General features: G+C 73.5%; 93 protein-coding genes and 2 pseudogenes. 39 read left to right on the top strand and 56 right to left on the bottom strand.

All coding sequences use genetic code 11. The features are described 5' to 3' along the window. Positions 1-262: 262 nt before the first annotated feature. From ACZ6Y7_RS30670 to ACZ6Y7_RS30645, 6 genes and pseudogenes are all read right to left on the bottom strand, one after another. Complete coding sequence (locus tag ACZ6Y7_RS30670) at positions 263-1,222, bottom strand: Gfo/Idh/MocA family protein (RefSeq protein ID WP_465761202.1); 960 nt, start codon at positions 1,220-1,222, stop codon at positions 263-265. A 2-nt stretch (positions 1,223-1,224) separates the two neighbouring features. Continuing rightward, positions 1,225-2,520 carry an amylo-alpha-1,6-glucosidase gene (locus ACZ6Y7_RS30665; RefSeq protein ID WP_465761201.1) on the bottom strand — a complete coding sequence of 432 codons (1,296 nt, stop codon included), beginning with the start codon at positions 2,518-2,520 and terminating at the stop codon, positions 1,225-1,227. Continuing rightward, entirely contained in the window at positions 2,507-3,799 is a 1,293-nt protein-coding gene (locus ACZ6Y7_RS30660) for an MFS transporter (RefSeq protein ID WP_465761200.1), read from the bottom strand. The genes ACZ6Y7_RS30665 and ACZ6Y7_RS30660 overlap by 14 nt, the downstream gene beginning before the upstream one ends. Then, positions 3,796-5,016 carry a zinc-dependent alcohol dehydrogenase gene (locus tag ACZ6Y7_RS30655; protein WP_465761199.1) on the bottom strand — a complete coding sequence of 407 codons (1,221 nt, stop codon included), beginning with the start codon at positions 5,014-5,016 and terminating at the stop codon, positions 3,796-3,798. Before ACZ6Y7_RS30655 ends, ACZ6Y7_RS30660 begins: the two co-directional genes overlap by 4 nt. A gap of 234 nt (positions 5,017-5,250) precedes the next feature. Further along, entirely contained in the window at positions 5,251-5,706 is a 456-nt protein-coding gene (locus ACZ6Y7_RS30650) for a GntR family transcriptional regulator (protein WP_465761228.1), read from the bottom strand. Positions 5,707-5,772: 66 nt separating this feature from the next. Further along, a pseudogene (locus tag ACZ6Y7_RS30645) lies at positions 5,773-5,967 on the bottom strand (GntR family transcriptional regulator); the annotation flags it as partial. 256 nt (positions 5,968-6,223) lie between these two features. Between ACZ6Y7_RS30645 and deoC the strand changes: the two are divergent. The 5 genes and pseudogenes from deoC (at position 6,224) to ACZ6Y7_RS30620 (ending at position 9,826) form a co-directional block, all read left to right on the top strand. After that, on the top strand, positions 6,224-6,916 hold the full coding sequence (deoC, locus tag ACZ6Y7_RS30640) for a deoxyribose-phosphate aldolase (protein ID WP_465761198.1): 693 nt from the start codon (positions 6,224-6,226) through the stop codon (positions 6,914-6,916). 190 nt (positions 6,917-7,106) lie between these two features. Next, complete coding sequence (locus ACZ6Y7_RS30635; RefSeq protein WP_465761197.1) at positions 7,107-8,027, top strand: NADP-dependent oxidoreductase; 921 nt, start codon at positions 7,107-7,109, stop codon at positions 8,025-8,027. 118 nt (positions 8,028-8,145) lie between these two features. Continuing rightward, a complete protein-coding gene (locus ACZ6Y7_RS30630) occupies positions 8,146-8,544 on the top strand; it encodes a PAS domain-containing protein (protein WP_465761196.1) in 399 nt (132 codons plus the stop codon). Positions 8,545-8,691: 147 nt separating this feature from the next. Then, a pseudogene (locus ACZ6Y7_RS30625) lies at positions 8,692-8,970 on the top strand (ATP-binding protein); the annotation flags it as partial. A gap of 160 nt (positions 8,971-9,130) precedes the next feature. Next, on the top strand, positions 9,131-9,826 hold the full coding sequence (locus ACZ6Y7_RS30620; RefSeq protein WP_465761195.1) for a FadR/GntR family transcriptional regulator: 696 nt from the start codon (positions 9,131-9,133) through the stop codon (positions 9,824-9,826). Between the two features lie 182 nt (positions 9,827-10,008). On the opposite strand, the gene ACZ6Y7_RS30615 is transcribed toward ACZ6Y7_RS30620, so the two are convergent. The 11 genes from ACZ6Y7_RS30615 to xylB all read right to left on the bottom strand — a co-directional run bounded on the left by ACZ6Y7_RS30615 (position 10,009) and on the right by xylB (position 21,276). Beyond that, positions 10,009-11,061, bottom strand: coding sequence for an aldo/keto reductase (locus tag ACZ6Y7_RS30615; RefSeq protein WP_465761194.1), 1,053 nt, complete (start codon positions 11,059-11,061; stop codon positions 10,009-10,011). After that, the gene (locus ACZ6Y7_RS30610) at positions 11,058-11,822 is read right to left on the bottom strand and encodes an SDR family NAD(P)-dependent oxidoreductase (protein ID WP_465761193.1); all 765 of its coding nucleotides are present in this window, start codon (positions 11,820-11,822) and stop codon (positions 11,058-11,060) included. The genes ACZ6Y7_RS30615 and ACZ6Y7_RS30610 overlap by 4 nt, the downstream gene beginning before the upstream one ends. Positions 11,823-11,833: 11 nt before the next feature. Then, positions 11,834-12,685, bottom strand: a complete 852-nt coding sequence (locus ACZ6Y7_RS30605) for a fumarylacetoacetate hydrolase family protein (protein WP_465761192.1) — start codon at positions 12,683-12,685, stop codon at positions 11,834-11,836. Positions 12,686-12,723: 38 nt separating this feature from the next. After that, the gene (locus ACZ6Y7_RS30600; RefSeq protein ID WP_465761191.1) at positions 12,724-13,761 is read right to left on the bottom strand and encodes a PfkB family carbohydrate kinase; all 1,038 of its coding nucleotides are present in this window, start codon (positions 13,759-13,761) and stop codon (positions 12,724-12,726) included. After that, positions 13,758-14,363, bottom strand: coding sequence for a bifunctional 4-hydroxy-2-oxoglutarate aldolase/2-dehydro-3-deoxy-phosphogluconate aldolase (locus ACZ6Y7_RS30595; RefSeq protein WP_465761227.1), 606 nt, complete (start codon positions 14,361-14,363; stop codon positions 13,758-13,760). Before ACZ6Y7_RS30595 ends, ACZ6Y7_RS30600 begins: the two co-directional genes overlap by 4 nt. 125 nt (positions 14,364-14,488) lie before the next feature. Then, complete coding sequence (locus ACZ6Y7_RS30590; RefSeq protein WP_465761190.1) at positions 14,489-15,280, bottom strand: SDR family oxidoreductase; 792 nt, start codon at positions 15,278-15,280, stop codon at positions 14,489-14,491. After that, positions 15,277-16,320, bottom strand: coding sequence for a zinc-dependent alcohol dehydrogenase (locus ACZ6Y7_RS30585; protein ID WP_465761189.1), 1,044 nt, complete (start codon positions 16,318-16,320; stop codon positions 15,277-15,279). The genes ACZ6Y7_RS30590 and ACZ6Y7_RS30585 overlap by 4 nt, the downstream gene beginning before the upstream one ends. A gap of 163 nt (positions 16,321-16,483) precedes the next feature. After that, positions 16,484-17,365 (bottom strand): amidohydrolase family protein, encoded by an 882-nt coding sequence (locus ACZ6Y7_RS30580; protein WP_465761188.1) that lies wholly within the window; start codon positions 17,363-17,365, stop codon positions 16,484-16,486. A gap of 41 nt (positions 17,366-17,406) precedes the next feature. Continuing rightward, entirely contained in the window at positions 17,407-17,754 is a 348-nt protein-coding gene (locus ACZ6Y7_RS30575) for an L-rhamnose mutarotase (protein WP_465761187.1), read from the bottom strand. Between the two features lie 831 nt (positions 17,755-18,585). Continuing rightward, positions 18,586-19,779: an ROK family transcriptional regulator gene (locus tag ACZ6Y7_RS30570; protein ID WP_465761186.1), complete on the bottom strand. Its 1,194-nt coding sequence runs from the start codon at positions 19,777-19,779 to the stop codon at positions 18,586-18,588. Between the two features lie 66 nt (positions 19,780-19,845). Further along, positions 19,846-21,276, bottom strand: a complete 1,431-nt coding sequence (gene xylB / locus ACZ6Y7_RS30565) for a xylulokinase (RefSeq protein WP_465761185.1) — start codon at positions 21,274-21,276, stop codon at positions 19,846-19,848. Positions 21,277-21,370: 94 nt separating this feature from the next. Here xylB and xylA point away from each other — a divergent pair, with 94 nt between their 5' ends. Both xylA and ACZ6Y7_RS30555 read left to right on the top strand, forming a co-directional pair. Then, entirely contained in the window at positions 21,371-22,543 is a 1,173-nt protein-coding gene (gene xylA / locus ACZ6Y7_RS30560; RefSeq protein WP_465761184.1) for a xylose isomerase, read from the top strand. A gap of 220 nt (positions 22,544-22,763) precedes the next feature. Next, on the top strand, positions 22,764-23,129 hold the full coding sequence (locus tag ACZ6Y7_RS30555; RefSeq protein ID WP_465761183.1) for a hypothetical protein: 366 nt from the start codon (positions 22,764-22,766) through the stop codon (positions 23,127-23,129). A gap of 133 nt (positions 23,130-23,262) precedes the next feature. On the opposite strand, the gene ACZ6Y7_RS30550 is transcribed toward ACZ6Y7_RS30555, so the two are convergent. The 6 genes from ACZ6Y7_RS30550 to ACZ6Y7_RS30525 all read right to left on the bottom strand — a co-directional run bounded on the left by ACZ6Y7_RS30550 (position 23,263) and on the right by ACZ6Y7_RS30525 (position 35,689). Further along, complete coding sequence (locus ACZ6Y7_RS30550; protein WP_465761182.1) at positions 23,263-25,389, bottom strand: alpha-galactosidase; 2,127 nt, start codon at positions 25,387-25,389, stop codon at positions 23,263-23,265. A 69-nt stretch (positions 25,390-25,458) separates the two neighbouring features. Beyond that, positions 25,459-27,441: a glycoside hydrolase family 31 protein gene (locus ACZ6Y7_RS30545; protein ID WP_465761181.1), complete on the bottom strand. Its 1,983-nt coding sequence runs from the start codon at positions 27,439-27,441 to the stop codon at positions 25,459-25,461. A 330-nt stretch (positions 27,442-27,771) separates the two neighbouring features. Next, positions 27,772-30,054, bottom strand: coding sequence for an alpha-xylosidase (yicI, locus tag ACZ6Y7_RS30540; RefSeq protein WP_465761180.1), 2,283 nt, complete (start codon positions 30,052-30,054; stop codon positions 27,772-27,774). After that, the gene (locus ACZ6Y7_RS30535) at positions 30,051-31,487 is read right to left on the bottom strand and encodes a GH1 family beta-glucosidase (protein WP_465761179.1); all 1,437 of its coding nucleotides are present in this window, start codon (positions 31,485-31,487) and stop codon (positions 30,051-30,053) included. The genes yicI and ACZ6Y7_RS30535 overlap by 4 nt, the downstream gene beginning before the upstream one ends. A gap of 5 nt (positions 31,488-31,492) precedes the next feature. Continuing rightward, positions 31,493-32,476 carry an acetylxylan esterase gene (locus ACZ6Y7_RS30530; protein WP_465761226.1) on the bottom strand — a complete coding sequence of 328 codons (984 nt, stop codon included), beginning with the start codon at positions 32,474-32,476 and terminating at the stop codon, positions 31,493-31,495. A 357-nt stretch (positions 32,477-32,833) separates the two neighbouring features. Further along, positions 32,834-35,689 carry a glycoside hydrolase family 3 C-terminal domain-containing protein gene (locus ACZ6Y7_RS30525; RefSeq protein WP_465761178.1) on the bottom strand — a complete coding sequence of 952 codons (2,856 nt, stop codon included), beginning with the start codon at positions 35,687-35,689 and terminating at the stop codon, positions 32,834-32,836. Between the two features lie 219 nt (positions 35,690-35,908). Here ACZ6Y7_RS30525 and ACZ6Y7_RS30520 point away from each other — a divergent pair, with 219 nt between their 5' ends. The 11 genes from ACZ6Y7_RS30520 to ACZ6Y7_RS30470 all read left to right on the top strand — a co-directional run bounded on the left by ACZ6Y7_RS30520 (position 35,909) and on the right by ACZ6Y7_RS30470 (position 52,696). Next, the gene (locus tag ACZ6Y7_RS30520) at positions 35,909-37,591 is read left to right on the top strand and encodes an ABC transporter substrate-binding protein (RefSeq protein WP_465761177.1); all 1,683 of its coding nucleotides are present in this window, start codon (positions 35,909-35,911) and stop codon (positions 37,589-37,591) included. Next, positions 37,546-38,535, top strand: coding sequence for an ABC transporter permease (locus ACZ6Y7_RS30515; RefSeq protein ID WP_465761176.1), 990 nt, complete (start codon positions 37,546-37,548; stop codon positions 38,533-38,535). Before ACZ6Y7_RS30520 ends, ACZ6Y7_RS30515 begins: the two co-directional genes overlap by 46 nt. After that, positions 38,532-39,506, top strand: coding sequence for a carbohydrate ABC transporter permease (locus ACZ6Y7_RS30510; protein ID WP_465761175.1), 975 nt, complete (start codon positions 38,532-38,534; stop codon positions 39,504-39,506). The genes ACZ6Y7_RS30515 and ACZ6Y7_RS30510 overlap by 4 nt, the downstream gene beginning before the upstream one ends. A gap of 115 nt (positions 39,507-39,621) precedes the next feature. Beyond that, positions 39,622-40,650 carry a LacI family DNA-binding transcriptional regulator gene (locus ACZ6Y7_RS30505; RefSeq protein ID WP_465761174.1) on the top strand — a complete coding sequence of 343 codons (1,029 nt, stop codon included), beginning with the start codon at positions 39,622-39,624 and terminating at the stop codon, positions 40,648-40,650. Between the two features lie 24 nt (positions 40,651-40,674). Then, positions 40,675-42,660 (top strand): beta-galactosidase, encoded by a 1,986-nt coding sequence (locus tag ACZ6Y7_RS30500; protein WP_465761173.1) that lies wholly within the window; start codon positions 40,675-40,677, stop codon positions 42,658-42,660. Between the two features lie 94 nt (positions 42,661-42,754). After that, positions 42,755-44,896, top strand: a complete 2,142-nt coding sequence (locus tag ACZ6Y7_RS30495) for a glycoside hydrolase family 36 protein (protein WP_465761172.1) — start codon at positions 42,755-42,757, stop codon at positions 44,894-44,896. Between the two features lie 185 nt (positions 44,897-45,081). Beyond that, positions 45,082-46,854 carry a cellulose binding domain-containing protein gene (locus ACZ6Y7_RS30490; RefSeq protein ID WP_465761171.1) on the top strand — a complete coding sequence of 591 codons (1,773 nt, stop codon included), beginning with the start codon at positions 45,082-45,084 and terminating at the stop codon, positions 46,852-46,854. Between the two features lie 98 nt (positions 46,855-46,952). Then, positions 46,953-48,464, top strand: coding sequence for a glycoside hydrolase family 43 protein (locus ACZ6Y7_RS30485; protein WP_465761170.1), 1,512 nt, complete (start codon positions 46,953-46,955; stop codon positions 48,462-48,464). Positions 48,465-48,510: 46 nt separating this feature from the next. Continuing rightward, complete coding sequence (locus ACZ6Y7_RS30480; RefSeq protein WP_465761169.1) at positions 48,511-50,235, top strand: cellulase family glycosylhydrolase; 1,725 nt, start codon at positions 48,511-48,513, stop codon at positions 50,233-50,235. Positions 50,236-50,284: 49 nt separating this feature from the next. Continuing rightward, positions 50,285-52,036, top strand: a complete 1,752-nt coding sequence (locus ACZ6Y7_RS30475; protein ID WP_465761168.1) for a cellulase family glycosylhydrolase — start codon at positions 50,285-50,287, stop codon at positions 52,034-52,036. A gap of 495 nt (positions 52,037-52,531) precedes the next feature. After that, positions 52,532-52,696: a hypothetical protein gene (locus ACZ6Y7_RS30470; RefSeq protein WP_465761167.1), complete on the top strand. Its 165-nt coding sequence runs from the start codon at positions 52,532-52,534 to the stop codon at positions 52,694-52,696. A gap of 308 nt (positions 52,697-53,004) precedes the next feature. Here the strand turns inward: ACZ6Y7_RS30470 and ACZ6Y7_RS30465 are convergent, their stop codons facing one another. The 5 genes from ACZ6Y7_RS30465 to ACZ6Y7_RS30445 all read right to left on the bottom strand — a co-directional run bounded on the left by ACZ6Y7_RS30465 (position 53,005) and on the right by ACZ6Y7_RS30445 (position 59,495). Next, positions 53,005-54,075, bottom strand: a complete 1,071-nt coding sequence (locus ACZ6Y7_RS30465) for an aldose epimerase family protein (protein WP_465761166.1) — start codon at positions 54,073-54,075, stop codon at positions 53,005-53,007. 102 nt (positions 54,076-54,177) lie between these two features. Beyond that, entirely contained in the window at positions 54,178-55,686 is a 1,509-nt protein-coding gene (gene araA, locus ACZ6Y7_RS30460; RefSeq protein ID WP_465761165.1) for an L-arabinose isomerase, read from the bottom strand. Positions 55,687-55,697: 11 nt separating this feature from the next. Continuing rightward, entirely contained in the window at positions 55,698-56,420 is a 723-nt protein-coding gene (locus ACZ6Y7_RS30455) for an L-ribulose-5-phosphate 4-epimerase (RefSeq protein WP_465761164.1), read from the bottom strand. Beyond that, a complete protein-coding gene (locus ACZ6Y7_RS30450; protein ID WP_465761163.1) occupies positions 56,417-58,114 on the bottom strand; it encodes a ribulokinase in 1,698 nt (565 codons plus the stop codon). The genes ACZ6Y7_RS30455 and ACZ6Y7_RS30450 overlap by 4 nt, the downstream gene beginning before the upstream one ends. 349 nt (positions 58,115-58,463) lie before the next feature. Continuing rightward, on the bottom strand, positions 58,464-59,495 hold the full coding sequence (locus ACZ6Y7_RS30445) for a LacI family DNA-binding transcriptional regulator (protein ID WP_465761162.1): 1,032 nt from the start codon (positions 59,493-59,495) through the stop codon (positions 58,464-58,466). A gap of 434 nt (positions 59,496-59,929) precedes the next feature. Between ACZ6Y7_RS30445 and chvE the strand changes: the two genes are divergently transcribed. The 3 genes from chvE to mmsB all read left to right on the top strand — a co-directional run bounded on the left by chvE (position 59,930) and on the right by mmsB (position 63,927). After that, complete coding sequence (chvE, locus tag ACZ6Y7_RS30440; RefSeq protein ID WP_465761161.1) at positions 59,930-61,024, top strand: multiple monosaccharide ABC transporter substrate-binding protein; 1,095 nt, start codon at positions 59,930-59,932, stop codon at positions 61,022-61,024. Between the two features lie 116 nt (positions 61,025-61,140). Further along, positions 61,141-62,688 (top strand): multiple monosaccharide ABC transporter ATP-binding protein, encoded by a 1,548-nt coding sequence (mmsA, locus tag ACZ6Y7_RS30435; RefSeq protein ID WP_465761160.1) that lies wholly within the window; start codon positions 61,141-61,143, stop codon positions 62,686-62,688. A gap of 3 nt (positions 62,689-62,691) precedes the next feature. Continuing rightward, positions 62,692-63,927: a multiple monosaccharide ABC transporter permease gene (gene mmsB / locus ACZ6Y7_RS30430; RefSeq protein WP_465761159.1), complete on the top strand. Its 1,236-nt coding sequence runs from the start codon at positions 62,692-62,694 to the stop codon at positions 63,925-63,927. Positions 63,928-64,061: 134 nt separating this feature from the next. Here mmsB and ACZ6Y7_RS30425 read toward each other — a convergent pair whose 3' ends face one another. Both ACZ6Y7_RS30425 and ACZ6Y7_RS30420 read right to left on the bottom strand, forming a co-directional pair. Then, positions 64,062-64,523, bottom strand: coding sequence for a hypothetical protein (locus ACZ6Y7_RS30425; RefSeq protein WP_465761158.1), 462 nt, complete (start codon positions 64,521-64,523; stop codon positions 64,062-64,064). A gap of 127 nt (positions 64,524-64,650) precedes the next feature. Next, positions 64,651-65,691 carry a LacI family DNA-binding transcriptional regulator gene (locus ACZ6Y7_RS30420; protein ID WP_465761157.1) on the bottom strand — a complete coding sequence of 347 codons (1,041 nt, stop codon included), beginning with the start codon at positions 65,689-65,691 and terminating at the stop codon, positions 64,651-64,653. Positions 65,692-66,029: 338 nt separating this feature from the next. Between ACZ6Y7_RS30420 and ACZ6Y7_RS30415 the strand changes: the two genes are divergently transcribed. The 3 genes from ACZ6Y7_RS30415 (at position 66,030) to ACZ6Y7_RS30405 (ending at position 68,520) form a co-directional block, all read left to right on the top strand. Beyond that, a complete protein-coding gene (locus tag ACZ6Y7_RS30415) occupies positions 66,030-67,055 on the top strand; it encodes an expansin EXLX1 family cellulose-binding protein (protein WP_465761156.1) in 1,026 nt (341 codons plus the stop codon). Positions 67,056-67,186: 131 nt separating this feature from the next. After that, entirely contained in the window at positions 67,187-67,720 is a 534-nt protein-coding gene (locus ACZ6Y7_RS30410) for a SigE family RNA polymerase sigma factor (RefSeq protein WP_465761155.1), read from the top strand. Next, positions 67,717-68,520, top strand: a complete 804-nt coding sequence (locus tag ACZ6Y7_RS30405) for a hypothetical protein (protein WP_465761154.1) — start codon at positions 67,717-67,719, stop codon at positions 68,518-68,520. Before ACZ6Y7_RS30410 ends, ACZ6Y7_RS30405 begins: the two co-directional genes overlap by 4 nt. A 160-nt stretch (positions 68,521-68,680) precedes the next feature. Here ACZ6Y7_RS30405 and ACZ6Y7_RS30400 read toward each other — a convergent pair whose 3' ends face one another. The 6 genes from ACZ6Y7_RS30400 to ACZ6Y7_RS30375 form a co-directional block, all read right to left on the bottom strand. Further along, a complete protein-coding gene (locus tag ACZ6Y7_RS30400) occupies positions 68,681-69,754 on the bottom strand; it encodes a GNAT family N-acetyltransferase (RefSeq protein WP_465761153.1) in 1,074 nt (357 codons plus the stop codon). Positions 69,755-69,797: 43 nt separating this feature from the next. Beyond that, positions 69,798-71,174 carry an MFS transporter gene (locus ACZ6Y7_RS30395; protein WP_465761152.1) on the bottom strand — a complete coding sequence of 459 codons (1,377 nt, stop codon included), beginning with the start codon at positions 71,172-71,174 and terminating at the stop codon, positions 69,798-69,800. A 10-nt stretch (positions 71,175-71,184) separates the two neighbouring features. Next, a complete protein-coding gene (locus ACZ6Y7_RS30390; protein ID WP_465761151.1) occupies positions 71,185-72,366 on the bottom strand; it encodes a GNAT family N-acetyltransferase in 1,182 nt (393 codons plus the stop codon). Further along, positions 72,363-73,298: a nucleotidyltransferase domain-containing protein gene (locus ACZ6Y7_RS30385; protein ID WP_465761150.1), complete on the bottom strand. Its 936-nt coding sequence runs from the start codon at positions 73,296-73,298 to the stop codon at positions 72,363-72,365. The genes ACZ6Y7_RS30390 and ACZ6Y7_RS30385 overlap by 4 nt, the downstream gene beginning before the upstream one ends. Before the next feature lie 203 nt (positions 73,299-73,501). Beyond that, positions 73,502-74,431 carry a nucleoside-diphosphate kinase gene (locus ACZ6Y7_RS30380; RefSeq protein ID WP_465761149.1) on the bottom strand — a complete coding sequence of 310 codons (930 nt, stop codon included), beginning with the start codon at positions 74,429-74,431 and terminating at the stop codon, positions 73,502-73,504. Positions 74,432-74,636: 205 nt separating this feature from the next. Further along, a complete protein-coding gene (locus ACZ6Y7_RS30375) occupies positions 74,637-75,311 on the bottom strand; it encodes a YqcI/YcgG family protein (protein WP_465761148.1) in 675 nt (224 codons plus the stop codon). A gap of 217 nt (positions 75,312-75,528) precedes the next feature. Here ACZ6Y7_RS30375 and ACZ6Y7_RS30370 point away from each other — a divergent pair, with 217 nt between their 5' ends. The 3 genes from ACZ6Y7_RS30370 (at position 75,529) to ACZ6Y7_RS30360 (ending at position 78,215) form a co-directional block, all read left to right on the top strand. Beyond that, positions 75,529-75,687: a hypothetical protein gene (locus tag ACZ6Y7_RS30370; RefSeq protein ID WP_465761147.1), complete on the top strand. Its 159-nt coding sequence runs from the start codon at positions 75,529-75,531 to the stop codon at positions 75,685-75,687. Between the two features lie 213 nt (positions 75,688-75,900). Next, the gene (locus ACZ6Y7_RS30365; protein ID WP_465761146.1) at positions 75,901-77,121 is read left to right on the top strand and encodes an ATP-grasp domain-containing protein; all 1,221 of its coding nucleotides are present in this window, start codon (positions 75,901-75,903) and stop codon (positions 77,119-77,121) included. Between the two features lie 68 nt (positions 77,122-77,189). Then, entirely contained in the window at positions 77,190-78,215 is a 1,026-nt protein-coding gene (locus ACZ6Y7_RS30360) for an SAM-dependent methyltransferase (protein WP_465761145.1), read from the top strand. Here the strand turns inward: ACZ6Y7_RS30360 and ACZ6Y7_RS30355 are convergent. Then, a complete protein-coding gene (locus ACZ6Y7_RS30355; RefSeq protein WP_465761144.1) occupies positions 78,182-78,685 on the bottom strand; it encodes a GNAT family N-acetyltransferase in 504 nt (167 codons plus the stop codon). The two genes, ACZ6Y7_RS30360 and ACZ6Y7_RS30355, sit on opposite strands and share 34 nt — an antisense overlap. Before the next feature lie 88 nt (positions 78,686-78,773). Here ACZ6Y7_RS30355 and ACZ6Y7_RS30350 point away from each other — a divergent pair, with 88 nt between their 5' ends. The 4 genes from ACZ6Y7_RS30350 to ACZ6Y7_RS30335 all read left to right on the top strand — a co-directional run bounded on the left by ACZ6Y7_RS30350 (position 78,774) and on the right by ACZ6Y7_RS30335 (position 82,535). Then, complete coding sequence (locus tag ACZ6Y7_RS30350; RefSeq protein ID WP_465761143.1) at positions 78,774-79,532, top strand: metallophosphoesterase family protein; 759 nt, start codon at positions 78,774-78,776, stop codon at positions 79,530-79,532. Between the two features lie 294 nt (positions 79,533-79,826). Beyond that, positions 79,827-80,177 (top strand): hypothetical protein, encoded by a 351-nt coding sequence (locus ACZ6Y7_RS30345; protein WP_465761142.1) that lies wholly within the window; start codon positions 79,827-79,829, stop codon positions 80,175-80,177. Between the two features lie 205 nt (positions 80,178-80,382). After that, positions 80,383-80,973, top strand: coding sequence for a carbonic anhydrase (locus ACZ6Y7_RS30340; RefSeq protein ID WP_465761141.1), 591 nt, complete (start codon positions 80,383-80,385; stop codon positions 80,971-80,973). A gap of 98 nt (positions 80,974-81,071) precedes the next feature. Then, positions 81,072-82,535, top strand: a complete 1,464-nt coding sequence (locus tag ACZ6Y7_RS30335) for a SulP family inorganic anion transporter (protein ID WP_465761140.1) — start codon at positions 81,072-81,074, stop codon at positions 82,533-82,535. A 76-nt stretch (positions 82,536-82,611) separates the two neighbouring features. Here the strand turns inward: ACZ6Y7_RS30335 and ACZ6Y7_RS30330 are convergent, their stop codons facing one another. From ACZ6Y7_RS30330 to ACZ6Y7_RS30320, 3 genes are all read right to left on the bottom strand, one after another. Then, positions 82,612-84,702: a PTS fructose transporter subunit IIABC gene (locus ACZ6Y7_RS30330; RefSeq protein WP_465761139.1), complete on the bottom strand. Its 2,091-nt coding sequence runs from the start codon at positions 84,700-84,702 to the stop codon at positions 82,612-82,614. A 115-nt stretch (positions 84,703-84,817) separates the two neighbouring features. Further along, positions 84,818-85,777 carry a 1-phosphofructokinase gene (gene pfkB / locus ACZ6Y7_RS30325; RefSeq protein ID WP_465761138.1) on the bottom strand — a complete coding sequence of 320 codons (960 nt, stop codon included), beginning with the start codon at positions 85,775-85,777 and terminating at the stop codon, positions 84,818-84,820. Beyond that, positions 85,774-86,535: a DeoR/GlpR family DNA-binding transcription regulator gene (locus tag ACZ6Y7_RS30320; RefSeq protein WP_465761225.1), complete on the bottom strand. Its 762-nt coding sequence runs from the start codon at positions 86,533-86,535 to the stop codon at positions 85,774-85,776. The genes pfkB and ACZ6Y7_RS30320 overlap by 4 nt, the downstream gene beginning before the upstream one ends. Before the next feature lie 340 nt (positions 86,536-86,875). Between ACZ6Y7_RS30320 and ACZ6Y7_RS30315 the strand changes: the two genes are divergently transcribed. The 3 genes from ACZ6Y7_RS30315 (at position 86,876) to ACZ6Y7_RS30305 (ending at position 90,198) form a co-directional block, all read left to right on the top strand. Beyond that, positions 86,876-87,148 (top strand): HPr family phosphocarrier protein, encoded by a 273-nt coding sequence (locus ACZ6Y7_RS30315; RefSeq protein ID WP_465761137.1) that lies wholly within the window; start codon positions 86,876-86,878, stop codon positions 87,146-87,148. Beyond that, positions 87,145-88,806, top strand: a complete 1,662-nt coding sequence (ptsP, locus tag ACZ6Y7_RS30310) for a phosphoenolpyruvate--protein phosphotransferase (RefSeq protein WP_465761136.1) — start codon at positions 87,145-87,147, stop codon at positions 88,804-88,806. The genes ACZ6Y7_RS30315 and ptsP overlap by 4 nt, the downstream gene beginning before the upstream one ends. A 954-nt stretch (positions 88,807-89,760) precedes the next feature. Then, a complete protein-coding gene (locus ACZ6Y7_RS30305) occupies positions 89,761-90,198 on the top strand; it encodes a hypothetical protein (protein ID WP_465761135.1) in 438 nt (145 codons plus the stop codon). A 672-nt stretch (positions 90,199-90,870) separates the two neighbouring features. Here ACZ6Y7_RS30305 and ACZ6Y7_RS30300 read toward each other — a convergent pair. From ACZ6Y7_RS30300 to ACZ6Y7_RS30270, 7 genes are all read right to left on the bottom strand, one after another. Continuing rightward, positions 90,871-91,266, bottom strand: coding sequence for an Imm50 family immunity protein (locus ACZ6Y7_RS30300; RefSeq protein WP_465761134.1), 396 nt, complete (start codon positions 91,264-91,266; stop codon positions 90,871-90,873). Continuing rightward, a complete protein-coding gene (locus ACZ6Y7_RS30295; RefSeq protein WP_465761133.1) occupies positions 91,253-91,771 on the bottom strand; it encodes an Imm50 family immunity protein in 519 nt (172 codons plus the stop codon). The genes ACZ6Y7_RS30300 and ACZ6Y7_RS30295 overlap by 14 nt, the downstream gene beginning before the upstream one ends. Positions 91,772-92,191: 420 nt before the next feature. Further along, positions 92,192-93,601: an aspartate ammonia-lyase gene (gene aspA / locus ACZ6Y7_RS30290; protein ID WP_465761132.1), complete on the bottom strand. Its 1,410-nt coding sequence runs from the start codon at positions 93,599-93,601 to the stop codon at positions 92,192-92,194. 37 nt (positions 93,602-93,638) lie between these two features. Beyond that, a complete protein-coding gene (locus ACZ6Y7_RS30285) occupies positions 93,639-94,655 on the bottom strand; it encodes an asparaginase (RefSeq protein WP_465761131.1) in 1,017 nt (338 codons plus the stop codon). 130 nt (positions 94,656-94,785) lie between these two features. Then, the gene (locus ACZ6Y7_RS30280) at positions 94,786-96,225 is read right to left on the bottom strand and encodes an amino acid permease (RefSeq protein ID WP_465761130.1); all 1,440 of its coding nucleotides are present in this window, start codon (positions 96,223-96,225) and stop codon (positions 94,786-94,788) included. Then, positions 96,222-96,899 carry a FadR/GntR family transcriptional regulator gene (locus ACZ6Y7_RS30275; RefSeq protein ID WP_402226123.1) on the bottom strand — a complete coding sequence of 226 codons (678 nt, stop codon included), beginning with the start codon at positions 96,897-96,899 and terminating at the stop codon, positions 96,222-96,224. The genes ACZ6Y7_RS30280 and ACZ6Y7_RS30275 overlap by 4 nt, the downstream gene beginning before the upstream one ends. An 86-nt stretch (positions 96,900-96,985) precedes the next feature. Continuing rightward, positions 96,986-97,786 (bottom strand): gamma-glutamyl-gamma-aminobutyrate hydrolase family protein, encoded by an 801-nt coding sequence (locus tag ACZ6Y7_RS30270; protein ID WP_465761129.1) that lies wholly within the window; start codon positions 97,784-97,786, stop codon positions 96,986-96,988. Positions 97,787-98,043: 257 nt separating this feature from the next. On the opposite strand from ACZ6Y7_RS30270, the gene ACZ6Y7_RS30265 reads away from it, so the two are divergent. After that, a complete protein-coding gene (locus tag ACZ6Y7_RS30265) occupies positions 98,044-98,952 on the top strand; it encodes a LysR substrate-binding domain-containing protein (RefSeq protein WP_465761128.1) in 909 nt (302 codons plus the stop codon). Positions 98,953-99,018: 66 nt separating this feature from the next. On the opposite strand, the gene ACZ6Y7_RS30260 is transcribed toward ACZ6Y7_RS30265, so the two are convergent. From ACZ6Y7_RS30260 to ACZ6Y7_RS30240, 5 genes are all read right to left on the bottom strand, one after another. Continuing rightward, entirely contained in the window at positions 99,019-100,281 is a 1,263-nt protein-coding gene (locus tag ACZ6Y7_RS30260; protein WP_465761127.1) for a hypothetical protein, read from the bottom strand. Positions 100,282-100,734: 453 nt separating this feature from the next. Further along, positions 100,735-101,727: a hypothetical protein gene (locus ACZ6Y7_RS30255; protein ID WP_465761126.1), complete on the bottom strand. Its 993-nt coding sequence runs from the start codon at positions 101,725-101,727 to the stop codon at positions 100,735-100,737. Further along, a complete protein-coding gene (locus ACZ6Y7_RS30250) occupies positions 101,727-103,853 on the bottom strand; it encodes a DUF6571 family protein (protein ID WP_465761125.1) in 2,127 nt (708 codons plus the stop codon). Before ACZ6Y7_RS30250 ends, ACZ6Y7_RS30255 begins: the two co-directional genes overlap by 1 nt. A 3-nt stretch (positions 103,854-103,856) precedes the next feature. Then, positions 103,857-104,177, bottom strand: a complete 321-nt coding sequence (locus ACZ6Y7_RS30245; protein ID WP_465761124.1) for a hypothetical protein — start codon at positions 104,175-104,177, stop codon at positions 103,857-103,859. 422 nt (positions 104,178-104,599) lie between these two features. Further along, positions 104,600-104,899, bottom strand: a complete 300-nt coding sequence (locus ACZ6Y7_RS30240) for a DUF4193 domain-containing protein (protein WP_465761123.1) — start codon at positions 104,897-104,899, stop codon at positions 104,600-104,602. 375 nt (positions 104,900-105,274) lie between these two features. On the opposite strand from ACZ6Y7_RS30240, the gene ACZ6Y7_RS30235 reads away from it, so the two are divergent. Further along, positions 105,275-107,608 carry an Orn/Lys/Arg family decarboxylase gene (locus tag ACZ6Y7_RS30235; RefSeq protein WP_465761122.1) on the top strand — a complete coding sequence of 778 codons (2,334 nt, stop codon included), beginning with the start codon at positions 105,275-105,277 and terminating at the stop codon, positions 107,606-107,608. Positions 107,609-107,662: 54 nt separating this feature from the next. Here the strand turns inward: ACZ6Y7_RS30235 and ACZ6Y7_RS30230 are convergent, their stop codons facing one another. Beyond that, a complete protein-coding gene (locus ACZ6Y7_RS30230; protein WP_465761121.1) occupies positions 107,663-108,079 on the bottom strand; it encodes a bleomycin resistance protein in 417 nt (138 codons plus the stop codon). Between the two features lie 137 nt (positions 108,080-108,216). On the opposite strand from ACZ6Y7_RS30230, the gene ACZ6Y7_RS30225 reads away from it, so the two are divergent. Genes ACZ6Y7_RS30225 through ACZ6Y7_RS30215 form a run of 3 tightly spaced genes read left to right on the top strand, consistent with a single transcriptional unit; the run spans position 108,217 to position 111,925 of the window. After that, the gene (locus ACZ6Y7_RS30225) at positions 108,217-108,822 is read left to right on the top strand and encodes a (2Fe-2S)-binding protein (RefSeq protein WP_465761120.1); all 606 of its coding nucleotides are present in this window, start codon (positions 108,217-108,219) and stop codon (positions 108,820-108,822) included. Further along, positions 108,819-109,823 (top strand): FAD binding domain-containing protein, encoded by a 1,005-nt coding sequence (locus tag ACZ6Y7_RS30220; protein ID WP_465761119.1) that lies wholly within the window; start codon positions 108,819-108,821, stop codon positions 109,821-109,823. Before ACZ6Y7_RS30225 ends, ACZ6Y7_RS30220 begins: the two co-directional genes overlap by 4 nt. After that, positions 109,820-111,925, top strand: a complete 2,106-nt coding sequence (locus tag ACZ6Y7_RS30215; RefSeq protein ID WP_465761118.1) for a xanthine dehydrogenase family protein molybdopterin-binding subunit — start codon at positions 109,820-109,822, stop codon at positions 111,923-111,925. Before ACZ6Y7_RS30220 ends, ACZ6Y7_RS30215 begins: the two co-directional genes overlap by 4 nt. Before the next feature lie 66 nt (positions 111,926-111,991). Here the strand turns inward: ACZ6Y7_RS30215 and ACZ6Y7_RS30210 are convergent, their stop codons facing one another. The 3 genes from ACZ6Y7_RS30210 to ACZ6Y7_RS30200 form a co-directional block, all read right to left on the bottom strand. Further along, a complete protein-coding gene (locus ACZ6Y7_RS30210) occupies positions 111,992-113,344 on the bottom strand; it encodes a DUF2254 domain-containing protein (RefSeq protein ID WP_465761117.1) in 1,353 nt (450 codons plus the stop codon). Positions 113,345-113,577: 233 nt separating this feature from the next. Continuing rightward, complete coding sequence (locus tag ACZ6Y7_RS30205; RefSeq protein ID WP_465761116.1) at positions 113,578-114,519, bottom strand: oxygenase MpaB family protein; 942 nt, start codon at positions 114,517-114,519, stop codon at positions 113,578-113,580. 351 nt (positions 114,520-114,870) lie between these two features. Beyond that, the coding region (locus tag ACZ6Y7_RS30200; protein WP_465761115.1) for an amidohydrolase family protein at positions 114,871-115,343 on the bottom strand (473 nt) is incomplete at its 5' end.

The raw sequence follows: 115,343 nt of genomic DNA, 5'->3' as shown, positions 1-115,343 counted from the left end.
CGCCACGGAGCGTATGAGCGAACCATGAGCGCGTCAACGTTACCGAAACTCCCTCAAAACCCTTGTGACCTGCGGCTTTACGAGGCCGCGCCAGGTTCCGCACAAAGATTCTGTGAGCGTTAACAGACTGTTCTCCCCGAACCCGCACCCGCCTCCCTCCCCGACCCGCTCCCCCGGCCCCCGGCCCCCGACCCCCGGCCCCGGCCCCGGCCCCGGCCCCGGCCCGCTGCGCAGCCAGCCGTCAGCGGCCAGCAATCAGCCGTCAGCCGTCTCCCCGTGCCAGCTGGCCGCGGACGGCGTCCAGGGTCGATGCGATCAGGAACGACTGTGCGAGCGGGACGAGGTGGGCGGCGCTGTCGCCCCACACGGCGCTGTCCATCGCCTCGACCATCAGGCGGTACGGGTCCTGGGCCGGGTAGTGGCGGCGCTCTCCGCCGGTGGTGGTGAGCGTGCTGGGGGCGGAGCCGGCGCAGAAGGCCGGCGGGGTGAGGGTGATCGAGCCGTCCGTGCCGGTGGTGGTGAACGTCTCGGACATGCCGCCGACGAGCGAGCAGCCGATCTCGGCCGTGCCCCGGCCGGGGAAGTCGAGCACGAAGCGGGTGGCGGAGTCGGCGGAGCCCGGCTCCCAGTGCTCCTGTTCGGCCCGCAGGACCTTCGGCGTGCGCCAGCCGAAGGCGGCGAGCGCGGCGGAGACAGCGTAGTAGCCGACGTCGTAGAGGGCTCCGCCGCCGAGGTCCGCGTGCAGGCGGTAGTTCCCGGCCGCGGGGGCGAGACCGTCGAACCGGGCGGTGACGGTGTGGACGGTGCCGATCGCACCGCCGGTGATCATGGCTTCGAGGTCACGGGTGCGCGGGTGCCAGCGGTTCCAGGCGGCCTCGACCAGCAGCCGCCCGGCGGCCCGGGCCGTGGCCGTCATCGCGGCGACCTCGACGGCGCTCAGTCCGAGCGGCTTCTCGCACAGCACGTGCTTGCCCGCCCGCAGGGCGCGCTCCACCCACACGCGGTGGGCGCTGTTGTGGAGCGCGACGTAGACGATGTCGACGGCCGGATCGTCCAGCAGTGCGCCGTAGTCGGTGTACGCCCGGGCCGGGTCGAGGGCCCGGGCCCGCCGCGCGTCGGTGGCGGCGACGGCGTGCAGGCGCGGCCCGTCGGCCGCGTGCACGGCGGGGGCGAGACTGGAGGCGGCGATGGAACCGGCGCCCAGGAATCCCCAGTTGGCCATGGTCAGCCCTCTTCCGTCAGCGCGGTCGTGGTGGCGGCGGCGAGGTCCAGGACGAGGGAACTCCAGCCGAAGGAGCGCGCGCCGTGCCCGGCCGCGTCCTCCGGGCCGTAGCACTCCCGCGTGGTGTCCGAGGCCGCGACGAGCGCGCAGCTGCGCGCCGCCAGTGTGTCGGCCTCGGCCCGGTAGCCGCGTCGGCGCAGGCCCCAGTACAGGTACCAGTTGAGGTTGATCCAGCTGGAGCCGCGGAAGATCGCCCCGGTGCGGAAGGCGGGGTCGTAGCCGGGCTCGGTCGCGGCGACACTGGGCACCGGGTGAGGCCGCCAGAACTCCCGCTCGTTCAGCAGGTGTTCCTCGATGACCCGGCGGGCGGCGGTCCCCGGCACCGAGTCCAGGACGACGGGCAGCAGCGCGCTGGCGGTGAGGACCTCGTTGCGCTTGCCGGCGACCAGGTCGAGGTCGTGGAAGGCGCCGGTGGTCTCGTCCCAGCAGTGCCGCATCAGGGCGGCGCCGACCGCGCGGGCCCGCCCCTCCAGCCGGTCCGCGGTGCGATCGCCCGGACCGGCCGTCCGGACGAGGCGTGCCAGGCAGGACAGCCCGTCGGCGTAGACCGTGTTGACGAGCACGTCGTTCCAGACGAACAGCCGCCGGTCGCGCAGCGGGGACTCGGGCGTGCGGGCGGGAGAGGAGTAGGCCGTGATCAGCGACCGCATCGCGTCGTGCCAGGCGCCGTGCACCGCGTCCTCGGCGGCCGACTCGATGCCGAGGGCGCCGTCGTACTTGGGACTGCTGTCGAGCCCGGACTCGTCGGGCTGGTAGATCTCCAGCAGTCCGGTGCCGGGGCTGGTGCGGTGCTCCGCGAGCCAGCCGAAGAAGGCGAGCGTCGGCGGCAGGACGCGGCGCAGCCAGAGGTCGTCGCCCGTCGCCCGGTACACCCGCTCGACGGCCCGGGCCACCACGGGAGGCGCGATGGTGACGGACCGCCAGCCCTCCCAGAGGTCGATCCGGAAGTCGGCCGTGGCGCGCGGCCTGAGGTCGTCCTGCCAGAGCACCATGTGCGGCAGGAAGCCGCTCGGGGTGACCGCGCTGAGCAGGGAGCGCAGCTCCGCCCGGGCTCGGCGGGTGTCGACGTGGGTGAGGGCGATGGCGTGGAAGCTGCTGTCCCAGGCCCACTGGAAGGGATAGCTGTCCGGGGAGGGGCAGGTGAAGTCGTAGCTGCGCTGGGCCGCCCGGGAGAAACCGGTGCGGTGGTTGCGGGCCAGGGTGTCGCGGGCCCGGGCGGAGCTCTCAGTGACGGACATGCGGGGTGACTCCCGAGGAGGACGCGTCGGCGGGGACCGGGCGGCGTCGCCCAGTGGCGAGCAGCAGCGCGGCGAGGGGCAGCAGGAGGCCGGCGAGGCCGAAGGCCGAGCGGACGCCGAGCCGGTCGGACAGGGTGCCGAGCAGGAGCGGTGCGAGCATGATGCAGGTGCTGACCGCGAGTTGGACGCGGGCGGTGGCCTGGTCGGTGCGGCCGGGCGCCGCGCTCACCGCCAGCGAGAGGGTCAACGGGAAGAGGTTGGCGACGCCCAGTCCGGCCAGGGCCAGGCCGAACAGGGCGAGCCAGGTGGTCGGCGCGAGCCACAGGGCGAGGAACCCGGCGGCGGCGACGGTCAGCGAACCGGCCACCAGCGCGGCGGGGCGGGCGGCGCGGCCGCCGGCCGTCAACCGGCTCCCCGCCAGCCGGCCGGCCAGCTCGCCGCCGTAGAACAGGGCCAGGGCGGCGGAGGCCTGGCCGTCCGTCAGGTCGGCGGTGCCGGTGAGCAGCGGCACCGCGTAGTAGGCGAGGCAGAACTCGAAGCCCACGACCAGGCCGCACAGGGCCGCGCGCAGCGGGAACGAGCCCCCACGGGCCGTTTCCGTGGCATCCTCGGCCGCGTCGGCCGCGTCGGCGGCCCCGGCGGCCCCGGCGGCCCCGGCGGCCGGGATGGTGCGCGGGCGCAGCGGCTCCCCGCGCAGCGCCGGGTAGAGGGCGGCGAGCGCGAGGGCCGGCAGCACCAGGGACCAGTTCCAGGCGGCCCCGGCACCCGCCAGGCCGCTGATGACCAGGGGTGCGGCGAGGGCGCTGACACTGGCGGCGGCGTTGGCCTCCACCAGGGCCCGGGCCCGCAGGGACTCGTGCCCGCCGTGGTGCTCGGCCAGCACCGCCAGGGCCGTGGTCTGCAGCAGTGCTCCCCCGGTCCCGCCCAGCACCGCCGCCGCGAGGGTGACGGCGGCCGACAGTGCGGTCGCCAGCAGCAGCGCTCCCAGGGCGAGGGCCGCGAGTGCGGCCCAGAAGAGCACCCGGTGGTCCAGCCGCGCCCGCAGCCGGCGGAACAGCAGGTTGGTGAGCATCGCGCCGGCCGCGAACGCCGTGGAGTGCAGGCTCATCAGCGCGTAGGACAGCCGCAGGTCCTGGCGCAGGAACGGCAGCAGCGGTCCGAGCGCGTAGAGGACGTAGGCGTACACGGCCAGGCCCGCGTAGGCCGTGGTGGTCAGCCGGTCCCGGGCGAAGACCGGGGTGCCCCGGGGCCGGGCGACCGGCACGGAGGCGCCGGTCACCCGGCTATCCCGGCCTGCTCGGCGAAGCCCCCGGCGGCGGAGGTGGCGGGGAGGTTCGCGGCGGGGGTGGGGGCGGGGACGGTCGCGGCGGCGGTGCGGCGCACGTGGTCGAGGAGGACGGACGGGGCGAGCAGCGAGGTCTTCATCGACGCGCCCCGGCCGTACCCCGTGAACGCCTCGCGCACGGCCGCCTCGTCGTCGAGGCAGGCCCGGGTGGTGATCAGCGGGGCGGGATCGACCAGGCCCGTTTCGACCAGCCGCAGGGCGACCGCGGTGACGTGCGCGGAGCGGGCCATCGGGAACGAGCGGACGTCGAAGGGCGTGGAGAGCAGCTTCAGTCCCTTGGCCAGGATCATCCAGGTGTTCAGCCGCTGCGGGACGGCCGTCGCGCCGTAGATGACGTACGAGCCGCCCGGGCGCAGCAGGCCCATCGCGATCTCCCGGATGTCCTTGTCCGGGGCGGCGGTCTGCGCCGTCCGGTGGGCCCGCGGCGCGATGTGGGGCAGCGCGTCGAACACGTAGTCCGCGTACTGGTCGTGGTGCTCGCGCACGTACGCGTCGAGCTCGGCCGCCTGGGAGTCGGTGTTGAAGGCGCGGGAGGCGCCGTGGCGCAGCGCGACGTCCATCCGGTCGCCGTTGCGGTCGAGCACGGTGATCGAACCCGCGCCGAGGTGGCGGTGCAGCACCTGGACGGCCAGCTGGGCGCTGGGGCCGCAGCCGAGGACGACGCAGGTGTCGCCCGGCTTCGGGGGGTTGAGCAGTAAGGACCGCAGGACCGAGGTCAGCGGCTCGATCACGGAGGCCAGGTCCGAGGGCACGTGCGGCGGCAGGACCACCGCCGCGGCCTGGTCGGCGTCGTAGAAGTTCCGCCCGGTGTACCAGGCCGTCTCCACACCGAGCCGGCCCGGGAAGAGCGGCCGCAGGGCGCGGTACTCGGCCATCCCGCCGAAGTCGGTCTGCCCCCAGTAGGTGACCCGGTCGCCCGGCCGCACGTCGTCCCGGAGCCGCTTTCCGACCTCGACGACCCTTCCCACGTATTCGTGCCCGGGAATGATCGGCCATTCCTCGGCGAAGAGGTGGCCGCGGTAGTAGGAGACGTCGGTCGAGCAGATCGAAACCGCTTCGGTCTGCAGCAGGATTTCGTCGTCGTGGCATTCCGGATCGGGCACCACGGTGCGATTGATTTCTCCGGGCGAGGTCATGAGGTACGCGTACACGGTTTTCCCTCCACGCATTCACGTCATTCCACCGCTGGCAGCGGCGGGCGGATCGCCCGCCGGTCGTTGCAGTCCCCCGTCGGAAATTCCTTCCGCGTGCTCGGGCCGTCGCCCTCCACCCGGCCGTGGGTCGTGGGGCGACCGCACGGCCGGGGAGGCCCCCTCCGGATCCGCATCGGCGGCGGATCCGGATTCAGCTCGGGATTCAGCTCGGGATTCGGCTCGGGATCGGGATCAGGATTCGACCTCGAAGGCGACGTCCAGGGCGTACCTGTCCCCCACGTACCGGGTCTCGGTGAGTTCCAGGGGGCGTTCGTCCTGGTCCACGATGAGGCGCTCCTCGACGAGGAGGGCGGTGCCCGGAGCCACCGCGAGCAGCTCCGCCTCCCGCGCGCCGGCCGTCGCGGCCCGGATGGACGAGTGCCCACGGGTCGGCGTCCGGCCGAGCCCGGCGAGCGTCTCGTGCATCGAGGCCGTCCGGAAGTCGACCTCCAGCAGGGCGGTGAGGTCCTCCGGGAACACCGCCCGCTCCAGTGCGGTCGGGATCCCGTCGGCCAGCCGGACCCGGCCGATCTCGACGACCTGGGCCGAGGACCTCCGCAGCCGCAGCCGGTGGACCTCCTCCGGCAGGGCCGGTCGCAGGGCCGCGGCCATCAGCCGCGACGACGGCTTGCGACCCTGTCTGCGCATTTCCTCGCTGAATCGGACCAGGTTTTCCGCTCGACGGTGCGTCGGCGGTTCCGCGACGAATGTCCCGCGCCCGGACACCCGGTACACCAGACCTTCCGCGACCAGCCGTTGAACGGCCGCTCGTGCGGTCATGCGGCTCACCCCGAATTCCTCGCACAACTCCGCCTCCGAGGGGAGCGGGTCATGCGGTCGGTGTTCGGCGATCCGGTTCCGGAGCGCCAGTTCGATCCGGTGGTACCTGGGCGCGAAATCCGTTTCCAAAAGGGGGCCTCCGAAATTCGAGAGTACGCCGTCTAGCTGTCTAGTCAACTAGCGTAGACCAGCCCAGACCGGGACATTCCACGGCTAAAGAGGCCAAGGGCAAGAGGCGTGCAGCGTGATCCTCGTCACACTGCCCACGGGGGCCGGACGGGTTGGCTGTATAGACAGCTAGACAGCTCCGGGTTACCGTCGATCCGTCCGCGCGGTCGCGCCGAGCGCTGCGCCGCGAAACGCGCCTCACCCCTAGGACAGGCCCATGGACCCCACCGCCATCGACGTCCGGCGGCTCGCCAAGATGATCGACCACTCGCTCCTGCGGCCCGAGCTCACCACCGCCGACGTCCTGCGCGGCTGCGAACTCGCCGCGGCCTACGACGTCGCCTCCGTCTGCGTGCGCCCGGCGGACGTCGCCCTCGCGGTCAAGGCGCTCGCCGGGACCGCCGTCGCGGTCGGCACCGTCATCGGCTTCCCGCACGGGGGCACCACCACGGTCGCCAAGACGGCCGAGGCGGCCGACGCCCTGGCCGCGGGCGCGACCGAACTCGACGTGGTGCTCAACATCGGCCTGCTGCGCGGCAGCGAGGACGACGCGGTGCGGCAGGACGTCACGGCGGTCGTCGAGGCGGCCGCGGGCGCCGCCCTCACCAAGGTGATCTTCGAGAACGCCTACCTGGACGACGACGCCAAACTGCGCGCCTGCCGGCTCAGCGCCCGGGCGGGCGCGGACTTCGTGAAGACCTCGACCGGCTTCGCGCCCGGCGGCGCGACCCTGCACGACGTCCGGCTGATGCGGGCGAACGTCCCCTCGCACATGAAGGTCAAGGCCGCGGGCGGGGTGCGCACCCTGGACGGCATGCTGGAGTTCGTCGCGGCCGGCGCCGAACGCTTCGGCGCCACCGCGACCGCGACCATCCTGGACGACCTGGCCGCCCGCCGGTCCGCCGCCTGACCGGGCTCCGCGCGGCGCGCCGGATCGTCCTCGACGGACCGCCCCTGCGCCGCGTCCGGCCCGGGCCCCAACCGCTCCGACGGCGGCGCGGAGGTGCCGGGGGCCCGCTCCCGGCATAGCGTGGCCGAGGCGCCCGCCCGCCCCGTGGCGGTGCGCGAGACCGCACCACCGGCTCCTCGGAGGTCGATCCATGCGCGCGGTGACGTACGACGCGTACGCCCAGGACAACTCCCGGCTGCGGTACGGCGAGGTCCCCGACCCGAAGGTCGGCCCCGGCCAGGTGCTGATCGAGGTGAGGGCGGCCGCCGTCAACCCGGTCGACTGGAAGGTCATGGCGGGCGGCCTGGACGGCATGATGGACGCGGTCTTCCCCGTCGTCCCCGGCTGGGACGTGGCCGGTGTGGTCACCCGCACCGGCCCGGACACGCCCGAGTTCGCCCCGGGGGACGAGGTGATCGCCTACGCCCGCAAGGACGTGGTGCAGGCCGGCACCTTCGCCGAGTACGTCGCGGTCGCCGCTCCCTCGGTGGCCCGCAAGCCCGCCCGCCTCGACTGGGCGCAGGCGGCCGGGCTGCCGCTGGCCGGCCTCACCGCCCAGCGCAGCCTGGAGCGGCTCGCGGTCGGCCCCGCCGACGTGCTCCTGGTGCACGGCGCCGCCGGCGGCGTGGGCAGCCTCGCCGTGCAGCTCGGCCGCGACCGGGGCGCCCGGGTGATCGGCACCGCCTCGGAGCGCAACCACGCGTTCGTCCGCGAGCTGGGCGCCGAACCGGTGGACTACCGGGACGGCCTGACCGAACGGCTCCGCGCCCTGGCCCCCGACGGCGTGTCCGCGGTCGCGGACTTCGTCGGCGGCCAGCTGGACACCACCCTGGCCGTGCTCGCCACCGGCGGACGGCACGTCTCCGTGGCCGACCCGACCGTCGAGCAGCACGGCGGCCACTGGATCTGGGTCCGCCCGGACGGCGCCGCGCTCGCCGAACTGGCGGCGGCCGTCGACCGCGGCGCACTGACCGTGGAGGTCGCCCGGACCTTCCCGCTGGAGCGGACGGGCGAGGCCTTCGACGCCAGCCGCACCGGACACACCCGCGGAAAGCTGGTCGTCACACCGTGACGGCCGGTCCTCGGCCGCGGGAGTCCGCGGGAGCGCGCGGCCCGGAGGCCGGTCCTAGTCTGTAGCCAGAGGCCGGACCCACCCTCCGGCCGTCACCGCTTCCCGGACGGAGGCGCGCGTGGAGACGACAGGCGAGCACGACGCACCCACCGCCGTCCTCGTGGTCGATCCGGACGGCGTGGTGACGGCCTGGAGCGAGGGCGGACGGCAGTTGCTGGGCCGGACCGCGGCGGAGACCGTCGGCCGGCCGGTGACCGACCTGCTGGTCGACCCCGCGCCCGGGTTCCCCGGGAGTGGCGCCGCCGCCCCCACCGGGCTGGTCACGCTGCGCCACCGGGACGGCTCCACGCTGCACGCCGTGGTGACGGCGCAGCCGCTGGACGGCGCCGACGGGCGGGCGCTGAGCCGCGCGCTGACCTTCCAGCGCTGGGGCCGCCGTCCCGTGATCGCCGACCGGGCCTTCGAGCAGTGCCCGTTCGCCCTGGGGGTGTACGACCCCGAGCTGCGGTTCCTGTGAGTCAACGCCGCCGCGTGCCGGGTGATGGCGCACTCCGAGCAGCAGGTGCTGGGCGAGAAGTACCGCGAGCTGTTCCCCGAACTGGACGACGCCGCGTACGTCAACAAGCTCGCCGAGGTGGCGAGGACGGGGGTGCCCGCCCGGCTGGAGCTCTCCTTCGTCACCGAACTGGTCGTCAGCGAGCTGGTCACCGATGCCGTCAAGTACGGCGAGCCGCCGATCAGACTGCGGCTGATCCGCGACACCGCGCTGATCTGCGAGGTCTCCGACGCCAGCGAGACCACCCCGCACCTGCGCCGGGCGCGCGCCTTCGACGAGGGCGGCCGGGGCCTGATGCTGGTCGCCCAGCTCACCCAGGGCTGGGGCACCCGGCACACCGGCGACGGCAAGACCATCTGGTGCGCGCAGACCATCGAGTCGCGGTAGCGGGTCGCACCCGGGGGCGCGGCTCGCGCTGCCGCCGGGCCGGGCGGGGGCCCGCCGTACCCGCGGTGTCCTCCTCCGCCCGCCTTTCTCGGCATCACCGGCCATCCGATCTCTTCTGCCGGATACGCTGCGACGATCAGATGACCAGGAAGGCGACACCGTGCCAGTCACCGATGAGGCGATCGAGAAGATCAAGGCCATGATCGTGAGCGGCGAGCTCCGTCCCGGCGCGCGCCTCCCGAAGGAGGCCGATCTCGCGGAGCGGCTCGGACTGTCCCGCAACTCCCTGCGGGAGGCGGTCAAGGCCCTGTCGCTGATCCGCGTGCTCGACGTGCGCCAGGGCGACGGCACGTACGTGACCAGCCTGGAGCCCGACATCCTCCTGGACACCCTGGGGTTCGTCGTCGACTTCCACCAGGACGACACGGTGCTGGAGTTCCTGGAGGTCCGGCGCATCCTGGAGCCCGCCGCCGCCGCGATGGCCGCCCGGGTCATGCCGGACGAGGAGATCGCCGCCCTGGGCGAGGTGCTGGCGGGTCTGGACGCGAACGCGTCCCCGGAGGAACTCATCGCCAACGACCTGGAGTTCCATCGCAGGATCGCGGCCGGGTCGGGCAACACCGTGCTCTGCTCGCTGATCGACGGCCTGTCCGGACCGACCGTCCGGGCCCGGGTCTGGCGCGGACTGACCGAGGAGAACGCGGTGGCCGACACCCACCGGCAGCACCGCGCGATCCTGGACGCGATCGCCGCCCGCCGCCCGGAGCTCGCCCACTCCTGGGCCGCCGTGCACGTCGCCGGGGTCGAGCAGTGGCTCCGCGGCACCCTCGGCGAAGCGGGATCACCGCTCGGCTGACGGCTGGGTGGGCGGTGCCCGTTCCCTCCCGGTGGCACCGGTTCCGCAGGACGGGCCTCACCTGCGAGTCGTCCTCGTTCCGGCCGCACCGCCCCTGCGCTGCTCCCCGGAGTCGAACGCGCTCCTGTCCGCGCGCACCGGGAGGCGGCCCCTTCCCGCAGGGGCCGCCTTCCGGTGGGCCGTCAGACCCGGCCGTCGGCGTCGACGACGGTGACGTCCGGGGTGCGGGGGCCGTGCACGCCCTCCTCCTGCGGGGTGGGGACGCCCGGCGGCAGCAGCCCGCGTTCCGTGAGCTCCGCCCAGAGCGTGTCCGGGACGCGGTGGCGGAGCATGGCGGCGGCGTCCCGGACCTCGGCGGCGTTGCGGGTGCCGACGAGGACCGAGGCGACGGCGGGGTGCCCGAAGGGGAAGCGGAGTGCCGCGGCCCGCAGGGGCACGCCGTGGTCCTCGCACACGTGCTTCAACCGCAGTGCCCGGTCGAGGAGTTCGTCGGGTGCGGTGGCGTAGTCGAAGGTGGCGCCGGGCTTCGGGTCGGCGAGCAGGCCGGAGTTGAAGACCCCGCCGATGACGACGCCGACGCCGTGTCCGGCGGCGAGCGGCAGCAGTTCGGCGAGGCCGCGTTGGTCCAGCAGGCTGTAGCGGCCGGCCAGCAGCACGGCGTCGATGTCGGTCTCGCGGACGAACCGGGCGGGCAGTTCGGCCTGGTTCATGCCGACGCCGATCGCGCCGAGCAGGCCCTCGGCGCGCAGGCGTTCCAGTTCCGGGTAGGCCTCGGTGAGGGCCTGCTCCGCGTGGTCGTCGGGGTCGTGCAGGTAGGCGATGTCGATCCGGTCCAGGCCGAGCCGGTCCAGGCTCTCCTCGATCGAGCGGCGCACGCCCGCGGCGCTGAAGTCCCAGACCCGTCGGTGGGTGGCGGGCACCGCGAAGCCGTCGGCGAGGTCGTCGCCGTGCGGTTCGGGGGCTGGGCGCAGCAGTCGGCCGACCTTGGTGGAGATCGTGTACGCGTCGCGGGGGCGGCCGTGCAGGGCCTGTCCGAGCCGCCGCTCGGACAGGCCCAGTCCGTAGTGCGGGGCGGTGTCGAAGTAGCGGACGCCCGAGTCCCAGGCCGCGTCGACGGCCTCCCGCGCCTGTTCGTCCGTCACCGGTGTGAACAGGTTGCCGATGCCCGCCGCGCCGAAGGCGAGCTCGCTGACCGCCACCCCGCTCCGGCCCAGCGGCCGCGGGCGCGGGCTCACCGCGCGGCCTCCGCCCGCAGGCGCAGGTTGGCCATGCCGCCGTCGACCTGCAGGACCGTCCCGGTGGTGCTCGCGGCGGCCGGGGAGGCGAGGTAGGCGACGGCGGCGGCCACCTCCTCGGGGTCGACGAGGCGGCCGTGGGGCTGGCGGGCGGCCAGGGCGGCGCGTTCGGCGGCGGGGTCGTCGGCGGTGGCGAGCAGTCGGCCGACCCAGGGGGTGTCCACGGTGCCGGGGCTGACGCAGGTGAAGCGGATGCCCTCGCGGACGTGGTCGGCGGCCATGGACAGGGTCAGGGCCAGCACCGCGCCCTTGCTGGCCGCGTACAGCGCGCGCTGCGGCAGGCCGGTGGTGATCACGATGGAGCCGAGGTTGACCACCGACGGGTGGGCGGAGCGGCGCAGGTACGGCAGGGCCGCCCGGGTGGTGCGGACCACCCCGAGCAGGTTGACGTCCAGGACGCGCCGCCACTCCTCGTCCGGGTTGTCCTCCACCGTCCCCACGGCGCCGATCCCGGCGTTGTTGACCAGGATGTCGATGCCGCCGAGGACACGGGCGGCGGCCTGGACGGCGGTGCGCACGGAGGCGTCGTCGGTGACGTCGGTGGAGAGGCCCAGCAGGGGCTCCGGCACGGAAGCGGGGTGGAGGTCGAGGACGGCCACCCGCGCGCCGCGCCGCGCGAGCAGGGTGGCGGTGGCCAGGCCGATCCCGGACGCGCCGCCGGTGACCACGGCCGAGAGGCCGTCGAGGTCCTTCGTCGTCATACCGGTGCCCTTCACGCGTGGACGAAGGTCTGGCGCTGGGTGCCGAGGCCGTCGATGGACAGTTCGACGGTGTCGCCCGCGCGCAGGTAGGGGGTGCCGGGCAGGCCGAGGGCCACGCCGGCCGGGGTGCCGGTGTTGATGACGTCGCCGGGGCGCAGCACCATGAACCGGCTCAGGTACCAGACCAGGTGGGCGACGTCGAAGACCATGTCCTCGGTGCCGCCGCTCTGCCGCGTCCGCCCGTTGACGGCCAGGTGCAGGCCGAGTGCCCGCGGGTCGCCCACCTCGTCGGGGGTGACCAGCCAGGGGCCGAGGGGGTTGAAGGTCTCGCAGGACTTGCCGAGGTCCCACTGCGCGGAGTACTCCAGCTGGAACTCCCGCTCCGAGACGTCGTTGCTGATCGCGTAGCCCGCGATGTGCGCCGGAGCGTCGTCCGGGCCCGCCAGGTAGCGGGCCTCGCGGCCGATCACCACGGCGAGTTCCACCTCCCAGTCGGTCTTGACCGAGCCGCGCGGGATCAGCACCGGGTCGTAGGGGCCGACCACCGTGGACGGGTCCTTCAGGAACACCACCGGCCGCTCGGGCACGGCGGCGCCGGTCTCCTCGGCGTGGTCGCGGTAGTTGAGGCCGATGCACACCACCTTGCCCGGACGGGCGACGGGCGCCCCGACCCGCAGTCCCGCGGTGTCCAGCGCGGGCAGGGAGCCCTCGGCCAGGGCGGCCCGGGCCCGGTCGATCCCGTCGGAGGCGAGGAACTCCCCGTCGATGTCACCGGTGAGCCCCGACAGCGCGAACACCCGGCCGTCCTCGGCGAGGACCGCCGGGGCCTCCGACCCCGGGTCGCCGATCCGAAGCAGTTTCATGAAGGACTCCCCACTGGATAGCGGAACTGAGGGCGCCGTCAGCGTCGGACGGCGGCGGAGGCGCCGGCGAGCAGGGCCTCGACCTCGGCGAGCGAGGCCATGGCGACGTCTCCGGGCGTCGTCATGGTGAGGGCGCCGAGGGCCGTGCCGTACGCGAGGGCGCGTTCCAGACCGGCGTCGGCGAGCAGGCCGTGGACGAGGCCGGCGGCGAAGCCGTCGCCGGAGCCGATGCGGTCCAGGACGTGCAGTCCGGGCATCGACGGGCCGGTGACGTGACCGGTCTCGGCCGACCAGGCGGCCGAGGTCCAGTCGTTCACCCCCGCCGAGGGGACCTCGCGCAGGGTCGTCGCCAGCACCCGGGCCCCGGGGAGCAGGCAGGCCACCGAGGCGAGCGCGTCGGGCACCTCGTCGGCGGCGAAGCGGTCGGCCCCGGGGTGGTCGCCGGCGAGCCCCAGGGCGCCGACGACGACGTCGGCGTGCCGGGCGAGCCGCAGGTCGGTCTCGCGGGCGCGCTTCGGTCCGCCGCGGTCGGCCCACAGGCTCGGGCGGTAGTTGGGGTCGTAGGAGACGGTGAGGCCGTGCCGGCGGGCCGCCGTCATGGCCTCCTCGGCGATGTCGGCGGTGGTGTCGGACAGACCGGCGAAGATGCCGCCGGTGTGGAACCAGCGCACCCCCGCGGCGAAGACCGCGTCCCAGTCGACGTCGCCGGTGCGCAGCTGGGAGGCGGCCGTGTGGGCCCGGTCGCTGACCCCGAGGGCGCCGCGGACGCCGAAGCCCCGCTCGACGAAGTTGAGGCCGTTGCGGGCGCTGCGGCCGATGCCGTCGTCGGCGGCCCAGCGGATCAGCGACGTGTCGACCCCGCCCTGCAGGATCAGGTCCTCGACGAGACGGCCCACCGCGTTGTCGACGAGCGCGGTGACGACGGCCGTCCGCCGCCCGAAGCAGCGGCGCAGTCCGCGCACGACGTTGTACTCGCCGCCCCCTTCCCAGACGCGGAACGTCCGGGCCGTGCTGATCCGCCCCTCCCCCGGGTCGAACCGCAGCATGACCTCGCCGAGCGCCACCACCTCGGTCACGGCGCACCCGCTTCCACGGCCTGGGCCGTCAGGCGGCGGATCTCGGCGTAGGCGCCGGTGTCCAGGTGGGCGGGGGTCGCCATCCAGCTGCCGCCGACGGCCAGGACCGCGGGCTCGGCGAGGTAGCCGGTCAGCGCGCGGGGGCCGATGCCACCGGTCGGGACGAACCGCACGTCCGGGAAGGGCGCGGCGAGCGCGCGGAGCGCGGACAGGCCGCCGAGGGGCTCGGCGGGGAAGAGCTTGACGGTGGTGATGCCCGCCCGCAGGGCCCGCATCAGCTCGGTGGCGGTGGCGATGCCGGGCACCACGGGCACACCCAGTTCCCGGCACCTGGCCACGACGTCCTCGTCCAGGCCGGGCGAGACGACGAACCGGGCCCCGGCCGCCACCGCGCGTTCCGCCTGCTCGGCGGTGAGCACGGTGCCGGCGCCGACGGTCAGGCCGTCGTGGGCCGCCATCGTCTTGAGCACCTGCTCGGCGGACGGGGTGCGGAAGGTGACCTCCGCGCAGCGGGCGCCGCCCGCGCCGAGCGCCTCGGCCAGCGGCTCGGCCGTGGCGGGTTCGCGCACGGTCAGCACCGGCATGACGCGGGCGCCGGCCAGGACGGCGGCGAGGTCGGCGGGCCGGTGGGCGGCCGGACACGTGGCCGGGTCGGCCGGGTCCGCGGTCCGGTCGGCGGCGAGATCGGCGGCCGGGCCGGCGGTGCGGTCGGCGGTCCGGTCGGCGGTCACCGGCCCAGCCATCCGCCGTCGACGGGCAGGACGGTGCCGTGGACGTAGGCGGCGGCGTCCGAGGCCAGGAAGACGGTGGCGCCGGCGAGGTCCTCGGCCCGGCCCCAGCGACCGGCCGGGATCCGCTCCAGGATCGCCGTGTTGCGCACCGGATCGGCCTGCAGCGCCGCGGTGTTGTCGGTGGCGATGTAGCCCGGCGCGATGGCGTTGACGTTGACGCCGCGCCCGGCCCATTCGTTGGCCAGCGCCTTGGTCAGGCCGGCGACCCCGTGCTTGGCCGCGGTGTACCCGGGCACCGTGATGCCGCCCTGGAAGCTGAGCAGGGAGGCGGTGAAGATGACCTTGCCGCGGCCGCGGGCCACCATCGCGCCGCCCACCGCCCGGGCCAGCGCGAACTGCGCGCTCAGGTTGACCTGGAGCACCTCGTCCCAGTCCTCGTCCGGGTGTTCGGCGGCGGGGGCGCGGCGGATGGTGCCGGCGTTGTTGACCAGGATGTCCACCGGCCGCTCGCGGCCCGCGAGGTCCGCGCCCAGGGCGCGCACCGCGTCCGGGTCGGCGAAGTCGGTGCGCAGCGCCTCGAAGGCGCGGCCGGCGGCCAGGACGTCCTTCTCGACCTCGCTGCCGGCGGACTCCAGGTGGGCGCTGACGCCGATGACGTCCGCGCCGGCCTCGGCCAGGGCACGGGCCATGGCCCGGCCGATGCCCCGCCGGGCGCCGGTGACGACGGCGAGCCTGCCGGTCAGGTCGAAGGCGCCCCTCGTGTCGGTGATCCCGCTGCGCTCGCTCATGCTGCGACCTCCCGGGTGTCGCCGGTGCAGTCCACCAGGATCTTCATCACGTCGCCGCCGCCCTCCAGGGCCTCGAAGGCGGCGGGCGCCTCGGCGAGCGGCACGACCTTGCTGATCAGCCGCTCGGCCGGGATCGTGCCGTCCGCGACCAGCGCCACCGCCCGCTCGAAGTCGGAGCGGTCGTACAACCGGGCGCCCACGAGAGTGAGTTCGCGCCAGAAGAAGCGGTGCAGGTTCACCTCGCGGGGCCGGGGGTGGATCGCCACCAGGCACAGCCTGCCGCGGACCCCCAGGACCTCCACGGCGGTCTCGACCCCGGCCGCCGCGCCGGACACCTCGAACGCGACGTCCGCGCCGGCGCCGTCGGTCCACCGCCGGACCGCCTCGGGCACGTCCTCGACCGCCGGGTCCCAGGCGGCGAGTCCCGACTCCTCGGCCAGCTTCCGCCGGTGGGCGCTCGGCTCCACCACGCGTACCTCGGCTCCGGCGGCCCGCGCCACCAGCGCGATCAGGATCCCGACCGGGCCGCCGCCCACCACGACGACCCGCTCCCCCGCCAGCACCCCGGCCCGGCCGACGTCGTGCACGGCCACGGCGGTGGGCTCCACCAGCGCGGCCCGGTCCAGCGGGAGGGAGTCCGGCAGTCGGACGAGCGTGTCGGCGGGGACCGTCCAGCGCTGCTGCATCGCACCCGGCGAGTCGATGCCGATGAAGTCCAGGTTCTGGCAGACGTGCCGGTGGCCGCTCCGGCAGGCCGGGCAGGTGCCGTCCCAGCGCAGCGGCATGACCGTCACCGCGTCCCCGGGCTGCCAGCCCTCCACCCCGGCGCCGACCCGCACCACGCGGCCCGACATCTCGTGGCCGAGGACGGCCGGGGCGGCGACCCGGGCGTCCATGTCGCCGTGGAAGATGTGCAGGTCGGTGCCGCAGATCCCGACGTACGCGGGGGCCAGCAGCACCTCCCCGGGGCCGGGCTCGGACGGTTCGACCGGAGCGGTGTCCAACGTGCGGGCGGCCGTGTAGCGCACAGCAAGCGTCATCGTGGTTCCCGGGTCCCTTCGGAACGGGTGGGGGTTCGGTGCGGGGCGGCTTCGGGTGCCGGTGGATCAGGTGGGGGGTGGGTTCGGGCGCGGGGTGGCTCAGGTGCGGGGCGGGTGCGGGTGCGTGGTGGGTCGGGGCGGGGTCGGTTCGGGTGCGGGTGGCTCAGGTGCGGGCGAGGCGGTAGAAGGCGGTCGCGGTGCCCGCGAGGATCGCCGAGGTCTCGTCGGGGGAGCAGCCCTCGAGCAGTTCGTCCACGGTGGCGGCCCAGCGGTTCCATCCGCCCGCGAGGTTCGCCACCGGCCAGTCCGACCCGAACATCAGCCGGTCGGCGCCGAAGGCGCTCAGCAGGACGTCCCAGACGGGGCGGAGGTCGGCGGTCGTCCAGGTGTCGTGGTCGGCCTCGGTGATCAGTCCGGACACCTTGCAGAGCACCTGCGGGTGCCCGGCCAGCAGCCGCACCCGCTGTTCCCAGTCCCCCAGTTCGCCGCCGGCGATGTCCGGCTTGCCGGCGTGGTCGAGCACCTGGGGCAGCTCCGGGAAGCGTTCGGCGAGCCGGATCGCCTGGTCGAGCTGGTGGCTGCGGACGAGCACGTCGTAGCCCAGCCCGCGGTCCGCGAGCGCCGTCAGGCCGCGCTCGACGTCCGGGCGCTGCAGCCAGGACGGGTCCGACTCGCCCTGGACCAGGTGGCGCAGCGACCGGAGGTGGCCGCCGCCCGGTCCGGCGAGCAGCCGGTCGAGCCCGTCACCGATCGCGGGGGACGTGAGGTCCGCCCAGCCGACCACGGCCTGGATCAGTGGGTCCCGGGCGGCGAGCGCGAGCAGGTCCTCGGTCTCGGGAGCGTCCGGGATGCATTGCACGACCACCGTGCCGTGCAGCCGGCGCCCGGCCACCTCCCGGGTGGCGGTGGCGCGCAGGTCGTCGGGGGTGAACGTGCGGCGGATCGCGGCGAGTTCGGGGTCGTCGAGCCAGGTCTGCGGGCGGCGGTCGAGGTCCCACAGGTGGTGGTGGGCGTCGATGAGTCCCGGGGGTGGCGGGGAGGTCACGGGAGGCTCCGGTGGGGGTGGTCGGTCCGGCGCGGGTCGGGTCAGCCTGCGGTGGGGGCGGCGGGCTCGCTCAGGTGCCAGACCTCGGGGAGTTCGGTCCACTGGCGGGAGTCGCCCCGGTCGGGGAAGGGCTCCTGGCAGGGGTCGGTGTGCGTCCACCACTCCTGGGTCACCGGGTCGGCCTCGAGCTCCGCCATGTCGGCGTCGAAGTCCTCGCCGTGGTACTCGAAGTAGGCGAACAGCACGTCGCCGTGGAGGTAGATGCTGTAGTTGCGGATCCGCGCCCGGTGGAGGGCCGCCTCGACTCCGGGCCAGACGGCGGAGTGGAGTTCGAGGTACTTCTCCCGGTACTCGGGGCGGAGCCTGATGGTCTGAGCGAAGCGCCTCACGCGGAGTCCTCCGATGTCTTGGCGTTCGACGCGTCTGCCGGGGCGCCGAAGGGTGAACGGTTGCTCGGGGTACGGGTGCGCAGCTCCAGGCGGAGCGTCAGCCGGATCCGGGTCGATGCGGTCCTCCGAGCCGTCAAGTACGTGCTATGGCTTGGCATTTCCGACTCCCCGACCACCGGCTCGGTGGGGCCGCTGGTCGTACAGGCCGCCGATCCGGCCCTCGTCCGCGCACGTCGTGGACCGGCCCGAGGTGAGGGCGTACTCGGCGAGGGCGTTGGCCTGAATGATAATCGTCCGATCTTTGTCTGGCGAGAGGGAGATCCAGCGGCATCCTGTTCGGATCGCGGTGCCCGTTCGAACGGCGCGGCCCCGCGCGAACGGCACGGCTCCGGCCACGGGACGAGACGTCGGCCGCGCCAGAGATCCCATGTCACGCCGACACCGGGTTCGCCCGGCCCAGCCACCGGGCACCGCCTACCGCCCGAACTCGCTCTGCCGACCGTCGAATTCACGATCCACCCCGCCGACCCCCTGGACGCCGCCGCCACCTCTCCGCTACACCCGTCCCATGACTCTCGGAGATGTGAGCGCTCACACTAGCGTCCTCTTCCCTCGCCGCACCGTCCACCTGCACTACCACACCGGCCCCGACATCCCCGACGTCGGACGGGACGGACCCGCTGCGCTCGGTGCGCCTGCAGCCCGCGGGGCAGGACCTGCCGTGGCACCACGACGGCGCGTACGTCCACGTGCGGGTCACCACCCCGGACGGGCACGCGATGGTCGTGGTCGAGCACGACTGACCACGCGTCCCGCGCGCTCGCCCGTCCGTCAGAGGACGGGCAGCAGCGTGGGATCCGCCATGATCCGGCGGACCGTCGTCAGTGCCGCGCCCAGCAGCGGCCCGCGGCGGCCCAGGGCGGAGGGGCGCAGCGCCTCCGGGGTCCAGGGGCGGACGGTGACCCGGTCGGCCAGTTCGGCGCGGACGGCGGGCAGCAGCCACTCGGCCAGTTCGGCGTAGGTGCCGCCCAGCACGAGGCCGTCCGGGTCGATGAGGTCGACGGCGGAGGTGAGGGCGAGGCCGAGGGCGAGGCCCGCGCGGTCCAGTGCCGCCAGGGTCGGTGCGTGCCCGGCGGCGGCCCGCTCCGCCAGCAGGACGACCGGGTCGCCGGCCTCCGCGGTGCCCGGCGCGCCGGGGCCGTGCTGCGGGAGGCCGGCCTCGCGCAGCACGGCCGCCTGGCCCGCGTACTGCTCCAGGCAGCCGCGCGCACCGCAGGGGCACCGCAGGCCGTCGGGGTGGACGGGGACGTGGCCGAGTTCGCCGGCGAAGCCGCGGGCGCCGCGGAACAGCCGTCCGTCGATGACCAGGGCGGCACCGATCCCGGCGTCCGCGGAGACGTGCACGAAGGTCTGCTCGGCCTGCTCGGCGTTCCAGTACTCGGCCAGCGCGCCGAGGTTGGCCTCGTTCTCCGGCTCGGGCACGGTGGCCGGGTCGGGCCAGTGGTCGGCGACGTCGAGGGCGCACCATCCGAGGTTGGGCGCGCGCTCGACCCGCCCGGCCGGGCCGTTGGACACCACGCCGGGCACGGCCAGCACCCGGCCCTCCACCTGCAGTCCCAGGGCGCGGGCCTCGGCCTCCGCCTCGGTGGCCAGGGCGGCGAGCTCCGCCAGCACCTCTCCCGCCGGCCGGCCGGCGTTCGCCCGGTCCGCCCGGCGCCACACCCGGGGCTCGCCGCGCAGGTCCGCGACGCAGGCGCCGAGGTGGGTGACGCCGATCTCCAGGCCGAGGCCGGCCGGGCCCTCGTCGCTCACCGACAGCGCGCGCCCGGGGCGGCCGACCCGCCCGTCGGGTGCGGTCTCCGCCTCGGTCAGCGCGCCCCGTCCGATCAGTTCGTCGACCAGGGAGGAGACGGCGGCCCTGGTCAGGCCGACGCGCCCGGCGACGTCGGCGCGCGAGAGCGGACGGGCGGCCGGGCTGTGCGCGGCGACCGCGCCGAGGACCACCGAGAGGTTCCGCCGCCGCATGTCCTGTTGCGACGCGGGCCCCGCGCTGCCACTCGTCCTGCCGACCGCCGTCACGCGCCGCCCCTCCTACCGGTCCTCGGCCGGGGCTCCCTGCAAGGCCCCGGCCCGACGCAGGGTATCGCCGATCCGTTCGAGTGCGTCCACGTCCCGTGCCACGGGCTCCAGCAGCGGGCCCTCGGCGGTGCGCCAGCGGCGGGCCACCGCGTCGGCGGGCTCGCCGGTGAGCAGGGCGGCGGCTTGGGCGGCCGCGCCGAGCGCGACCAGCTCCCGGGCCTCGGGCACCCGGACGGCCCGGCCGGACAGCCGCAGGACGGTCCGCTGCCAGGCGCGGCCGCGGGCGCCGCCGCCGATCAGCAGCAGCGGCTCGTCACCCGCCGGGTCCCCGCCGCCGGCGCGCAGCACGTCGTCCAGGGCGCTGAGCAGGGCGTGGGCGGCGCCGTCGTAGGCGGCCTGGAGCAGCTGCCCCGGGGTGGTGTCGTGGCGCAGTCCGTGGACCAGGCCGGAGGCGGCCGGGAGGTCCGGGGTGCGCTCGCCGTCCAGGTAGGGCAGCACCACCGCGGCGCCGCCGGCCTCGACCTCCTCGCGCCCGCGCCCGAGCAGGGTGGCGAAGCGGTCGACGGCGAGGGTGCAGTTCAGCGTGCAGGCGAGCGGCAGCCAGTCGCCCAGGGCGTCGGCGAAGCCCGCGACCGTCCCGCTCGGGTCCACCGGGCGCTGCCGGCCGACGGCGTAGACCGTGCCGGAGGTGCCGAGGCTGAGCACCGGCTGTCCGGGGCGCAGCCCCAGGCCGAGGGCGGCGGCCATGTTGTCCCCGGTGCCGGTGGCGACCAGGGCGCCCTCGCGCAGCACCGTCCCCGGGCGGACCCCGCCGGCCCGCGCGCCGGGGGCGAGGACCCGGGGCAGCAGCGCGGGGTCGAGGCCGATGCGGTCGAGGAGGTCCTTGTCGTAGCCGTCCGGCCCCCACCAGCCGGTGCCGGACGCGTCCCCGCGGTCGGTCACCGCCTCGCCGGTCAGCCGCTCGGTCAGGAAGTCGTGCGGGAGGCGGACGGCGGCGACGCGGTCGGCCGCGGCGGGCTCGTGGGCGCGCAGCCAGGCCCACTTGGTGGCGGTGAAGGCGGCGGTCGGCAGGCTCCCGGCGCGCCGGACGAGTTCCGCGGCCCCGATCGCGGCCCGCAGCTCGGCCGCCTGCGGGGCGGAGCGGACGTCGTTCCACAGCAGCGCGGGGCGCACCGGCGCGCCGGCCGCGTCCAGGGTGACCAGGCCGTGCTGCTGGCCGGCGATGGAGACGGCGGCGGCGCGCTCGGCCCAGCCCGTCCCGGCGGCGGCCTCCTCGAAGGCCCGCCACCACTGTTCGGGATCGCTCTCCCGCCCGGCGCCCTCGCTCACCTGGTGCGGGGCGCGGCCCTCGCCCAGCACCGCGCCCGTGTCGATGTCGACGGCGAGGGCCTTGGTGGACTGGGTCGAGCTGTCGACGCCGATCACGACACGCTGCTCAGCCATGCGTTCCTCCGATGGGGTTCCTTCTCAGGTTCCGGCATACTAATTTGTTGAGAGCCCTGACAAACACCCCTCCGCACTGTTCCGGAGCCGCTCCATGTCCAGTGACAGCCTCACCCCCACCCCCGCGCACAAGTTCACCTTCGGCCTGTGGACCGTCGGCTGGCAGGGGCGCGACCCCTTCGGCGACGCGACCCGCCCCGCCCTCGACCCGGTCGAGACCGTGCAGCGCCTGGCCGAGCTCGGCGCCCACGGCGTCACCTTCCACGACGACGACCTGATCCCCTTCGGCGCGGGCGACGCGACCCGCGAGGAGGCCGTCAAGCGCTTCCGCGCCGCGCTGGACGCCGCCGGGCTGAAGGTCCCGATGGCGACCACCAACCTGTTCACCCACCCGGTCTTCAAGGACGGCGCCTTCACCGCCAACGACCGCGACGTCCGGCGCTACGCGCTGCGCAAGACGATCCGCAACATCGACCTGGCCGTGGAGCTGGGCGCCTCGGTCTACGTCGCCTGGGGCGGCCGCGAGGGCGCGGAGTCGGGCGCGGCCAAGGACGTGCGCACCGCGCTGGACCGGCTGAAGGAGGCCTTCGACCTGCTGGGCGAGTACGTCGAACAGCAGGGCTACGACCTGCGGTTCGCGATCGAACCCAAGCCCAACGAGCCGCGCGGCGACATCCTGCTGCCCACCGTCGGCCACGCGCTGGCGTTCATCAACGCGCTGGAGCGCCCCGAGCGGGTCGGCCTCAACCCGGAGGTCGGCCACGAGCAGATGGCCGGGCTGAACTTCCCGCACGGCATCGCCCAGGCGCTGTGGCACGACAAGCTGTTCCACATCGACCTCAACGGCCAGTCCGGCATCAAGTACGACCAGGACCTGCGCTTCGGCGCGGGCGACCTGCGGCAGGCCTTCTGGCTGGTCGACCTGCTGGAGTCGGCCGGCTACGACGGCCCGCGGCACTTCGACTTCAAGCCGCCGCGCACCGAGGACTTCGACGGCGTCTGGGCCTCGGCGGCCGGCTGCATGCGCAACTACCTGCTGCTGGCCGAGCGCTCCCGCGCCTTCCGGGCCGACCCGGACGTGCAGGCCGCGCTGGCCGCCGCCCGGCTGCCCGAGCTGGCCCTGCCCACGGCCGGGGACGGCCTGGCCGGGCTGCTGGCGGACCGCTCCGCCTTCGAGGAGTTCGACGTCGAGGCGGCCGCCCGGCGCGGCATGGCCTTCGAGCAGCTGGACCAGCTCGCCCTGGAACACCTCCTCGGCGCCCGCTGACCTGGGCCTGCGGCCGAGCCGGTTCGTGCCTCCCGCACGGACCGGCTCGGTCCGTCGCCATGACCGGCGCTCGGACGGCTCCCCCGGGCTCCGCTCCCGGTACGGGACCGCGGGCGGGGCCCGTCCGGGGTGGGCGCGGGGGCCCGCTCCCGACGCCCCGGCGCCGACCGGCCGTGGCCCCACGGGCCGGTCGGCGCCGGCGGGCACTATTCTCGGGTCCATGTCGAACCCTGATGCGCTGCTCGTCGACATCGCCGCGATGGTGGAGTCCGAGGGCAGCAACCAGATGCCTCTGACGGTGGTCGTGCCCGGGGCGGTCATCACCGGCCGTCTCGCGCCGGAACGCCTCTGGCTGGAGCGGGTGGCCGAAGTCCTGGGCTCCTCGGAGCACTTGAAGCCCTTCGCCGCCCTCATGAAGCCGCCCGGCGACGCCACCCCGACCGCCCGGCCCACCCATCTGCACCTGCACGTCGCCCGTATCCTCCAGGGCAGTTACGGCCTGCCCTACACCGGCGGCCTGTACCGGATCGCCATCTCCGACGTCAACAGCTGGACCGTGGGGGACCTCACCTACTCCGACAGCTGACCGCCCGCCGTACCGGTCCGCGGAGCCCCGCCTCCCCTCCCGGGGGCGGGGCTCCGCGCGCCCGCGGTCCGTCTCCGGCGAGGAGGTCCGCCGACGGCCGGGCCGCGCGGGTGCGCGGCCCGGCCGGTGCGGGTCAGTCCCCGGCGGCCGACCGCGCCCGCGCTTCGATCACCAGGGCGTGACCGGGGCGGTTGGCCAGCCCCGGGGCCGCGAGGCCGACGTGGGCGAGGTGGCGGCCGGTCAGGGTGAGCGCGGTGGTGCGCCGCGCCCAGGCGGGCCAGGTGTCCTCGGGGCAGGAGAGTTCGGGGCGCACCCGCAGGGCGTAGCGGGTCGTGGGATCCAGACCGGGCAGGCGGACGGGCGCGCCGTTCTCGGCGACGGAGGTGTCCAGCTGGACGTAGGCGAACACGCCGTGGTCCCGGTCCCGGGAGACGACGCCGTGGACCCAGGCGGCCGGGTCGGGGTGGTCGGTGCGGACGACGTCGCCGCCGTGGAGGAGCGGCCGCAGTTCCTTGTAGGCGCCGACCCACGCGGTCAGCGCGCGCAACTCCTCCTCCGGCCAGGCGGAGAGGTCGGACTCGATGCCGGCGTGCCCGAACAGGGCGGTGGCGCAGCGGAAGGCGAGCGAGGTGTCCCGGTGGCTGATGTGGGCGGGGGCGGAGCCGACGTGGGAGCCGATCAGCTCGTAGGGCAGCAGGAAGGAGGTCCAGCGCTGGACGGCCTGGCGCTCGATCGGGTCGATGTTGTCCGACCCCCAGATCCGGTCCGTGCGCTCCAGGATGCCGAGGTCCGCGCGGGCCCCGCCGGAGGAGCAGGACTCGATCTCCAGCGCGGGGTGGCGTTCGCGCAGTTCGTCCAGCAGCCGGTAGACCGCCGTGGTCTGCGCGTGTACGCCGGGCCGGCCGTCGTGGACGGCGTCGGCGAGGTCACGGTTGTGGTCCCACTTGAGGTAGTCGATGCCCAGCTCGGTGACGAGGGTGCTGATCCGCTCCAGCAGGTAGGCGTGGGCGTCGGGGTTCGCGACGTCCAGGACGTGCTGGCTGCGCTGCTCGAACGGCAGGCGCTCGGGGTCGGCGAGGAACCAGTCGGGGTGGGCGCGGGCCAGGTCGGAGTCGGGGTTGACCATCTCGGGCTCGAACCAGAGGCCGAACTGCATGCCGAGCCCGTGGACGTGGTCGGCGAGCGGGCGGAGTCCGGCGGGCCACACCTTCTCGTCGACGTACCAGTCGCCGAGGCCGGCCCGGTCGTGGCGGCGGTGGCGGAACCAGCCGTCGTCCACGACGAACCGCTCCACGCCGACCGCGGCCGCGGTGTCGGCGAGGGCGCGCACCCGGTCGGGGTCGTGGTCGAAGTAGACCGCCTCCCAGATGTTCAGGGTGACCGGCCGGGCGCTGTTCGGGTGCCGGGGCCGGTCGCGGAGCATGGCGTGGAACCCGCGGCTGATCCCGTCCAGGCCCGCGTCGGAGGTCGCGAAGTACACCCACGGGGTCCGGTAGGACTCGCCCTCGGCCAGCCGGACCTCCCCGGCGTCCAGCAGTTCGCCGCCGCCGAGGACGGTCGTCCCGTCGGCGAGGCGCTCCGCGTACTGGAGGTGGTTGCCGCTCCAGGCGGGGTGCACGCCCCAGACCTGGCCCTGCCGGAAGCCGAAGCCCGGGGTGCCGACCAGCAGCGGTCCGGCGTCGAAGCCGGTCCGGCCGCGCCGGCTCTCCCTCGACCAGACGCCCTGGCGCAGCGGGGCGCGCTGCGGTGAGCGCTCCCTGGCCCAGCGGCCGGCGAAGTCCAGCAGTTCCTCGGCGTGGGCGGGCACCGGGAGCAGGCACACCAGGGATTCCAGGGTGTACGCGTCGGCGGCCGTGTTGGTCACGGCGTGGCGCAGCCGCACCACGCCGTGCTCCGTGAGCTCCAGCTCGGTGTCCAGGACGAGCCCCGCGCCGTCGTCCACGGCCCGCGCGCGGACGGCGCCGCCGCGGCCGTCCCGGGCGTTCACGCCGACCGGTCCGGCGAGCTCGAAGCGCGGCGGGCGGACCCGGCCGTCGCGGTGGCCGGCCAGGGCCGGCCGCCCGAACCACCACCCCTGGCCCTGGGAGGGCATCAGGCTCCCCGCCCGGTGGCCCAGGGCGTCGATCACCTGCGCGGCGTCCTCGGCCCGGAAGCCGGGATCGCCGCCCCAGTGGAGCACCCGGGGCATGCCGGGTCCGGCGATGTCGAGCGCGAGGGCCGCATCACGGGCCGACAGCACGACGACGTTCGATTCAGTCATCTGGTCCTCGTCCAAGGGGGGTTCTGGTTCGGTGCTCGGCGGGCGCCGAGCCGCACTGCCGGGGAGGGTTCAGCCGAGCAGGCCGGCGACGTCGGAACCCTCCCGCACGAAGACCGGGATGCGGTCCAGCGGGGCCGGCGCGTCGAGCGTGGCGCCGCCCTCCCGCACGTCGCCGGTGACCGGGTCGAGCCAGCGGGCACCGGACGGCAGGTACACCGGGCGGGCCCGGGCGCCCGCCTCGTGCACGGGCGCCACCAGCAGGTCGGGCCCGAGCAGGAACTGGTCGTCCACGTCCCAGGCGCGCTCGTCCCCGGGGAAGTCGAAGAACAGCGGGCGCATCGGCGGGGCGCCGGTGCGGTGGGCGTCCTCGGACAGCGTCCTCAGGTACGGGCGCAGGCGCTCGCGCAGCAGCAGGTGCGCGCGCAGGACGCCGTACGCCTCCTCCCCGTACGACCAGACCTCGTTCGGCCCGCCGGTCATGTCCGCGGAGAAGGCGGGGAAGTGGGGCGCGCGGTCGCCGTGCAGCCGCATGACGGGGCTGAAGGTGCCGTACTGGAACCAGCGGATCAGCAGTTCGCGGTACGCCGGATCGTCCGGGTCGCCGCCGAAGAAGCCGCCGATGTCGGTGTTCCACCAGGGGATGCCGCTCATCGCGACGTTCAGCCCGGCCCTGATCTGGCGTCCGAGGGAGTCGAAGGTGGTGGGGATGTCGCCGGACCACAGCAGGGCCCCGTGCCGCTGGCTGCCCGCCCAGGCGGAGCGGACCAGCGACAGCGGCCGGTCCTCGCCCGTCGCGCGCAGGCCGTCGGCCACCGCGCGGGTGTGCTCCAGGGGGTAGAGGTTCGCGACCTCGGCGGCCGGTCCGGCCGCGTAGACGGCGCGTTCGGCGCGGTCCCGGGGCAGGTCCGGCTCGCAGGAGTCGAGCCAGAAGCACGCCACGCCGAGCGCCCGGTAGTTGTCGTTCAGCCGCCGCCACAGCGCGGCGCGTGCGCCGGGGTGGGTGGCGTCGTAGTACGCCATCGGGCGGATCAGCGCGTCCCCGGCGAAGCGGGACGGCCACGGGTACGTCAGCAGGCCGCCGGCGGCGTCCCGGACGAGGTGTCCGGCCGCGCGCAGTTCGTCGTGGGTGTCGCTGCCGGGCTCGACGGTGGGCCACACCGAGACGGCGAGCCTCACCCCGAGCTCCGCCAGCTCCTTGACCATGGCGGCGGGATCGGGCCACTCGCTCTCCTCGAAGCGCCAGTCCCCCATCCTCGGCCAGTGGAAGAAGTCGCAGACGATCACGGACAGCGGCAGTCCGCGCTCCTTGTACTGCCGCGCCACCGCCAGGAGTTCGTCCTGGGTCCGGTACCGCAGCTTGGACTGCCAGAAGCCGGAGGCCCACTCCGGCAGCAGGGGCGGTCGGCCGGTGGCCCGGGTGTAGGAGTCCAGGACCTGGGCCGGGGTGTCGCCGGCGGTGATCCAGTAGTCGATGCGCCCGCCGGCGTCGGCGGTCCACCGGGTGGTGTCGGCGCCCAGTTCGACGCGGCCGGTGGCGGGGTTGTTCCACAGCAGTCCGTAGCCCCGCGAGGAGTGCAGGAAGGGGACGGCCGCCACGGTGTTGGCCTGGACGAGGTCGATCACACAGCCCTTCTGGTCCAGGCGGCCGTGCAGGTGCTGGCCCAGGCCGTGCAGCCGTTCACCGTCGTAGGCCTCGAACAGCTGCTCCGTCCGGCCGCCCGGGGCGTGGACCCGGGGGCCGGCGTGGTGCCCGTACGGGCCCTTGTCGGCGAGGAGTTCGCGGCCCGAGACGGCGTGGCGGAACCGCAGCCGGCCGTCCGCCGCGGCCTCGACCACGAGGCGGCCGTTGACCAGGCGGGCACCGCCGTCGTCCGACACCGAGGCTTCGGCACCCGGACAGGGCGAGGGGCTCTCCAGCGCGCCGGGAGCGGCGGGGTCGATGGTGGCGGACGAGGCCCGCACCCGGACGGCGTCCGGTCCCCAGGGCTCGATGCGGAGGATCTCGTGGGCGGTGTGCCGCTCCAGGGCGCCCACGCGGATGCGGTAGGTCACGGGTGGTTCCTCTGCTCTGGTCTCGAATGGCGGGTGCGTGCGGGCTGGCGCCCGGGTCCCGTGCTCGTGGTGGTCATCCCTTCCCCGGTCGTCATCCCTACCCCGGCGCCCGCAGCCGTACAACGGCCTCGGCGAACGTCCGGCGGCAGGACGCGAGGCTCTGCATCGGCACTTCGGTCGTCGGTCGGGCGGGTGCGAGGGGGGGGCTGGCACGGCGGGGCGACGGCGGGGGCGGGTGCCAGGTGGCGGGCGGGGCCGGCGGCGGCTGCGAGGGGCGGGGCCCCGCTCGCCCTGGGGTGGCGTGCGGGGCCCCGCCGTCCGGGGCCGGCCTCAGGCCGGGTAGGGCAGCTCCGCCTCGTGGGTGTCGGCCGGGTGGACGTGCAGGGCACCGTCCGGGCCTCCGATCCGCAGCCGCCACGGGTGCGGACTGTCGGTGGTCACCCGCAGCCGGTCGCCGGTGCGGCGCAGGTGGAAGCGGGCGGTCTCGCCGGGGCCGTCGGCGCGCGGGATCACGACGGTGCGCTCGTCGCCGTCGGCGAAGGCGTGCACCCGCAGTTCGACGCCGTCGGCCCAGGCCGAGACCGGGCGCTGGTCGTCCGCGCCGAACGGGATGACCGAGCCGGGGCGGGCGAGCAGCGGCAGGGTGTGGAAGCCGTGCTGCTCGCGCACCCAGCGCGGGCCGGTGACCTGGTCGCCGGTCAGGACGTTGGTCCACGTCCCCTCGGGCACGTAGTACTCGACCGTGCCGTCCTCGGTGAAGACCGGGGCGACGAGCAGGTCGTCGCCGAGCAGGTACTGCCGGTCGAGCGCGGCGGCGGCCGGGTCGTCCGGGAACTCCAGCACCATCGCGCGCATCACCGGGACACCGCTGGTGTGCGCCTGCTGCGCCGCGCGCTGGAGGTAGGGCGCGAGCCGGTGCTTGAGCAGGGTGAACTCGCGGGTGACCTCGACCGCCTCGTCGCCGAACTCCCACGGCACCCGGTACGACTTGCTGCCGTGCAGCCGGCTGTGCGAGGAGAGCAGGCCGAACTGGGTCCAGCGCTTGAAGACGGCCGGGGTCGGGGTGCCCTCGAAGCCGCCGATGTCGTGGCTCCAGAAGCCGAAGCCGGACAGGCCGAGGGAGAGGCCCCCGCGCAGCGACTCCGCCATGGCGTTGAAGTGCGACTCGCAGTCGCCGCCCCAGTGCACCGGGTACTGCTGCCCGCCCGCGGTGGCGGACCGGGCGAACAGCATCGCCTCCCCCTCCCCGCGTTCCGCACGGAGCAGCTCGAACACCGTCTGGTTGTACAGCTGGGTGTAGTAGTTGTGCATCCGCTCCGGGTCGGAGCCGTCGTGCCAGACCACGTCGGTGGGGATGCGCTCGCCGAAGTCGGTCTTGAAGCAGTCGACGCCGACGTCCAGCAGGGCGCGCAGCTTGCCCGTGTACCAGGCGCGGGCGGCGGGGCTGGTGAAGTCCACCAGGGCCATGCCGGGCTGCCAGAGGTCCCACTGCCAGACGCTGCCGTCCGGCCGGCGCACCAGGTGGCCCTCGCGCAGGCCCTCCGCGAAGAGCTCCGACTTCTGCGCGATGTACGGGTTGATCCACAGGCAGATGCGCAGCCCCTGCTCCTTGAGCCTGGCGAGCATGCCCGCCGGGTCCGGGAAGGTGTCCGGGTCCCAGCGGAAATCGCTCCACTGGTACCCGCGCATCCAGAAGCAGTCGAAGTGGAAGACGCTCAGCGGGATGCCGCGCTCCGCCATGCCGCCGACGAAGCGGTTGACGGTGGCCTCGTCGTAGTCGGTGGTGAAGGACGTGCTCAGCCACAGGCCGAGCGCCCAGGCCGGGGGCAGCGCCGGGCGGCCGGTGAGCGCGGTGTAGCGCTCCAGGATCTGCTTGGGGCTCGGGCCGTGGACGACGAAGTACTCCAGCGACTGGTCCTCGACGCTGAACTGCACCTGGCCGACGGATTCGGAGCCGACCTCGTAGCTGACCTTGCCGGGGTGGTTGACGAAGACGCCGTACCCCCGGTTGGTCAGGTGGAACGGGACGTTCTTGTACGCCTGCTCGCTGCTGGTGCCGCCGTCCGCCTGCCAGATGTCCACCACCTGGCCGTTGCGGACGAACGGGGTGAAGCGTTCGCCGAGGCCGTAGACCAGTTCGCCGACGCCCAGGGCGAGTTGGCCGAGCATGTGGTGGCGGCCCCCGGCGTCGGTGACGAAGCCGGTGCCGCGCTCCCCCGCGGTGGTCAGCACCCGGCCGCCCGCGGTGAACTGCAGCTGCCACGGCTTGGCGGTGTCCACCCGCAGGGTCAGCTCGCCGGCGCTCAGCTCGACGGTGTCGCCGTCGCGGCGCACCTTCCCCGCGCCCGGTTCCGCGCCGGGCAGCGCGAACTCGGGCCCGCGCCGCACCGACCCGGCGTGGTGGGTGGTGCGCACGCCGATCACGCCCTCGGCGGGGGACCAGCACTCGACGGTCAGCAGGGGGCTGTTGAGCGTGTCACCGCGGCCGCGCACGTGTTTGACGGGCGCGTAGAGGGTCATCCGGTCCTCGCCGGTGCGGACGTCGGCGACCTCGGTGGCGTAGCGCGCGGTGACGCCCGGGCGCATCAGCCAGTAGCCGTCGGTGAACTTCATCGGGCTGGTTCCTCCGTCCGCGCGCGGTGCGCGGTGATCAGGCCCCGGTACCAGTGGTAGCTGTCCTTGGGGGTTCGGGTCAGGGTCGTGTAGTCGACGTGGACGAGGCCGAAGCGCTGGGCGTAGCCCCGGGCCCACTCGAAGTTGTCCAGCAGGGACCAGACGTAGTAGCCCCGCACGTCGACCCCGGCCGCGACGGCGTCGGCGACGGCGGCCAGGTGGCCGGCCAGGTAGTCGATCCGGTCCGGGTCGTGGACCAGCCCGTCGGGGGTGACGGTGTCGGCCTCGGCGGAGCCGTTCTCGGTGATCCAGACCGGCGGGAGGTGCGGGTAGCGGGCGTCGAGGTCGCGGAGCAGCTCGGTGAACGCGGACGGGACGACGGGCCAGCCCATGGTGGTCAGCCGGGTGCCGTACGGGTCGGTCTCGGCGACGCCGATGTCCACGGCGGTGCGCCGTCCGGGGTGGGCCTCGCGGTGCGGGGCCGCCGCGACGGTGACCGGCCGGTAGAAGTTGACGCCGACGAAGTCCAGCGGCACGCCGATGATTTTCAGGTCCCTCGGCCGGCGCCAGGAGCCGTCGGCCAGGCCCTGCCAGGTCTCGGCCTCGTGCTCCGGGTAGCGGCCGGCGAACAGCGGCTCGGTCCAGACCTCGTTGTGCAGCACCTCGGCCCGGCGCAGGGCGGCGAGGTCCTCGGGCCGGTCGGAGGCGGCGTGCAGGCGCTCGAGGTTGAGCGTGATGCCGACCTCGCGGGCCCCGGCGGCGCGCAGCTCCCGGACGGCCAGGCCGTGGCCGACCAGCAGGTGGTGGGCGGCCGCCAGCGCCCCGCGGCCCTCCCGGGCACCGGGCGCGTGCCGGCCCTCGGCGTAGCCGACGAAGGCGGAGCAGAACGGCTCGTTGAGGGTGATCCAGCGCTCCACGCGGTCCCCGTAGCGGTCGGCGGCGACGTTCGCGTACTCGGCGAAGGCCTCGGCGGTGCCGCGCACCCGCCAGCCGCCCCGGTCCTCCAGGGCCTGGGGCAGGTCCCAGTGGTAGAGGGTGGCGGCGGGTGCGATCCCGGCGGCCAGCAGTTCGTCGATCAGCCGGTCGTAGAAGTCCAGCCCCTTCGCGTTGACCGGGCCGGTGCCCCGCGGCAGCAGGCGCGACCAGGAGATCGAGAAGCGGTAGCCGTCGACGCCGAGTTCCCGGAGCAGGGCGACGTCGTCGCGGTAGCGGTGGTAGTGGTCGCAGGCCGTGTCGCCGGTGGCGCCGTCGAGGGTCCGGCCCGGGGTGTGGCTGAAGGTGTCCCAGATGGACGGGCCCCGGCCGTCCTCGTCGTGGGCTCCTTCGATCTGGTAGGCGGCGGTCGCGGCGCCGAAGCGGAAGCCGGGGGGCAGCACGGGGTGGGCCGGGGAGCTCGTGGGCCGCGTCTCGCCGGCCGGGCGGGGATCGGACACGGCGGTCACCGCTGCGGTGCCAGCCCGTGGGCGTGCAGCCAGGACAGCTGGACGGGCGGGTTGGAGCCGCAGCCGCCGGCGTGGTCGGCGAACGGCCAGACGGTCATGGTGCGGTCCTCGCCCGCGTAGTGGTTGTAGGCGGCGTAGACGGTGCGGGGCGGGCAGACCGGGTCCATCAGGCCGACGCTGAACAGCGCCGGCGCGGTGGCGCGCCGGGCGAAGTTGACGCCGTCGAAGTACGCCAGGGTGGCGAAGGCGGACTGCACCCGGTCCCGGCTGTGCCAGCGCAGGTAGTCGACGAGTTCCTGGTACGGCCCGTCCAGGGCGAGCTGCGCCCCCTCGCGGTAGTGGCACAGGAACGGGACGTCGGGCATCACCGCGGCCACCCGGTCGCCGGCGAGCCCGGCGACGGCGAGGGCCAGGCCGCCGCCCTGGCTGCCGCCGGCCACGACGATCCGGTCGGTGTCGAGGCCGGGCAGCTCCGCGACGGCGTCCACGGCGCGCACGCAGTCGGTCATCAACCGCCGGTAGTAGTAGTTCTCCGGGGAGTCGATGCCGCGGGTCATGAAACCGCCGACCCACTGGGTGCCGTCGCCCATGCCGCGGTCCGGCGTGTCGTGGCCCTGGCCGCGGCTGTCCACCACCAGCTGGGCGTAGCCGGCGGCGGACCAGAACAGGTGCTCGGTGGGCAGCCCCCGGCCACCGGAGTAGCCGATGAAGCCGACCACGACCGGCAGCGGGCCCTGGACGCCGCGCGGACGCAGCAGCCAGGCGGCCACCGGCTCGCCGTTCCAGCCGGGGAACCGCACGTCGTCGATCTCGACGGTGCGCAGTCCGTACTGCGCGGTGACGCGTTCGGACGTGACCGCCCCGCCGTGCGCGCGGGCCTCGGCGAGGGTGCGCCGCCAGAACTCGTCGAAGTCCTGCGGCAGGGTCGACTCCGGCCGGTAGTCGGCGAGTTCGTCGAGTCCGAAGTCGGTGAGCGGCATGGGTGATCCCTCCGGGTGGGCCGAGGAGGAGCTGATGTGGTGGGGCGTGAGCAGTGACATGCGGGCCGCCTCCGGGCGGCGGTGACGAAGGTCGGAGCGGACGTGGCGGTCGGCGGGGGTGCCGGGCCCCGGAGCTGTCGGGCCGGGCTTCTTGCGGGAGCCGGTCCCCGGGCGGCCGGGGCCGGGCCACTTGCCGGGGCCGAGCCCCGGGTTGCCGGCGGCGGTCCCCAGGCGGCCCCGTGGGGGGGGTGGAAGGCGGGGTGGAGGCGGCCCGCCCCCCTCTTGAGCGGGCCGCCGGTCTGCGGGGCGGCGGGACCTCGGACGCGGGCCTCGGACGCGGGCCCCGGCCAGGACGGCTCAGCCGGCCGTGCGGAGGTGGAAGGCCGCGAGCCGGAAGTCGCCGTGCAGGACGAGGCTCAGGTCGTGCACCCCGTCCGGCGGGGCGGTGAGCTGCGCGGTGGTGGTCGTCCAGGCGTAGCGGTCGCCGGTCACCGGGACGTCGATCCCGGCCAGCAGCCGGCCGCCGGCCCGGACCTCCAGCCGGGCCGCGCCGGTGCCGGCGTCCGCCCGCGCGGTCTCGACCTCGATCCGGGCGGCTCCGGCGAGTTCGACCTCGTGGAACAGGAGCGTGGCCGGGCGGCCCGGGTCGGCGGGCGTCAGGGCGTCGCCGTCGGTGCGGGTGGCGTCCACGATGGCCGCGTTCTCGTAGTCGTCGAAGTCGACGGCCAGGAGGCGGTGTCCGACGCCCGCCCGGGTCGCGGCGGCGGCCCCGGTCACGGTGAGCGGCGCGGTGAGCACCGGCTGCTCGGCGCTGCGGGCGACGATCACCTCGTAGCGGCCCGGGTCGACGGTGAAGGCGCCGGCCGCGACGGACCAGTGGGCCAGGTGCTCGGCGGACAGCCGGAAGGTCAGGTCGCGGCTCTCGCCCGGCTCCAGCCCGACCTTGCGGAAGTCGGCCAGGCGCAGCCGGGGCGCCTGGTAGCGGGCCTCCAGGGCGCGGACGTAGACCTGGACGACCTCGCTGCCGGTCCGGCTGCCGCCGTTCACGAGGGTCACGGTGGCCTCGACCGAGCCGTCCTGGCCGATCGACGGCTGCGAGAGGCGCAGGTCGCGGTAGGTCGGGTCGGCGTAGGACAGTCCGTGGCCGAAGGGGTAGAGCGGGGCGGCCCGGTGGTACTGGTAGGTCCAGCCGGCCTTGATGATGTCGTAGTCGAGCGGGGCGGGCAGCGGGTCGTCGCCCCGGTACCAGGTCTGCGGCAGGCGCCCGCCCGGATCGGCCTCGCCGATCAGGACGGCGGCCAGCGCGTGGCCCGTCTCCTGCCCGCCGTGGGAGGTCCACACCACGGCGGGCAGGTGTTCGTCGGCCCAGTCGAGGGCGTACGGGTAGCTGCTCATCAGGACGAGGGCCGTGTCCGGCCGGACGGCGGCGACGGCGCGCAGCAGGCGCTCCTGCCCCTCGGGCAGGTCGATGTCCGTGCGGTCCTCGGTCTCGCGGCCGTTGATCATCGGGTGGTTGCCGAGGACGACCACGGCGGCGTCCGCCGTCGCGGCGGCCTCCCGGGCCTCGGCGGCGCCGTCGCGCACCAGTTCGCGCTGCCAGTGCTCGGCCTCCTGCGCGGTCCCGGCGGTGACGCTCACCCGGCCGTCGGTCGGGTCCACGGTGGCGTAGCGGCCGGTGAACACGTTGCGCAGCAGGACGGTGTCCGGGCCCGCCGGTTCGATCCGGAAGGTCTCCTTGACGAACCAGCTCTTGATGACGTCCTGGGCGGCGGCGAGGGTGTCGTCGTCCTGCAGGCTCAGGTAGCACCCGGTGTCGGCGGCGCGCAGCGTGCAGGCGCCGCCGCCCCAGTCGGTCACGTCGAAGGCGGACTTGCCGAGCAGTTCGCCCGTGGTGCGCGAGCGCAGGGTGATCCGGTCGGAGCCCTCCACGTGGACGACCTCGCCGCCGTGGGCGCCGAGCGCCGCGGCCAGGCCCGCGGCGGTGCTCACCCGGTACGGCAGGGTGCCGCTGTACCAGTCCTCGAAGAGGGTGTCGGCGAGCGGGCCGATGACGGCGATCCGCGGGGCGCGGGCCGGGTCGAGCGGGAGCAGCCCGTCGTTCTTGAGCAGGACCGTCGACTCGATCGCGGCCTGCCGGGCCAGGGCGCGGTGCTCGGGGCTGTCGACCACCTCGGCGCCGATCCCGGCGTACGGGTCCAGTTCGGGGTCGAACTCGCCGAGGCGGAAGCGCAGTTCGAGCTGGCGGCGAACGGCGCGGTCGACGTCGGCCTCGTCGATCAGGCCGCGTTCCAGGGCCTCGCGCAGTCGGCCGACCGGGATGCCGCTGTCCTCGCTGTGGTCGGTGAAGCTGTCGATTCCGGCCTTGAGCGCGGCGGCGTGGGACTCGGCGTGGTCGTCGAAGTAGTGCTCCGGGTCGACCAGGTTGGAGGGGGCCTCGGCGTCGCTGACCACGAACAGCTCGTGTCCGGTCGGCTCCGCCCAGCGGCGCAGCTCCGTCTCGATCAGCGGACTGACGTGGCACGGGCGGCCGTTGACCAGGTTGTAGGCGGCCATCGCGCCGGTGGCGGCACCGGAGGCGACGACCGGGCGGAAGGCGGCCAGGTCGTACTCCTGGAGCACGCGCGGGCGCAGCCCGGAGGAGGTGGTGCAGCGGTCGTCCTCGTTGTTGTAGGCGAGGAAGTGCTTGAGCACGGGGGCGGCCCGCAGGTAGGTCGGGTGGTCGCCGGAGAGGCCGCGGCAGAACGCCTCGCCGACCCGCGCGGTGTGCACCGGGTCCTCGGAGTAGCCCTCCTCGTTGCGCCCCCAGCGCGGGTCGCGCAGCAGGTTGAGCACGGGGGCCCAGGCCTGGAGGGAGGTGGGTCCGTGCTCCTGCGCGCCGACCGCGGGCGGGCGGTGGTAGTGGAAGGCCCGCAGCTCGGTGGAGACGGCCTCGCCGACCCGGCGCACCAGGTCCTCGTCCCAGCTGGCGCCGAGGCCGACGGCCTGCGGGAAGACGGTCGCCTCGCCGAGCCAGGAGACCCCGTGCAGGGCTTCGCTGCCGGTGCGGAAGGCGGCCAGGCCCAGGCGCGGGACGGCCGGCCCGTACTGGTGCAGCATCGCGAGCCGCTCGTCGGTGGTGAGGCGGTGGAGCAGGTCGTCGACACGCTTGCGCACGGGCAGCGTGGGATTGCGGAAGTCGGGCAGGCCGGCAGCGGACGCGGGCACGGAACTCACGTGGAATACCCCTCGGGCGGGCTGGGCTCGGTGGTGGGTCGAAGCGCTTCGACGCTGACACGCTCCGATAGGGCTGTCAACTCCCCACGGCACAAACGATTTTGGATTTGTTCAGCCCCTTGCTCAACCGGTAACGCGTCGTTAGTCTCGCCGAAACATCCAAGCGCTTCGACGCTTCGGTGCTTCGACCGCGCTTCGACGGAGAGGGGCCACGCCACCATGAGATCCGGGCTGAACCGCAGGAGCTTCCTGACCACCGCCGCCACCGTCGCGGGAGTCGCCGCGATGGCACCCCTGCTGTCCGCCTGCGGCGGCGGTTCCACCAAGAAGGCCGGGGCGAACACCAAGGAGGGGCTGAAGGCGGCGCTGCCCGCCTACGTGCCCAACGCCAACGCGGTGAAGCCGGACATCGCACCCGTGAACGGGACCGACGGCGCCGCCACCGACACCGCCTACCTCTCCTATCCGGCCGCCCCGCCGGCCAGCGTCTCCGGCGTGCCGGGCAAGGGCGGCAGCTACACGGCGATCACCCCGCTGTGGGGCACCGCTCCGGAGGCCGGCAACTCCTTCTACCAGGCGATGAACAAGGCGCTCGGGGTCGAGCTGACCATGAAGCCGACGGACGGGATCAACTACGGCACCATCATCCCGACGATGACCGCCGCCAAGAAGCTGCCGGACTGGATCAACCTGCCGGCCTGGATGAACGCCCAGTTCAACACCGGCGGCCTGGTCGGCACCCAACTCGCGGACCTGACCCCGTACCTCTCCGGCGACAACGTCAAGAAGTACCCCAACCTCGCCGCCCTCCCCACCGGCGCCTGGCAGCACGGGATCTGGGCCGACAAGCTCTACGGCATCCCCTGCTTCTCCACCGACTTCGGCATACCCGGTGCCACCTTCTACCGCCGGGACGTCCTCGAAGCCCGGGGCATCACCGCCGACCAGGTCAAGTCCGCCGACGACCTGATGAACCTCGGCAAGGAACTGACCGACGCCAAGCGGGGCGTGTGGGCCTTCGACGACGTGTGGACCTACCTCCAGTTCACCTGGAACGTCCCCATGAACTGGAGGATCGACAACGGCAAGCTGGTCCACCCGTTCGAGACCCAGGAGTTCCTGGAGGCCGTCGACTGGCACTACCGCCTGGCCACGTCGGGCTTCATGCACCCGGACGCGCTCGCCGGTGACGTCGCCAAGAGCGGGACCCGCTTCTACGGCGGCAAGGTGCTCATCGCGGGCGGCGGACTGGGCGCCTGGAACCTGGCCGACCACCAGTCCGGCACCGCCGCGGACCCGAACTACCGGCGCGGCGCGTTCAACGCCATCACCGCCGACGGCAAGGGCACGCCGGTGATCTACATGGGCGCCGCCGCCAGCATGATCAGCTATCTCAACGCCGGTCTGAAGCCGGCCCAGATCGAGGAACTGCTCTCCGTCGCGAACTACCTCGCCGCCCCCTTCGGCACGGCCGAGTACACCATGGTCAACTTCGGGGTCGAGGGCGTCCACCACACCCGGGTGAACGGCGTGCCGACCTTGACGGAGGACGGCCAGAAGAACGTCCAGGCGACGACGTACCCGTTCCTGGCCGCCCCCGCCTCCGCGATCAGCAACCCGGGCGGCGAACAGGTCACCAAGGACTTCGCCTCCTGGTCGGCCGCCAACGTCCAGTACCTGCGCAAGCCGCCCTTCTGGGGCATGAACCTCAGCATGCCGCAGGCCATCGCCTCGGCCCAGGCCGCGACGGGCGTCAACGACACCCTCAAGGACTGCTACCACGGCAAGAAGAAGGTCTCCGAGCTGCAGGACGCCATCTCCAGCTGGCGCTCCGGCCCCGGGGACCGGCTCAAGCAGTGGATGACCGACAACGTCCTCGACAAGTACGGCTCCGGCCAGTGAGCACCGCGGCGCCGAAGCGCCCCGCCGCGCCGAAGCGGCTCGGCTGGCGGATCAGGCTGAAGCGCGACAGGTCACTCCTGCTGATGACGATCCCCGCGGTCGTCCTGCTCCTGGTGTTCAACTACGCGCCGCTGTTCGGCATCGTCACCGCCTTCCAGGAGTACGACCCGCTGGTCGGCGTCTGGCACAGCGAATGGGTCGGCTTCGACCAGTTCCAGCAGCTGTTCGGCGACCCGGGCTTCTGGGCCGCGATGCAGAACACGCTGTACCTCAGCTTCGTCCAGCTGATCCTCTTCTTCCCCGTCCCGATCGCCCTCGCCCTGCTGCTCAACTCGGTGATCAGCGAACGGATCCGCAACTTCTTCCAGTCCGTGGTCTACCTGCCGCACTTCTTCTCGTGGGTGCTGGCGGTCACGATCTTCCAGCAGATGCTGGGCGGCGCCGGCGTGCTCAACCAGTTCCTGCGCCAGCACGACATCGGCACCTGGGACATCATGACCAACCCGCACACCTTCGCGCTGCTGGTCACCTCGCAGGCGATCTGGAAGGAGGCGGGCTGGGGGATCATCGTCTTCCTCGCGGCGCTGAGCGCGATCAACAGCGAGCTGTACGAGGCCGCGGCCGCGGACGGCGCCGGCCGGTTCCGGCGGTTGTGGCACATCACGCTGCCGGGCCTGCGCGGGGTGATCGTGCTGATGCTGGTCCTGCGGCTCGGCAACGCGCTGTCCGTCGGGTTCGAGCAGTTCCTGATCCAACGCGACGCCGTCGGCCACGAGGCCGCGGACGTCCTGGACACCTTCTCCTTCTACTACGGCATCGCCACCGGCGGCTACAGCTACGGCGCGGCGGCCGGGCTCTTCAAGAGCGTGGTGTCGCTGCTGCTGATCTGGGGCGCCAACAAGCTGGCGCACGCCTTCGGCGAGGACGGGCTGTACCGGAAATGACGAACGCACTCACCATGGCCTCCCGGCGCGAGAAGCGCCGCACCACCACCGCGGCCGCCCGCCGCCGGGCCCGCTCGACCCGCCCTTCCTGGGAGGAGCCGCCCACCGCCGTCGGCCAGGCCGCCAAGGGGCTCACGCTCGGCGGGACGCTCGCCGTCATCCTGGTCCCGCTCTACATCATCGTCCTGACCAGCTTCTCCACCCCCGGCGCCATCAACCGGGCCGGCGGACTGGTGATCTGGCCGGACGGCCTCACCACCGACACGTACCGCCAGATGCTCGGCGACTCGACGATCGTCACCGCGCTGGGGGTGAGCCTGGGCATCACCGTGGTCGGCACCGCGGTCTCCATGATCGTCTCCATCCTGTGCGCCTACGGGCTCTCCCGGCCGCGCTCGCTCGGGCACCGCTTCCTCCTGCTCCTGCTGATCGTCACGATGTTCGTCAGCGGCGGCCTGATCCCGAGCTTCCTGGTCGTCACCGGCCTCGGCGGCTACGGCCAGTGGTGGGCGCTGATCCTGCCGAGCGCGGTCTCCGTCTTCAACATCCTGGTGCTGCGCGCCTTCTACCAGGAGACCTCCTCCGAACTGATCGACGCGGCCCGGATGGACGGCGCCGGGGACTGGCGGATCCTGTGGTCCGTCGTCCTGCCCACCTCGCGCGCCGTCACCGCCGTCACCGCGCTGTTCTACGCCGTCGGGTACTGGAACTCCTTCTTCAACGTCATGCTCTACCTGCCGACGGACACTCAGAAATGGCCGCTGCAGTACGTGTTGCTCACCTACGTCAACCGGGCCAACGGCCTGCCGGGCTCGATGAACTCCGGCTTCGGGAACACCCAGGCGCAGACCGCACCGCTGTCCCTGCAGATGGCGGTCGTGGTCCTCACCCTGGTACCACTGGTGATCGTGTACCCGTTCGTGCAGAAGCACCTGCGCACCGGTGTCCTCACCGGGGCGATCAAGGGCTGAGCCGTCCGGACCGGGCCCGACGGACCGGCGGCGGCCGGGAGCGGTCCCGCCGCGGGCCTCCCCGTCGCGCGAACGGGACCGCTGCCACCGGAATCGACACGAAGGAATCAGAACGATGGTGACACTCGCCGATGTGGCCAGGCACGCCGGCGTCTCGTCCAGCACGGTCAGCTACGCCCTGAGCGGCAAGCGGCCGATCTCCGACGAGACCAGGAACCGCGTCGAGCGGGCCATCACCGACCTCGGCTACCACCCGCACGCCGGCGCCCGGGCCCTGGCCGGCAAGCGCTCGCACATCATCGCCCTGGTGGTACCGCTCCACCCCGAGGTGCACGTGCCCACGATGATGGAGATCGCCATCGCCGTCACCGTGGCCGCCCGGGAACACGGCTACGACGTCCTGCTGCTCACCAACGACGAAGGCCCCGAGGGCGTCCGCCGGGTCGCCGCCACCGGGCTCGCCGACGGCGTCATCCTGATGGACGTCCGGCTCGACGACGACCGCATCCCCGTCCTGCGCGCCCAGGACATCCCGGCCGCGCTCATCGGACTGCCCGACGACCCGGCCGGACTCTCCTGCGTCGACCACGACTTCGCCACCGCCGGCGCCCTGTGCGCCGACCACCTGGCCGACCTCGGCCACCGCGACATCGCCTTCATCGGCTACAGCAGCGGCGTCTACCGCCGGCACGCCGGCTACGCCGAGCGCACGCTCAACGGCTTCCGCGCCCGCGCCGAACGACGGGACCTGCGCTTCCTCCACCGGCCCTGCGAGGGCACCTACGAGAGCACGGCCGGCACCCTGGCCCGGATCCTCGCGGACCGTCCGGACACCACCGGGTTCGTGGTGCAGAACGAGGCCGCGATCGGCCCGCTGCTCACCCTGCTGCGCGCCACCGGACGGACCGTGCCGGAGGACGCCTCCGTCATCGCCATCTGCCCCGACGGCCTGGCCGAGCAGCACTCCCCCCGGCTCACCTCCGTGACCAGCCCCAAGAAGGACCTCGGGCAGGTCGCCGTCGAACAGGTCATGGCGCGGATCGCCGCGACCGCCGCCGGCGACCAGCCGACCGACCGACTCCTCCTGATGCCACCGGAACTGGTGGTCCGCGAGAGCACCGCTCCGGCGCCACAGCGCGGTTGACCCCTGCGAAAGGACGGCTCCCCGATGGACATCCGCCGGCTCACCGACCGCCTCGGCGGCCTCGCCTTCGGCGGGGACTACAACCCCGAGCAGTGGGACGCCGAGGTGTGGAAGCAGGACGACGGCCTGATGCGCCGCGCGCGCGTCAACCTCGCCACCGTCGGCGTCTTCTCCTGGGCCCTGATGGAACCCGAGGAGGGCCGCTACGACTTCGCCTGGCTGGACGCCCACCTCGACCGGCTGCACGCCAACGGCGTCGCCGTCGACCTGGCCACCCCCACCGCCTCCCCGCCGCCCTGGTTCACCCTCGCCCACCCGGACGCCCTGACCGTCCGCCCCGACGGCACCCGGCTGACCCACGGCAGCCGGGACACCTACTGCCTCACCTCCCCGGCCTACCGCCGGGCCGCCCGCCGCATCGCCGCCGCACTCGCCGAACGCTACGGCGACCACCCCGCACTCGCCCTGTGGCACGTCCACAACGAGTACGTCACCCCCTGCCACTGCGACCACACCGCCGCCGCCTTCCGGGTCTGGCTACGCGCCCGCCACGGCTCCCTGGACGCCCTCAACCACGCCTGGGGGACGGCCTTCTGGAGCCAGCGCTACACCGCGTGGGAGCAGGTCCTGCCGCCGCGCGCCAGCCAGTGGCACCACAACCCGGGCCACGTCCTGGACTACAGCCGCTTCTGGTCCGACGAGACCCTCGCCGCCTACCGCGAGCAGCGCGACGCCATCCGCGCCCACAGCGACCGCCCGGTGACGACCAACCTCATGCTTCCCGGCTACCAGAACCTGGACCTGTGGGCGTTCGGCCGCGAGGTCGACCTGGTCTCCATCGACCACTACCCCGGCGCCCCCGGCATCGACGCCGCCGCCCACGCCGCGTTCGACGCCGACCGGGCCCGCTCCTTCGCCGGCGGCGCCCCCTGGCTGCTGATGGAGTCGGGCACCAACACCGTCTACGCCGGCGACCGCGTCCTCCCCAAGGAGCCGGGCGACATCCTGCGCCACTCGCTCGCCCACATCGCCCGCGGCTCGGAGGGCGCGCTCTTCTTCCAGTGGCGCCAGTCCAAGGCCGGCGCCGAGACCTGGCACTCGGCGATGGTCCCGCACGCCGGGCCGGACAGCCGAATCTTCCGCGAGGTCACCGCCACCGGTGAGGCCGTCGCCCGGCTCGGCGAGCTCGCCGGCTCCGCCGTCCGGGCCGAGGTCGCCGTCCTGCACGACCCGGACGCCTGGTGGGCGATGAACGTCGACGGCCTCCCGTCGTCCGCGCTCGACTACCTCGGCCCGCTGCGCCGCGCCCACCGGGCGCTGTGGGAGGCCGGCCGGACCGTCGACTTCGCCCACCCCGAGCACGACCTCGGCCGCTACCGGCTGGTCGTCGCCCCCGGGCTGTTCCTGCTCACCGACGCGGGCGCCGAGAACCTGCGCCGCTACGTCGCCGACGGCGGCACCCTGCTCGTCCAGCACTTCAGCGGTGTCGTCGACGAACGCCTCCACGCCCGGCTCGGCGGCTACCCCGCCGCACCGCTGCGCGAGGCGTTGGGCATCCGCGTCGAGGAGCACCGCCCGCTGCCACAGGACGAGGAGGTCACCCTCTCCGACGGCTCCACGGCCGGCTGCTGGAGCGAGTCGCTGCGCACCGAGGGCGCCGAGACGCTCGCCGCCTACACCCACCGCCCGCTCGCCGGCCGCCCGGCGCTCACCCGGCACGGCTTCGGCGCCGGCCACGGCTGGTACCTGTCCACCCGGCTCGACGACGCCGGCTACGCCGCCCTGGTCGGCCGGCTGCTCACCGAGGCCGGCGCCGCCCCGGAGCTGCCGGGCCTGCCGCCCGGCGTCGAGGCCGTCACCCGGCACGCCGCGGACGGGCGGCGCTGGCACCTGCTGCTCAACCACCTCGACGAGGCCGTACCCCTGCCCCGGCCGGGCCACGACCTGCTCACGGGCGGCACCGTGGACGGGCTGCCGCCCGGCGGCTGCGCGGTGCTACGCACCATGTGAGCGCTCACACTCTGCCCCGCACACTCCGCTCACTCCCCGCACCCTCCGCTCCCGCCCCGCTCTCACCGCTCCCCGACCACCGAGGAAGGCCACCATGAGCGAGCCGCACGAGACGATCCGCTGGGGCCACCGTGCCCTGGAGCTGGAGATCGCCCCGGGTGAGGACGGCCCTACCCGGCTGGTCCGCGTCGGCACCCCCGGCGAGAAGACCGCCGACCCGCGCCCCGCCGCACCGCTGCCGCTGGTCGAGGTGACCACGGCCGCCCTGGGCCGCCACTGGTCGGGCCGGCACCTGGTCGACAGCGTGCTCGGCGCGCGGCTGCGCCACCGCTCCCACCGCTCGACCCGGGACGGCGACTGGCACGTGCTCACCGTCGAACTCCACGAACCGGAGACCGGCCTGACCGCCGAGGCGGTCTACCGCTCCCCGGACGGCCTGCCCGTGCTGCGCAGCGAAGTGCTGCTGCGCAACGACGGCCCGCGCACGCTGCACCTGGAGTCCGTCGCCTCGCTCGTGGCGGGCTGCCTCACCGGCGGCGAGCCGGTGGAGCTGGACCGCGCGGACGTGCTGTGGGCCGAGAACGAGTGGTTCGCCGAATGCCGCTGGCACCGCCAACCGCTGCGGGTCTCCTCGCCCGAGCGCAGCGGACGCTTCCGCACCACCTCCGGCCGCAGCACCCGCGTGCTGGCCGGGCAGGGTGTCTGGTCCAGCTGCGGCCACCTGCCGATGGGCGCCCTGACGGACCGCGAGTCCGGCCGGACGAGGCTGTGGCAGATCGAGCACAACGGCGGCGGCTGGCGCTGGGAGTGCGGCGTGCGCGACGACACCGCCTACACGGCGCTGTACGGCCCGACCGGCGCCGACCACGGCTGGCGCCACCCGCTGGAGCCGGGCGCCGAGTTCCGCACCGTGCCCGTGGCGCTGGCCCTCACCCCGGACGGGGGCCCGGGCGCCGCCTTCGCCGCCCTCACCCGCTACCGCCGCGCCACCCGCCGCCCGCACCCCGACCACCACCGGCTGCCGGTGATCTTCAACGACTACATGAACTGCCTGATGGGCGACCCCGCCACCGCCACGCTGCTGCCGCTGGTCGACGCCGCCGCCGAGGCGGGCGCGGAGTACTTCGTCATTGACGCCGGCTGGTACGACGACGGCGGCACCTGGTGGAGCTCCGTCGGGGCCTGGGAGCCGGCGGCCTCCCGCTTCCCCGGGCCGAAGGGCATCCACGAGGTCCTGGACCGGATCCGGGAGCGGGGCATGGTCCCCGGCCTGTGGCTGGAGCCGGAGGCCGTCGGGGTGCACAGCCCGGTGGCCCGGTCCCTGCCCGACGAGGCGTTCTTCCGCCGCGACGGACACCGCGTGGAGGAGGGCGGCGGCCGGTACCACCTGGACCTGCGCCACCCGGCCGCCCGCACCCACCTGGACGCCGTGGTGGACCGCCTGGTCGGCGAGTGGGGCGTCGGCTACCTCAAGCTCGACCACAACACCGACCCGGGCTCCGGCACCAGCGGCCACCCGGGCGAGGCCCCGGCCGCCGGACTGCTCGGCCACAACCGGGCCCAACTCGACTGGCTCGACGGGATCCTGGACCGCTACCCGGAGCTCGTGATCGAGAACTGCGCCTCCGGCGGCATGCGGATGGACCACGCCCTGCTCTCCCGGCTGCAGCTGCAGTCCACCAGCGACCAGCAGGACCTGCTGCGCTACGTGCCGATCGCGGCGGCCGCCCCCACCGCCGTCACGCCCGAGCAGGGCGCCGTCTGGGCCTACCCGCTGCCCGAGAACACGCTCGACGAGGTCGCCGTCACCATGGCCAACGCGCTCCTCGGCCGCATCCACCTCTCCGGCCGGCTCACCGAACTCTCCCCGCAGGCCCGGGGCTTGGTCCACGAGGCGGTGGCCGTCCACAAGGCGATCCGCGCCGACCTGCCGCAGGCGGTGCCCGCCTGGCCGCTGGGGCTCCCGGACTGGGAGGACCCCTGGATCGCCCTGGCCCTGCACACCCCGGCCACCACGTACCTCACCGCCTGGCGCCGCTCCGGCGAGGAGACCGCCAGGCAGCTCCACCTGCCCCACCTCAGCGGCGCCGAGATCCGCGTCGAGGTGCTCTACCCGGCCGCCGGCCGGGCCGCCACGGCCTGGAACCCGGACACCGCCGAGCTCACCCTGACCCTGCCGACGGCCCCGTCCGCCGTCCTGCTGCGCCTCACCCGCACGGCCCCGGAAGGAAGCTGACCATGCGCCCGACGACCATGCGCCCGACGACCGCGCGGGCCCCTCCGCGCGGACCCCGCACTCCGAACGGAAACACGCTCAGCGTCCGGACCCGGCACCACGCAGCCGCGCCGGGTCTGCCGTCCAGAACGCGGGAGTCCGCCCCCACGCGAACACCTCCGCACCCCCACCCCTGGAGGGACGCCATGAAGTCACCCGTCCAGTCCTGTCGTGAGCGCGTCATCGCCGTCGCGGCCACCCTGTCGCTCGCGCTCACCGGCGCGATCGCCGCCGTCGCGCCGCCCGCGGCCGCCGCGAGCTCCGTGTCCGTGTCGGTCGACGCGGCCCTGCAGCTCGCCACCGTCCCCGCCACCGGAGTCGGCGTCAACATCCCGGTCTACGACGCCGCCATGAACGCCCCCGCCACCGCCGGCCTGCTCGGCACGGCCGGCATCACCACCGTCCGCTACCCCGGCGGCAGCCACTCCGACGTCTACCACTGGCAGACCGGCACCGCCGAGGGCGGCGCGTACGTCGCCCCCAACACCGGCTTCGACGCCTTCATGGGCACCGTGCGCGCCGCCGGAGCTCAGCCGATCATCACCGCCAACTACGGCTCCGGCACCCCGCAGGAGGCCGCCGCCTGGGTCCGGTACGCCAACGTCACCAAGGGCTACGGCATCACGTACTGGGAGATCGGCAACGAGGTCTACGGCAACGGCGAGTACGGCGCCACCTGGGAGTACGACACCCACAGCAGCAAGAGCGCCACGACCTACGCGACCAACGTGCTCCAGTACGTCGCGGCGATGAAGGCGGCCGATCCGACCGTCAGGATCGGCGCCGTCCTCGCCACCCCCGGCTACTGGCCGGACGGCATCACCGGTCCGGGCGACACCATGGACTGGAACCACACCGTGCTGTCGATCGTCGGCTCGAAGATCGACTTCGCCATCGTGCACGCCTACCCCACCAGCACCAGCCCGGCGGACCTGCTCACCAAGCCGCAGGCCCAGAACGCGAGCATCACCGGCACCGTGCGCTCGCTGATCAACCAGTACGCCGGCTCCAACGCCCCCAACGTCGGCATCGCGGTGACCGAGGCGAACGCCCAGGCGTACCTGGACACCTCCCCCAACGGCCTGTTCGCTCCGGACGACTACCTCACCTGGCTGGAGAACGGCGCGTTCAACGTCGACTGGTGGGACCTGCGCAACGGCACCGACTGCACCAAGGTGACCACGGTCGAGGGCGCCACCGACTACGCCGACGGCGGCATGGTCTCCAGCGGCTCCCCCTGCGAGCCGGCGCTCAACACGCCCTTCCCCGCGTACTACGGCATCCAGATGATCAGCAAGCTGGGAGCCCCGGGCGACACGCTGGTCAAGGCCACCAGCTCGTCCTCGCTGCTCTCCGCGCACGCCGTCCGCCGCGCCGACGGCGACGTGGACGTCATGCTGATCAACAAGGACCCGAACAACGACGCCACGGTGAACCTCTCGTACACCGGGTTCACCCCGTCCTCCGCCGCCCCGACCGTCCACTCCTACCTCAAGAACGCCCACGGCATCGGCACGGCGCAGAGCGGCTCCCCGACCACCCAGACCGTCCCCGCCTACGGGATCACGGTCGTGCAGATGCACCCGACCGACGCGCCCTGCCGGGTCGTCTACTCCAAGAACGAGTGGGCGGGCTCCCCGGGCGTCACGGTCGGCAACCTCACCGTCGTCAACAACGGCCTCGGCCAGGTCAACGGCTGGAGCCTCGGCTTCGGCTTCCCCGGCGACAACGACATCACCGACACCTGGAACGCCTCGGTCACGCAGAACGGCCGGAGCATCACCGCCCGGAACGTCTCCTACAACGCCTCCGTCCCGCAGGGCGGCAGCGTCCAGTGGGGCTTCAGGTCCACCTGGTCCGGCAGCGACGCCGACCCCACGGCCTTCTGGTTCAACGGCGCCTCCTGCGCGATCGGCTGAACCCGCTGAACCGGTGGTGCCCCGGGTCCCGCCGGCCGGGGACCCGGGGCACCACCCCGCCCCCGCTCCACTCCACCCTCCCGAAAGGAACCGACCACGTGTCAGACCAGACCCCGCCGGCCCGCACCGTCCCCAACCCGGTGATCCCCGGCTTCCACCCCGACCCCAGCGTCTGCCGCGTGGGCGACGACTACTACCTCGTCTGCTCCAGCTTCGAGTACTTCCCCGGCATCCCGGTCTTCCACAGCCGCGACCTGGTGCACTGGACGCAGATCGGCAACGCCCTCGACCGGCCGAGCCAACTGCGCCTGCCGCCGGAGTCGCCGTCCTCCGGCGGGATCTACGCCCCCACCCTGCGCCACCACGACGGCCGGTTCTGGCTGATCGTCACCAACGTCAGCGGCGACGGCAACCTGCTCTTCACCGCCACCGACCCGGCCGGCCCCTGGTCCGACCCGATCCGGCTGCCCGGCGTCCACGGCATCGACCCGGACCTCGCCTGGGACGAGGACGGCACCTGCTGGTGCACCGTCGCCGGCGTCTCCCAGGTCCGCCTCGACCCGACGACCGGCGAGACCCTCGGCGAACCGCACCGGATCTGGTCCGGCGCGCCCGGCGCCATGGCGCCCGAGGCCCCGCACCTCTACCGGATCGGCGAGTACTGGTACCTGATGATCGCCGAGGGCGGCACCGAGCGCGGCCACGCCGTCTCCATCGCCCGCGGACCGTCCCCCTCCGGCCCGTTCGAGCCGTGCCCGGCCAACCCCGTCCTGACCCACCGCGGCCTCCACAGCCCCATCCAGAACACCGGGCACGCCGACCTCGTCCAGGCCCCCGACGGCACCTGGTGGATGGTGCTGCTCGCCGTCCGGCCCCGCGGCGGCACCCCCGGCTGGTACGTGCTCGGCCGGGAGACCTTCCTCGCCCCGGTCGAGTGGGTGGACGGCTGGCCGGTGGTCGGCGGGGTCACCGAGGAACTGCCCACCCCCGCCTGGCCGCTGCACCCGGTGCCCGCCGTACCGGCCCGGGACGACTTCGACCAGGCCGAGCTGCACCCCCGGTGGATCTCGCTGCGCCACCGCCCCGAGCACCTGGTCACCACGAAGGAACGTTCCGGCTGGCTCACCCTGCACGCCGCCGGCGCCTCCCTGGACGAGAACGACGTGGTGTTCGTCGGCCGCCGCCAGCAGCACCTCGCCTGCCGGGCCCGCACCCTGATCGACCCCGCCGGAGGCCGCGGCGGGCTCGCCGTCCGCATGGACGAGGAGCACCACTACGAGATCGAGGCCGCCCCGGGCGAGGTCAAGGTCATCGCCCGGATCGGCTCGCTGCGCACCGAGGTCGCCGCCCACCCGGTGCCCGCCGGAACGGTGGTGCTCGGCGTCGACGTGGTCCCGCGCCCGACGCGCGGCCCGCGCACCGGCCCCGACGACGTCGTCCTCGGCATCGAGGAGCCCGACGGCACCCTCACCGCGCTCGCCACCCTCGACGGCCGCTACCTCTCCACCGAGGTGGCCGGCGGCTTCACCGGCCGGGTCATCGGCATGTACGCCGCCGAAGGCACCGTCCACTTCGACCGGTTCGACTACGAGCCGCGTCCGCTCCCCTGACCACCCATCAGGGGTTCCCCGCCCGTTCACACGAAAGGGACGATCCGTGAACGACGCACGACCGACCGACCGCCGACTCCAGCGCACGGCCGGCCTCGTGGTGGCCCTGGCGACCACCGGCGCCCTCTGCGGCGGCACCGCCGTCGCCGCCCCCGCCGACCGCGCCGAGACGGCGGCGGACCGCACCCCGCGCAGCGCCATGGCCGCGGTGGCCCAGATGCAGCCCAGCTGGAACCTCGGCAACTCGCTCGACGCGATCCCCGACGAGACCTCCTGGGGCAACCCGCGCACCACCAAGGCGTTGTTCGACAAAGTCAAGGCCCAGGGCTTCCGCAGCGTCCGCATCCCCGTCACCTGGTACCCCCACCAGTCCGACACCGCGCCCTACACCATCGACGCGGCGTGGATGAAGCGGGTCAAGGAGGTGGTCGACCTCGCCCTGGACGACGGCCTCTACGTCGAGATCAACGTCCACCACGACTCGTGGCAGTGGATCAAGTACATGTCCACCGACCACGACACCATCGTGGCCCGGTTCAACTCCACCTGGCAGCAGATCGCCACCGCCTTCAAGGACGAACCGCGCACCCTGCTCATGGAGAGCATCAACGAACCGCAGTTCGACAACGCCACCGACGCCCAGAAGACCCAGTACCTGCGGGAACTCAACACCTCGTTCCACAGCATCGTGCGCAACTCCGGCGGCAGGAACAAGGACCGCCTGCTCGTCCTGCCCTCGGAGGAGACCAACAACGCCCAGCGGTGGGTCGACGACCTCTCGACCACGATGGCGTCACTGAACGACCGCAACCTGGTCGCGACGATCCACTACTACAGCTGGTGGCCGTTCAGCGTGAACGTCGCCAACGGGACCACCTACAGCGCCACGGCCCAGAAGGACCTCACCGACGGCTTCGCCCGGGTGCACGACGCCTTCGTCGCCAAGGGGATCCCCGTCTACGTCGGCGAGTACGGGCTGCTCAGCGAACCCGCCTCCGGCACCGTCGAGCGCGGCGAGATGCTGAAGTACTACGAGCACCTCAACTACGAGGCGCGGCGCAACGGCTTCACCACCGCGGTCTGGGACGACAACGGCTTCCTGGACCGCAACGCCATGACGTGGCGCGACCCGGCCCTGATGGACCTGATCCGGACGTCCTGGCGGACCCGCTCCGGCACCGCGTCCACCGACAATCTCTTCGTACCGAGGTCCGGCCCCATCGCCGCGCAGACCATCACCCTCGACTCCAACGGACTCTGGTTCGCCGGCCTCTGGCAAGGCGACCGCCCGCTCATCCCCTTCCTCGACTACACCCTCGACGGCGACCGGCTCACGTTGACCGCCGACGCCCTCACCCGGCTCGCCGGCGACCGCGCCGCCGGCATCAACGCCACCCTCGACGTCCGGTACACCGACGGCGTCCCGTGGAAGCTCAACATCCGCTCCTACGACAAGCCGACCATGGCCGACGCCACCGGAACCACCGACGCCCTCGCCATCCCCACCCGGTTCAACGGCGACCTGATGGCCAACGTCGAGTCCACCTACGCCGACGGCACCGCCGCGGGCCCGTACGACTGGACCACCTACCAGTGGTTCGGCAACTACGGCCCCGACTACACCGAGAACACCACCACCCTCTCGACCGACCTCCTCACGTCCCTCAAGGACGGCGCCCCGGTCACCCTCACCTTCCGCTTCTGGAGCGGCGCCACCGTCACCTACCACCTGACCAGGAACGGCACCACCGTCACCGGCACCGCCTCCTGACCCCCGCGATCCCGGCTCCCCCGACCCGTTCACACGAAAAGGACGACCCGTGAACAGCACCCCGCGCACCACCCCCACGCGAAGCCGTCGCCTCCGCCGCCCGGCCGGCCTCGTGGTGGCCCTGGCGACCACCGGCGCCCTCTGCGGCGGCACCGCCGTCGCCGCCCCCGCCGACCGGGCCCCCTCGGCGGCCGAGGCGGCCGGGCGCCGGGTCCCGCAGGACCCGGTGGCCGCCGTCGCCCAGATGCAGCCCAGCTGGAACCTCGGCAACACCTTCGACGCGCTCCCGGACGAGACCTCCTGGGGCAACCCGCGGACCACCAAGGCCACCTTCGACGGCCTCAAGGCCCAGGGCTTCCGCAGCGTCCGGATCCCGGTCTCCTGGTACCCGCACCAGTCCGCCACCGCCCCGTACACCATCGACCCGGTCTGGATGAACCGGGTCAAGCAGGTGGTCGACTGGGCGCTGGAGGACGGCCTCTACGTCGAGATCAACGTCCACCACGACTCGTGGCAGTGGATCAAGTACATGTCCACCGACCACGACACCATCGTGGCCCGGTTCAACTCCACCTGGCAGCAGATCGCCACCGCCTTCAAGGACGAACCGCGCACCCTGCTCATGGAGAGCATCAACGAACCGCAGTTCGACAACGCCACCGACGCCCAGAAGACCCAGTACCTGCGGGAACTCAACACCTCGTTCCACAGCATCGTGCGCAACTCCGGCGGCAGGAACAAGGACCGGCTCCTCGTCCTGCCCTCGGAGGAGACCAACAACGCCCAGCACTGGCTGGACGACCTGTCCACCACCATGAGCGCGCTGAAGGACCGCAACCTGGTCGCCACCGTGCACTACTACAGCTGGTACCCGTTCAGCGTGAACATCGCCAACGACCCGACGTACGACGCCAAGGCCCAGTCGGACCTCACCGAAGGCTTCGCCCGGGTGCACGACACCTTCGTCAAGAAGGGCATCCCCGTCTACCTCGGCGAGTTCGGCCTGCTCACCTCCCCGTACTCGGGCGTGGTCGAGCGCGGCGAGATGCTGAAGTACTTCGAGCACGTCACCTACGAGGCGCGCCGCAACGGCTTCACCACCGCGCTCTGGGACGCCGCCAACGACTTCCTGAACCGCTCCACCATGCAGTGGATGGTCCCCGAGATGAAGGACCTGATCCAGAGCTCCTGGCGGACCCGCTCCGGCACCGCGTCCACCGACAACGTCTTCGTGCCGAGGTCCGGCCCCATCGCCGCTCAGCCCATCACCCTGAACCGCAACGGCCTCTGGTTCACCGGCCTCTGGCAGGGCGACCGCCCGCTCATCCCCTTCCTCGACTACACCCTCGACGGCGACCGGCTCACCCTCACCGCCGACGCCCTCACCCGCCTCGCCGGCGACCGCGCCGCCGGGGTGAAGGCCACCCTGGAAGTCCGGTACTCCGACGGCGTCCCGTGGAAGCTCTTCGTGCGCTCCTACGACAAGCCCACCATGGCCGACGCCACCGGGACGCTCGACGGGCTCACCATCCCCACCCGGTTCAACGGCGCCCTGATGGCCAACGTCGAGTCCACCTACGCCGACGGCACCGCCGCGGGCCCCGCCTCCTGGACCACCTACCAGTCGTTCGACAACCTCCGCGCCGACTACGGCGCCGACACCACCACCCTCAAGCCCGACTACGTCAAGTCCCTCAAGGACGGCGTGCCGGCCACGTTCACCTTCCGCTTCTGGACCGGCGACACCGTCACCTACACCGTCACCAGGTCCGGCAACACCGTCACCGGCACCGCCTCCTGACCCAGTTCCGGCCCCCGCCCCGGCCGCCCCCTCCCGGCAGCCGGGGCTCCCTCCTGGCCGTCGAGATGGCCGAGCGCATCGTGCGGCAAGCGCTGGCGTTTGTCGTGACCGGTGCACGCAGGCCGGACCTGGCCGTGGCGCCGAGCCGCATCGTGGACGAGGGATGGCACGCCCTCATCGTCCACACCGAGGCCTACGCCGAGCTGTGCGCCGGTGAGGGCGTGTTCGTCCACCACAGCCCCGGCTTCGACCCCGCAGCATTTCGACCCGGACATCCTGGAGCAGACCCACGACGCGATCCGAGCGGCTGGCTTCGACGTCGACCCGGAGCTGTGGCGGGCGCCGACGGACGACAGCCTCGTGTCCGTAGCGGCGCAATGCCAGCACGCGCCGTCCTGCCGCATCCGGCCCATGCCGAAACCGGAGAAGCCCTGCAACAAGCCATCCGTCTGACGGCCGCGTACGCTGCCGAGCCCACGAGTAGGAGGCATCCCGATGGAGTGGATCGACCCGCGGTACGCGGACCTGATCGCGCGCTACCGGCAGCAGGACGATGAGCCGGAGTGTGGAGCCGCGTACGGCGCCCCACTCCGGCGAGTCGATGGTGAACTCGTTCCGGCCCGGCTCGGGTTCATCCTGGAGCCGTTCCCGAGCGAGTAGCCGCCCAAGCCCTGGCCGGCCACACGGGGGCGGCGGCCCAGGGCCTACTCGTCCCGGAAAGGGTGCAGCCCCGGGGCGACGAGTGCCTCGTCGGTCACGATGGGCCGAGGCCCCGGTGGACCCGACCCACGTCCTGGGTGGCGCCTCCGTGGCCGCCGGGGGAACCGGTCGTCCTGGGCCCCTGGGACGTACGGGTCTTCGCCGCGGGCTGAGGAACGACGTCGAAGGGGCGGCGGGCCCCTGCCGGTCCGCCGCCCCCGTTCCCCTCGACGGACGGTCCGCTGGTCCGCCGAGAAGCCGTCGGCCCGCTACTCCGCCGAGAAGCAGTAGACCGTCGTCGACCGGTACTCCTCCCCCGGGTGCAGGACGGTGGAGGGGTACTCGGGTCGGTGGGGCGAGTCCGGGAAGTGCTGCGTCTCCAGCGCGACGCCCGCGTACGCGCGGTAGGGGCGGCCGGAGCGGCCGGTCAGCGAGCCGTCGAAGAGGTTGCCGGTGTAGACCTGGAGCCCCGGTTCCGTGGTCAGGCACTCCATGCGCCGGCCGCTGGCGGGGTGGCTCAGCACGGCGGCCCTGCGGAACCCGGTCCCGTCGAGCACCCAGGTGTGGTCGAAGCCGGAGCCGGCCCGGCGGATCTGCGGGTCCGGGTCGGCGACGCGCTCGCCGAGCACCGCAGCCTCGCGCAGGTCGAAGGGCGTACCGGCGACCGCGGCGACCGGGCCGAGCGGGATCAGCTCCTCGTCGACCGGCAGGTAGCCCGCGGCGTCCACCCGCAGGAGGTGGTCGAGCACCGTGCCGCTGCCCTCGCCGGCCAGGTTGAGGTAGGCGTGGTTGGTCAGGTTGACGACGGTCGGGGCGTCCGTGGTCGCCCGGTAGCCGATCCACAGGGCGCCGGCCGGGTCGAGCAGGTACGTCACCTCGGCGTCGAGCCCGCCCGGGAACCCCTGGTCGCCGTCCGGGCTGTGCAGCCGCAGTCGCACGCCGGCCCGCCGGCCCTCCCGGACGGGCACGCCGTCCCAGAGGCGGGTGGCGAAGCCGTCCGTTCCGCCGTGCAGGGTGTGGCCGTTCGGCTGGGTGGTCAGCCGGTGCGCGGTGCCGCCGAGCGGCAGCAGGCCGCCGGCGATCCGGTTGGCGTAGCGGCCCACCGTGGCGCCGAAGTAGGCGGCCTCGCCGAGCAGGTCCTCGACGCGCTCGCAGCCGAGGACGACGTTCGCCCGCCGGCCGTACCGGTCCGGGGTGTGCAGGGCCTGGAGGCGGGCGCCCAGGCTGAGCACCTCCGCCGTGGGGCCCTGCGCCGAGCCGATGGTCCAGCGGGTGACCGGCCGACCGTCCGGCAGGACGGCGGCGAGCTCCTGGCAGACCGTCAGTTCACCCGGGGACACGAGTGCTTCTTCCGGCACGGGGCTGCTCCGTTCTCGCGGGACCGGTGGGAGAGCGGCGACGCCCGCCGGGCGGGCGGGCGACGCCGGTGTCGGACAGGGGTCTCACAGCCCCTGGGCCAGGCGGTGGTAGGCCTGGTTCCAGCGCAGCTCCTTGGTGAAGCGGCGGATGTTGGTGTCGTCGTCGATCACCAGCAGCTCCACGCCGAGCATCTCGGCGAGGTCCTCCAGTTCCTCCGTGCCGAGCGCGCCGGAGAGCACCGTGTGGTGCGGTCCGCCGGCCGTCAGCCAGGCCTCGGTGGAGGTGTGCAGGTCGGGGCGCGGCTTCCAGACGGCGCGGGCGACGGGCAGGTTGGGCAGCGCCGCCGGCGGCGCGACCACGTCGACCTCGTTGGCGACCAGCCGGAAGCGGTCGCCGAGGTCGGCGAGGCCGATCACCACGGCCGGGCCGGGCTCGCCGTCGAAGACCAGCCGGACCGGGTCCTCGCGCCCGCCGATGGAGAGCGGGTGGATCTCGCAGGAGGGAGTGGCCGCCGCGATGCTCGGGCAGACCTCCAGCATGTGGGCGCCGAGGATCAGCTCGTGGCCGAACTCCAGGTGGTAGGTGTAGTCCTCCATGAAGGAGGTGCCGCCGGGCAGTCCGGTGGCCGCCAGTTTGAGGGTGCGCAGCAGGGTGGCGGTCTTCCAGTCGCCCTCGCCGCCGAAGCCGTAGCCGTCGGCCATCAGCCGCTGCACGGCGAGGCCGGGCAGCTGGCGCAGTCCGCCGAGGTCCTCGAAGTTGGTGGTGAAGGCCCGGAAGCCGCCTTGCTCCAGGAAGCCGCGCAGGCCGAGTTCGATCCGTGCCGCGTAGCGCAGCGACTCGTGGCGCTCCCCGCAGATCCGCAGTTCGGGGGCGAGGCGGTAGCTGTCCTGGTACTCCTTGACCAGCGCGGTGACGGCACCGTCGTCCGTCGCGTCCACGGCGGCGACGAGGTCGTTGACGCCGTAGGTGTTGACGGAGACGCCGAAGCGGCGCTGGGCCTCCACCTTGTCGCCCTCGGTGACGGCGACGTCGCGCATGTTGTCGCCGAAGCGGGCGAGCCTGAGGCCGCGCAGTTCGGCGCGGCCGGCGGCGGCGCGGGCCCAGCTGCCGATCCGGGCCGCGACGGCCGGGTCGCTGACGTGCCCGGCGACGGTCTTGCGGGGCACCCCGAGGCGGGACTGGATGTAGCCGAACTCCCGGTCGCCGTGCGCGGCCTGGTTGAGGTTCATGAAGTCCATGTCGATGGTCTGCCAGGGCAGTTCGACGTTGGCCTGGGTGTGCAGGTGGAGCAGGGGCTTCTGCAGGGCGTCCAGCCCGGCGATCCACATCTTCGCCGGGGAGAAGGTGTGCATCCAGGCGATCAGGCCGATGCAGTCGTCCGCGGAGTTGGCGTCCAGGCAGATCCGGCGGATCGCCGCGGCGTCGGTGAGGACGGGCTTCCAGACGATCTCGACCGGCACCGCGGCGTCGCCCGCCAGGGCCTCGGCGATGTGCCGGGACTGCGCGGCGACCTGGCGCAGCGTCTCCTCGCCGTACAGCCCCTGACTCCCGGTCAGGAACCAGACCTGGCGGCCCTCCAGTGGCTTCTTCATGGGGTGGCTCCTCACCGGGCCTGGGGCTGGCCGTAGACGTTCTGGTAGCGGAAGTTGAGGCTGTCGATGTCCGCCTGGGCGATCGGCAGCGGTTCGCCGAGCTGGCGGGAGAGGTGGACGGTGCGGGCGACGTCCTCGCACATCACGGCGGCCTTCACGGCGGCCTTGGCGTCCTTGCCGATGGTGAAGACGCCGTGGTTCTGCATCAGGACGGCGGGCGAGCGGTGGCCCTTGAGGGTGTCCACGATGCCCCGGCCGATGGAGTCGTCGCCGATCAGGGCGAAGGGGCCGACCGGGATCTCGGCGCCGAACTCGTCGGCCATCGCGGTGAGCACGCAGGGGACTGCCTCGCCGCGGGCCGCCCACGCGCAGGCGTAGGTGGAGTGGGTGTGCACGACGCCGCCGACCTCGGGCATGTGGCGGTAGACGTAGGCGTGCGCGGCGGTGTCGGAGGAGGGCGCGTGGTCTCCCTCGACGACGTTGCCGTCCAGGTCGCAGACGATCATGTTCTGCGGCGTCAGCTCGTCGTAGGAGACACCGCTGGGCTTGATGACCAGCAGGTCCTCACCGGGGACGCGGGCGGAGACGTTTCCGGCGGTCCAGACCACCAGGTTGTAGCGGACCAGCTCCTGGTGCAGGTCGCTGACCTGGCGGCGGATCAGGTCGACGGTGCCGTTGACCGGGTTGGTCCCGTGGGTCGGGTTGGTCCCGTTGGGTGCTTTGGCGGCGTTCACAAGGCCTCGCTCGGTGTGGTGAGGGCGGCGTTCCGGATGTCGCGCAGGCGGTGCAGGAGCTTGTCGGCGCCGAGGCCGAAGTGGTCGTGCAGCGCGCGGTACTCGGCGAAGAGCCGGTCGTAGGTGTCGGCGGCGGCCGGGTCGGGCCGGTAGGCGCCCCGCCGCACCCGGCCCATGGCGTCGGCCGCGGCCCGCACGTCCGGGTAGGCGCCGGCGGCGACGGCGGCGTGGATGGCCGAGCCGAGCGCCGGGCCCTGCTCCGACTCGGCGACCGAGACCGGGCGGCGCAGCACGTCGGCGTAGATCTGCATCAGCAGGGCGTTCTTCTTGAGGCCGCCGGTGACGATGAACTCGGTGACCGGGACGCCGCCCTGCTCCAGCGCCTCGACGATGACGCGGGTGCCGAAGGCGGTGGCCTCCAGCAGGGCGCGGTAGATCTCCTCGGGGCGGGTGGCGAGGGTGAGTCCGACGATCACCCCGGACAGGTGGTGGTCGACCAGGGTGGAGCGGTTGCCGTTCATCCAGTCGAGCGCGACCAGGCCGTGCGCGCCGACGGGCTGGGCGGCGGCCTTGCGGGTGAGCAGCCGGTGCAGGTCTTCGCCGTTGGCCTGGGCCTCGGCCAGGTAGTCGGCCGGTACGCCCTGGCGGAGCCACCAGGCGAAGATGTCGCCGACGGCGCTCTGCCCGGCCTCGTAGCCGTAGGAGCCGGCGACGATGCCGTCCTCGACGACGCCGCAGATGCCGGGGACGTCGGCGAGTGCCGCGCCGTTGACGACGTGACAGGTGGACGTGCCCATGATGGCGAGGAGCCGGCCGTTGTCCACGGCGCGGGCGGCCGGGGCGGCCACGTGGGCGTCGACGTTGCCGGCGGCGACCGCGATGCCCTCGGGCAGGCCGGTCCACTCGGCCGCCTGCGCGGTGAGCGAGCCGACCCGGGAGCCGAGCGGGGAGAGCGGGTGCTCCAGCCTGGTGCGGGCGAAGTCCGCGAAGTCCGGGTGGAGCGCGGCGAGGTACTCCTCGCTCGGGTAACTCCCGTCCTGGTGGATGCCCTTGTAGCCGGCGGTGCAGGTGTTGCGGCTCTCGGCGCCGGTGAGCTGCCAGACGATCCAGTCGGCGGCCTCGATCCAGCGGGCGGTGGCGGCGTAGACCTCCGGGTCCTCCTCCAGGACCTGCAGGGCCTTGGCGTACTGCCACTCGGCGGAGATCCGGCCGCCGTACCGGGCGATCCACTTCTCGCCCCGGGCGTGGGCCAGGGCGTTGATCCGGTCGGCCTGCGCCTGGGCGGCGTGGTGCTTCCAGAGCTTGGGCCAGGCGTGCGGGCGGGCCGCCCACGCGGGCGTCTCGGCGAGCGGGGTGCCGTCGGCGAGTGCCGGCAGGACGGTGCAGGCCGTGAAGTCGGTGGCGATGCCGATGACGTCCGCCGGGTCGACGCCGGAGGCGGCGAGCGCGGCCGGGACGGCGGTGCGCAGCACCTCGCGCCAGTCCGCCGGGTGCTGCAGCGCCCAGTCGGGCGGCAACGGCTTTCCGGTGCCGGGCAGTTCGCGCTCGATGACGGCGTGCGAGTACTCGTGGACGGCGGTGCCCACCTCCTCGCCGTCCCGGACCCGGACCACGACGGCGCGGCCGGAGAGGGTGCCGAAGTCGATGCCGACCACGTAGCGGTCCGTCTCGGGGGCGGCGGGAGTGACGGTCACGTGCTCATCCTTCGTACGGGGGAACGGCGTCGGTGCCGTGAGCAGATGGTGTCGCCTGTCGCCGGTGCGGTCCGTGACCGGGGCAGGGTGGAGCACGCCGGCGACAGGCTCCGTTCCGCTACCTCTCCCTCATGAAGGGCGGAACGAGTGGCCGTCGGCCGAGCGCGGAGAAGCGGGGTGTTCAGCGCTCGGCCGACGGAGTTCGAGGGGCGTTGTTGTTAACGCTCACAGGAATTGTTAACGCTCACAACACCCGTGTCAAGAGAAGTTTCCTGGTCGGAACCCAGGTGAAACAAGGGGCGCGGATCCTCTGCTCGGGAACCTCGCGGCGGGGCGGATCCGCGGCGGCTCAGCGCCGAAGGGCCGGCCCCACGCTGCGGCGCAGCACCAGCTCCGGGGTGATCTGCAGATGGGTCGGCGAGGGCCCGCCGCCCTCCAGCTCCCCCACCAGCAACTCCAGGGCCTGCCTGCCGAGTTCACCGAAGTCCTGCCGCACGGTGGTCAGCGGCGGGGTGAAGTAGGCGGCCTCCGGGATGTCGTCGAAGCCGACCACGCTGATCTCGTCCGGCACTCCCCGGCCGGCCTCGTGCAGCGCCCGCAGCAGACCGAGGGCCATGTGGTCGTTGGCGCAGAACACGGCGGTGACCTCGGGCAGTCGGGCGATCCGCAGGCCCGCCTGGTAGCCCGAGCGAGCGCTCCAGTCGCCGCGCTCCACCTCCGGCACGGGGGCACCGGCCGCCCGCAGCGTGAGCCGCCACCCCTCCTCGCGGTCCTGGCTCTCCAGCCAGTTGGCCGGCCCAGCCACGTGGTGCACGGTGCGGTGGCCCAGGTCGAGCAGGTGCCCGGTGGCCTCGCCGGCACCGGAGCGGTTGCCCACCGACACCATGGGCACCCGGGTCTGGTTGCCCGACCCGACCGCGACGATCGGCACCGAGCTGGAGAGCCGGGCGACCGCGCTGACGGCGGAGGTCTGCGGCGCGATCACCACGACGCCCTCCACCCCCTGGTCGCGCAGCCGGTCGACGGCCTCCTGGACCGAGCGGCCGTCCAGCGAGCGCAGGCTGGTCACGCTGACGAAGTACCCCGCGCTGCGCGCCGCCTGCTCGATGCCGTCCAGCATCGAGGCGGGGCCGTAGAGGGTGGAGTCGAAGCTGACCACCCCGAGGGTCTGCGACCGGCGGGTGACCAGCGTCCGGGCGGCGGAGTTGGGCCGGTAGTCCAGTTCCCGTATGGCGGCCAGCACCCGGTCCCGGGTGTCCGGCCGGACGTGCGGGGCGCCGTTGAGCACCCGGGACACCGTCTGGTGGGAGACCCCCGCCAGTTTCGCCACGTCCGCCATCACGGGCTGGCGCTGTTCCGTCCCGGCGCTATCGGTTCCCACTCGTAGTCCCCTCCTCGGCTGTGGACCACAGTACGCGACCAGGTCCAGGCCAATCCGTTACCCTCGGTTCAACTGGCGGATTCTCTTCATACCAGCCCCACACGCCGCTGACATGTGCCAATATCGCCAAGTTAACGCTCACGGCTCTTCCGTGAAGGCGTTTTCCGGGATCACTCCCCCGTGGGTGCCCGAGGCGGCCCCGATGGGCTGCGACCAGGCGGACGGAGCACCCGCGCGCCGCTATCCAACAGTGATCTCAGGGCCCTTGACGCCACGGTTGTTAGCGTTAACACTCATGTCACGCCAGGCCAGGGCGTCTGTAACATCGACGACCACCGAGTCGAGGACCGACTCCCGGCCGGCCCCGCCCGACCGCTCCCAGTCGCCCAGTCAGGGTCGCTCTGCGCCGGTCGCGGAACACCACTGGAGGAACTGTGCGGAAGATTTCGGCGGGCCTCGTCGCCGCGGGCCTGGTGCTCTCGCTGGCGGCCTGCGGCCAGAGCGCCAACGGTGCCGGTGACGGCCCGGCCAAGGGTGACGCCAAGGGCGGCCTGGTCGGCATCGCGATGCCGACCAAGTCCTCGGAACGCTGGATCAACGACGGCAACAACATGGTCAAGGAGTTCCAGGCCAAGGGCTACAAGACCGACCTGCAGTACGGCGACAACGTGGTGGAGAACCAGGTCTCCCAGGTGGAGAACATGATCACCAAGGGTGCCAAGCTGCTGGTGATCGCCGCCATCGACGGCTCCTCCCTCACCAACGTGCTGCAGAAGGCCGCCGACAACCACATCCCGGTGATCTCCTACGACCGGCTGATCCGCGGCACGGCGAACGTCGACTACTACGCGACCTTCGACAACTACAAGGTCGGCGTCCTCCAGGGCAGCTACATCGCCGACAAGCTCGGCCTGAAGGACGGCAAGGGGCCGTTCAACATCGAGCTGTTCGCCGGCTCGCCGGACGACAACAACGCCACCTTCTTCTTCAACGGCGCGATGAGCGTGCTCAAGCCGTACATCGACCAGAAGAAGCTGGTGGTGCAGAGCGGCCAGACCGAGTTCAACCAGGTCGCCACGCTGCGCTGGGACGGCGGTGTCGCCCAGTCCCGGATGGACAACCTGCTGAGCAAGGCCTACACCTCCGCCCACGTCGACGCCGTGCTCTCGCCGTACGACGGCATCTCGATCGGCATCCTGTCCTCGCTGAAGGGCGTCGGGTACGGCACCGCCAAGTCCCTGCCGATCGTCACGGGCCAGGACGGCGAGCTGGCCTCGGTGAAGTCGATCATCGCGGGCGAGCAGACCCAGACCGTCTACAAGGACACCCGCCAGCTCGCCAAGGCCGCCGTCCAGATGGGCGACGCGGTGCTCACCGGCGGGAAGCCCGAGGTCAACGACACCAGCCAGTACAACAACGGCGTGAAGACCGTCCCGGCCCAGCTGCTCCAGCCGGTCAGCGTCGACAAGGACAACTACCAGCAGGTCCTGGTCGACAGCGGTCAGTACACCGCGGACCAGCTCAAGTAGCCCGCGGGGCCCGGTAGGAGGGCCCCGAGCCGAAACCGGCGGTGCGGCACCCGGGCTCCCCGCGGGCCCGGGCCCCTCCCCCACCGCACCGCCCCGAACGATACGGACGCACACCCATGGCTGGACCCGTTCTCGAAATGCGGTCGATCAGCAAGTCGTTCCCCGGCGTCAAGGCGCTCTCCGAGGTCAACCTCAGCGTCGCCGCCGGCGAGGTGCACGCCATCTGCGGCGAGAACGGCGCCGGCAAGTCCACGCTGATGAAGGTGCTCAGCGGTGTCTACCCGCACGGAAGTTACGAGGGCGAGATCCTCTTCGAGGGCGAGCCCTGCCGGTTCAAGGACATCCGGGCCAGCGAGCAGCGCGGCATCGTCATCATCCACCAGGAACTGGCGCTGGTGCCGTACCTGTCCATCGCCGAGAACATCTTCCTCGGCAACGAGCACGCCTCCCGGGGCATCATCAGCTGGCACCGGACGCTCACCCACGCCGCCGAGCTGCTGCGCCAGGTCGGCCTCGACGAGAGCCCGCACACCCGGATCGCCGACCTCGGCGTGGGCAAGCAGCAGTTGGTCGAGATCGCCAAGGCGCTGGCCAAGAAGGTCAAGCTGCTCATCCTCGACGAGCCGACCGCCGCGCTGAACGACGAGGACAGCCGCAAGCTGCTCGACCTGATCCTCGAACTCAAGGCGCAGGGCATCTCCTGCATCATCATCTCGCACAAGCTGAACGAGATCGCCCGGGTCGCGGACTCCGTGACCATCCTGCGCGACGGGCAGACCATCGAGACTCTCGCGATCGGCTCCGGCGGCATCTCCGAGGACCGGATCATCCGCGGCATGGTCGGCCGCGACCTGGAGCACCGCTACCCCGAGCGCACCCCGGACATCGGCGAGGTCGCCTTCGAGATCGAGGACTGGAGCGTCCGGCACCCCATCGACCAGCAGCGCATGGTGGTGGACGGCGCCTCGCTGACCGTGCGGCGCGGTGAGATCGTCGGCATCGCCGGCCTGATGGGCGCCGGTCGCACGGAGCTCGCGATGAGCGTCTTCGGCCGCTCGTACGGGCGTTGGAGCGGCGGCCGGGTGCTCCTGCACGGCCGGGAGATCCGTACCCGGACGGTCCCCGAGGCGATCGGGCACGGCATCGCGTACGTCACCGAGGACCGCAAGCAGCTCGGCCTCAACCTGATCGACGACATCAGCCGGAACATCTCGCTGAGCGCCCTCGGCAAGGTCGCCCGCTTCGGCCGGGTCGACCGGCACGAGGAGACCAAGGTCGCCGAGTCCTTCCGGCGGACGATGAACATCAAGGCGCCGACGGTGTTCACCCGGACCGGCACGCTCAGCGGCGGCAACCAGCAGAAGGTCGTCCTCAGCAAGTGGATCTTCGCCGAGCCGGAGGTGCTGATCCTCGACGAGCCCACCCGCGGCATCGACATCGGCGCGAAGGCGGAGATCTACACCGTCATCGCCGAGTTGGCCGCGCAGGGCAAGGCGGTGCTCGTCATCTCGTCCGAACTCCCCGAACTCCTGGGCCTGTGCGACCGGATCTACACCATGGCCGAAGGCCGGATCACCGGTGAGGTGGACCGTGCCGACGCCACCCAGGAATCCCTCATGCGGCTCATGACCATGAGCGCCGCATCCAGCAACGAGCAGGTGTGAGGCATGGCCCAGACCGAGATCATCCCGGACACGTCCCCGAAGGCACCGCAGGCCGGCCCCGGCCCCTCCATCGGCTCCGTGCTGGCCCGTGCCCTGCGCGGCAACGTCCGCCAGTACGGCATGCTGGTCGCCCTCGCGCTGATCGTGGTGCTGTTCCAGATCTGGACGGACGGCATCCTCCTCCAGCCGCTCAACATCACCAACCTGATCCAGCAGAACGGCTACATCCTCATCCTGGCGATCGGGATGATGATCGTCATCATCGCCGGGCACATCGACCTCTCGGTCGGTTCGCTGGCCGCCTTCGTCGGGGCCGCCGCCGCGGTGATGATGGTCAAGCACCACCTGCCCTGGCCCGTCGCGATGGTGATCGCGCTGGCGATCGGCGCCCTCGCCGGCGCCTGGCAGGGCTTCTGGATCGCCTACCTCGGGATCCCGTCCTTCATCGTCACCCTGGCGGGCATGCTGCTGTTCCGCGGCGGCACCCAGATCCTCCTCCAGGGCCAGTCCGTGGCGCCGTTCCCCCAGGGCTTCCAGAAGATCAGCAGCGGCTTCCTCCCCGAGGTCGGGCCGCACACCGACTACCACAACCTCACCCTGCTGCTGGGCCTCGCGGTGCTGGCCGCCGCCGTCCTGCAGGAGGTGCGCGGCCGGCGGCAGACCGCCTCGTACGGGCTGGAGGTGCTCCCGCTCCCGCTGTTCCTGACCAAGCTCGCCGTGATCACCGCGGCCGTGGTCACCTTCACCCTGCTGCTGGCCAGCTACCACGGCGTGCCGATCGTGCTGCTGATCCTCGGCGTGCTGCTGGTCGGCTTCGGCTACCTGATGCGCAACTCGATCATCGGCCGGCACACCTACGCCATCGGCGGCAACGAGCCGGCGGCCAAGCTGTCGGGCGTGAAGAGCAAGCGGGTCGTCTTCCTCGCCTTCACCAACATGGGCGTCCTCGCGGCGCTGGCCGGGCTGGTCTTCGCCGCGCGGCTCAACGCCGGCACCCCGCAGGCCGGCATCAACTTCGAGCTGGAGGCCATCGCCGCCGCCTTCATCGGCGGGGCCTCCGCCAGCGGCGGCGTCGGCACCGTCCTGGGCGCCATCATCGGCGGCCTGGTGCTCGGCGTGCTGAACAACGGCATGTCGCTGGTCGGCGTCGGCACCGACTACCAGCAGGTCATCAAGGGCCTGGTGCTGCTCGCGGCGGTCGGCTTCGACGTCTACAACAAGCGCCGGGCCGGTTCCTGACCCGGACCGGTGGGACGAGGACGGGCGCGGTGTTCCCACACCGCGCCCGTCCTGCCGTGTTTCCGCGGAGTGCCCGCCCCCTGTCCCGAGCGTTCCGGCGCCTGCCGGACGCTTGCCGGACGCTTGCCGGACCGTCACCTCCGGGCCCGGGCGGCCTGGACCGCGATCGCCACCGCCAGCCGCCGGGGGCGGCGGACGTGGACGAGGAGCAGCGGTTCCGACTGCCCCCGGACCAGCAGGGCCACGGCCGGGTGCCGGATCGTCGTCGACTCCCGGCCGCCGGCGATAGGTCGGCTCTCGACGCGACCGGGTTCGTAGCGGACGTCCAGGACGTCGGTCCAGCCGAGCAGGGCCGGTTCCGCGCCGCCTCCGAAGCGCAGCCGCAGGCCCTCCGGACGCACCTCGACGGCCCGCAGGCCCGTGCTCGGCGGCAGCTGTCCGACGACCAGGAGGCCGCCGATCACCACCGCGTCGACCACCAGCCCCTGCCACCAGACGCCCCGGTACATCAGCACCCAGAAGAGCAGCACCAGGGCGAGGAAGGCCCGCTTCCACACCACCGCCGGTACGTAGCGGTGGGCGCGGTGGACGCTCACGACCGCCTCATCCGGTTTCGCCGTCGACATCGGCTCGCCCCCAACCCAAACGTTTGGCCCAATCGTTTGGGTTGGATGATAGGCGCGACCCGGCCGGGGGCACCAGGGGTGTGGATCCCCGCCGGGGTCAGAGAAGTGACGGCCCGACGGGCCCGCCGCTGGAGGCCCGCACCACCAGCTCGGGCGCGAGCCGCCGGGACCGCGCCGGCTCGCCGCCGATCCGGCGCAGCAGTTCCCGCACCGCGGCCCGGCCCTGCTCCACCATCGGCGAGCGGACCGTGCTGAGCGCGACCGGCAGCTCGGCGGCGACCGGGGTGTCGTTGAAGCCCACCAGGGCGAGGTCCCGCCCGAGCTGCAGGCCGAGGTCCCGGGCCGCGCCCAGCGCTCCGACGGCGGCCAGGTCGTTGACGGCGAACAGTGCGGTGGGTCGGTGGCCGGCGGACAGCAGGGCGGTCGCCGCCGCCCGGCCGCCCGCGGTGTCGAAGGCGCAGTGCCGCACCAGCGAGGCCGGCACCGGCAGCCCCGCCTCGGCGTAGCGGTCGACGAAACCGGCCGCGCGATCGGTGCCGGTGCTGGCGAAGGGCTCGCCCGCGACGCAGCCCACCCGGGTGTGGCCGAGCCCCAGCAGGTGCTCGGCCACCAGGCGCCCGCCCCGGTAGTCGTCGCAGGTGACGGCCGGGATCCCGGCCTCCGTCCGGCGGTTGACCAGGACGTGCGGGGTGCGCCGGAGCGCCGGGTCCGCCAGGGCCGCGCCGTCCAGGTGGGCGTCGCCGATGATGATGCCGTCGACGCGCCGCCCGAGGACCATCGCGATCCGCTCGCGCTGACGGACCGGATCGTCCTGGGTGTTGGTGACGAAGGCGGCGAGCCCGTGCCGGGCCGCCTCCTCCTCGATGCCCTCGTAGATCGTCGCGACGACGGTCTCGGACAGCCGCGCGAACACGACCCCGATCAGGCTGCTGCGCCGGGTGCGCAGGGTCACCGCGGCCGGGTCGCGGCGGTAGCCCAACTCCTCCGCCAGGTCGCGCACCCGGCGGGCCGTCGTCCCCGAGGCGGCACGCCGCCCGTCGCCGTCGGACCCGTTCAGGACCCGGGAGACGGTGGACACGTCCAGCCCCAGCTGGTCGGCGATCATCCTCAGCGTCACCGGGCGGCTCTCGATACCCACGAGCGACTCCTTCTCCTCCACGACCGCCCATTGTCCGCGACCGCCGCACCGGCTCCGCACCCCGACCCACCGCCCGGTGCCCGAGCACGCGCCCGCGTCCCGCGTCCCGCGTCCCGCGTCCCGAAGGATTTCCCGGAACGCGGCAACCCTTCCGCCGACGGCGGCAACCGACGGGTGACGCACCGGGAGCGGGGCGCCCACGGGACCCGAAGAAAAATCCTGCGCCGGGACGGCAACCTTTCCGGCGCCGGCGACCACCGGTCAACGCAACGTCGAGTCGGCCCCCAGGCCGGCCCACTGAAGTCGGCCCACCGAGTCGACCTACCGAAGGGACGGGAATGAAGGCGACGAAGCACGCCGCCCCACCGCCGCACCGCAGGCGCGGGCTGGTCCTGGGCATACCGATGGCGCTGGTCGCGGTCGGGGTCCTGGTCTGCCTGGCCTTCGCGCTCCTGCCGGGCGGCGGGGGCGGCACCGGCGCCGCCGAGCCGGCCGCGGCCTCCGTCGCGGCCACCGGGCCGACCGCACCGACCACCACCGGCGCGCCCGATCCCACGCCCCCGGCGGCGGCCGCGCCCTCGGCCACCACCAGCCCCACCCCCTCGGCCACGGCCGCCCCCACCCCGCCGGCCACCGCCCCGCCGAAGGCGTCGGCCACCGGCGCCCCGACCACCGCCAAGGCCGCCCCGTCGGCCGCCCAGGCCGCCGGCGCCGGTGCCGTCCCCGCTCCGGCCCCGGCGTCCCTGGCCGGACGGATCAAGCCCGGCGTCGGCTACCAGGGCGTCGCGACCTCCTACGACGCCGCCGACGGCAACGGCGCCTGCTCGTTCGGCCCGTCCGGCGACATGATGGTCGCGGCGATGAACCACACCGACTACGAGACCTCGCGGGCGTGCGGGGCGGCCGTCCTCGTCCGCGCCGCCAACGGGGCGAGCGTCACGGTGCGGATCGTCAACGAGTGCCCGCTGCCCTGTGCGCCCGGGCAGCTCGACCTCAGCCACGAGGCCTTCGGCAAGCTCGCGGACCTGTCGGTGGGCCGGCTCGCGATCACCTGGACGGAGTTGAGCCCCGGCTCGGCGCCCGCCACCCTGTCGGTCCGGTACAAGTCCGGTTCCTCCCCGTGGTGGTGCGGGATCCAGGTGATCGGCCACCGGAACCCGGTGGCGACCCTGGAGGTACGGGCCGGGGGCGGCTGGCGGCAGCTGACCCGCACCGACTACAACTACTTCCTCTCCCCCGACGGCACCGGCTGCGGCGGGTCGATCCGGGTCACCGACGTCTACGGGGAGCAACTCACCGTCGACGGGCTCGCGGTGAAGCCGGACGTCGTGCAGGCCACCCCCGTCCAGTTCACCCGGCATTGACCGCGCCGCTCGCCCGCCGACCGGCGGTGGTGCCCCGCCGCGGCGACCACCGCCCCACCCCGCCATCGGGCACTGCTACGCTCACACCTGTTGTTAACGCTCACATTGCAGGGAGAGGGCGACCGGGGGAAATGCTCCTCGATGACGCGTCCGCGGAGTTCCACGACTTCTTCGAACGCCACTACGCCGAACTCGCCCGTTTCGCCCACCTCCTGACCGGTGAAGCGGACGCGGCAGACGACATCGCCGCGGACGCCCTCGTCGCCCTGTGGCAACGCTGGGACCGGCTCCGCTCGGCCGACCACCCGCTCGCCTACGCGCGCGGGGTGGTCGCCAACATGGCCCGCGCCCGGATCCGCAGCGCCATCCGCGAACGGCGCCGGATCCTGGCCTTCTGGTCCCGCGCCCCCGAGAGAACCGACGGCCCCGACGTACCGGCCGTACTGGACGTCCGTGCGGCGCTCGACCGGCTGCCGTTCCGCAAGCGGGCGTGCGTGCTGCTGCGCCACGCCTTCGACCTCTCGGAGAGGGACACCGCCGCGGCGCTGGGCGTCTCGGTCGGTACGGTGAAGAGCCAGACCTCGAAGGGCATGGCCGAGCTGCAGCGCGCTCTCGGCGCGCACGCGGTCGACGTACTGACGACAGGAAGGAGGAACGCACGGTGAACGACCACATCACCCGGCAGCTGCGCGAGGCCGCCGAAGCCCACCAGCCCGACCGCGCACGGATCCTGGCCCGCGTCGAGCGCGGCATGGCCGGCCCTCCCGTCCGCCACCGGAGCTCGCCGTTCGCGCGGTCGTGGCCCAAGGCCGCCCTCGCGGGCCTCGCCGCCGCCGGCATCCTGGCCACCGGCGGCCTCGCCGCCGGGATCGTCGGGGCACCGCAGCCGTCGCAGACCGCCACCACCGCGCCGGCCGCACCCTCGCCGACGGCCCCCGAGACGGCCACCCCGTCACCGACCCGGCCGACTCCCCCCGTCTCCGCCGCCCCGGTCCCGGCCCCCACCGCCGCGCCGACCACCACCGCGGCCCCGACGAGCCCGCGGCCGACGCCCGCGGCGAGCGGCCGGCCCCAGAACGGCCCGGTGTGGTCGGACGGTTCGGTCGACCCGCACACCACGGTCTACTGGGGCCAGGACAACCTGGTGCTCAAGACCGCCCAGCCGCTCACCTCGCTCACCGTCGAGATGCGCGTCGTCCAGACCGGCGAGGTCCGGGACACCGGCAAGTGGCACACCCTCCCGGGCGACGACTTCACCGTCACCGTCCAGGAGTCCGGCGGCGCCCTGGTGTACCGCTGGGTCCTCAAGCCGGGCCGCACCGTGCCCGTCGGGCAGTTCGAGTTCGCCGACCAGTTCAACCACGCCACCGGCGTGCGCAACACGGCCGGCGACACCTACCGCGTCGACGCCCAGTCCGCGAGCGGTCCGGCCTCGGTCTGGGGGGACTTCGCCCCGGCGAGGTGAGCCCGGGTCCCACGGCCCACGCCCGGGGAATCCGCCGTGGATCCCCCGGGCGTGCGCGACGGAGGGCCTGCCGCCGGAGGACGGCTCCGGGAGGCACTTCGGGCGGCCTATCGGTTCGGAGGACGGCTCAGGCTGCGGGGGCGGCACACCGGGCGGCCGGTCAGTGGAGCGGGATCACGTGTCCCGTCAGCGCGACGGCGTCGCAGCCCTGCAACCGCTTGGTGTCCCCGTGGCCGACGCCGTAGTCGATCCAGTCGTGGCGTTCGCGCGCGGCGCGCCGCATCGGCTCGTGGTAGGTCACCGCCAGGTGCGCGTACGGCGTGTTGCGGCCGGCCTCCGTGGTGCCGACGTACACGTTCTGCAGGGTCCTCCGGTCGGACACGAAGAGGGCGTGGGCGATGAGCCGGCCGCCGTGGTGCGCGGTGCAGAGCAGCAGGTCGTCGCCGAAGGTGTCGATCAGGGTGCGCAGCCGGCGCCGCTCGGAGCTCTCGTCGGCGGGCTGCCCGTACCGGCGCAGCAGTTCGCACCTGGCCCCGACGACCTCGTCGAACAGGTCGTCGGGGTCTCCCGCCCCGACGGTGCAGCCGTGTTCCGCGAGCCGGCGCAGCTGCCGCCGCACCTCGGCGCGCTGTCCCTTCGACCGGGCGGCGGCGAGGCCCTCCTCGTCGTCCCAGGTCACCCGCATCATCGAGCGCGTGGTCAGCTCGAAGCTCTCCCCGCCCAGGGCGCCGACGGCGGGGGCCAGGACGCGCGCGGCGGCCGGCGTGGTGTACAGCACCGACACGGTGGCCAGGCCCGCGTCGCCCGCCCAGGCGCAGACGTCGGCGAGGCACTGCTTCAGGCTCTCGGGCCGGTCCGCGGCGGGCCCCACGGGATCGCCGAGGTAGCCGGGTGCCACCAGGAGCAGGGACGGCAGGATCTCCTCGGGTCCGTCGCCGAGCCGGGGCAGGACGCGCCGGCGCGCACACTCCGCCTCGGGGAAGACGGGGTCCGCGCGGCGCAGGATCGCCCAGGGGTTGTACGCCTCGTACGCGTCGCCGTCCCTGATCACGGCACCGGTGAAGGCGAGCGCGCCGTCCGGGCCGTGGTGCAGGGCCGTGACCGGCTCACCGGGCAGCCGGCTGATCATCGCCCGTAGCCAGCGGCCGCCCTGGACCGCGGCGGCCGGACCCAGGCGGTCCCAGCCGGCGCCGTCGAACGGGCCGGACAGCGGGATCACTTCTGTCCTGTACATGGTCTTCCTGTTCCTTCGTCGGGTGGGGCCTCCAGCTACCCGGTCAGACCTTGGCGACGGCGTCCTGGTCGCCGTCGGCGGAGTCGGGGGCCGCGCCCGGGTCCGGCTCCGGGCTCGCGGCGGTGAGTCGGCGGACGTCCCCGGACAGCAGGGCGGCCAGGCTGGCCAGAGCGGCCGCGAGGCCCGCCCAGACGGCCGCTCCCCGGGCGTCGAACGCGGCCACGAGCGGTCCCATCAGCAGGGCGCCCAGGGGCATCAGGCCGTTGAACCCGAGGAACGCGAGGCCGCCCACGCGGCTGAGCAGGGACTCCGGCACCCGTTCCTGCAACAGGCTGGGGAAGATCGAGTTGAAGAAGTGCAGGCCGATCCCGTAGGTGAAGGCCATGGCGAGCGCGCCCGCGCCGTTGCCGATGAGGCCGGTCGCCGCGAGGGACAGGGCCATGAGGGCGAGCATGGCGAACAGCGCCGGGCCCATCCTGCGGACCGTCAGCTTGACCAGCAGCGCCGCCCCGACCAGCGCGCCGATGCCCTGGAGCGCGTAGAACGTGCCCAGCACCCTGCCCTCGGACGTCCCCTCCGGTGCCATGATCAGCGGCACCGAGACGTCGAGGACGCCCGCGTACACCGCGTTGGTGCAGGCGCCGACGACCAGGGAGACCAGCAGCCAGCGCAGCCCGGCCACGTACCGGCCCGCCACGGCGACGTCCGCACCGACCTGCCGCAACCGGTCGGTGCCCTTGGCCGGTGCCTCGGCGGCGCCGTCCTCGGCCGCGGCGCCCGCTTCCACGGTGCCGGGCCCGTTCTCCTCGCCGGCGTGACGGCGCGTACGGATGAGCAGCAGCAGGACCGCCGAGAGCAGGAAGGTGGCGGCGTCGAACGCGAAGGTCGCGGAGGCGCCCGCGAGGCTCACCATGAACCCGCCGACGAGCGGGCCGCCGATGAGTCCGATCTGCTGGCCCACGGAGAGCGCCGAGTTCGCGGCGACCAGCTTCTCCTTCGGCGTGATCTCCAGCATGTAGGCGAAAGACACAGGCTGGAAGAAACCGTCCGCCACCCCGATCAGCACCGCGAGGACGACGAGCAGCGCCACGCTGGACGTCCAGTAGGTCACCCCCGCGATGAGCACGAGGACCACGAACCGGGCGAGGTCGGCCCCGATCATGATGGCCCGCCGGGACCGGGTGCGGTCTCCGACGGCGCCGCCCACCAGGTAGAACACCAGGGAGGGCACCAGCAGCACGGCCGTCGCCGCGGCCAGCGTGGACGCCGAGCCGCTGACGCTGATGATGTGCGTCGCGAAGGCGGTGCGGAAGGCGTAGTCCCCGACCAGGGACAGGGCGCGCGCCGTCCAGTAGTACCGGAAGCCCCGCTCCCGCAGGATGCCGCGCCCCTCGGGGGCCTCGGCGGCGTCGGTGGCCATCACTGTCTCGTCACTCTCCCGTTGTCCTGTGCGTTTCCGAGCCGGGACGAGCGAGCCCCCCGGCGAGGGCCTGCGCCGCACGGCGCGCCGGTTCGAGGCCGTCGTCGCTCAGCGGGAGCACGAAGCCGCTCACCTCGTCCAGGCGACAGCCCCGTTCGAGCTTGGCGTTCTCCGCGCCGTAGCTGTAGGACAGCTCCTTGCGGCCGGTGCGGTAGGCGTCCTCGACCGGCCGGTAGTAGCACACCTCGAAGAAGGTGTCCTTGGACCGGCCGTCGGTGTAGTCGGCGCCGTTCGTCCAGGAGTGCCGTACCTCGCCGGCGTCCAGGAACAGGCAGAACGCGATGATCCGCCGGTCGGCCAGCGCGGCCACCACCTCGCAGCGGTCGCCGAAGTTCTGTCGCAGCGCCCCGAGTTGGTCCCGCTCCCCGGTGGCATCGGGACGCCGTCCGTACTTGGCGCGGTGTTGGAGGCGCAGGTCGACGAGCCGTTCGACCCCGGCGTCGTCCAGCTCGCTCAGCGGGAACCGGGCGATGGACACGCCCCGTTCGGCCAGGCGGCGGCGGACCCGGTCCATGCTCTTGACCGCGCTGCGGCCCAGGGCGGCCCGGTAGTCGGCGAACGAGGTGCCGGGCGGGCGCAGGTTGCAGCGCAGCGCGAGCGGGAACTCCACGAACTCCGCCCGGCGCAGCGCCTCGGCGAGCGCCCGCTCCTCCGGCTGCACGTACAGGAAGGCGACCGACTCCAGGCCCTCGTCCCGGGCCCGGCCGACGAGGTCCGCGACGGCGCGGTCCAGCGCGGCGGGGTGGTGGCGGCCGGGACCGGCCGGGAAGCATTCCAGGCCCGGGTACATCAGCACCAGCGAGGGGAACCAGGCCGCACGGGGCGGCCCGGCGGCCCGGGCCGCGGCCTGGGCCGCCGTCGCCACGGGGGTCAGCGTCCGCAGACTGCAGGGCTCGAACAGCAGCTGCCAGGGGTTCTTGCTCTCGGAGACCTCGCTGTCGTCGACGACGGTGCCGAAGAAACCGGTGGCGAGGGGTGTGCCGGGCGCGCTGACGAAGCGGCGGTGGCGGCCCTCGATCCGGCCGGCGAACAGCTCCAGCCACGCCTCCGAGGCGAACAGCGGCGGATCGGGGTCGAGCAGCCGCCACGCCTCGTCCGCCGCCCGGTCGACGGCCGGGTCCGGGGCCGTCACACGCCCTGCCCCGGGGCGGGCCGTCCCGTCTCCGCACGGCCGTGTCCCGGCGACGTCCACGGGCGTCCGGTCCACGCCCAGGTCGGGACGAACGGGTCGAGCATGGGCAGGACGCGGGAGGGGCAGCGCGGGTCGGCGAACGACCGGTACAGGTCCTCGGCCAGGTCCAGGACCAGGCCGAGCGCTTCCTCGTGCGGCAGCCGGTCCGCGAACAGCAGCGTCTCGATCCGGCCGAACAGCTTCGGGACCTGCGGGAGTTCGGCGATGCGTGCCGCCCGGGTCAGCAGGTGCTTGCCGTCATGGGTGAGCGGGCCGAACCCGTTCACGGCAGACATCAGCAGGGACTCCGCGGCGCCCCGGCACATCAGCTCGCGGGTCGGGCTGGTCAGGACGGTCGTGTCCTCCAGCAGGCTGAGCGTGCCGACGAAGGCGAGGGCGGTGGCCGCCGAGCGGGCCGCGTCGAGGTCGAGGCCCGCGCGGAGCCGCTCCAGTTCCCCGGCGCCGCTCAGCGGGATGCCCTTGTGCACGCGCTGCACGAGCCGGATCTCCAGCCCCTGCAGGTTCGGCAGGTCGACCGCGCCGCCGTCCCCGTCGGCGCTCCCCAGCACCCGGGCGAGGTCGTGCAGGCGCTCGGCGGAGACGTACTCGACGTTGACCGGGAGATCGCCCGCCTGCCCGTCGAAGCTGTCCCCGAGGATCGAGGGGTGGTTGGTGGTGCCGGGCGCGCGCCGCGGGCGGTTCCGCTTGGTCAGGACCAGCAGGTCGAGGTCGGAGGTGGGGTTCCACTCCCCGGTCGCGTAGGAGCCGGCGAGCAGGACGGGTTCGTCCTCGTCGGCCTCCACCAGGGCCGCCATCGCGGGCAGCGGTGCCCGCCGGCGGTCGAGTTCGGCCCGTACCGGGGCGGGCAGCCGGTCAAGCACGGAGACATCCACGAAAGGCTTCCTCTCACAACGGGTCGTAGCGGGGCGCAGTGGGGCGCCGCGGGGCGCCGCGGGTCACAGCTGGTCACGGCGGATCGCGGCGGATCGCGGCGGGTCACCGGGCTCGGGCGGCCCCGGTTCGCGACGGAGCGGGGCCGGACGGACCGGTCGGGACCGGCCCGTCTCAGATCACGTGAGCCCGCGTCGGGTGACCGTCACCGGGCGGGCTGCCGGCTCGCGCGCAGCGGCTGGAAGTGCAGCGAGGACTCCAGCACCACCCGCTCCCAGCGGTCCAGGACCACGCCGGTGCCGCGCAGCGCCTGCTCGGCCACCGACATGCGCATCTCACCGGCCGCCGAGGGCTCGAACTCGCAGGCCAGGAAGGACAGCAGGGCGTCCGGCGCGTGACCGGCGAGCAGCGCCGCCAGTTCGGCCCCCGCGCCCACGTCGCCCAGCCGGGCGGTCTCCGGGAACCGGTTCCGCAGGCCGTCACGGACCTCGCCGGGCAGGCCCTCCCACAGCGAGGCGAGCACACGGGTGCGGACGGTGGCGAGCACCTGGTCGAAGTCCCGGTGCTCGGGCGTGTGCGGGGTGACCACCTGGCACAGGTAGTCGATCTCGGCGGCCGCGGCCTCGGGATCGGCGGCGGCGTCCGCCGCGGTCAGACCGAAGATGGCGGCCTCGCGCTCGGACTCCATCGGCCCGTCGGAGCTGTGCATCAGCCCGACGATGCTGTTGACCGCGCCGAAGTCCCGGCGCAGGGTGCCGTGTTGGGCCTGCTCGGGGTGCTGGTAGCCCTTGCGCAGGGCGAGGAGGTCGTGGGCGCCGCCGTCCGACCCGGCCCCGGCGGCCCCTTCGTACCGGCAGATCAGGGCCATGGCCGGGCCGAGCGTGAGGACCGCGTCCACCAGCCGGTACCGCCAGGTCTGCCACTGGCCGGCGATGAGGTCCGCGTACAGGTCGTCGATCAGCTCGGGGTCGGCGTGCAGGGCGCGGGCGGCGACGGGCGGGAAGCCCTCCTTGCGCAGCCGCTGGACCATGTCCGTGTGGACGCCCCGGTGGATCGCGTCGGAGCTGAAGAGCACGAAGACGTGGCGGGACCAGAAGTCGGGGTCGGACACGGCGGAGGACACGGAGTCGGACACGGAGGGGTCACCTTTCGACCGGTCGGATCGGAGGGATCGGAGAGGGGCACGCGGGCGGCAGTCGTGCCGCCCGGGGCGGCGCCGCGGCCGGGCCACGCCGCCCGCGGTGGCACGGCCGGGCCGCACGCGGGCGGGTGGCGCCGTGCGGGTACGGCCTGCAGGCGGGCAGGGCGGGGCCACGGACGGCCGGGCGCGGGACGGTGCGTCAGCCGGTGAAGGGGCACTTCTCGGGGCTGCCCACCGACTGGTCGTCCGGCAGCGCGTACTGGCGCCACTTGTGGACGGAGGAGTACGCGGGGTCGCCGAGGTACGGGTGGGGCGGCACGGCGTCGTAGCGCTCCAGGTCCGCCCGGATGCGCCGCTTGGCGGCCTGCCCGGCGACCGAGGAGCCGCTGAGTCCTTCGAAGACGCGCCGGGTCTGGAAGACCAGCGTCAGGCAGGGTCCCAGGTTGCGGCTGTCGCGCTGGTGGTAGCCGGGGCTGGTCATGAAGGTGAACCACGGCTCCCCCGCGAAGCACCACTGCCAGGCGGGGTCCGCGGTGTCCGTGGTGAAGCCCTCCGGCCAGGGCGCGGTGTCGATGGCGCTCAGGTCTTCCAGCAGCCGCCAGAAGGCCGCCTGGTGGTCGTTCAGGCTCGCCTGCGGCTCGGGCGGGCCCGCGAACACGATCAGGGTCTGCCGCTTGGCGCCCCGCCGTGCCTGCTCGCGGAATTCCAGCAGGGCGTCACCCAGAGCGCGCACCCCGTGCTGTTCCGGGCGGGAGGGGTCGAATACCGTGAACCAGTTGTTTCCGCGCTGCTGCCCCTGGACCCCGAAGTAGCAGGGATATGCGCGATCCCGGTCGAGGATCTTTTCCGCGAAGGCTCCGTAAACCCCGGGCACCCAATCGGGAAGCCCCGCCGGCGCATCCGTTCGAGGTTGCTCGAGGGCAGACCAGAGACGTCCCACGTGAACCACTTTCCCCCTTCTCCGTCATGCCCGGAAGAAGCCCCGGTCAAGGCCCCGTACACCGCGGTGAGAAGCCGCGAGTTTTCCTTGTGTCCAGCAGAGATTCACCGATCGAACCATTCGAACAAGCGGTCGTCAAGGCTGATTGATCATGGTCCGACAACTGGCTCAAAGTGTGCGCTTCGAGGGCGAAGAACCCCGCACGGCACCGCTGCAGAAGCGGACAAACAGCGGCAAGGCCGCCGGAATCCGCCCACGAATTCTCGCCTTCGCCGGCCAGGGCTGGACGCTGGCCGAACCCGCTGCCTAGGGTGGCGTCGGGATTCGGTGGCATGCCTCCCACCTCTCCGTCCGCCACTTCGGCCGACGGTCCGGACCCGCCGTCCGCGCCGACCGTCCGACCGACGGCCCGGCCGGCGGAAGTGAATCCGCGAGGCATCCGAAATCCCCTGCGCGGGACATGCCTGGCACATCCGGCCGCATGCGCACTCGAACCGGGGGCAGTGACAAAGCAGTGACAAACATGAGTGATCGACCACGCAAGATTCCCGTCCTTCTGCTCGACCGGATCGGCTATTCCTTCTACCGGGACAAGGACGGGCGGGCATTCCTGCCGGAGGACCGCTATGCGGTACGTCTGGTCACCCCCCTCGACCGGGTCGGCGAAGCCACCGGAAAAGAACTGGAATCCGTCGTCGCGGTCGACGTCTACGACGACCGCGCGCTCACCGACGCGGTCCACCACCTGGCCGGCTTCACGGGGCGCGGAGCGGAACGCCTGGTGGCCATCACCGAACGGCTGCTGCTGCGCGCCGCCGAACTGCGCGAGGAACTCGGCCTGCCGGGCCAGACCGCGCAGGAGGCGGTGCTCTTCCGCGACAAGGTCCGGATGAAGGAGCACCTGAGCGCGTACGGCATCCGCGTCCCGGAGTTCGCGCCGTTCGACGAGACCGCCGCCCTGGACCTGCTGTCCCGCACCGGCGCCGTGGTCGTCAAGCCGCGGCTGGGCAGCGGCGCGCGGGACATCTTCGTCCTGCGGTCGCCGGCCGAGGTCACCGCCCTCGCCGCGGGACAGGGCCACCGCCTGGACGGGTTCGAGGTCGAGGAGTTCATCGACGGCGAGCTCTTCCACGTCGACAGCGTCGTCCAGGACTCCGAGGTGCTGGCCGCCGTCGCCGCCCGGTACATCGACGAGCCCACCTCCTACACCCGGCTGCACCCCTGCCGGGACGTCGCCGTGGGCCCGGGTCCGCTGCTCGACGCGCTGCTGGAGTTCAACCGACGCGTCCTCGCGGCCCACCCCGGCTTCACCGGCGTCACCCACCACGAGATGTTCGTGCGCGACGGGGAGATCGTCTTCTGCGAGATCGGCGCCCGGGCGGGCGGCGGCGGGGTCATCGCCGGCTTCCTGTCCCGGACGGGCGTCAACCTGGACGAGGCCGTCATCCAGGCCCAGGTGGAGGGGACGGTGCCGGTGCCCGCCGCCCCCGCCGACCACCTCACCGGATTCACCGTCATCTACGCGGACGAGGGTGTCCTCCAGCGGCCCCTGACGCCCCCGGACGAGCCCTGGGTCCTCGAATGCCAGGTGCTCGCCCGTCCCGGCGACCGCCTGGCCCGCCCGGAGAACTGCAACGACGCCGTGGCGATCGTCTCCGTCCGCGGTGACACCGAGGAGGAGGTCATCCGGCGCCTCGACCAGGTGGGCCGGCACATGGCCCCCGAGGTGGCACCCGCCGGCTGATCACGTCGCGCGCACGCACCAGAGACAACGGACTGCTCAGAACAGATCAGAACAGAACGGGGAACGTCATGTCTTCACCGAGCGACACCGCGCCGGCGCCGGCCGACTGGGTCCGCGGACCGGTCGCCGACCTCTACTCCTCCTACGTCGCGGCCGCGGCCCTGTCCGCCGCCCAGCAGCTCGGCATCCTCGACCGGCTCGCCGAGGACGGCCAGGCGCCCTTCGGCAACGGCGGCGACGAGAGCCTCTCCGACACGGTGATCCGCTCCGTGCACCGCGCCCTGCACTGGGCCCGGGTCGTCGAGGTCAAGGACGAGGAGGTGGTGATCCCGGGCGCGCTGTTCGCCGAGGCGTACGCCGCCCGCGGCTACTTCTACTGGCTGGTCAAGGGCTGCGGCGAACTCTTCAGCATCGCCCCGGACGTGACCCACGCGGAGCGCAGGACCGGCGAGTTCTACCACCGCGACATGCGGGCCGTGGCCGTCGGCTCGCGACTGATCGGGGACGAGGAGGTCGAGCCGCTGTTCGACCGCCTGCTGGCCGACCCGCCCGTGGGCAAGGTCGCCGACCTCGGCTGCGGCTCCGGCCAGCGGCTCATCCGGATCCTCGGCAACCACCCCGGCGCACGCGGAGTCGGCGTCGACCTCTCCGAAGCGGCGGTGCAACTGGCCGGCGAGTCCGTCGAGTCCGCCGGCCTCGGCGACCGCATCACGCTGCTCCAGGGCGACGTCCTCGACCTCGAACCGCGGCCCGAGTTCGCCGACGTGGACACCGTCACGTGCGTGTTCATGGGGCACGACTTCTGGCCGTACGACAGCTGCGTGCGAACGCTGCGCAGGCTGCGCACCGCGTTCCCGGCCGCGCGCCGGCTGTTCATCTGCGACGTCGTCCGGACCAGCGAACTCCCGGGCCCGGACACCACCGTCTTCACCCTCGGCTTCGAGGCCGTCCACGCGCTGATGGGCGACTACCTCCCCACCCTCGAGCAGTGGCAGGAGGCGTTCCGGGAGTCCGGCTGGGAGTGCCGCACCGTCCGGCCGACCACCACTCCGCCCAACGGCTACCTGTTCGAGCTGACGCCAGCGGCCGGCTGAGCCCCGGCGGCGGACCCGGCGGGCGGACCGGTGTGCTCCAGGTGGTGACGGAACACACCGGTCTCCCGTCGCACGAAACCGGCCTTTTCGTACAGGCGGTGCGCGGCCACCCGGCTCGGCCGGGACGTCAGATCGACCTGCCGGGCCCCGTGGGAGCGCGCCAGCTCCAGCCCCCGCCGGACCAGCGCCTGTCCGATGCCCGCACCGCGCGCCGACTCGTCCACCACCACGTCCTCGAACCGGGCGGTGGTCCCGGTCGGCAGCGCGAGCACCACCAGGGTGAGCAGCCCGACCACCCGGCCCCCGGAACGGGCCGCGAGGACCAGGTTCGCCGGGTGGGTGACCACACCCCGGACGAACTCCGCCGTCAATTCGGGCGGCTGCTTGCCCAGTTGGGGCAACAACCGGCGGAACGCCCCGACCACGGCCTCGTCGGCGTCCGCGAGGACGTCGATGACGGGCTCGGACATACCCCTCCTCGATCGCACCGGTCCCGAGCTGACTCGATCTCCGCCATGCTAACCCGCGACGCCGGTGCGCCACCGGATACTTGGGATCATGCTGAAGCGCGTAGCAGTCCTCTCCGACATCCATGGTGTGCTCCCGGCCGTCGAGGCCGTCCTCGCGGAACCCGAGGTCGACGATGCGGACCTCATCGTCCTCACCGGTGACATCGCGTGCGGACCGCAACCCGCCGCGGTGCTGGACCTGCTGACCGGTCTCGGCGACCGGGCGGTCTGGATCCGGGGCAACGCCGACCGGGAACTGGTCGAGTACCGGCGCGGGTTGCGGGACTCCATCCCCGACCCGATCGGGCCCTCGGCCGCACGCGGCCTGCGCGAGGACCAGGTCGACCTCCTCGAAAAGCTGCCGACCTCCGTGACCCTGCCGGTCGAGGGTCTCGGCACGGTGCTGTTCTGCCACGCCACCCCGCGCGACGACGAGGAGGTGCTCCTGGTCGACAGCCCGGTCGAACGGTGGGAGCAGGCCTTCGCCGACGTCGCCCCCGAGGTCACCACGGTCGTCTGCGGCCACACCCACATGCCCTTCACCCGCCTCGCGGCCGGCCGCCTCGTGGTCAACCCCGGCAGCATCGGCATGCCCTTCGGCAGGCCGGGCGCCCACTGGGCACTGCTCGGCCCGGACGTGCAGCTGCGCCGCACCCTGCTGGACGTCCCCGCCGCCACCGCCAGCATCGCCGGCGGCTCCTCCTTCGAGCAGGCCGCGGAGTGGGCCGACTACTGCCTCAACGCCCGCTGCACGGAGCACGAGGCCCGGGCGATGTTCACCCGCCTGCCCGAGCCTCCGAGCCCGTGACCTCCGTGGCGCCCCGGCGAGCACCCGCCGCCGGGGCCACCCCGCACGTGCGTCGAATCCCCGCCGGATCAGCCGGTCATTCGGCCGCCACCACCGGATCCGGCGATTCGGAAAGATCGCATCGCCAACAATTCACCGTTCTCCCGCATCCGGAGCGATCTCCGCAGGATCACCAACTGTTCTGCCGAGACAGTTAACATAGTGTTTACGGAATTCCGGAACTCCCCGTCATGGCGGCTCGTCAGGATTCACGAGAGTCCCAAGAAGGCGTCAAGACGGGGAAAGGAACGGGCAATGTCCGTGGTCACGAAGATGGTCGGCGCCGTCGCCGTCGCCCTCGTGGCCGTGCTGGGCCTGCTGGCGCTGTCCCAGTCGGCGGCCGCGTTCGCCCGGGACAACCGCTGCCGGGCCGTGGCCGCGGAGGCGAAGCCCGTCGAGGAGGCGATGCCGCCCAAGCTCGCGCCCGGCCTCTGCTCCCCGCGCAGCCGGTCCGTCGAAGTCCCGCGCCGGCGGCCCGAGTTGCTCCCGGCCGTGCCCGACGACGGTCCGGCCGTCACCCACCCGTCCCCGGCCGGTGACCCCGAGGCACCGCACGGGGCGCTCAGACGGTCCAGAGTGGCGGCCCTCCAGGTGTTCCGCTGCTGATCCGGCGCCGACCGCGCCCGCTTGCTCGTCGACAGCAGCGACACCCCTGCGGTGACACCCCCACGCCCCGCGATTCACGACGGCCCACGGCAGTGATTCTCCTGCCCCCGCCGCCGCGCTCCGCGCTGCCCTCTTCCGCATCGAGCGGACGCGGCTTCGAAGTCTCCCTTCACCAGACGACTTCCGAAAGGCCCCGAGGCACGACATGCAGCAATTCATCGACCACGCCCGTACGTTCCGCCACCGCGCCGCACGGAATTCCGACGACTTCGGACGACTGGCCGACGGCCAGTCCCCGCAGGCGCTGTTCATCACCTGCTCGGACTCCCGTGTCATCCCCGCCGCCGTCACCGGCGCGCGGCCCGGGGACCTCTTCGAGATGCGGACCGCCGGCAACATCGTCCCGCCGTACCGGCCGGACGTCCCGTCCGCCGAGGCCGCGACCATCGAATACGCCGTCGAGGTCCTGGAGATCGCCGACATCGTGGTGTGCGGCCACTCGCACTGCGGGGCCGTCGGCGCCGTCGTCCGCGGCGACGACCTCACCGGCGTGCCCGCGGTGCGCGACTGGCTCGCCGACGGCACCGCGCTGACACCGGGCGGGGAGCCGGACCACGACCTGGCCGGACCGGTCCAACGCCACGTCCTGGACCAGTTGGAGAAGCTGCGCACCCACCCGAGCGTCGCGCGCCGGGTCGACGAGGGTCTGCTCGGCCTGCACGGCTGGTTCTACGAGGTGCACACCGGCGCGGTCCTCACCCACCGCCCCGGCGCCGACGCCTTCCTGCCGCTGTGACGCCGCGGCCCACCGCCGACCCGCGGCCCGCTGCCGACCCTCGGCCCGCCGCGCACCCGCGGCCGACCGTTCCCCAAGCTCCCCGGATGAGGGCTCCCATGCGCTTTCCCGCACTCAAGTACGACCTGACCGCCTCGCTCGTCGTCTTCCTCGTCGCCCTCCCGCTGTGCGTCGGCGTCGCCGTCGCCTCGGGCGTACCGGCCGAACTCGGCCTGATCACCGGCATCGTGGGCGGCCTGGTGACCGGCGCCCTGCCCGGCAGCAGCCTCCAGGTCAGCGGCCCGGCCGCCGGGTTGACCGTCCTGGTCGCCGAGACCGTGCAGCGGTTCGGGCTGCCCGCGCTCGGTGTCGTGGTCGTCGCCACCGGCCTGCTCCAACTGCTGCTCGGCGCGCTGCGCTGGGGCCGGTGGTTCCGCGCGATCTCCGTCGCCGTGGTCGAGGGCATGCTGGCCGGGATCGGCCTGGTCATCATCGCCGGCCAGCTCTACGCGATGGCCGGCCGGCCGGCGCCCGCGAGCGGAATCGACAAGCTCCTCGGCCTGCCCGGCCTCGCCGCCCGGCTGGTCTCCTCGCCCGACGCCGGCTACTCCTTCGCGATCGGCGCCGGCACCATCGCCGTGATCGTGCTGTGGCAGCGGCTCCCCTCCAGGGTGCGGGTCGTCCCGGGCGCGCTGGTGGCCGTCCTGCTCGCCACCGCCGCGGCCTGGCTGCTCCACCGTCCGGTGAAGAAGGTCGAGGTCCAGGGCCTGCTGGACGCCATCCAGCCGCCGGGCGCCGGAGTTCTCGGCCAGTTCACGCCCGCGCTGCTCGTCACGATCGTGGCCTTCACCCTCGTCGCCTCGGCCGAGAGCCTCTTCAGCGCGGCGGCCGTCGACCGGCTCCACGACGGACCGCGCACCGACTACGACAAGGAGCTGATGGCCCAGGGGGCGGGCAACACCCTCTGCGGGATCCTCGGCGCCCTGCCGATGACCGCGGTCATCGTCCGCAGCGCCGCCAACGTCCAGGCCGGTGCCAGGACCAAGGCGTCCCGTGTGCTGCACGGCGCGTGGCTGCTGCTGTTCGCCGCGCTGCTCCCGGCCGCCCTCGGCGTGATCCCCGTCGCGGCGCTCGCCGGTGTGCTCGTGCACGCCGGGTTCAAGCTCCTGCCGGTCAAGCAGCTCGGCCCGTTGTGGCGCGAGCACCGCTCCGAAGCGTTCGTCCTGGTGGCCACCGCCGTCGCCATCGTCACGGTCAACATGTTCGAGGGCGTGCTGATCGGCCTCGGCCTGTCGATCGTCAAGACCGCCTGGGAGACGTCCCGGCTGCACGTGGAGACGGAGGAGCTGCCCGGCGGCACCGTCCGGGTCCGGCTGACGGGCAATGCCACCTTCCTCCGGCTGCCCACGCTGCTCGACGCCCTGGAGGCCCTGCCGACCGACCGCGTCCTGGAGCTGGACCTCACGGAGCTGCGTCACCTCGACCACGCCTGCCAGAGCGCGCTGACCACCTGGGTCGAGCGCCACAACACGGCCGCCCCCGAGGACGTCCGGCTGATACCCGCGCTGGCCGGCCGGGCCTGATCCGCCCCGCCGGACACGACCGGGGCGCCCGCTCGTTCGAGCGGGCGCCCCGGAGCTCTTCGGCGGGCGGCAGGATTCAGACGGCGGCCGGCTGCTGTCCGGCACCGGCGGCGAAGGCCTCCGCGGCCGGCTGGTCGGCGGGCTTGCGCAGCCCCTTGAGCAGCACCACCACCGCCGTGGTGACCACCGTGCCAGCCACGACCGCGACCAGGTACAGGAACGGGCTGCCGATCAGCGGGAGCACCCAGATCCCGCCGTGCGGGGCGCGCAGGGTGGAGCCGAAGGCCATCGTCAGGCCGCCGGCGGTCATGCTCCCGGCGATGCCCGCCGGGATGACCCGCAGCGGGTCGGCGGCCGCGAACGGGATCGCGCCCTCGGTGATGAAGGAGGCGCCGAGCACCCAGGCGGCCTTGCCGTTCTCCCGCTCCTCGGCGGTGAACAGCCGGCGCCGTACGACGGTCGCCAGGGCCATGCCCAGCGGCGGGGTCATGCCGGCGGCCATCACCGCGGCCATCACCTTGAGGCTGCCGGCGTCCGGGGTGGTCCCGGCGGTGGTGAGCGCACCGGCCGCGAAGGTGTAGGCGACCTTGTTGAGCGGACCGCCCATGTCGAAGGCCATCATGGCGCCGAGGAGGGCGCCGAGCAGGATCGCGTTGGAGCCGGACAGGCCGTTCAGCCAGTCGGTCAGGCCGTTCATGGCCGAGGCGATCGGCGAGCCGACCACCACGAACATCAGGAAGCCGACCGCCGCCACCGACAACAGCGGCATCACCACGACCGGCATGATGCCCCTGATCGCCCGGGGCACGTTCCAGCGGATCATCCACAGCACCAGGAAGCCCGCGGCCAGCCCCGACACGATGCCGCCGAGGAAGCCCGCGCCGACCGCCACCGAGACGGCGCCACCGGCGATGCCCGCGGCGAGGGCCGCCCGGTCCGCGATCGCCCAGGCGATGTACCCGGAGAGGATCGGGACGAGGAAGCCGAAGGCGGTCTTGCCGGTCTGGAACAACATCGCCGCCCAGCTGTGCGAGGAGGTCCAGTCGAAGTGGCCCAGCACGGACGGCGCGGAGGCGATCTGGTAGCCGCCGATGGCGAAGGCCAGCGCGATCAGCAGACCGCCGGCCGCCACGAACGGGATCATGTGGCTCACGCCCGTCATCAGGTACCGGCGCAGCCGCTGGGCCCAGTGCTCGCCCGCAGCCGGGCCCGCCGGGGCACCCGGGGTGCTCGCCGGGGCGACCGGGGAGGCGGCGGGACGGGCACCGCCCCCGGCCGCCTGCGCGGCCAGCGCGGCGGCCTGCGCGACCAGGTCGTCGGCGCGGTTGACGCCGGCCTTGACGCCCACGTCCACGGTCGGCTTGCCGGCGAAGCGGGCCCGGTCCCGGATCTCGACGTCATGGGCGAGGATCACCGCGTCGGCCGCCGCGATCACCTCGGGGGCGAGCGGCGTGGTCCCGGCCGAGCCCTGGGTCTCGACCTGGATCTGCGCACCCGCCCGGGCGGCCGCCAGCTCCAGGGCCTTGGCGGCCATGTAGGTGTGGGCGATGCCGGTCGGGCAGGACGTCACCGCGACCAGCCGCAGCCCGCCGTCGGCGGGGGCCGCCGCGGGAGCGGCCTGCGGCGCCACGGCCGGATCGGCAGCCGCCGGTCCGGAGGCCGCACCGGGAACCGACGGCGGTTCCGAGGCCGCCGCGGGAGCGGCCTGCGGCGCCTCCTCCCCGTTGATCCGCGCCGCGACCGCGCGGGGGCTCTCGGCCTCGCGCAGGGCGCCGGTGAAGGCGGGGTCCATGAGCCGGCGAGCCAGCTCGGCGAGGATCTGCAGGTGGGTGTCGTCCGCACCGGCCGGTGCCGCGATCATGAAGACCAGGTCGGCGGGCCGTCCGTCCGGGGCGTCGAAGTCCACGCCCCCGGCGCTGCGGCCGAAGGCCAGGCTCGGCCGCGTGACGTGCGGCGATCTGCAGTGCGGGATGCCGATCCCGTCGCCCATCCCGGTCGGGGCCTGGGCTTCGCGGGCGGCGATGTCGGCGAGGAAGCCGTCGAGATCGGTGACCCGGCCCTCGGCGACCAGCCGCTGGGCGAGGGCGCGGAGGGCTTCGCTCTTCTCCACGGGGGCGAGGTAGAGGTCTACGAGTGCGGGTGTGATCAGTCCGCTGGTGTCGCTCATCGTGTCGGTCCTTCGGCTGGTGCCTGAACAGTGTCCCTTGCCCCCGGGAATGTGCGCCCTCCCGTCCCACACGGTCGGGCGTGCCGCCTCCGGCGACGGACGCCGGAGGCGGTTCTCAGCCGCGGAGCGGCCGTTCGAGCGGGAGGTCCGCCGTCACGACCACCGCGGCCGGGTCCAGATCGTCCGGGGTGGGCATGACGCTCCCCGGCAGTTGTACGGCGGCGGCGCCGTGCGCCAGGGCCGCCGCGAGCGCGCCGGGGCCGGTGCCGCCGGCGCCCAGGAAGCCGGCGAGCGAGGCGTCGCCCGCGCCCACGTCGCTGCGGACGGCGCTCACCGGGGCGGTGCCGTACCAGCTGCCCTCCTCGGCGATCAGCAGCATCCCGTCCGCACCGAGGCTGGCCAGGACCTGCTGGGCGCCGCGTTCGCGCAGTTCCGCGGCGGCGGCCACGGCGTCCCCGACGGTGCGGACCGGACGGCCCACGGCCTCCGCGAGCTCCTCCCGGTTGGGCTTGACCACGTCGGGGCGGGCCGGGAGCGCGGCCAGCAGCGCGGGGCCGGAGGTGTCCAGGGCGATCCGGGCGCCGCCCGAGTGCACCTGCGCGACGACCTCGGCGTACCACTCGGGTGCCAGTCCGCGGGGCAGGCTGCCGCAGCAGGCGAGCCAGTCCACGTCGTTCCCGGTGGCCCGTCCGGTCTTCTGCGCGTCGCGGACGAGCGCCAGCAGTGCCGCCGACTCGGCGGCGGTCAGCTCCGGGCCGACCGCGTTGATCTTCGTCAGGCGCCCGCCGTCCTCGGCGATCGAGACGTTGATCCGGGTGTCGCCCGCGATCCCGACCGCCGCGACCTCGATGCCCTGACCGCGCAGCAGGTCGGCGAGCAGCTGCCCGGAGAGGCCGCCCAGGGGCAGGAGCGCGCTGGTGCGGTGGCCGGCGGCGGTGAGCGCGCGGGAGACGTTGACGCCCTTGCCGCCCGGGTCGAGCCGGTCGTGCGAGGCCCGGTTGACCTCGCCCGGCAGGAGGGCCGCCAGTTCGTAGGTGCGGTCGAGGCTGGGGTTGGGGGTGATGGTGACGATCATGCGCGGATGACTTCCGGTCCGTGGTTCTCGATCTCGGCGGTCTGCTGGTCGGTGAGTCCGGTGTCCGTGACCAGCACGTCCACCTGGGCCAGCGAGCCGAAGCGGGCGAAGTGGCGGGCGCCGTACTTGGAGGAGTCGGCCACCAGGACCACCCGCCGGGCACCGGCGAGCATGGCCCGCTTGACGGCCGCCTCGGCGAGGTCCGGCGTGGACAGGCCGCCTTCGACGGAGAAGCCGTTGGTGGCGATCACCGCGACGTCCGCGTGGACGTCGGCCAGGTCCCGCAGCGCCCAGGCGTCCACGGCGGCCTGGGTGCGGTGGCGCAGCCGGCCTCCGACCAGGTGGAGGCTGAGCCCGCGGTGGTCGGCCAGCCGGGCGGCGACCGGGAGGGCGTTGGTGACGACGGTGAGCGCGCTGTCGGGCGGCAGCAGTCCGGCGAGCCGGGAGACGGTCGTCCCGGCGTCCAGGATGACGCTGCCCTGCTCGGGCAGCAGGGCCAGGGCCGCCTTGGCGATGCGTTCCTTCTCGGCCGCGGCCGTGGAGTCCCGTTCGGCCAGGCCGGGTTCCAGGTGCAGCGCGCCGGCGGGCAGCGCGCCGCCGTGCACCCGGTGCAGCAGACCGGCCCGGTCGAGGGCGCTCAGGTCACGCCGGATGGTCTCCTGCGTGACGCCGAACTCCTCGGCCAGCGTCGGCACGTCCACCCTGCCCTGTTCCTGGGCGAGGCGGAGGATCTCTTGCTGCCGCTCGGGTGCGTACATGTGGGATTGGGTCCGTTTCATGTCTGTTCACGCTTGGTTCAGGCCGACCATACGCCTTCCGGTAGGAAAAGCAAGAGGTCGGGCGGGCTTGGTCGCCATCTGTGAACTTGCCCGAATGTGTTGACACCGCTCGCCGATCGGGCGTAGAACCAATCGAAACACCACGGAAACGGACGTGAAACCCACGGCCGGCCCGGCCTCGGCCACCGCCCCCGTACCGCCGGGACCGGGTTCCGCCGCGGTGGCCCGCGCATCCCCCCGCGCGGGCCACCGCGCCCCACTCCCCCGCCGACCCGGCTCCCACCCGGCCCCTCGGCCCCCCTCTCCACCAAGGACTCCGATGCACTCGATCCAGGTCACCGTCGGCTCCAGCAGCGGCCTGCACGCCCGCCCGGCCTCGCTGTTCGTCCAGGCCGCCGCCCGCCAGCCCGCCAAGGTCACCGTGGGCCGACCGGGCCAGACCCCGGTCGACGCCCGCAGCCTGCTCTCCGTCCTCGCCCTCGCCGCCCGCTGCGGCGAGACGCTGGAGCTCACCGCCACCGGGGACCAGGCCGAGGACTCCCTGAAGACGCTCGCCGACCTGCTCGCCGCCGACCTCGACGCCGCGGCATGAGCGACCCGATCCGCGGGATCGGCGTCGGCACGGGCAGCGCGGCAGGCCCGGTCGCCCGGATGGCGCCCGCCCCCGCGCTGCCCGCCCCGAGGCCCGTCACCGACCCGGCGGCCGAGGCGGACGCGGTCCGCGCGGCCCTCGCCGCCGTCGTCACCGACCTCGAGGAGCGCGCCGCCCGGGTGACCGGCCCCGGCTTCGACGTCCTCTCCGCCCAGGCGCTGATGGCCTCCGACCCGCTCCTCGCCGACGAGGCGACCGGCCTGGTCGACCGGGGCACCGACGGCGCCCACGCGCTCACCGCCGCCTTCGACGGCTTCCGCACCGCACTGCTCGCCGCCGGCGGTCACTTCGCGGAACGCGCCGCCGACCTCGACGACCTGCGCGACCGCGCGGTGGCCCACCTGCTCGGCCTGCCCGTGCCCGGCCTGCCGGACCCCGGGCACCCGTACGTCCTGGTCGCCGACGACCTGGCCCCCGCCGACACGGCGCTGCTCGACCCGGCCCGGGTGCTGGCCCTGGTCACCGTCCGCGGCGGGCCTACCAGCCATACGGCGATCCTCGCCAAGGCGCTCGGCGTGCCCGCCGTGGTCGGCTGCGCCGGCGCCGCGGCGCTGGCGGACGGCCGGCACGTGCTGGTGCACGGTGCGGACGGCGTGGTCGAGCCCGACCCGAGCCCGGAGGCGGTCGAACGGGCCGCCGAACGCGACCGACGTCGCCGCGAGCAGTCCGCCGCGGTCCGGGGACCGGGCCGGACGGCGGACGGCCACCCCGTCGCGCTGCTGGTCAACCTCGGCGCGCCGCACGAGCTGGCCGGGGCGGCCGCCGCCGACGCCGAGGGCGTCGGACTGTTCCGCACCGAGTTCCTCTTCCTGGACCGCGCCGAGGCGCCGGGCCCCGCCGAACAGGCCGCCGCCTACCGGCAGGTCTTCGCGGCCTTCGCCGACCGCCGGGTGGTCGTCCGCACCCTCGACGCGGGCGCGGACAAACCGCTGCCCTTCGCCACCGCCGCCGACGAGGAGAACCCGGCGCTGGGCGTGCGCGGCCTGCGGACGGCCGCCCGCGATCCCGAGCTGCTGGAGACCCAGCTCGCCGCGATCGCCGAGGCCGCCCGGAGCAGCAGCGCCCAGGTGTGGGTGATGGCCCCGATGGTGTCCGTCCCGCGGGAGGCCGCCGAGTTCGCCGCCCGGGTCCGCGCGCACGGCCTGCCGATGGCCGGCGCGATGATCGAGGTCCCGGCAGCCGCCCTGCGGGCCGACCGGCTGGCCGAGGTCTGCGACTTCTTCAGCGTCGGCACCAACGACCTGGCCCAGTACACCTTCGCCGCCGACCGCACCCTCGGCTCCCTCGCCGACCTGCTCGACCCCTGGCAGCCGGCCCTGCTCACGCTGATCGCCAGCGCCGCCCGCTCCGCGGCCGCGCACGGCCGGCCCGTCAGCGTCTGCGGCGAAGCCGCCGCCGACCCGGCCCTCGCCCTGGTCCTGGTCGGCCTCGGGATCACCAGCCTGTCCGCCGCGCCCTCCGCACTCCCCGAGGTCCGGGCCGCCCTGGCCGCCCACACCCTCGCGCAGTGCCGGGAACTCGCCGAGCTCGCCCTGCACGCCGACGACGCCGCCGACGCCCGCGCCGCGGTCCGGTCGAGGATCACCGGACGCCGGTGAACGGCGGCGCGGACGACGGGTCGTGGCCGGTGCCGGCCCCCTCGACACCACAGAAGGCCTCGCCGAGGTCTCCGGAGAACTCGTCCCCACGGGCACGCTCCGGCGCAGGCCCGGCACCACCGCGCAGGCCCCGTATCCCATCGGCACCGGCGACAGCGCGCTCCTCACCGCGCGGGTGCGGGACGAGCCCCTCGCCCTCACCCTCGGCCCCGCCAGATTCCGCCGGAGCACCTGGTACGTAGAGGCCCGACTGGGTACCACCGCTTACCGGCTCGCCGCCAAGACCTCGGATACCAGCACCTTCGCACGCGACAGCGAACACATCGCCACCTTCGAGGCCCACGGGAGCGAATGGATCTCCGCAGCCTGGCAACGTCCCGTCGACCCCCACGACGCCACCATCGGCTACCTCCTCGCCCTCTCATTCGGCACCGGCGCCCAAAGCGCCCCCCCGTGCCTTCGTCATGGCCCTGCTCGATTCCCTCCCAGGCCTGTAGTCGCCCCGGGCCGCCCGGCCCCGGAGACGACACGGCCGGTCACGGAAGTCCCCTGGACCATGCCCCGCCAGCCGCCGCCCGGCCGCTGGTGGTCACGCAGGAGCCGCAGGAGCGCGCCGATCAGGGTGCCGCGCGGCGAGATCGCGAACCGGGCGTTGGCGAGAACGGCGCGATCCATGTCGAGGTAGAGCACGCCGCCCCTGATCAGGTGCCGGCCGCCCGAGCGGTCGGCGTCATGAGTGTTCGAACCTGGCCGAATCATTCGAGGGGCAGACCGTCAGCCGGTTCCCTTGAGTCGGGAACGGGCAGCGCGACATCGATTCCACTGCCTGACGCTCTGTTCCCCGCTCATCACGAGCGATCCACTCGGACTGCGGCCACGCCGCTGGTGGCGTGGCATCACGGGCGAATCGCGGCCTGCAAGGGGCCGGCGACGCCATGGAGCAAAGGACAGGTCATGAACATCCGGAAGAAGCTCGCAGCGACCGCGCTCACCGGCGGCCTCCTCCTGGGGGGCGTCACGCTGGCCACCCCTGCCAGCGCGGCCACTGCCGGCAACGGCGACTACTGCGGGCCCACCACCCAGGTCATCCCGGGCGGCAGCGTGTACGCCAAGGCGTGCGTCTCGATCAACAACGGCGTCTACCAGGCTCATGCCTACGTGACCAGCCAGGGCGACAACACCTTCAGCGCCTCGAACGTGTTCATCAACTCCGGCGGCAACTACTACAACTACGGCTCCTGCAGCTTCCCGTCGAACGCGACATTCTACAACTGGACGTGCTACGGGGGGCCCGCCCGGTACAGCTACAACGGCTACGTCCAAGGCCAGATCGAGCTGTGGATCAACGGCGGCTACTACAAGGCCTTCTCGCCGTCCGAGTACGTCGGCTGAGCCGGCGGGCCTCGACCCACCACAGCGAGGCCGCGGGCGGCGGACGAGCTGCCAGTGCCCCAGGCCTCCGCCCCCCACGCCGCCACTGCAGGGTTCGCTCGCACGGGACGGGCCCGCACCGGTGAGGTAGCAGGCCTCGGTGCGGTGGATGGCGTCCGCCCTCCAGCCCGCCCCCGGAGGTGCCTGGAGGCCGTCCCCCAAGCCGGGGGACGGCCCCCAGCCCCCGTCCCCGTCGGTGCCACCGGCACCGGTTCGCCCGCCCGGCGGAAGCACCTCCCCGGCAGAAACGGCCGCCGGCTCCTCGGCAACGCCCGCATCCGGAACGGGGCGCTCGTCGTGGTGATGAAGGGCCTTTGCCGGTCCCGCCGGCAGCCAGTCCGTTGTCCGCGGCGGCGACAGCGACGGCGACGGCGCCGTTCTCGTCGGGCAGCCGCACCGTCGACGCCCTGACGTCGAGCTCGATGCTCGGCACCTGCGCAGAGCCGTGCCGGTCAGCTCACCTGCGGCTCCGCGGGCGGGCCATCTCAGGAGGGGGCTGATCGGCTATCAGGGCGTGCGGCATCACCGCTGACCTGTGTGCCTTCCTCCTGCCAGGTTCGGGCGAACATCCGCGGCGTTCACCTTCGGGGTGAAGCGTTCGACGCGGCGGCCCCTACTCGACGGCCGGGGTGGTCACTGCGCTTGACTCCGCAGGCGTCCGACTGGGGGCCGAGCGCGGATCTCGTCGGTCTCGAAGGACACGCGCTTGTCCTGACCGGCGAGCACAACGGTCCCCCCGCTGAGGCCGGCGACAGTCGTGGGCCAGCCGGACCAGGTGTCCACCTCGAGGTTCTTCACCCCGACACAGACCAGGACGAACTCGACCGCGTTGTGGCCGCGGGCCCGCCACAGGTCGGCGGCACCGGCCGGGATGCCGAAGGCGGAGAACCTCAAGGTGACCGACGCCTCGCGCTCGTCGATGAGGACGGACTCCAAGTGGTAGTCCGCCAGGGGTGGTGGGGGCGCGCCGAGGACGTCGCGGATCACCTCGGGGTTGGCGACCTCGGCGGACCAGTCATGCTCGCTCATAGAACACCTTCGCAGTCGTGGGAGGCAGCACCCCCTGGTACAGGCGCTGGTCCAGGGGACTCGCGAACCATCGCCGGGCCGCGTACGGGTCCCCGTCGCCGGAGCGGTAGGCGTTGAGACGGCCCACCGTCAGAGAGTGCGCGGTGAAGCCCAGCGAGAACTCCGGACCGCTCACCGCGACCCCGATCCGACGTTCAGGGCTCTGGAGACGGGGACCGAACTCGATGTCGACCACGGTGCTGTCGGGTATGCCCCGCATGCGCAGGCCTTCGCCCACGGCGTGGAACTCGATCTGGGCCTCGAACCGGTCACAGCCGGCCTCGGTCCACTCCGGCGGGGCGAGATCCGGGAAGCGGGGAAACTCGACCCGCAAGGTCACGGCCGGGCCGTACGGACTGAGGTGCACGGATCTGAGCACCAGGCGCTCCAACGCCGGCAACTCGGTGTAGAGCGCGGTGAACCGCTCGGAGCGGACCAAGAACTGCGGCCATGCGCCGGCTGACATAGGTGGGCCCCTTCGCACCGGGTGCTTCGTGCCCCACGAACCCGGCGGCTCCGTGCCCCAGGCGGCAGCCGAAGATCACCGAAGGGCACTCTGGTTGGGAGGATACCGTGCCGACGGCGCTCGACGAGCCCGGACGGACACGGCGCCACGAGCGAGCGATCGGGCCGGTCCGCTCCCCGCTCGGCTCGGGCCCGCAGTTCGTCCCGGCTGCTTGCCTTGCGCGTGGATGGGCCTCGCGAGGGCATCAGCGGCATTCACGAGGCGGAGCGCAGTCCACGTCCACGTCCACGTCATCCACGTCGTCCGGGCCGTCCACGCCGTCCGGGCCGGCAGGCGCGGCCGTCGGAGGCGTCACCGGCCGGGCAGCCGGCCGGGAGCGCGTGGCGCCCCGGCCGCGCGGGCGGCCGGGGCGTCCCGTGCTCAGGCCACGGCCGCACCGCTGCCGGCGATGACCTCGGGCCGCAGGAGGGCCGCGAGCCGCTCCGCCGGGAGCAGGCCCTTCTCCAGGACGAGTTCGGCCACGCCCCGGCCGCTCGCCAGGGCCTCCTTGGCGATGTCGGTGGCCGCCGTGTACCCGATGTGCGGGTTCAGGGCGGTCACCAGGCCGATGGAGTTCTCGACGGTCGCGCGCAGCACCTCGGTGTTGGCGGTGATGCCGCCGACGCAGCGCTCGGCGAGGGTGAGGCAGGCGGCGCGCAGATGGGTGATCGACTCCGACAGCGAGTGCAGGATGATCGGCTCGAAGGCGTTGAGCTGGAGCTGGCCGGCCTCGGCGGCCATGGTGATCGCGACGTCGTTGCCGATCACCTCGAAGGCGACCTGGTTGACGACCTCGGGGATCACCGGGTTGACCTTGCCCGGCATGATGCTCGAACCGGCCTGCACGGGCGGCAGGTTGATCTCGCCGAGGCCGGCGCGCGGCCCGGAGGACAGCAGCCGCAGGTCGTTGCAGGTCTTGGACAGCTTGACGGCGATGCGCTTGAGCACCCCGGACATCTGGACGAACGCCCCGCAGTCCTGGGTGGCTTCGACCAGGTTGGCCGCGGTCACCAGGGGCAGCCCGGTGAGGTCGGCGAGGTGGCGCCGGGCGGCTTCGGCGTACCCGGCGGGGGCGTTGAGGCCGGTGCCGATGGCCGTCGCGCCGAGGTTGATCTCGTGGATCAGCTCGACGGCCTCCGCGAGCCGGCTGCGGTCCTCGTCGAGCATGACGGCGAAGGCGGAGAACTCCTGCCCGAGCGTCATCGGCACGGCGTCCTGCAGCTGCGTGCGGCCCATCTTCAGCACGTCGCGGAACTCGACGGCCTTGCGGGCGAAGGCGTCCTGGAGCACGGCCATCGCGTCGAGCAGGCCCCGCACCGCGAACACCGTCGCGATCCGGACGGCGGTCGGGTAGACGTCGTTGGTGGACTGGCCGAGGTTGACGTCCTCGTTGGGGTGCAGGTGCCGGTACTCGCCCTTGGCGTACCCCAGCAGCTCCAGGGCGCGGTTGGCGACGACCTCGTTGGCGTTCATGTTGGTCGAGGTGCCGGCGCCGCCCTGGATGACGTCCACGACGAACTGGTCGTGCAGTTCTCCGCCGCGGATCTCGCGGCAGGCGGCGACGATCGCCCCGGCCTTCGCGGGTTCCAGCAGGCCGAGTTCCTCGTTGGCGAGGGCGGCGGCCTCCTTGACCGCAGCCAGCGCGTCGATCAGGTGCGGGTAGGTGGAGATGGGCGTGCCCGTGATGGGGAAGTTCTCGGTGGCGCGCAGGGTGTGGACGCCCCAGTAGGCGTCGGCGGGGACGTCGCGGTCCCCGAGCAGGTCGTGTTCGCTGCGGGTGGCGGCGGTCATGGGTGGGCGGGTCCTCTTCTCGCGGGGGTGGGTCGGGTCAGGCGGGGGAGAGCTGGGCGGACGGGTCCAGCGCCGGCACCGGCCGCACGCCGCCGACGGGTCGGCCGCCGCCGGTCGCCGGTTCCCCGGCGAACCCGGTGAGCAGCCGCGGGTCGACTCCCGCCAGCGCCAGGGCTGCGGCCGCGACCGGGACGCGCGCCCGGTTCGCCCCGTCGGCGATCTTCAGGGCGATGGCGCGGCCGTCCGGCAGCGCGGCGACCTGGACGCCCTCGAAGCCGTCCTTGGCGATCAACCCGGGGACCGCACGCATCAGTTCGGCGACGTCCCTTCCGGCGCCGGAGGCCATCTCCGGATGCCCGCGCAGCGCGTCCGCCACCCGGAACTCGGGGGTTCCGGGCGCGGCGGTGGCGATCCGTGCGGCGGCCCGGGCCAGGCCGTGCAGGGAGACGGCGAACAGCGGGGTGCCGCAGCCGTCCACGCTGGCGCACGCGATGCGCTGGCCGGTGAGGTCCTCCACGACGTCCGCGATCATCCGCTGGAGGGGGTGCCCGGGGGCGTCGTAGTCGTGCAGCGGCCAGCCGTTGAGCTTGCACAGGTGGAGCATCGCGGCGTGCTTGCCGGAGCAGTTCTGGGCGAGCCGGGTGGGCTTGCGGTCCTCGCGGATCCAGGCGTCGCGGACGGCCGGGCCGTACGGCAGGTCCGGGACGTTGCGCAGGTCGTCCTCGGTGAGGCCGGCGAGCGCCAGGATCCGTCGGGCGCCGGCGAGGTGGCGCTCCTCGCCGGAGTGGCTGCCCATCGCGAGGGCGAGCAGTTCGCCGTCGAGCGGCAGTCCGGCGCGGACCATGGCGACGGCCTGGACGGGCTTGAGGGCGGACCGCGGGAAGCAGGCGGCCTCGGTGTCGCCGAGGCGGAAGCGGACGCCTCCGTCCGCGTCGAGGACGACGACGGAGCCGTAGTGGATGCCCTCGACCACGCCGCCTCGGGTGACGTGGGCGACGGGCGCGTGGTGGGGCTCGCGGATCGCGGGCGCGTCCGCGAGGGGGCTGGTGAGCATGGTGGCCTCGATCGGGGTGGCGTGGGGGCTGCTGACCTGCGGGCGACGGGCCCGGGCGGAGGCGCGGGTGCTCCGCGTCCGCCCGGGCCGTCCGGTGTCAGTCGTCCTTCAGTCGTCGTTCGGTCGTCGTTCAGTCGTCGGTGCCGGCCGCGACGCGGGCGATGCGTCCGCGGATCGCGTACCAGCCGGCGACGAGGGCGGCGGCGATGAGCGGTACGCACAGCACGGTGGTGCGCCCGGCGCCGCCGTCGGCGTACATGAGGACCAGGACGGTGGCCAGGAAGCCCAGCGTCAGGAGTTCGGTCCAGGGCGAGCCGGGCAACCGGTAGGCGGGGCGGGTCAGTTCGCCGGCCTGGGTCTTGCGCCAGAACAGCAGGTGGCAGACCATGATCATGCCCCAGGTGGCGATGATGCCGATGGCGGCGAGGTTGAGCACGATCTCGAACGCGTCGGCGGGGACGACGAAGTTGAGGACGACGCCGAGCACGCACATGCCGCTGGTGAGCAGGATGCCGCCGTAGGGCACCTGGCTGCGGCTCATCCGGGCGGTGAAGCGCGGGGCCGATCCGTTGACGGCCATGGAGCGCAGGATGCGACCGGTCGAGTAGAGGCCGGAGTTGAGCGAGGACATCGCCGCGGTGAGGACGACCAGGTTCATCACGCTGCCCGCCGCCGGGACACCGATGTGGGAGAGCACCGTCACGAAGGGGCTCTGGCCGGCGCTGTACGAGCTCCACGGCATCAGCATCGACAGCAGCACCACCGAGCCGACGTAGAACAGGCCGACCCGCCACATGATCGAGTTGATCGCCTTCGGCATGATCTCCTCGGGCTTCTCGGTCTCCCCGGCCGTCACGCCGACCAGTTCGACGGAGGCGTAGGCGAAGACGACGCCCTGGATGATCAGCAGCATCGGCAGCAGGCCGTTGGGGAAGATGCCGCCGTTGTCGGTGATCAGGGACGGACCGGGGACGGTGCCGTCGACCGGGTGCTGGGTGACGAGCAGGAAGATCCCGATGCCCATGAAGACGACCAGGGCGCTGACCTTGACGATGGCGAACCAGAACTCCAGTTCGCCGAAGATCCGCACGGAGATCAGGTTCACGGTGAGGACGACGGCCAGGGCTATGAGCGCGATCACCCACTGCGGGATGTCGGAGAACAGGTGCCAGTAGTGGGTGTAGGTGGCGACGGCGGTGATGTCGGCGATGCCGGTGGTCGCCCAGTTGAGGAAGTACATCCAGCCGGCCGTGTACGCGCCCTTCTCCCCCAGGAACTCCCGGGCGTACGACACGAAGGCGCCGGAGGAGGGGCGGTACAGGACGAGTTCGCCGAGCGCTCGGACGACGAGGAACGCGAAGACGCCGCAGACGGCGTACGCGACGAACAGGGAGGGCCCGGCGTCGGCGAGCCGGCCGCCCGCGCCGAGGAACAGCCCGGTGCCGATCGCACCGCCGATGGCGATCATGTTGACGTGCCGGGCCTTCAGGGACTTGCTGTAGCCGGTGTCTCCGGCGTCGACGTGACGGGTCGTGGGGCGCTTCTCGTCTTTGAGGAACTGCTCGCTCACGCCTCGGCTCTGCCTTCTCTCGGGGTGTCCGCCCGCTGGGGGCGCACGATGTCGGTCAGGGTGGCCTCCACGCGGTGGAGGTGGTGGGACATCGCCTCGACGGCGTCGGGTTCGGAACCGTCGATCAGGGCCTCGACGATCGCCCGGTGCTCGCAGTTGGACTGCTCGCGCCGACCGCCGAGTTCGTTGAGGAAGGTCGACTGACGCGCCAGTGCGTCACGGATCTCCTCGATGACCCGGCGGAACACCGGGTTGCCGGAGGCCTCGGCCACCGCCAGGTGGAACACGGTGTCGAGGGCGACCCACGCGGTGGTGTCGGTCTCCCGCTCCATCCGGTCGAGCAGGTGGGCCAGGTGGTCGAGGTCCTCCGGGGTCCGGCGCAGTGCCGCGTATCCGGCCACGGGGATCTCGACGTGGCGGCGCACTTCCAGGAGGTCGCTGGCCGCGTAGTCGCCGAAGGTGGGGTCCTCGACGGCGTTCGCCACCACGAAGGTGCCCTTGCCGGTCTTCGAGACCGTCAGGCCCATGGCCTGCAGGGCGCGGAGCGCCTCCCGCAGCACGGGCCGGCTGACCTCCAGGGTCCGGCACAGCTCCGCTTCCGAGGGGAGCTTGTCCCCCACGGCGTACTGACCTTGCTCGATGGCGTTGCGCAGGTGGCCGAAGACCGCTTCCATCGCGCTGACGCGCCGCGGGGCTCCTCCACCTGTCTGGCTGTCTGACAGGTTCACGGGCTGATCCTGCGGGGTGGAGAGCGGCGGTGTCAAGAGACCGCTGCCGCGCCGGTGACTCCGGGCGCACTCCGCCGGACCCGGACCCTGCGCTCGCCGGCGCGGCCCTCGGTGGGAGGCGGAGGCGGAGGCGGAGTCGACCTGGCCGCCGCCACCAGCGCGTGCACCACCGCCGAGTCGAAGGCCATCTCGGGGTGCCACTGCACGCCCATCACGAAGCGGTGCCGGGTGCTCTCGATCGCCTCGACCGTGCCGTCCGCCGTGCGCGCGCCCACGACCAGGCCGGCCCCGAGGGTCTCCACCGCCTGGTGGTGGTGCGTGGCGACCTGCCGCGTCCCCGGCAGGAGCGCGGCGATCCGCGTCCCCGGCACGGTGGTGACGGCGTGCGGCGAGAAGTGCCCGCCGTGCAGGTTGTGCCCGTGGTGGCCGACGGCTTCGGGCAGGTGCTGGATCAGCGTGCCGCCCGCGTGCACGTTCAGCAGTTGCATCCCTCGGCACACTCCGAGCACCGGCATGTCCCGTGCCAGGGCCTCGGACAGCACCGCCCACTCCCACCGGTCGCGCTCGCGCACCGGCGGTCCCGTGCAGGGGTGCGGCTGCGCCCCGTACAGTGCGGGATCCACGTCCTCACCGCTGGTCAGGACGATCCCGTCCAGGCGCGCGACGACATCGGCCGCGGCCTCCGGATCGTCCGGCGGCAGGAGGACCACCCGGCCGCCCGCCGCCTGGACGCAGCTGTTGTACGCCGCGGGCAGCAGCGCGGCGGGCAACTCCCACTCCGCCCACTGGGCGTGGGCGAGGTAGGTGGTGAGTCCGATCAGTGGCTTGGGCATACCACGTCCTTCCGGGGGTGAAGGGATTCGACCGTCGACGGCCGTCTCCCCGCAGCCCGACCGACGGAGGCGGTGGCGGGCGGGCTGCGGAGGAGGGGGTGCACGGCCCCGGCGGGCGCGCGAAGGCACCCGACGACGGCGGGGGCGGGCCGCGGTCCCGGGCTTGCGCATCCGGGCCGCGAGCAAGAATCCTGCTGCCGTTCACGCTTAAGCACAAGAAAAGACATCTTCGCGACAGATAAGTGAGCGTTAACTCGGTGCAGAGACTCGACCCCCGGCTGCTCGCCACCCTCGAAGCCGTGGTCCGCCACGGCTCCTTCAACGCCGCCGCCCGCGAACTGGGCTACAGCGCGCCCGCCGTCTCCCAGCAGATCGCCGAACTGGAACGCCGGGCCGGCCTCATCCTGATAGAGCGCCGCCCGGTGCGCGCCACCCCGGCCGGCACGGTCCTCCTCGACGCCGAACAGCGCGTCCGGAGCGCCCTGGCGGCGGCCTCCGTGGAACTCGACGCGATGCGCGCGGGCACGGCCGGGCGGATCAGGCTCGGCGCCTTCGCCTCCTCCGCCGCCGGCATCGTCCCGCAGGCGCTCGCCGAGCTCCACACGGCCTACCCCGACGTCCGGGTCAGCCTGTCCCAGGTGGAGCCAGAAGCCGGCTACGGCCGGCTCAAGCGGGGGGACATGGACCTCGCCCTCACGTACGACTACGACTTCATCCCGGTGCCGCCGCCCCGGACGCTGCGACGGCTGCTGGTCGCCCGGGACCCGGTGGTGGCGGTCGTCCCGGCCGACCACCCCCTCGCCGACCGGGACGTCATCGCCCTGGCGGACCTCGCCTCGGAGACCTGGATCGCCGCCCCGGAGGCCGCCCTGCGCCTGGAACTGCTCGCCCAGATGGCCAGGACTCCCGGCTTCCAGGCCCGCCTGGACTACGACGGCGACGACTTCAACACCGTGCTCGGCTTCGTGGCCGCCGGCCTGTGCGTCGCCGTCATGCCCCGGCTGGCACTGCCCCCGGGCAGCGCGCAGGTCGTGGCGCGCCCCCTCGCCGACCCGGAGCTGACGCGGTTCATCTACACCGTCCGCATCGACACCCGGCACGCCCCGCGCGCCCTCCTGGCCCTGGAACGGATGCTCGCCGCACAGGCGCAGGCCGCCCTCTCCTGAGCGGGGCGCCGCCGCACGGTCCGGAGCGTCGCCGGCCGGCCCGCGGGCCGGCCCCGGGGGCAGCCCTCAGGCCTCCGACCCGACCCCCTGGTCGGCGGTGAGCCGCTCGCGCCACTCGGCCACGGCGGCCGGGGACATCGCCGCGAGACCGGCGATCGCCTCGTCGTCCCGACCGTCGGTCCAGCTGAGGACCCTGGTCAGGACGGTGTTCCGGACCAGACGGACCTCCTTCAGCAACTCCTCCAGGCGCTTCAGCTCCTCCCCGGTGGCGGCGAGTGTGTCGTCGACCGCCGCCCTCTCCTCGGCCCGCTGCCGCCGCAGGTAGGCCGGCAGGCCGGTGAGGACGACGCCGTCCTCGGCCGCGGCGCCGCGGAACGTCTCGGCAAGGTGCTCCAACACGCAGTCCGGGGCGTCGGCGAGACTCGCTCCCACCACCTTCGCGCCCTCCCAGCTGCGCCGTCCGGCATCGCTGGTCCGCAGCCAGAGCCCGGCCTCCACCGGGGTGCGGTCGCCGCAGGCGGCCGCACGGTAGGCGTACAGGGCCGCGCGGTGACCGTAGAAGGTGTAGCCCTCCTCGATCCGGACGCCCGCCGGGGCGCACATCCGCCCCGGAACGCCGGCGTAGCCGGAATCGGGCCGGTACGCGGCGTACTCGTCCAGTTCGGCGTCGGTGGCCGTCGCCCACGCCGGGTCGCACAGCTCGGGATTCCGGTCGAGGAAGTCCGCCACTTCGACCCGCCAGGCGGGCACCGGGCTCATCCGGGGTTCGGCCCAGACCACCGCTCCCCCGGCGTCGAGCGTGTACCGGCAGGCCTGTTCGAGATCGACCCACGCCGTCGCGGCTTCGGCCGACCACTCCAGGTCCGCGTCCGGACCCACCCGGTGCAGCGAACCGATCACCCGTTGGACCAGCGGCAGGACCCGTCGGGCCAGCGCGTGGAGTTCCTCGGCCGTGAAGAACCGCCAGGTCTCGGAGCCCCGGTCGTCGACGGCGCGGTGGGTGAGCAGGACGGCGAACACGGCCGGGGAGGGCAGCGCGCCGTCGCCGACCGTCGCCCGGCGGTGTCCCGGGAGCCAGGAGCCGGCGTCCTCGCCCCGGCCCCGCCAGTCGGTGTCCCCGAACCACACCGCGCCGGTGGCGGCGTCGACGGCGAGCCACTGGTGGTAGGCGTTGCCCGGCCCGTACCGCTCCTCGCGGTGCTCGGCCTGCCGGTCGTGCCACACGTATTCCGCCGGGGGCGGGTTGAGTTGGACGGCGACGAAGCCGTCCTGCGGGCTGTAGCCGACGACGAGGTGGGCTGCTGGTTTGCTGTGCTCGGTCCCGGACATGCGGCTCCCTCCGTGCCGGACCGTGGCGGTTCCGCCACTGTGCGGCACCGAGCCTGCCCTGCGCACCGCCGAACGATCAAATCCGATCAGGTGTGGACGTGTCGCCCCCGAAGGGTCCGTACACGAGCGGAATCGGCGACGGGCGGGCTCCGGAGCGCGGACGCTCCCCACGGGCGGGGCGCGGGGCCCGGCCTTGACGCGAAGCCGCGCTGCGGCGCATGATTCGACCTGTGAACCTGTCAGACAGCAAGACAGGCAGGCGGTTCCGGTTCCGGGCCGCCAGAACCACCGGCTCGGCCCTGTCCTGTCGGGCTGCCCCCACAGATGCCGTGGAGGCGGTCCGACCGGGCAGGGCCGAGCCGGGGTTCGGCCCTCGTTCCCGACCGCATCGGGCGGTGCGGCGAGGTCGACCGGTTCCGCGAGCGAGCCGACCTCGTGGGGGCGGCCTGAACGCTACGGCGCGAGCGCCCGCTCGGCTTCCTGCTGCCCGGTGACGGTGAGGTTCAGCGCCCGGTCCCCGAGGACGCCCAGTTCGGGTTCGGCGAGGCTCGCGCCCGAGGACGCCGACCACCGGTTGAGCAGGCAGACGGTCTGGTCCTTGAGCTGGACGTAGAGGCTCGCGCCCTTGGGGTCGATCCGGTCGAGGCAGGTGGCCGTCAGGTGGCCCACCGGGTCGGTGCCGTACTCCGGCACCGGGTCGGCCTTGGCGGCCCGGAAGCGGGTCAGGGCTTCGCTCTCCCAGGCGCGTCGGGAGTCGGCGCCGCGCTCGCGCACCACGTCGTCGGCGATCGCGTCGTACGCTCCGGCGGGCATGGCGGCGAGCCCGACCTGGTTCTCGATCTGGGCGTCGGCCGGGTTCGGCTTGACCGTGGCGAGGCCTGCGGCAGCCTGCCGCAGGTCGGCGGCGCGCAGCAGGGCGTAGGCGGTCGGGTCCTCCGAGAGGCCGCGCAGTGCCGGCACCAACTCCCGCTGCTGGACGGCGAAGTGGACGCCCTGACCGTCCTGCCAGGCGTCACTGCTCGGCTTGTCGTGCACGTTGTAGGTGTCGTTGACCAGGGTCAGTACGGCGTGGGTGTCGGCGGCGTAGTCGGCGACGGCTTCGGCGAGGGGCCGGCGGACGTCCGGGTGGACGTGGTGGTCCGTGCGGTCGGCGAGCGTGAGGACGACGGCGCGCATGGCACGGGCCTGCTCCAGGGTGTGGACGCCCGGCTGGTCGCCCGTGGTGGCGCGGCGCAGGCTGACGGCCAGGTCGGTGCAGGAGAGGTCGGAGCGCCAGGCCGGACCGAGCACGGTGCGGATGCGGTCGTCGGTGCGCAGGCCGGCGCAGTCGCGGTCGGGGTCGTCCCGGCCGAGCGTCCACCAGAGGCCCAGGGCGGCCGCGGCCGCCACCGCCAGGGCGATGGCGGCGGCGACGGCGGTACGGCGGGAGGTGCGGGCGGCGGCCATCAGGCGTTGCCCCGGCCGAGGTAGTGGCCGGCCTGGACGCTCCCGCGGTTACGGGAGTTCAGCGCGTCGTCCTGGAGCCCGTTGATCACGTCGTCCTCCGGATTCATGCCGCGTTCACGGGCCCAGATGCCGATCATGTCCGACATCTGCTTGTTGCCCTCCAGGTAGGTGTCCGAGATCTTGGCGTTGGCCTCGGCGTTGTTCTGGTCCTTCTCGTTCAGGCTCACCTCGTAGGTCCAGGTGTCGACCAGGCGCTGGGCGGCGTCGCCGACCACCGGGATCGGGGTGATGGGGGCGCCGACGGTGTGGTAGAGGATCTTGGCCTTCCAGTCGGCCTGGGCGTTCTTGTCGTCACGCATGTCCATCGCCGCGTCGGCCCGGATGGCGTCGAACGTACCGAGCACCGTCGCGCCCTGGTCCATCCGTGCCTTCATCTGGGCCTCGGTGGGGTGGGGGCCGAGGCTCGCGAGGTCCTGGGCGATCCGTGCGGTCTCCGCCTGGTGCAGCGTGCCGTAGGCGGCCGGGTCGTCCGAGAGTCCCCGCATGACCCGGACCAGGCTGTCCTGGCCGACGGCCATCCGCACGGTGTCGCCGTCCTTCCAGACGGAGTCGTGCCCGGTGTGCGGGCTGTAGACGTCGTTGCGCCCGTTGAGAAGCTCATGGGTGTCCCCGACGTAGTCGGCGAGGGCGTTGGCGAGCGGCTTCCGCAGCGTGTCCTTGATCGTGTCGCCGCCCTGGCCCTCGTCCAGGGTGGTGATCGTGTCGTGCATGACCCGGGCCTGCGCCTCGGTGTGCTTGCCGTCGTGGGCGCTGCCGGCCGGCTCGCCGGTGGCGGCGGCTTCGATCGCGGCGGCCAGACCGCTCTGGGCGAGCGGGTCCGGCATCTTGACCGTGGTGTAGCCGGTGAGGTAGCCCTCCGGCCACTGCCGGTCCTTCAGCAGGTAGTGCAGGCGCTTGTTGGAGCCGTCCGCTCCCGGGTCCAGGTAGGCCGTCGCGGCCTCGGGCTGGCGTCCCATCACGGTCAGGACGTTGTCCAGCGGGTCGGCGCCGAGAGCGGTGCCGGTGTGGTTGGCCTGGTAGCTCCACAGGCCCGGGTGGTCCTTCTCGGTGGCGGTGATGTCGTCGGCGAGGTCGGTGAGGAAGGGCGTGGAGTACTTCCCGCTGCCCTTGGTCATCAGGGTGGTGAGGATCTGGTAGCCGTACACCGGCTCGGTGTTGGAGCCGAAGTTCTTGTCCCCGGCGCCCTTCATGGACTCGCGCCACTTCTTGTAGAAGTCGCTGTTCGGGTCCTGCGTCGCGGAGGCCAGCGCCCGGGTCAGGTCCGTCCGGAGCCCCGGGTAGGAGGCCTTCTTCCCGCCGTCGTCGCCGGGCGAGTCGAGCTGCTGCGCGAGCTTCAGCATGCCGTCGGGACCGAGCTTGTCGAGCAGCGTCCGGGAGAACTGCGGGCTGTCCGCGTCGGCCTTCATCAGGTTCGCCAGCTGGTCCCGCTCCTCGGGGCTGAGGCTGTCGATGCGGGTGGCGAGCGCGGCCGCACGCTGCGCGTCGGCGGCGTCCCCGCCGCCGATCGCCTGCCCGTTGAAGGTGTTGTCCGGGCTGCCCGCCTTCGACGCGCTGCGCAGGGCCGTCGCGGCCCGCTTGTCGGCGTCGGTGGCCGCCTGCAGGCCGGCCTCGATGGCCTTGGTCCACGTGGCCGCCGCCTCGTTGTAGGCGTCCTGGGTCTCGCGGTCGTGGTGCAGCGCCTCCAGGGTCGCCTTGTCCATCGTGCTGGTGTCCAGGACGGCGACGCCGGTGCCGGTGACCTTGAATCCGGCCTTGACGGCACCGTCCGCGGCGTCGCGGACCTGCTTCTGGGCGGCCTCGAAGTCCGCCTTCGCGTCGTCCAGCAGCGACGCCACGGCGTTCGCCTCGACCTGGGCGGCGGTGATCTGCCCCTTGGTGAGCACCAGTTGGAAGTTCGCCATACTGGCGGTGCCGCCGGTCCACAGCCCGTCGCGGGTCACCGAGAGCACCTTCTGATCGAAGTCGGTCTCCACGGTGTGGAACCTCTGCGCCATCTCACGCCACTTGGCCGCCGCCGTGGCGAGCGTGCCGGGGTTCGCCTTGAGGACGTCCTCGTATCCCAGCATCGCTCACTGCTCCTTGGGCTTGAGCGCGTCGGCGATGGAGATGTTGGTGCCGTGGTAGTTCAAGGTGGTCTGCTCCATCGCCGCACTGTTCTGGTGCAGCCGCCCCGTCAACTGGCCCACCTGCTCGTGCCATTCGGCGAGAGCGGCCCGCAGCGCCCCCGCGGTGTCCCACCCGCTGTGCGCCGTCGCTGCGGCGTCGGTCGACTCGTCGGCGATCCCACCGACGGCCGGGTTGTTCAACGCCATCCCGTTCAGCGCCGCCACCGCACCGTGCATGGCCTGGCTGTTGAGACTGAACTGCCCGCTCGCTGCAGGTCTACTCACGCGCTCCCCCGTCGACGACGTCACTTCGCGAGGCGTCGACCGCGCACCGGTCCGGGACCGGCCATCCTGCTCCCACCCCGTCCGGCGCTGACGCCCCACCGCCGCGATCATACAAAGAGCGGCGGACGACGCCCGACGCCGTCCTCGACGGACCGGACCGACCGAGGGGCGTCGCTCAGCCGGATCGTGGGGCCGCGCCGCCGACCGCCCGGCCGCAGGGATCCGGCTCCCAGCGCGGCGTCTACGTCGTCTACACCCTCACCAGGACGGCCTGGGCCGACCGGCCGTCGAGCCCTGTCGGCGGTCCCACGGGGTTCCGTCCGCGCGGGACCGCCGTCGCTTCCGGGCCGGCCGGCGTGGGCGCTCCCCTGCCGGCCCCGCCCGCCGTCCCCACCGTCCCCGCCGTCGCCGGCGGCCGACGGTCAGGACGCGCAGTCGCGGCAGATGGGCTGCCCCTTGCGGTCCTCGCCGGCGAGCTGGGCGCGGTGGTGGACCAGGAAGCAGGTCATGCAGGTGAACTCGTCGTCCTGCAGCGGTACGACCCGGACGGTGAGCTCCTCCCCGGACAGGTCGGCGCCGGGGAGCTCGAAGCCCTCGACGGCCTCGGGCTCCACGTCGACGGCGGAGCTCTGCTTGTCGTCCCGCTGGTTCTTCAGCGCCTCGATGCTGTCGTCACTGCTCTCGTCGCCGGTGTCGCGCGGGGCGTCGTAGTCGGTGGCCACGGTGGCGTCTCCTCGTCGGGTGTCGCTCACGGCGGGCGGCTCGTGCCGCCCGCCGGCCCCGGAGGGTACCGCCCCGGCGCGTGTTCCCGCCCGATCCGGCCCGTGGGGCGCACCACCATCCCACCCGTGGCGGCCCGTCGGCGCACGACGGGCCGGTGGCGGCCGCGCTCGGCGTGCCCGCCGCGCCCGGGCTTGCGGGCCCGGCGCACGACGGCGCAAGGGTCGGTTCGCGCACGCCCGGGCGGCGCCCCGTGCGCGGAGGGCCACGCCACCCGTTCGGGCGAACCGGTCGGGTACGGCCGGTGGCACCGCCCGGACGCTCCGATACTGGCGCGACGTCCACGAGTCCCCGGGTGGGGAGAGGCGCGGTGACCGATGAGTAAGAGCGCGATCCTCCTGGCTTTGCACGAGGGGCCGGTTCGGTCCGGTGCCGCCGGCGAGCAACTCCGCCGAGTGGGAAAGGAGTTGGAGAACCGCGGCTTTGATGTGCGGTGGGCCTCCACCGCCCGCGACGCCCGGGCGGTGCTGCAGACCGAGGCGGCGATCGCCGCGGCGGTCGTCGCCTGGGACCTCGCCCCCGGCGGGCCCGGCGGCGGACCGGTCGGTCCCCAGGACGGGGGCGCCGACGTGCTGCGGACGATCGGGCGCCGCTTCAAGGACCTCCCCTCCTTCCTCGTCATGCCGGACGACTCGGAGCAGGAGTTCGAAGCGCTGCCGCTCTGGGTGTCGGAGGTGGTGACTGGCTACATCTGGCCCCTTGAGGACACTCCGACCTTCGTCGCCGGCCGGGTCGAGGCCGCCGCGCGGGCCTACCGCAGCGACATCCTGCCACCGTTCTTCAAAGCGCTGCAGCGGTTCGACGACGCGCACGAGTACTCCTGGCACACCCCCGCCCACTCGGGCGGCGTCGCGTTCCTCAAGTCCCCGGCAGGGCGGGCGTTCTTCGACTACTACGGCGAGCGCCTGTTCCGCACCGACCTGTCCATCTCGGTCGGTGAGCTGGGTTCGCTGTTCGAGCACAACGGCCCGATCGGCGAGGCCGAGCGCAACGCGGCCCGGGTCTTCGGGGCCGACCGCACCTACTTCGTCCTGCACGGCGACTCCACGGCCGACCGGATGGTGGGCCACTACAGCGTCGCGAGGGACGAGATCGCCCTGGTGGACCGCAACTGCCACAAGTCGGTGCTGCACGGGCTGGTGATCTCCGGCGCCCGCCCGGTCTACCTGGTGCCCACCCGCAACGGGTACGGACTCGCCGGACCGCTGCCACCGACCCGGACGGACCCCGAGGTGGTCCGCGCCAGGATCGCGGCCAACCCGCTGACCGCAGGCGCCGTCGACCCGCAGGCGCAGTACGCGGTGATCACCAACTCGACGTACGACGGCCTCTGTTACGACACCGTCCGGACCGCCCGCGCGTTCGCGCCCAGCGCGCCCCGGCTGCACTTCGACGAGGCCTGGTTCGCCTACGCCCGCTTCCACCCGCTGTACGAGGGCCGTTACGGCATGGCGGTCGGCCCGGAGACCTTCGACGACCCGCTGCGGCCCACGGTCTTCTCCACCCAGTCGACACACAAGCTGCTCGCCGCCCTCTCCCAGAGCGCGATGGTCCACGTACGGTCCGCACCCCGGGCGCCGGTGGAGCACGAGCGGTTCAACGAGGCGTTCATGATGCACGGCACCACCTCGCCGTTCTACCCGGGGATCGCCTCGCTCGACGTCGCCACGGCCATGATGGACGGCCCGCAGGGGCAGTGGCTGATCGACGAGGCCGTCACCGAGGCCATCAGGTTCCGTCAGGCCGTCGTCCGGACGGCACGACGGATCGCCGCCGCCGGCGACCGGCCCGCCTGGTTCTTCGGCGTCTGGCAACCGGACGCCGTCACCGACCCGGCCACCGGCGAGCGGTTCGACTTCGCGGACGCCCCGGCCGCGCTGCTGAGCCGGGAACCGAGCTGTTGGCACCTGGAACCGGACGCGGACTGGCACGGCTTCCCCGGCCTCACCGAGGGGTACTGCCTGCTCGACCCGATCAAGGTCACGCTCACCTGCCCCGGCGTCACGGCCACCGGACGGACGTCCGACTGGGGCGTTCCCGCCCGGATCCTGACCGCCTACCTGGCCGGCCGTGGCATCGTCGTGGAGAAGACCGACAGCTACAGCACCCTCGTGCTCTTCTCCATGGGCATCACCAAGGGCAAGTGGGGCACCTTGATGGACGCGCTGATGGACTTCAAGGCGCTGCACGACGGCGAGGCACCGCTCGACCGCGTCCTGCCCGGCCTCGTCGATCAGTACCCCCACCGGTACACCGGTCTGACGCTCGGGCAGCTGTGCCGGCAGATGCACGAGCACCTCACCGGCGCCGAACTGATCGACGCCCTCGACACGGCGTTCCGCGAGCTGCCCGAGCCGGTCGCGCCGCCCCAGCACTGCTACCGGCAGCTGATCCGGGGCGGCACCGAGCGGCTACCGCTGGCACGGGCCGCCGGCCGGGTGGCCGCCGCGATGGTCACCGTGACGCCGCCCGGGATCCCGGTGCTGATGCCGGGCGAGGCCGTCGGCGCCCCCGGCGGGCCGCTGCTGCGCTATCTCGGGGCACTCGAGGAGTTCGACCGGCAGTTCCCCGGGTTCCGCAGCGAGACCCACGGCGTCACGATCGACCCGGCCACCGGCGACTACCTGATCGAGTGCGTCCGCGAGCCGTGACCGTCCGAGGCGGTTCGCCCGACCGGGCGGCCCCGCCTCGGACGGCGCCGGCGCTCAGCGCCGCCCGGACGGACTGCCGATGCGCAGCAGGTTGCCGCTGCGGTCGACCAGCGCGAACTCCCGCATCCGGTAGCCGGTGTCGGTGGGCGGCATCAGCCGGCTGCCGGTGGCCCGGTCGGTCGGCACGCCGAGCCGTGCCCAGTCCCGGTGCAGCGCGTCCGCGTCCCGGACGTGCAGGTAGCAGCCGCCGGCCGTGGTCAGCGGGTCCACACCGGGGTCGTGCCGGAAGTGCAGTTCGACCGTCCCCCGGACCACGATCAGGTAGCCGTCCTCGCCGCCCTCGCCGCCCTCCCCGTCCCAGCGCCCGCGCGGCTGGAAGCCCAGGCGGGCGTAGAACTCCGAGGTCTCGTCCAGGTCCCGGCTGGGCAGGACCGGTACCGCGTACTCGAGGCGTTTCCCGTTCTCGTCCACGGCGCCACCCTAGGGCATCCGGCTGACACCGGGCCCGTGCCGGGCGCGCGGGCCCGTCCGGGGCGCGGCCGCCGCCGGGGGTGTGACGCGGCGCCGCGCGGCGTGTGGGCGTCGTCCGCGCCGGGGACGCTCGTGCGATGCACAGGGAAATCACCGTACGGGTCGACGGGGCCGCGCGTCGGCTGACCGTCGACACGCGCACGACGCTGCTGGACGCCCTACGCGAGCGGCTCGGGGTGACGAGCCCCAAGAAGGGGTGCGACCACGGGCAGTGCGGCGCGTGCACGGTGCTGTCCGGCGGCCGGCGCGTGCTCAGCTGCCTGACGCTCGCCGTCACCCAGGACGGCGCCGAGGTCGTCACCGCCGAAGGGCTCGCCGCCGGCGCGGCCGCGGGCGACGGACCACCGGGCTCCGCCGGCGGCCTGCACCCGGTGCAGCGGGCCTTCGTGGACTGCGACGCCCTCCAGTGCGGCTTCTGCACCCCGGGGCAGGTCGTCTCGGCGGTCGGGGCGATCGACGAGTTCGCCAGGGGCTGGCCGAGCGCGGTGACCGAGGGCCCGGGGGCGCCCCGGCTGGACCGGCCCGAGGTCGCGGAGCGGATGAGCGGCAACCTGTGCCGCTGCGGCGCCTACGTCAACATCGTGGCCGCCGTCCGGCAGGCGGCCGGGGCCTCCGCTGCCCCGCGGGCGGACGCCTCCCCGCCGGGAACCCCCCGGGCGACCGGCACGGAGGTGGCGGGGTGAAGCCGTTCGACTACCTCGCCCCCGCCGACGCCGCGGCCGCCGTGCGCAGCGTGGCCGGGAACCCGGGCGCCGTGTTCCTCGGCGGCGGGACGAACCTGGTGGACCACCTCAAACTGGGCGTCGTGGCGCCCGAGCTGGTCGTCGGCCTCGCCGGTGTCCTGTCCACCGAGGTCGAGGAGCTCGACGACGGCGGTCTGCGGATCGGCGCGGGCGTCGCCAACAGCGAACTCGCCGCGGATCCGCGGGTGCGCGAGCGCTTCCCGGTGCTGTCGCAGGCCCTGCTGTCGGGGGCCTCCGGACAGCTGCGCAACATGGCCACCGTCGGCGGCAACCCGCTGCAGCGGACGCGCTGCGCCTACTTCCAGGACGTCACCACGCCCTGCAACAAACGGGAGCCCGGCTCCGGCTGTTCCGCGATCGGCGGGTGGACCCGGCACCACGCGGTCCTCGGCGCCTCCGAGCACTGCATCGCGGTCCACCCGTCCGACATGGCGGTGGCCATGGCCGCGCTCGACGCACAAGTGCGGGTGCTCGGTCCGGCCGGGGAGCGCACCGTCCCGTTCGCGGGGTTGCACCGGCTGCCCGGCGCCGCACCCGAACGCGACACCGTCCTGGACCACGGTGAGCTGATCACCGCGATCGACCTGCCGGCCGCGCCGATCGCCCGCCGCTCGGCCTACCGCAAGGTGCGCGACCGCGCCTCCTACGCCTTCGCGCTGGTCAGTGTCGCCGCGGCGCTCGACGTCGAGGACGGCGTGGTCGTGGACGCGCGGGTCGCGTTCGGCGGTGTCGCGCACGCGCCGTGGCGCGCGTACCGGGCCGAGGAGGCGCTGCGCGGCGCGCCGGCCTCGGAGCGGAGCTACCGGGACGCCGCGGACGCGGAACTGGCCGACGCCCGGCCGGCCGAGGGACTGGACGGCGGCAACGCGTTCAAGATCCCGCTGTTGCGCCGCACCCTCGCCGCCACCCTGCGCGGCCTGGCAGGAGAGGACTCCCCATGACGTTCCCGAGCGAGCCGGACGCCGTCGGCCGCGATCTGCCGCGCCGGGACGGGGCGGTCAAGGTCCTGGGCACCGCCGGCTACGCCGGTGACGCCCCGTTGGCGGGCGCCGCGTACCTGCACGCCGTCCAGGCCACGATCGCGCGGGGTCGGGTGACCGAACTCGACACCAGCGCCGCCGAGGCACTCGACGGCGTGGTCGCCGTACTCACCCCCGCGACCGCCGAACGCCTGTCCACCGAGGACCGCGAGCTGGCGGTCCTGCAGGACGAGGAGGTCGCCTTCCGCGGCCAGGTCGTCGCCCTGGTCGTCGCCGACAGCTCCGAGGTGGCGCGGCACGCGGCCGCTCTCGTCCGGGTCGGCTACGCGCCACGGGCGCACGACGTCGAGCTGCGGGCCGACCGCGACGACCTGTACACGCCCGAGAAGGTGAATCCGGACTTCCCCGCCGACACCGCCGAGGGCGACGTCGACGCCGCGCTGGCGGCCGCGGCCGTGACCGTCGACGAGACGTACAGCACCGCGATGTACCACAACAACCCGATGGAACCGCACACCACGGCGGCCCTCTGGGACCCGGCGGGTGACGGGTTCCTCACCCTCTGGGACTCCACCCAGGGCGTCCACCCGACGCGTGCCGTCCTGGCGCCGCTGTTCGGTCTGGACGAGGCGCGGGTGCGGGTCGTCTGCCCGTACGTGGGCGGCGGGTTCGGGTCCAAGGGGCAGCCGCACGCCAACGTGGTGCTCGCCGCGATGGCGGCGCGCGCGGTGCCCGGCCGGCCGGTGCGGATCGCGCTGACCCGGCAGCAGATGTTCGCCCTCGCCGGCTACCGCACGCCGACCGTCCAGCGCTGCCGCCTCGGTGCCGACCGGGACGGCAGGCTCACCGCGCTCGCGCTCGACGTCGTCGAACAGACCTCGCGCATCAAGGAGTTCGCCGAGCAGACCGGGGTGCCGGCGCGGATGATGTACGCCTCGGCCAACCGGCGCACCACGCACCGGCTCGCCGCGCTCGACGTCCCGGTGCCCTCCTGGATGCGCGCACCGGGCGAGTGCCCCGGCATGTTCGGCCCGGAGGTGGCGATGGACGAGCTGGCCGAGCGCCTGGGACTGGACCCGGTCGAGCTGCGGAGCCGCAACGAGCCCGCCGTCGAGCCCGGCTCCGGCAAGCCGTTCTCCAGCCGCGACCTCGTCGGCTGCCTGAGGGAGGGCGCGGCGCGGTTCGACTGGGCGCGGCGCGATCCGCGGCCCGGGGTGCGCCGCCTCGGCGACTGGCTGGTCGGCACGGGCGTCGCGGCCTCCACCTACCCGGTCAGCCGCATGTCGACGTCGACGGCGACCATCCGGCGGGAGGGCGGGCGCTACGTGGCCGAGATCGGGGCGGCCGACCTCGGCACCGGCACGTGGACCACCCTGGCGCAGATCGCGGCGGACGCGCTCGGCGTGCCGGTGGACCGGGTGGAGGTGCGGATCGGCGACACCGACCACCCGGTGGCGTCGGTGGCCGGGGGCTCCTCGGGCATGACGACCTGGGGCTCGGCCGTCGTCGAGGCCGCGGCCGCCTTCCGCGCGGCGCACGGGGCCGAGCCGCCGGACGGGGCCGAGGCCTCCGGCTCCGTCGGGCCGGCGGACGACCGCTACGCGATGCACGCCTTCGGGGCGCAGTTCGCCGAGGCCCGCGTCCACATCGACACGGGCGAGGTGCGGGTGGCCCGCCTGCTGGGCGTGTTCGCCGTGGGCCGGATCATCAACCCGCGCACGGCGCGCTCCCAGTTGGTCGGCGGGATGACGATGGGGCTGTCGATGGCACTGCACGAACAGAGCGTGCTCGACCCCCGCACCGGCCACGTCGTCAACCACGACTTCGCCGACTACCACATCGCGGCCAACGCGGACGTCGACGGGATCGAGGCGCACTGGCTGCCCGAGCACGACCCCCACGTCAACGCCATGGGGTCCAAGGGCATCGGGGAGATCGGCATCGTCGGCACGGCCGCCGCGGTGTCGAACGCGGTGTGGCACGCCTGCGGGGTGCGCGTGCGGGACCTCCCGATCACGCTGGACAAGGTCCTGCCCGCCCTGGAGCAGCGGCCCGGCCGGTGAGCGCGGGCAGTGAGCGCGGGGAGAGTGAGCGCGAGAGCAGTGCGCGCGGGGCGGACCGGGTGACCGTCAGGCCGACCCGTCCGTCCGCCGCGCCTGCTCGTGCGCGGCCAGCACCGCGAGGTACCGCCGCCGGACGTCCTCCCGGTCGGCCGGCTCGGCGACCGACTCCCGGCCGAGGCGTTCGATCATCCCCGCCTGGTCGAGCAGCACCCGGCGCTGCCCCTCGTTCCTCGTCTCGGTCATGATCTCCGCGAGGGCGTCGAGCTGGCGGATCAGTACGGCCGGCATCCCGGGGGCGGCCTGCCGGATCTTCTCGAAGGCGCGCTGGACCAGCCGCTCGTAGCTGGCCGGCGCGGTCATCACCCGGATGTACCCGGCGTCGTCCCGGTGGACGGGGTTCGGGCTCCAGCGGGCGGCGATCCGGCACAGCCCCTCGCCGAGCCAGTCGATGCAGGTCAAGGTGGTGAAGGTGTCGTTCACCGCGGTGGACAGGGCCCGGATGGCGATCTCCACCAACTGGTCGACCGCGAAGGCGATGTCCTGGGCGAGCGTGCGCGTCGAGCCCGCGACGTGGGCGCGGGCGAAGCTGCGGGCCACCTCGGGCGCCGCCTCGGGCGGCCAGACGGTGGCCAGTTGGTGGCCCTGGACCAGGAAGTGCCCGGGCCGGTGGTCCAGCCGGATGACGGCGTCCAGGTCGGCGGCCATCCGCACCAGCGTGCGGTGCCGGACGAACTGGAGGTACCCGCTGGCCGGCGCCGGAACGGCGGCCCCCTCGGTGTCGAGCCGGATGCCCAGCTCCTGGGCCGAGGGCCCGCGCGTGACGTCCTTCGGCTCCGGGCCGCCCGCGCTCGCCTCGATCGCCTCGGAGAGCTCGGCCGCGATGCTGGCGATCACCCGGGGCAACTGGATCGAGGTGGCGATGTGGTGGATGAAGAAGATCAGCACCGCGAGGTCGGCGAGCACCAGCACCATGCACACGGTGATCGACAGGTGCGGGACGAAGTCGCCGTTCGGGCCCGGCCCGGTGACGACCAGGGCGAGGATCGCAAAGGTGAACGTGCCGACGAAAGTGCCCAGGGTCAGCTGGGTGGTGCGGTCCCGGATGAAGGTGCGCAGCATGCGCGGCCCGAACTGGGTGGAGGCGAGCGTCAGCGTCACGATCATGATCGAGAACACCACGCCGACCACCGTGATGAGGGCCGCCGCGATCGCCGCCAGGATCTGCCGCGCCGAGTCCGCCGTCCCACTGATCACCCAGGACGGCAGCCCCAGGTCGCCGGCGTAGGCCGCCCGGTCCAGCGCGGCGGTGCCCGCGAACAGCGCCCCGGCGAGCACCACCTCCAGGATCGGGACGACCCACAGGTTGGTGCGCAGCGCCTCCCGCCGCCACTGCGCCTCCAGGTGGACCCCACGGATCACAGCGCCCACCTCCCGTACCCCGGCCCGGTGCGGCGCCGTTCGGACGGCCGCGTACCAACCTTAATCAACCGAAGTCGGGCGATACGGCCGAACGGCCCTCACCCTCCGTCAGGTGTCGGCCTCCGCTCGCCGTCCCGGCTCGTCTGTCGTCTCCGTCTGTCGGCCTCCGCCGGACGACGGCGCCGGCAGCGGCCGCGGCACCCGGCAGCGGCACCGGGAGGCCTGCCCAGGCCTCAATCGGTGTGCTGCGGTGCGGCGGTGGCCCGGGCGTGCGCGGCGGCGCGGATCGGGGAGGGGCCGCAGGCCCACACCATGATCCGCCCGCCGGTCCGGGCCAGCGGGCGGTCCCAGGCCGCGCGGACCGACCGGGGCCGGCGGACGGCGAGTTCGGCCCGGGCCCACGGGGGCAGCAGGCCGATCGAGGCGTTCGTCAGCACCCGGACGGCGGCCCGCTCGCGGCGGCTGCGGCCGAAGCCGCGCAGCAGCCGGAGCACGTCCAGGGCCGGCGGCGTCACCCGCAGCTCCGGCCGGATCCCGGCCAGGTAGGCCGCCACCTCGGCACGGGAGCGCGGTACCTCGCGGGCGCCCAGTCGCTCGGCGACGCGCGCCGCCTCGGCGTAGTAGCGGTCGCACTCGGCGGCGGACAGCGGGGTGGCGGCGAAGGCCTGGTAACCGGTCAGAAAGCAGACCACCTCGGCGGTGTGCACCCAGGTGAGCAGCTCCGGGTCGTCGGCGCGGTAGGGGCGGCCGTCCGGTGCCGTGCCGCTGATCCGGGGGTGGATCCGCCGGACGGCGGCGATCGCCTGTTCGGCCGCCGCCGTCGAACCGAGCGTGGTGGTGGTGACGAACCGGGCCGTCCGGTTCAGCCGCCCGGTCGGATCGACACGGAAGTCCGAGTGCGCGTCGACGGCGGCCATCGCCAGCGGGTGCAGGGACTGCAGCAGCAGCGCCGCGAACCCGCCCACCAGCATCCCGGCCGGGTGCCCGTGCACCCGCCACACCATGCTGTCCGGACCGAACAGGCCCGGATCGCCGGCCGGCCGGTCGTAGCGCTCCAGGTGCAGGTCCGGGCCGTGCACGGTCGCGTTGATCTCGGCCAGCAGCCGCGCCCGCAGCGCGCCCAGCGGCGTCCACCGCGCCGTCCGCGCTCCCGTCGCCGTCCCCGATCCCCTCATACCCACCCCTCCTCGCCCTGCCCTCACCGTACCGAGGGGGCCGACGGCGGCCCGGAGCCGGGTCCAGGCGACCGCGTCTCCTCCGCCCGCGGACCGTCCGGCGCGGTCGGGGCCGCCCCCGCCAGGCCCCGCCGGACGGGTGACTGGTCTCGGCGGCCCGCTCCGGCGCTTCCTCGAACTGCTCATGCGGCACGGGGGTTTGACGGGACGGATCCGGGTCAGACGAGGACCGGGTGGGCAACGATCGGCCCGGACGGCTCCCCTCCCCTCGGGATCGCCGTCCGGGCCGGCCCACCGCTCGGAGCCCGGCGCAGGGCGGCGGAGCAGCCGCACCGCCGCCGGTGAACCGCCCTACGGGAGCCGCGCCGGGGCGAACCTCTCCTTGCCGGTGATCCAGTGGCCGTGGCGCATGACGGCGGTCAGGTCGTGGGTGGTGGAGTCGAGGACGGCGAGGTCGGCGAGTTTGCCGGTTTCGAGGGTGCCGAGGGAGTCGCCGAGGCCGAGGAGGCGGGCGGGGGTGGTGGAGAGGGATTCCACGGCCTGGTTGAGGGTCAGGTGGTTGACCGTCACCGAGCGCTTGAACGCCACGTCCAGGGTGAGCGTGGAGCCGGCGATGGAGCTGTGGTCGGGGAGCATGGCGATGCCGTCGGTGACCTGGACCTGGAGGGGGCCGAGGGGGTAGAGGCCGTCGCCCATGCCGGCCGCGCCCATCGCGTCGGTGATCAGGGTGACTCGGGAGGAGCCGGCGGTGCCGTAGGCGAGGTCGAGGACGGAGGGGTGCAGGTGCACGCCGTCGTTGATCAGCTCGACGGTGACGCGCTCGT

This window comes from Kitasatospora sp. NPDC053308 (genome assembly GCF_055585785.1).
This window is presented reverse-complemented; position numbering and strand designations above follow the sequence as displayed.

Coding starts and splice junctions, on each gene's coding strand:
- ACZ6Y7_RS30670 (WP_465761202.1), bottom strand. CDS start 1,222: ATGGCCAACTGGGGATTCCTGGGCGCCGGTTCCATCGCCGCCTCCAGT.
- ACZ6Y7_RS30665 (WP_465761201.1), bottom strand. CDS start 2,520: ATGTCCGTCACTGAGAGCTCCGCCCGGGCCCGCGACACCCTGGCCCGC.
- ACZ6Y7_RS30650 (WP_465761228.1), bottom strand. CDS start 5,706: ATGCGCAGACAGGGTCGCAAGCCGTCGTCGCGGCTGATGGCCGCGGCC.
- deoC (WP_465761198.1), top strand. CDS start 6,224: ATGGACCCCACCGCCATCGACGTCCGGCGGCTCGCCAAGATGATCGAC.
- ACZ6Y7_RS30635 (WP_465761197.1), top strand. CDS start 7,107: ATGCGCGCGGTGACGTACGACGCGTACGCCCAGGACAACTCCCGGCTG.
- ACZ6Y7_RS30610 (WP_465761193.1), bottom strand. CDS start 11,822: ATGACGACGAAGGACCTCGACGGCCTCTCGGCCGTGGTCACCGGCGGC.
- ACZ6Y7_RS30605 (WP_465761192.1), bottom strand. CDS start 12,685: ATGAAACTGCTTCGGATCGGCGACCCGGGGTCGGAGGCCCCGGCGGTC.
- ACZ6Y7_RS30590 (WP_465761190.1), bottom strand. CDS start 15,280: ATGAGCGAGCGCAGCGGGATCACCGACACGAGGGGCGCCTTCGACCTG.
- ACZ6Y7_RS30585 (WP_465761189.1), bottom strand. CDS start 16,320: ATGACGCTTGCTGTGCGCTACACGGCCGCCCGCACGTTGGACACCGCT.
- ACZ6Y7_RS30570 (WP_465761186.1), bottom strand. CDS start 19,779: ATGCGGCGGCGGAACCTCTCGGTGGTCCTCGGCGCGGTCGCCGCGCAC.
- xylB (WP_465761185.1), bottom strand. CDS start 21,276: ATGGCTGAGCAGCGTGTCGTGATCGGCGTCGACAGCTCGACCCAGTCC.
- xylA (WP_465761184.1), top strand. CDS start 21,371: ATGTCCAGTGACAGCCTCACCCCCACCCCCGCGCACAAGTTCACCTTC.
- ACZ6Y7_RS30555 (WP_465761183.1), top strand. CDS start 22,764: ATGTCGAACCCTGATGCGCTGCTCGTCGACATCGCCGCGATGGTGGAG.
- ACZ6Y7_RS30550 (WP_465761182.1), bottom strand. CDS start 25,389: ATGACTGAATCGAACGTCGTCGTGCTGTCGGCCCGTGATGCGGCCCTC.
- yicI (WP_465761180.1), bottom strand. CDS start 30,054: ATGAAGTTCACCGACGGCTACTGGCTGATGCGCCCGGGCGTCACCGCG.
- ACZ6Y7_RS30530 (WP_465761226.1), bottom strand. CDS start 32,476: ATGCCGCTCACCGACTTCGGACTCGACGAACTCGCCGACTACCGGCCG.
- ACZ6Y7_RS30520 (WP_465761177.1), top strand. CDS start 35,909: ATGAGATCCGGGCTGAACCGCAGGAGCTTCCTGACCACCGCCGCCACC.
- ACZ6Y7_RS30510 (WP_465761175.1), top strand. CDS start 38,532: ATGACGAACGCACTCACCATGGCCTCCCGGCGCGAGAAGCGCCGCACC.
- ACZ6Y7_RS30505 (WP_465761174.1), top strand. CDS start 39,622: ATGGTGACACTCGCCGATGTGGCCAGGCACGCCGGCGTCTCGTCCAGC.
- ACZ6Y7_RS30500 (WP_465761173.1), top strand. CDS start 40,675: ATGGACATCCGCCGGCTCACCGACCGCCTCGGCGGCCTCGCCTTCGGC.
- ACZ6Y7_RS30495 (WP_465761172.1), top strand. CDS start 42,755: ATGAGCGAGCCGCACGAGACGATCCGCTGGGGCCACCGTGCCCTGGAG.
- ACZ6Y7_RS30490 (WP_465761171.1), top strand. CDS start 45,082: ATGAAGTCACCCGTCCAGTCCTGTCGTGAGCGCGTCATCGCCGTCGCG.
- ACZ6Y7_RS30470 (WP_465761167.1), top strand. CDS start 52,532: ATGGAGTGGATCGACCCGCGGTACGCGGACCTGATCGCGCGCTACCGG.
- araA (WP_465761165.1), bottom strand. CDS start 55,686: ATGAAGAAGCCACTGGAGGGCCGCCAGGTCTGGTTCCTGACCGGGAGT.
- mmsA (WP_465761160.1), top strand. CDS start 61,141: ATGGCTGGACCCGTTCTCGAAATGCGGTCGATCAGCAAGTCGTTCCCC.
- mmsB (WP_465761159.1), top strand. CDS start 62,692: ATGGCCCAGACCGAGATCATCCCGGACACGTCCCCGAAGGCACCGCAG.
- ACZ6Y7_RS30415 (WP_465761156.1), top strand. CDS start 66,030: ATGAAGGCGACGAAGCACGCCGCCCCACCGCCGCACCGCAGGCGCGGG.
- ACZ6Y7_RS30410 (WP_465761155.1), top strand. CDS start 67,187: ATGCTCCTCGATGACGCGTCCGCGGAGTTCCACGACTTCTTCGAACGC.
- ACZ6Y7_RS30400 (WP_465761153.1), bottom strand. CDS start 69,754: ATGTACAGGACAGAAGTGATCCCGCTGTCCGGCCCGTTCGACGGCGCC.
- ACZ6Y7_RS30395 (WP_465761152.1), bottom strand. CDS start 71,174: ATGGCCACCGACGCCGCCGAGGCCCCCGAGGGGCGCGGCATCCTGCGG.
- ACZ6Y7_RS30370 (WP_465761147.1), top strand. CDS start 75,529: ATGGTCCGACAACTGGCTCAAAGTGTGCGCTTCGAGGGCGAAGAACCC.
- ACZ6Y7_RS30365 (WP_465761146.1), top strand. CDS start 75,901: ATGAGTGATCGACCACGCAAGATTCCCGTCCTTCTGCTCGACCGGATC.
- ACZ6Y7_RS30360 (WP_465761145.1), top strand. CDS start 77,190: ATGTCTTCACCGAGCGACACCGCGCCGGCGCCGGCCGACTGGGTCCGC.
- ACZ6Y7_RS30355 (WP_465761144.1), bottom strand. CDS start 78,685: ATGTCCGAGCCCGTCATCGACGTCCTCGCGGACGCCGACGAGGCCGTG.
- ACZ6Y7_RS30350 (WP_465761143.1), top strand. CDS start 78,774: ATGCTGAAGCGCGTAGCAGTCCTCTCCGACATCCATGGTGTGCTCCCG.
- ACZ6Y7_RS30345 (WP_465761142.1), top strand. CDS start 79,827: ATGTCCGTGGTCACGAAGATGGTCGGCGCCGTCGCCGTCGCCCTCGTG.
- ACZ6Y7_RS30340 (WP_465761141.1), top strand. CDS start 80,383: ATGCAGCAATTCATCGACCACGCCCGTACGTTCCGCCACCGCGCCGCA.
- ACZ6Y7_RS30335 (WP_465761140.1), top strand. CDS start 81,072: ATGCGCTTTCCCGCACTCAAGTACGACCTGACCGCCTCGCTCGTCGTC.
- ACZ6Y7_RS30330 (WP_465761139.1), bottom strand. CDS start 84,702: ATGAGCGACACCAGCGGACTGATCACACCCGCACTCGTAGACCTCTAC.
- pfkB (WP_465761138.1), bottom strand. CDS start 85,777: ATGATCGTCACCATCACCCCCAACCCCAGCCTCGACCGCACCTACGAA.
- ACZ6Y7_RS30320 (WP_465761225.1), bottom strand. CDS start 86,535: ATGTACGCACCCGAGCGGCAGCAAGAGATCCTCCGCCTCGCCCAGGAA.
- ACZ6Y7_RS30315 (WP_465761137.1), top strand. CDS start 86,876: ATGCACTCGATCCAGGTCACCGTCGGCTCCAGCAGCGGCCTGCACGCC.
- ptsP (WP_465761136.1), top strand. CDS start 87,145: ATGAGCGACCCGATCCGCGGGATCGGCGTCGGCACGGGCAGCGCGGCA.
- ACZ6Y7_RS30305 (WP_465761135.1), top strand. CDS start 89,761: ATGAACATCCGGAAGAAGCTCGCAGCGACCGCGCTCACCGGCGGCCTC.
- ACZ6Y7_RS30300 (WP_465761134.1), bottom strand. CDS start 91,266: ATGAGCGAGCATGACTGGTCCGCCGAGGTCGCCAACCCCGAGGTGATC.
- ACZ6Y7_RS30295 (WP_465761133.1), bottom strand. CDS start 91,771: ATGTCAGCCGGCGCATGGCCGCAGTTCTTGGTCCGCTCCGAGCGGTTC.
- aspA (WP_465761132.1), bottom strand. CDS start 93,601: ATGACCGCCGCCACCCGCAGCGAACACGACCTGCTCGGGGACCGCGAC.
- ACZ6Y7_RS30285 (WP_465761131.1), bottom strand. CDS start 94,655: ATGCTCACCAGCCCCCTCGCGGACGCGCCCGCGATCCGCGAGCCCCAC.
- ACZ6Y7_RS30275 (WP_402226123.1), bottom strand. CDS start 96,899: ATGGAAGCGGTCTTCGGCCACCTGCGCAACGCCATCGAGCAAGGTCAG.
- ACZ6Y7_RS30270 (WP_465761129.1), bottom strand. CDS start 97,786: ATGCCCAAGCCACTGATCGGACTCACCACCTACCTCGCCCACGCCCAG.
- ACZ6Y7_RS30260 (WP_465761127.1), bottom strand. CDS start 100,281: ATGTCCGGGACCGAGCACAGCAAACCAGCAGCCCACCTCGTCGTCGGC.
- ACZ6Y7_RS30255 (WP_465761126.1), bottom strand. CDS start 101,727: ATGGCCGCCGCCCGCACCTCCCGCCGTACCGCCGTCGCCGCCGCCATC.
- ACZ6Y7_RS30250 (WP_465761125.1), bottom strand. CDS start 103,853: ATGCTGGGATACGAGGACGTCCTCAAGGCGAACCCCGGCACGCTCGCC.
- ACZ6Y7_RS30235 (WP_465761122.1), top strand. CDS start 105,275: ATGAGTAAGAGCGCGATCCTCCTGGCTTTGCACGAGGGGCCGGTTCGG.
- ACZ6Y7_RS30225 (WP_465761120.1), top strand. CDS start 108,217: ATGCACAGGGAAATCACCGTACGGGTCGACGGGGCCGCGCGTCGGCTG.
- ACZ6Y7_RS30215 (WP_465761118.1), top strand. CDS start 109,820: ATGACGTTCCCGAGCGAGCCGGACGCCGTCGGCCGCGATCTGCCGCGC.
- ACZ6Y7_RS30205 (WP_465761116.1), bottom strand. CDS start 114,519: ATGAGGGGATCGGGGACGGCGACGGGAGCGCGGACGGCGCGGTGGACG.